Below are 114,844 nucleotides of genomic sequence, written 5' to 3' on the forward strand. Positions count from 1 at the left end.
TCTGGCTCAAACCGTATTAGATTTGTCGATGAACCATTCCATGGTGACCGCTTATCAGGTTGCCAATGAGGTGTTGCAAGAGCTGGACAAAATTGCTTATTTGCATAAAAAGGAACCGCAGGCTGCCAGTCTTGGGGTACTTAAAGCGCCAGACATCCCCTCGATTCTGGTTGAAGTAGGCTTCATTTCTAACCCTCAAGAAGAAAAGCTACTTAAATCCGGCGGCCATCAGGCCAAGGTGGCACAATCATTATTCAGTGCGCTAAAGCGGCATTTCGAGAAGTCGCCGCCTGCAGATTCGTTATTTGCTCAGCACCGTTCACGTGAGCATCGTGTCAGCGCCGGCGAATCGTTATCTTTGCTGGCACAGCGCTACAACGTATCTGTAGACGATTTACGTTCAGTAAACCAACTCACCTCAGATAGTATTCGTGTCGGCCAGACACTACGGATCCCATAATTATGCCGATCCGGATACTGCCACCGCAGCTGGCTAACCAGATTGCGGCAGGCGAGGTTGTTGAACGCCCGGCGTCAGTGGTGAAGGAACTGGTGGAGAATAGCCTGGACGCTGGCGCAGATCATATTGAAATAGAGATTGAAAAAGGTGGTAGCAAGCTTATCCGTGTACGTGATAACGGCAGCGGCATCGCCGAGCAAGAGCTGGTACTGGCATTAAGCCGGCACGCTACCAGTAAAATTACCGATCTGAATGATCTGGAAGCGATATGCAGCCTGGGCTTTCGTGGCGAAGCGCTGGCCAGTATCAGTTCGGTATCGCGCCTGACATTGACGTCGAAAACGGCCGGGCAGAGTGCGGCCTGGCAAGCCAGTGCTGAAGGCCGGGATATGCAGGTTGAAGTGCGCCCCGCTGCTCATCCAGATGGCACAAGCATTGAAGTGCTGGATTTATTTTTTAACACGCCAGCCAGGCGAAAGTTCCTGCGCACCGACAAGACCGAATTTGGTCACATTGATGAGTTGGTCAAGCGACTGGCGCTGAGCCGTTACGATGTTAGTTGGTTATTAAGCCATAATGGTCAGCAAGTGCGACGGCTCAAAGCTGCACTGACACAAGATCAGCGGCAGAAAAGGGTTGCTGCGTTATGCGGCCGGGTATTTGCTGATCATGCGGCTTTTATTGAAAACCAGTACGGTGACGTAAAAATATGGGGCTGGCTGGTACATCCGCAGGCGTGCTCAGCTCAGCTGCACTGCCAGTATAGTTACGTTAACGGCCGGATGATGCGGGATAAATTGCTTAATCATGCTATCCGTCAGGCATATGGCGATACGCTGGCGCCGGATCAGCAACCGGCCTTTGTGCTTTACCTGGAGCTGGAGCCGCGTCAGGTGGATGTAAACGTGCATCCGGCGAAGCATGAAGTACGTTTTCATCAGGCCCGGCTGATCCATGATTTTGTGGTATCGGCATTAACCGATGCTCTCACACAGCTTACGCCTGCAAGCCGCGCTGTTTCGCAACCGGGTTTAACGGTTCAGGAGCCCCCCGCTCAGCCATATCGGCATGTTGTATCTGGTAATAGCCGCAGTACTTATACTGCCGACAGACGCCCGTCAGATACTGCTGTAAAACAAGAGTTATCATACTGGCAAAGCAGCCAGAGTTTAGCCGCAACCACGCAGGTCACCAGCTCGATGCCGGCGAATACACAGAGCCCGCTGCTGATTACAAAGAACCGTTATCTTTTGCAACAGAGCGGCGACGATATAGTCGTCATTGATTTGCTGCCAACACTTGGCGCCTATTTTGCTGCTCAGCGCCAGCCCTCTCAGACATTGCTGCTGCCGCAACGGATAACATTAAATGCGCAGCAATGCCGTTTGTTAACAGATAGAGCTGAGCAATTTAACCGTTTAGGCTTTGATATGTTACTGACTGATCAGCTACTTATTGTGCGGGCGGTACCGCTCTGGTTACGTAATACGGTGGTCAGTCAGTGGCTTGGGGAGTGGTTACAGCAGCTGTGCATTCAGCCCGTGGAAGATCTTTGCCGCCATTTATTGGCTATGCTACTTAATGCTAATAGGGTATCAGCTGGCGTAATGTTAGAATCTGCACCACAACTGTTGTCGGCGCCAGAGTGGTGGGTAAGCGCACCTTTGCAGCTGGAAGCGACGCTAAATACACTGACGGAGCCGAAATCATGAAACCGGCTACAGAGCAGGTTATTTTTTTGATGGGGCCTACGGCGTCGGGAAAAACGGCTCTGGCAACAGAGCTATATCAGCGGTTGCCATCTGAGCTTATCAGCGTAGACAGTGCACTGATCTATCGCGGCATGGATATTGGTACTGCTAAACCCACAGCTGAAGAACTGGCGGTTGCACCGCATCATTTAATTGATATCCGTGACCCGGCGCAAAGCTATTCTGCGGCAGATTTCAGGGCTGATGCGCTCAGATTGATTGCTGAAATTCAACATCGTGGTAACATTCCGATTCTGGTTGGCGGAACTATGCTGTATTTTAAGACCTTACTCGAGGGGATTTCGCCGCTACCAGAGGCTGATCCTGAGGTAAGGGCGCAATTGGAGCAGGAAGCGGCGTCAGTGGGGTGGTCAGCGTTGCATGACTTGCTCAGCAAAGTAGACCCGGTCTCGGCAAAGCGGATACATCCGAACGACCCGCAGCGGATAGGACGTGCACTGGAAGTATACAAAGTGACCGGCCGAAGTTTAACGGAGCTTACTGCAGAAAAAGGGGAACCTTTTGCGTTTCCTGTGCACCAATTCGCTATTGCGCCTCAGGAGCGCTCAGTGTTGCATCAGCGCATTGCACTGCGGTTTGAACAAATGCTCGCTGCTGGTTTTGAGCAGGAAGTCAGACTGATGAAGCAGCGTAGCGATTTGCACCCGGATTTACCGTCTGTACGTTGCGTTGGTTACCGTCAGATGTGGCAATATCTGGATGGTGAATGCAGCTACACTGAAATGACAGAAAAGGGCATAGCGGCTACCCGGCAATTAGCCAAGCGACAACTGACCTGGTTACGGGGTTGGCCACAGCTTAACTGGTTGAAAAGTGACGCGCCCATGGCGGAAAACTTGCAAGCGGTTTTATCTTCGCTAAGCTAAACAAGCTGGATAAAAAATACGTTTTAACAACTTGAAATAAAAAAAATAATACCTATATAAGTCGGACTAATTAAAAAAGGAAAGCGGCACATGGCAAAGGGCCAATCTTTACAAGATCCATTTTTAAACACCTTGAGACGGGAACGTATCCCGGTATCAATTTATTTGGTGAATGGAATTAAACTTCAGGGGCAGATCGAGTCTTTCGATCAATTTGTCATTCTGCTGAAAAATACCGTGAGTCAGATGGTCTATAAACATGCCATCTCAACTGTAGTACCGGCCCGTGCCGTCAATACTATGGTTAGTCACAGTAATGGTCAGGGTGACGAAGACGACACGGAATAATAACAGGGGTCTTTCGCTTGTCTGATACTAGCGTAATTCCGGAACAAGCGATCCTTGTCCATGTCAACTTTTCGCAGCAGCATACCAGCGAGGATTTGAGCGAGCTCAAGTTGCTGGTATCGTCAGCTGGTGTTGAAACAGTTCAGGTACTGACAGCCAGTCGTAGTGCACCCGATCCTAAGTTTTTTGTCGGTTCCGGCAAAGCTCAGGAAATTGCAGATCTGGTAAGCCAGACAGAGGCGACGGTGGTGATTTTCAACCATGCGCTTAGCCCGGCACAAACACGTAACCTTGAGCGTTTATGTCTGGCCCGAGTTATTGACCGTACCAGTCTGATCCTCGACATTTTTGCCCAGCGCGCCAGGACGTATGAAGGAAAGCTGCAGGTAGAGCTAGCTCAGCTGCAGCATCTTGCTTCGCGTCTTGTAAGAGGCTGGGATAGTCTTGACCGACAAAAAGGGGGGATCGGTTTACGCGGCCCGGGCGAAACCCAGCTGGAAACCGACCGCCGTCTGCTGCGAGAGCGTGTAAAAGCTTTACAGACAAAACTGGCAAAACTGGAAACTCAGCGCCAGCAAGGTCGTCGTGCACGCCAGCGCGCAGAAGTGCCGGTGGTATCTGTAGTGGGTTACACCAACGCCGGTAAATCAACTTTATTCAATCGCCTTACCAATGCCGGTGTATATGCGGCTGACCAGCTATTTGCAACGCTTGACCCTACTTTGCGGCAATTAAAGTTAAAAGGTGTTGGTGACATTATTCTGGCCGACACTGTTGGGTTTATCCGGCATTTGCCGCATGATCTTGTTGCTGCATTTAAATCCACTCTGCAGGAAACCCGCGATGCTGATTTGCAACTGCATGTCGTTGATGTTGCAGACCCGCGCAAAGACCACAATATGCAACAGGTTGCACAGGTTTTGGCGGAAATTGATGCTGACCAGCTGCCGCAGTTGCTGGTATTTAATAAAATTGACCTGCTTCAGCAGCCTGCGCGTATAGAGTATAACGAAGCAGGACTGCCATCTGCCGTATATGTCTCGGCGATATCTGGATCCGGACTTGATTTGCTGCAGCAAGCCATCACAGCATTGTTGTCTGAGCGGTATATTGATGTGGCGTTAACGCTACCACCGTCGCTGTCTTCCTGGCGGGCGCATTTTCATCAGCAGCACTGCATCGTCACGGAACAGTTTGACGATGAGGGTAATTGTGCCCTGAGATTAAGGCTGAGTGAGGCTGCATGGTCAAGGGCCGTAAAGCAGTCGCAGGGTAAACTGGAAAACTATATCGTCAGCACGCCGGTTATTTGATACATTAACCTTTATTTTGCAACTTAGAACGGAGTACAGCATGGCTTGGAATGAGCCCGGCAATAACGGAAAAAATAACGACCCCTGGAAGCAGGGCGGTCGTGATCAGGGCCCACCTGATTTAGATGAAGTGTTTCGTAACTTTGGCAAAAAGTTCGGTGGCATTTTTGGCGGTGGTAAGTCATCTGGTGGTGGTAGTAGTGGCGGAGCATCAGCTGCGTTTGTGCTGATCCTGATTGTTGCTGCATTGGTTTGGGCGTTCAGTGGCTTTTACACGATTAAAGAATCCGAGCGCGGCGTGGTGCTACGTTTTGGTGAGTACCACACCGAAGTTGGTCCGGGTATTCACTGGAAACCTACTTTTATTGATTCAGTGTTGCCGGTAGACGTTACCAGCGTACGGACGTTACGTAGTGACGGCTTTATGCTGACGCAGGATCAGAATCTGGTACGGGTAACATTTGAGATCCAGTACCGGGTGTTCAACGCACGGCAGTACAAATTCTCTGTTGTAGATGCTGACAACAGCTTACATCAGGCAACCGATGCGGCGCTGCGTTATGTTATCGGGCACTCTATCATGGATGACGTCCTGACCCGTGGCCGTGAAGTGGTGCGGCAGAATACCCGTCAGGAGCTTGAGGGCATTATCGAGCCATACAACATGGGTATCGTTCTGGTTGATGTAAACTTCCGGGATGCGCGTCCGCCGGAAGAAGTGCGCGATGCTTTTGATGACGCTATCAAAGCACAGGAAGATCAGGAACGCTTTATTCAGGAAGCTCAAGCTTATGCCCGTGAAATAGAACCACGTGCCCGTGGTCAGGTGAACCGTGTGATGCAGGAAGCCGAAGCTTACAAACAGCAAATTGTGTTAAAAGCACAGGGTGAAGTTGCCCGCTTTGAGAAGCTGTTACCAGAGTATCTGGCTGCACCGAAAGTAACACGTGATCGCTTGTATCTGGAAACGATGGAACAGGTTTACAGCAATACGTCAAAAGTGCTGGTTGATGTTAAAAACGGCAATAATATTATGTATTTACCTCTTGATAAGATGCTTAACCCAAATAGCTCTTCTACTACGCCGTCTAACGCTACGCCAGTTTTGCCGGCACGTAGCAGCACTGACAGCAACAGTCAGAGCCGCAGTGATAGCGGTCGCAACTCAACTCGTAGTGGCAGGGGGTAACCGATGAAAAATTTCACTATAGCGCTGATTGTGGTTATTGCGTTTATCTTTTTGTCGGCGCTGTTCGTGGTGCCGGAAGGGCAACGCGCCATTGTTATCCAGTTCGGTAAAATCCAGCGTGATGCACAGCAAAACGTAGTGGTGTACGAGCCGGGTTTGCATTTTAAACTGCCAATGATTGAAACAGTGCGTAAGCTTGATGCCCGGGTACAGACACTGGACGATGCACAGGACCGTTTTGTCACGGCAGAAAAGAAAGACTTGCTGGTCGACAGTTATGTTAAGTGGCGTATCAGCGACTTTGGCGCCTACTTTCTGGCCACCGGTGGTAATACTGCTCAGGCGGAAGTGCTGCTTAAACAATATATTAATAACGGTTTGCGCACTGAGTTTGGTGCCCGAACTATTCCTGAAATTGTCTCGGGTGAACGTACACAACTGATGCAAAGTGCGCTACAGCAGGCGGGCGAAGCGTCGAAAGAGCTGGGTATTGCTGTCGTTGATGTGCGTGTTAAGCAAATCAACCTGCCGCAGGAAGTGAGCAGCTCAATATTCGCCCGTATGGAAGCTGAGCGTCATGCAGTAGCCCGTGAGCACCGCTCAAAAGGTATGGAAGAAGCGGAGATTATCCGCGCGGATGTCGATGCGCGCGTGACGGTAATGTTAGCTGATGCAGAGCGTAACTCGCGCACGGTACGTGGTGACGGTGATGCGATAGCGGCCAATGTTTATGCAGACGCCTACAACAAAAATGCCGAGTTTTTCTCGTTTATACGCAGTATGGAAGCTTATCGTAAAAGCTTTAACAGCAAAGACGATGTGTTGGTGGTGCAGCCTGACAATGACTTCTTTAAATACATGAAGTCAGATAAAGTGCAGAACTAAATCAGCAACTAATATGAAAAGGCCCGTCAGGGCCTTTTTTATCGGTAACGGTATTGGGGGGAGCCATGTACCAACAGTTTTATCAGCGTTTTCTGCAAGCTAATGCAGGCAAGCAACACTTTGCCTGCCATTCTCACCATTACTGGCCTGATGTTACCCGGGACGCCATGCTGGAATACTGGGATGATACAGCCCGGCTGGTCGATGATAAGTGGCAGTACATCTTTGCTGAGAAGGTGCCACAAACCCAGCAACTCATTGCAGATATTTTGCAGCTGCCACAACCCGAGCAGATAGTGTTTGCACCTAACACCCACGAGCTGGTGATGCGTCTGTTAAGCTGCTTTGATTTACGCCAGCCGCTGCATATTTTGACGACAGACAGCGAATTTTACAGTTTCAGCCGTCAGGTTAAACGCTTAGCTGAGTACGACAACATAACAATAGAAGCGATCCCTACCGAGCCTTATGCCACTTTTGAGCAGCGATTTATTGCTGCCGCTGAAGCCCGTTCGCCTCATTTTATCTTCTGTAGTCAGGTATTTTTTAATTCAGGTGTGGCGCTAACTGATTTAACCGGCTTTGTGCAGAAGCTGGCAGCATGTACCGATGCCATGATAGCAATTGATGGTTATCATGCATTTATGGCGCTGCCGACAGATTTATCATCGATTGCTGAGCGGATATTTTATCTTGCAGGCAGTTATAAATATGCTCAGGGCGGAGAAGGTTGCTGTTTTATGGCGGTACCACTAAGCAGTACTGACCGGCCCTTATACACCGGCTGGTTTGCTGAGTTTGGCACCCTGGCTGCTGAGAAATCTGCTACCGTGCTATACAGTGATGACGGTTACCGTTTTGCAGGTGCGACGATGGATTTTTCTGCACTGTACCGGCTAAATGCCGTACTACGGTTATTTAAGCAGCAGGGGATCAGTGTGGGTCGCATTCATCAATATGTGCAGCAGTTGCAACGGGTATTTCTGGCGAAGCTGGCTGAGGTTAAGCATACCAAACTTCATACCAGCAGTCTTTTGACAAACGATCTGGATAACCATGGTCATTTTCTGACATTTCGCTGTGGCAACCCGGCCGAGGTCGCGGAACTTGCCGCGATGCTTAAACGAAACGGCATTGAAACCGACTACCGGGGTGACAGATTACGTTTTGGTTTTGCGCTGTACCACAACAGTGAACAGTACGATTTAAGTTGTCTGAAGCAGTGTTAAATCTAACTGATTGAATAAAAACTAATAATTTAGCCGCTGAAAAAAAGCGGCTTTTTTTCGTCCGGACGGCTGAAACTTAGTTGCCAATTTGGTAGAATCCCCGCCTAATTTTTTCCATGATGTAGGAACCATGGCCAAAAACGTCGTAGTGCTCGGCACCCAATGGGGTGACGAAGGTAAAGGTAAAATTGTCGATTTATTAACAGATAAAGCAAGCTATGTGGTGCGCTATCAGGGCGGCCACAACGCGGGCCATACGTTGGTTATCGACGGTGAGAAAACCGTATTACACTTAATTCCGTCAGGTATTTTACGCGCCAATGTGAAGTGCGTAATTGGTAATGGCGTAGTGTTGTCCCCGGAAGCATTCTTAAAAGAAATGAGTATGCTTGAGCAGCGCGGCGTACCGGTAAAAGAGCGTTTGCTGTTAAGTGAAGCCTGCCCGTTGATCCTGCCTTTTCACGTAGAGCTGGATAAGGCGCGTGAGCTGGCACGTGGTGACAAACCTATCGGCACAACCGGGCGAGGCATTGGTCCTGCGTACGAAGATAAGGTTGCCCGTCGCGGTTTACGTGTGGGGGATTTATTTAATCCTGAACTGTTCGCAGAAAAACTGAAAACAGTGATGGATCTGCATAATTTCACTTTGACGCAGTACTATAAAGTTCCGGCTGTCGATTATCAGACCACGCTGGATAATGCTCTGGCTATCGCTGAAATTTTAAAACCGCTGGTTGTTGATGTAACGGATTTACTGGATCTCGCCCGCAAGGCTGGCCAGGAAATCATGTTTGAAGGCGCACAGGGTACACTGTTGGATATCGATCACGGTACTTACCCTTACGTAACGTCGTCTAACACTACGGCGGGTGGTGTGGCCACCGGTGCCGGTTTTGGCCCGCGTTACCTCGATTACGTGCTGGGTATTGTCAAAGCCTATACGACGCGTGTCGGTTCTGGCCCGTTCCCTACAGAGCTGGGTTGTGAAGTAGGCGAGCATTTAGGTGTAAAAGGCCATGAGTTCGGTGCAACTACAGGTCGTAAACGTCGCTGTGGCTGGTTTGATGCAGTAGCGGTCAAGCGCGCGGTTCAGCTTAACAGTATTTCTGGTTTCTGTTTAACCAAGCTGGATGTACTGGACGGCCTGGACACCGTGAAAATTTGTACTGGCTATAAAGATGCTGCCGGTAACGTTACTGATGTTCCGCCGCTGGCTGCAGAAGGCTACGAGCTGGTTACGCCGGTGCTGGAAGAAATGCCGGGCTGGACAGAGAGCACTTTTGGTGTACAAAAGCTGGAGCAGTTGCCTCAGGCGGCTCGTAACTACATCACCAGGCTGGAGCAACTAACTGGCGTGCCTATTGATATCGTGTCGACCGGACCAGACCGGGTTCAGACGATTGTTTTACGCCACCCATTTGGCTGAAACATCTGAACGAGAGTTCACCCCGTATAAAAACGCTGCCATCCGGCAGCGTTTTTGCTTATGCTGATAAGCATAGAATTTCACGGGGCTACATATTATGCGTGCAATAATCTTGTTACTTACCGCGTGTCTGCTGTGCGCCTGTGGTGGCGGGGGTAACAGCAACAGCGGAGGAAATACGGCGGCGCCGGTTAATATTTGCCAGCGTAATGATATTAATGCTCAGGTGTTTTGTGCCTTACAACAGGACTATCTTTGGTACCGGGATTTACCGACTTCGATTAACCCTGATAATTACGCTTCACCCTCTGCTTTACTGCAGGCTGTGGCCGCGCCGCAAGACCGATACAGTTTCGTTTTAACAGCACAGGAGTATCAGGACCGCTTTATCAATGCCACTTTTTTCGGGTTTGGTTTTTCCAGTGTGCGTGCTGATAACAACAGCGCCCTGCAAATCGCTTTTGTTTATGATGATGGCTCTGCAGCGCAGAATGGTTTGCGCCGTGGCGATAAAATTACTGAAATTGAAGGTGTCAGCGTTTCACAGTGGCTAAGCCAGCTTGATGCCGGCACTATCAATAGTGAAGATATATACGGCCCGAACGAGAGCGGTGTAATAAGGAACTTTGTCTGGCTGAAACCTGATGGCAGCCAGCTTAGTGCCGACTTTATAAAAAGTGATGTCACGACCAATACGGTATTGCACCGCTCTGTAATAGAGCAAGACGACAAGCGGATTGGCTACCTGGTATTTAACAGCTTTATTGAGCTGTCTGAGTCGGAGCTGCAACAAGCTTTTGCTTATTTTGCTATACAGGAAGTTGAAGAGCTGGTGCTGGATTTACGCTATAACGGCGGCGGTTTAATCCGTGTTGCTAATCAGCTGAGTACACAAATAGCACAGCGTAATGTGCAAGGGCAGGTATTCGTTAAATACCGTTACAATGATAAAAACACTGCTAAAAATAACACTACACTCTTTTCGCTCGGTGCCGGCAGTACCAGTTTAAATCTGGACAGGGTGTTTATTCTGACAACAGCCAGTAGCTGCTCATCCAGTGAGCTGGTCATTAATGCGTTGTCCCCCTTTATTGATGTCGTACAAATTGGTGGCACGACCTGTGGTAAACCGGTTGGTCAGCAGCCTGATCAAATAGGCAATTATGTGCTGTTTGCAATTAATTTTCAGACAGTGAACGCCCTGGATCAGGGAGATTACTTTGATGGTTTGGTGCCAGAGTGCCAGGTGCCGGAACAAATCAATGGTGACTGGGGGATAGCGGGTGATCCGCTGTATGCTGAAGCGTTGCAATACATTCGCACTGGCAATTGTAGCAATGTCGCGACTTCTGAAATCTCGGCAGCCTCATTACGCTCGTTGCCTGCTCAAATGCCTGTATTAGCGCCCTGGCGCGTTAATGATGAGCATTAAGGCGCAAAACTTGCTTAATATCTGATTAAGGTAGCCGATAAGGTACAACTGACAATTTTCAGGCGTAGATGATGATCAAAGGTGTTTACTTAGCGTTAGCGATGTTAGTACTAACAGTTCCGGCTGTGGCTCAGGAGCTTGAAGCAGTGCAGCTGTATTCGCAGGACGAACTGCTGGCTCTTATCCGCACTAACAGTCATTTAAAGCGGGTTAAAGCCGATGATTGCCAGTTGGTCAATGACATTGAAGCGAGGGCCGATATTATGCAGCTGCCCGCTTACCAGTTTTTATACGGTGATATGCTGGCGTATGCGGTCTGCGTACCGCGTAATGTTGAACGCGGCTGGGATTTAATGTTGCAAGCTGCCGGGCAAGGGTTGCCGGAAGGGTTAGAACAAGTAGGGCGTTACTATCATATCGGCCGTTTTGTGCAGCCCGATATTGATAAAGCCATTGTATATCTGCGGGAAGCCTCGGCGCTGGGTAATTTAAACGCCCAGTTACGGTTGGGGCAGATCCTGGCTGATGGCAACGGTAGCCCGGTAGATTTTGAGCAGACCTATCGCTGGCTGCATAATGCAGTAACAGCTGATAGTGCTAAACATAAGCAAATTCAGCAGGTACTTTCAGCCCTGGCGAAGAAAATGCCAGCACGGGTAGTTGCCAGTGCGAAACGGCCGGTAAAATGAAGTTCATACTCATTAGCAGGTTTAGCTGTTACACTTAACACAATTTAGGAAGCAAAAGATAACTTAATGACGGTAAATGATCCGCATCTTGCGCGTGAGCAGGAAAAATACGACAACCCTATCCCCAGCCGGGAATTTATTCTCGAGCATATCGAAAAACGCCAAAGCCCCGCTTATTTTGATGAACTGGTTGAAGAGCTGGGGCTTAAAGATGATGACGCCATTTTTGCGCTGAAAAAGCGGCTACGGGCTATGGAGCGCGACGGCCAGCTGATTTACACCAAAAACCGCCGCTATGGCCTGGTCGATAATATGGATCTGGTTAAAGGCACGGTACTGGGGCATCGTGAAGGCTATGGCTTTTTAAAACTGGAGCAAGGCGGGCCGGACTGGTTTATCCCCAATTTTGAAATGCAACGCTTGCTGCCTGGCGATGTGGTGCTGGCCACGGCACAAAGCATTTCCGCTAAAGATAAAATTGAAGCACGGGTAGTAAGGGTGCTCGAGCCACGTACAGAGCCGGTAGTAGGGCGCTATTATAAAGATTTCGCACTGGGCGTGGTGGTGCCGGAAGATCCGCGCATTTCACAGGATATTGTTATTCCTGACGGCGAGCAAGGCGCTGCCCGGCATGGCCAGGTGGTGCTGGCTGAAATTACGCAGCGACCTTCAAAACGGGTAAATGCGGTCGGTAAGGTGACAGAAGTGCTGGGTGAACATATGGCGCCTGGGATGGAAATCGAAATTGCTATCCGTAACCATCAGATCCCGCATGAATTTTCTGATGCTGTGCTAAAACAAGTGGCTAAATACGGCGCCGATGTGCCAAAAGAGGCCAAACAAGGTCGGGTTGATTTAACGCAATTGGGTTTAATTACCATTGATGGCGAAGACGCGCGCGACTTTGACGATGCAGTGTACGCTGAAGCGAAAGACAATGGCGGCTGGCGGTTATGGGTAGCGATAGCGGATGTCAGCAGCTATGTGCAGCCAGATACGCCGCTGGATAAAAGTGCGCTTGAGCGCGGCAACTCTGTATATTTCCCGGATCATGTGGTACCTATGCTACCAGAAGCGTTATCTAATGGTCTGTGTTCACTCAATCCACATGTTGACCGATTGTGTATGGTTGCGGATATGCATATCAGTGCCGCAGGCAAGCTGGAAAGCTACCAGTTTTACGAAGCGGTAATGCACTCCAGTGCGCGTTTAACCTATAACAAGGTACACAAGATTCTGCAGGGCGACCCTGAGCTGCGTCAGCAATATGAGGCCAACCTGACGAATATTGAAACGCTGTACGCACTGTACAAAAAGCTCGCTAAAGTGCGTGGCCAGCGCGGCGCTATTGAGTTTGAAACAGTTGAAACCCGTTTTATTTTTAACAGTCACCGTAAGATTGAACAAATTGTGCCGGTACACCGGGTTGAGTCACATAAGATCATTGAAGAATGTATGATCATGGCCAACGTCGCGGCAGCACGTTTTATTGAAAAACACGAAGCCCATACGTTATTCCGTGTGCACGAGCGCCCGGACGGTGATCGCTTCGATAACTTCCGCCGCTTTTTAGGCGAACTGGGCATTGAAGCCGACTTACCAAACGAGCCTACTCCACTGGAGCTGACCGAGCTGTTAAATCGTATTGGCGAGCGGCCGGATCGTGAACTGATTGAAACCACTATGCTGCGTTCAATGAAGCAAGCTGTATATCAGGGCGATAATCAGGGCCACTTTGGTCTGGCCTTAGAGGCTTATGCCCACTTTACCTCGCCAATTCGTCGCTATCCGGATCTAGTGCTGCACCGCGGTATTAAAGCCATACTGGCAAAACAAGGGCAAAAAGTGGTTGGTGCCCGGGCTTATAGTGAGGCGGAAATTACCCCGCTGGGCGAACAGTGCTCAATGACTGAGCGCCGGGCTGATGATGCCACACGTGAAGTGGCTGACTGGCTTAAATGCGAGTATATGCAGGATCATTTGGGCGATGAGTTTGAAGGTGTGGTGTCAACTGTCACTAACTTCGGCTTGTTTGTGCGCTTAACCGAGCTGTATATCGAAGGCCTGGTGCATGTTACGTCACTGCAAAACGATTACTATCACTTTGATGCTGACCGCCATGTATTAACCGGCGAGCACAGCAAAGTCAGCTATCGCATGGGGGATTTACTCAAAGTGAAAGTGGCTGCGGTAAACCTTGAGGCGCGCAAAATTGATTTAGTGTTGGTCGGTGAGCCGAAGCGCTTTGTCAATAAAGCGGATATTAAAGCATCGAAACTGGCGGCCAGTGGCAAAGCGTCAAAGTCTGGTAAAGCCAGTGCGGGCAAGGGCAATAGTAGCCGTGGTGCTAAAGCGCCGGCGAGCAAAGATGCCAAGCCAAAAGGCGCCCGTAATATTACCGCGCGGAAAAAGCCACGGCGTAAGGTCAAGTAATTGTTGTAGGCCGCTAGCGAAACGGAATACTCACGCCGACACGCCGTGAATATGTCCCTATAGGCTCGATTATAAACTTCATCCATGAAGTTTATCCTGCGGACCAGCGATGCTGTTCAAATTCGCTCCAGGCGAATTTGTCAGCATCCATGCCTTCAACGGTCAGCTAAGAGTATTCCGATTCGCGAATCACTAAAACTAAGGTAAACTGCCGGCCAATTTTTCTGACTGGCGAAACAAGGGCTAACAATGAACGCAGATCTGGTATTTGGTATTCACGCGGTAGAGGCGTTTTTGCAGCGTGCGCCGCAAGATGTGCTGGAATTGTTTGTGATGAAAGATCGCGACGATAAGCGTATGCAACCGATCATTCAGTTAGCCCGCCAAAATGGCGTGTCGGTGCAGTTCTGTAACCGTAAAACCCTGGATGATATGGTCAGTGGCCAGCATCAGGGGGTCGTTGCCAAAGCCCGTTTACAAAGCTCAGGCAACGAAGCCGACTTGGCCGCTATTGTTGAGCAACAGGCAAAGCCCTTTATTTTAATCCTCGATGGTGTAACTGACCCGCATAACTTAGGTGCGATTTTACGTAGTGCTGACGCGGCCGGTGTGCATGCCGTTGTCGCGCCAAAAGACCGTTCAGTGAAACTGACATCAGTGGTACGAAAAGTGGCTTGTGGCGCTGCCGAGAGCGTGCCCTTTATTACGATTACCAATCTGGCCAGAACCATGCGTGAACTGCAGGATGCAGGTGTTTGGATTGTCGGCACCGCAGGTGAAACTGACACCTTAGTCTACGATGCTGATTTAAAAGGCCCGTTAGCGATAGTGTTAGGCGCTGAAGGCGAAGGCCTGCGCCGCTTAACGCGTGAAACCTGCGATAGCCTGGTGAAAATTCCAATGTTTGGCACTGTATCCAGCCTGAACGTATCGGTTGCTGCAGGGATCTGCTTATTTGAAGCGGTGCGTCAGCGTAGTTAATCCAAATATCTGCTTGTTATTTACCCGCTAAATCCGTAGAATACGCGACCTTCGGCCATACACTTAACGTTCCTTGCCTCCATGAGAACCCCGGCCGAGTTCCCCCGAGGCTTACTAACCGTAAGGAGCTACAATGCGTCATTACGAAATCGTTTTTATGGTTCACCCTGATCAGAGTGAGCAGGTACCAGGCATGATCGAGCGTTACACTGGCGCGATCAAAGAAGCGGGTGGTTCTATTCACCGTCTGGAAGATTGGGGCCGTCGTCAACTGGCTTACCCGATCCAGAAGTTGCATAAAGCTCACTATGTTCTGATGAACGTAGAAGCGCCACAAACTGTGATTGATGAGCTGGAAACTAACTTCCGCTACAACGATGCTGTTTTACGTAACCTGATTATGCGCACTGACAGTGCCGTAGTTGAGCCATCACCAATGGCTAAGGTACGTGAAGAACGTCGTGAGCGTGCTCCTCGCGAAACTGAAGAGCAAGTATCAAACGAAGAGTAAGTTGTCGTTAATGGACAATTGCACCGTACTGGTAGGCACCATCTGTCGTGCGCCAGAGCATAGCGAAAGTCCGGCGGGTATACCGCATACAGTTCTGGCACTGGAACATCGCAGTCACCAGATGGAAGCCGGCCTCAACCGCCAGGCTTATGTCAGGATACAGGTGGTACTCACCGGGACTGAACTGACACAACATACTAAAGCGTTAACGTTGGGCAACATGGTTAAGGTAAGCGGTTTTTTAAACCGGCACCAAAGCCGCAGTGGACAGGCAAAGCTGGTACTGCACGCACAACACATTGAACAAATAAGTTAGGAGACAGGCAAATGTCACGTTTTTTCCGTCGCCGTAAATTCTGCCGTTTTTCTGCAGAAGGCACTGTAGAGATTGATTACAAAGATACCGCTGTTCTGAAAAACTACGTTACAGAAAGCGGCAAGATCGTACCTAGCCGTATTACTGGTACCAGCGCTAAGTATCAGCGTCAATTAGCCCGTGCTATCAAGCGCGCACGCTACCTGGCTCTGTTACCGTACAGCGACTCACACAGCTAATACAGAAGGGGTATAAGTAATGCAAATTATTCTGTTAGACAAAGTCGCTAACCTGGGTGGTTTAGGTGACAATGTAACTGTTAAGTCTGGCTATGCTCGTAACTTCTTATTCCCGCAGGGTAAAGCAGTTCCAGCTACTAAGGCTAACATCGAGAAGTTCGAAACTCGTCGTGCTGAATTAGAAGCTAAATTAGCTGCTGACTTAGCCGCCGCTAACGACCGTGCTGCAAAAGTTGCTGCGCTGGGTGAAGTGACAATCGCTTCTAAAGCTGGTGATGAAGGCAAACTGTTCGGTTCAGTTGGTACTCGCGATATCGCGGATGCTATCACTGAAGCGGGCGTTAAAGTGTCTAAAGCAGAAGTGAAGTTACCAAACGGTACTTTACGTGAAACTGGCGAGTTCGACATCGACCTGCAGTTACACGCTGAAGTTATCGCAACTGTTAAAGTTGTGGTAATCGCAGAAGCTTAATTGCTTGAAAGCGCACTGCAGTTGCAGTGCGCTTTTCCAATCATCTCCGTTTTATCCTCTGATATAGCCATCACACCGGCACAGATGCCTAGCCGTTAAAAATTTCTGTTACTTTGCTTTGTTATCTGCCTGTGGCAGGTTAGCATTATGCTGTTTTCGCTAACTGATACAGGTGCTATGAGCAGTACAAAAGATAAGCAGGTTGCTGCGGTTAAAATGCCGCCCCATTCAATAGATGCTGAGCAGTCAGTGCTTGGCGGCTTAATGCTGGACAACGATGCCTGGGACCGTGTTGCAGAGAAGGTGGTCGAGCAGGATTTCTATCTCAGAGCACACCGCTTTATTTTTGCCGCCATGTCACGTCTGGCAGAATCCAGCCACCCGATAGACATTATTACGGTTTCTGAAGATTTAGAGGCCAACCAACAGTTAGACGATGTAGGCGGCTTCGCCTATTTGGGCGAAATTGCCAAAAACACGCCCAGCGCAGCAAATATTCTGGCCTATGCTGATATCGTGCGTGAGCGCGCCGTGGTACGCGATATGATTTCAGTCGCGCACGACATTGCTGATGCCGGCTACGATACTCAGGGCCGCACGTCGGCTGAGCTGCTCGACTTTGCCGAAACCAAGGTATTTAAAATTGCCGAGCAGCGTGCTAATGCCAACGAAGGCCCGGAACCTATCAATGCGATCCTGGCTAAAACCATTGAAAAAATCGACGAGCTGTTCCGCTCGCCGCATGATGGTGTCACCGGTGTCTCTACCGGTTACGTCGACCTGGATAAGATGACCAACGGCATGCAGCCATCGGATCTGATTATCGTTGCTGCCCGCCCGTCGATGGGTAAAACCACCTTTGCGATGAACCTGTGCGAACATGCTGCTATCACCAGTGATAAGCCGGTGCTGATTTTCAGCTTAGAGATGCCGTCAGAACAAATTATGATGCGTATGCTGGCGTCTTTAGGCCGTATTGACCAAACCAAGGTGCGTACCGGTCAGCTTGAAGACGAGGACTGGGCGCGTTTGTCGTCAGCAATTGAGCTGTTAAATACCAAAGGCAAAATGTATATCGACGATGGTTCGGGCCTGACACCGACAGAGGTACGCTCGCGGGCGCGCCGGGTAGCACGTGAGCACGGTGGCCTGAGTATGATCATGGTCGATTATTTGCAGTTAATGACAGTACCGGGCTTAAGTGAAAACCGTACATTGGAAATTGCGGAAATCTCGCGTTCGTTAAAGGCGTTGGCAAAAGAGCTTAAAGTACCGGTAGTGGCGCTGTCTCAGCTTAATCGTTCACTTGAACAGCGGGCCGATAAACGCCCGGTAAACTCAGACTTACGTGAATCCGGTTCTATCGAGCAGGATGCCGACTTAATCATGTTTATCTACCGTGACGAGGTATATAACGACGACAGCCCGGATAAAGGCACCGCCGAGGTCATTATTGGTAAGCAGCGTAACGGCCCGATTGGCCGCGTGCGGCTGACATTCCATGGCCGTTATTCACGCTTTGATAACTATGCTGGTAGCGCCCGTTTCGAGGAAGATTAATGCAAAGCCGCCGGCCACAGGCCATTATTAATCTTAACGCCCTTAATCATAATTTTTCCCGGGTAAAACAATTGGCTCCTGCCAGCAAGGTATTGGCAGTGTTAAAAGCCAACGCCTATGGCCATGGGATGCTTGCCGTGGCCCAGGCATTGAAGCACTCCGATGCGCTGGGTGTGGCCCGCATTGATGAGGCTCTGGCGCTACGTGCTGGTGGTATTACCAAACCCATTGTGCTGCTGGAAGGCTTTTTCCACCCGGATGAGCTGCAGCAGGTGGTAGCGTCTAATTTACAGCTGGTAATACATCACCGCGAGCAAGCCACAGCACTGGTAGCTGCCAGGTTGGATGCGCCGGTACGGGTTTGGTTGAAAGTTGATTCCGGTATGCACCGGCTTGGTATTTACCCGGATGAATTTAATGAGTTGCATCAGTGCTTAAGTCAAAGTGCCAATGTGCAAACGCCAATCCGTTTGATGAGTCATTTTGCCTGCTCGGATGAGTTGGCAAACCCGGTTACGCTCCGGCAATTGCAGCTGTTCCGGCAGACCATTGCAGACACAGAAGGTGAGGTGTCGCTTGCTAATTCTGCTGCCATTTTAAACTGGCCGCAAAGCCACGCTGATTGGGTGCGGCCTGGCCTGATGTTATATGGTGTATCGCCAATGGCTGATGGCAGCGGCAATACTCAGGGCTTGCAACCGGTAATGACCTTAAGCAGCAGTGTTATCGCGGTGCGGCATGTTAAAGCCGGTGAGGCAGTAGGCTATGGCGGCAGTTGGATAGCTGCGCACGACACCCGGCTAGCCGTTGTCGCGATAGGGTATGGTGATGGCTACCCGCGTGCAGCCAGTAACAATGCCGACGTCGTTATTAATGGTCAGCGCTTGCCGGTTGTGGGGCGTGTATCTATGGATATGATTACTGTTGATATCGGCAAGCAGAGCGTTGCAGTTGGTGACAACGTTATTCTGTGGGGGCCACAGTTACCGGTAGAACAGCTTGCGCAGCGGGTAGATACTATTCCCTATGAATTACTGTGTAATATTACCAGCCGCGTGCAGTTTAGCTACGTCGAATAATAACCTTCCAGCCTGGCACATTTTCTGCTGTGAGTGATTACCATCTATGACATCATATTTTGCAGGAACGGGTGATGACAGTGTCAGGCTTATCAGTTAACCACTTTCAGTTACAGTATCAGTTGCTCAAGCCTGAAAATGGCACCGATGCGTTTGCCAGCCGGCAAGATATTGCCGCAAAATCGGCAAGTGCTGTCACTCCTGATGCTAAAGTCGGCAAGACGAGGGCTCCTGCCGAGCCGGAGACTGAGCAACAGCAAGCCTTTCTGGATCAGTTGATGGAGCAAATGCTGGCAAACCGTATTGGGCTTGATAAACAGAAATACGATGAAATTCAGCAGAAGATAGAAGAGACTGAGGCAGAGAAAGACGCGTTGGCAAAGCAACCTGCCAGCGCAGAGCGTGATAATAAGCTATCGGCGCTTGATGATAAGCTAACACAGCTGAACAAAGCACTCGAAGGCTTGATAGAACAGGCGAATCGAAACCGGGAGCGTAAAGAGCGTTCTGAACAGGCTGTAAAAGACGTGATAGCGCAATACCGCAATGCCGCGTTTGTAAAACAGCAGCCGACTATCTTCTTATAGTCGGCGTCGGGTAGTTACTTATCGAAGCTGACTTCGATATGTACTTTGCCAAAGTCGGAGTCGAAAGGCATCAGAATTTTTGCACCTTCTGATTTATGTGAAATGGTGTGGCCTTTACCCGATACCACAACAGGTGTTGCCATAGTGAAGTCGTAACCTTTTTCGCCCAGAATACGCTTGGCACCACCTGTCACCATGTTAGTGATTTCGCCAACCATATCTGTGACATCAGGTGTAATGCCTTTTGGCCGTTCGCCCAACATGCGAAACATAATTTCTACCGCTAACGATTCTTCAAAGGTGATAGAAAAAGAACCTTTGGTTTGTGGGCTGACCATACCGATTAAGCCGGATACATCACCACGTGCCACTTCATCTTTTTTTATCCGGGGCTGTCCCGGTGTGATGGTGGTGTTGGCCATCGTACTTAACACATTGACCAGAGACGATAAAAACGGGTTTATAAATTCTACATTCATGTCAACGCCTATCAGAATACGGTATCAGGGCTACAGCTTGTTTAAGATTAGAAACCTTTTTGTAAATTAACAAGCCAGATCCTTGATATGGAAAAGTTTTATTGTTTTGCCTTGCAGGTTTTGCATAAGCCGTGGGCTTCTATCGTCTGGTGCTTGATAACAAAGCCCTGTGCAACTGCCTGGCGGTTAAATTCCTCATGCAGCAAATCTGAGTGCAATTCAGTGACATTGCCACACTGATCACATATCAATAATTGTGCCGGATGATGCTGGCCAAAATGATGACAGAGTAAAAAAGCATTCGTTGATTCAATTTTGTGAATAAAGCCTTGTTCTGTCAGAAACTCCAGAGCACGGTAAACGGTGGCAGGTTTGGCTCCGGGTTCAGTCTGCTTTAGCTGTTCTAACAGCTCGTAAGCGCCGATACCACCGTTGAGGTTGGCAAGCAGGCGAAAGACTTTTTCCCGGATGGACGTAAAGCGGGCACCATTTTGTTCGCATATTGTACGGGCCCGGTTGACCAGTGTTTCCGTCGACATAATTTGCTCCTGTCAGCAGTTGACGGCAGTGTACCATATCAGGCATTAACTGCCACGCTGTCAGGAATAAACTGCAATGGCTACAGACGGTTGATCTGATCTTTTAGCTGATAGGACTTGTCAGTAACAATACTTTCCAACGTAGCGATACGTTGTTTTAGTTTCTCATGCTCAGCTTTCAGTTCATCCATTTCCTTACTGTTGCCAGCTTTGTTTTTGTGCTTGTTGTAGGAGTCAAAAGCGGCAAACGCCATTGAACACACCACAACAATAACAATCATGTCAAACACACCCATTTTTTAGCTGCTCCTTGATAACTGGTTAATTTGATCTTTCAGCTGATAAGATTTATCAGTAACAATGGCCTCCAGTGCGGCGGTACGCTGTTTCAAATCTGCGATTTCCTGCTCGAGTTTATCGATCCCTTTGCCGGATGCCAGTTGTTGATACTTATATCGCATTTTCATCGCATCGTAAGCAACACCGCCGAGTATGGCAACTACCACTATGATGACAATACCGATATCCATAAAGACGCTCCTTCTTTAGTTTGTTAGTCTGGCAATCTTAGCAAATCAGATGCCAATCATATTAACTGTTTATAATCAAATGCTTATGCTGTTAGGCTGGTTTGCTTTTCGGGCAAATAAACAAAAGTTTAGCCAATTTAACCAGAATATAGTGGTAAACTCGGTGTCGGGTATAGCGAATAATTGTAAAGCAATATGACTGATGAATACTGGATGCAGTACGCGATCAAGCTCGCTGCCAAAGCGGAAGAGCAAGGTGAAGTGCCGGTTGGGGCGGTGCTGGTTAAAGATGGCGTTATGTTATCTGAAGGCTGGAACCAGATGATCAGCCTGAACGACCCGTCAGCCCATGCCGAGATGCAGGCAATACGTGCTGCGTCTGCTTTGGTTGGAAATTACCGCTTACCTGATTGCACCTTATATGTGACGTTGGAGCCGTGCAGCATGTGTGCTGGCGTGATGGTGCACAGCAGAATTAAAAAAGTCGTGTTCGGTGCCAGTGATTTGAAAACCGGTGCGGCCGGTTCAGTACTAAATTTGTTGCAGCATCACTGCTTTAATCATCAGGTAGAAATTGTTCCAGGTGTATTAGCGCAGCAATGTGCAGCACAGCTATCAGGCTTTTTTCAGCGGCGCAGAGCCGAGCATAAAGCGCTTAAGCGCACTCGGCCTCAGGCTGATTAAAAAAGCCAAGGTAATGACGACGACGTTGGTGCAGTTTTGTGACGGCTATGTTGCGTTTTATCCGCCGTCTGCTGGCTGCGACATCTAACACCCGACGACGCCTGGCTTTTACCTGAGGTTTTTTCCGTTTTAGCATAGTAGCTCCTTCATCTTGCCTTAATCGCTACTATGAGGGCGACAGGCTTTGGGATCAACAGTGTGTTAATCCTGGCCGGCGGGAGGCTGTGGCAAGATTTCTGTACTGCTTTGCTCAGTCAGTCGCTGCTTCTGCTCTTCCAGACGTTGCTCTGCCTGCTGGCGCTCATCGACCCACAGAAGGGTATCATAGTAGCGGCGTATGTTATCAACATAGGTTACCGCTTCATCGCCACGGGCATAACCGTACTTAGTGGTCTGATAAACATTTTTCTGCCGCAATAACGGCAGGCGCTGTTTTACATCCAGCCATTTATCCGGATCTGCGCCATCTCGTTGGGTCAGAATGCGCGCGTCTTCAACATGGCCCCAACCCACATTGTAAGAGGCTAATGCAAACCACAGCCGGTCAGGCATAGGAATGCGCTCCGGTATCCGTGTCACCAGCCGGTGCAGATAGCGACTGCCACCGCGGATGCTCTGCTGCGCATCTAAGCGGCTGGTGACGCCCATTTGCTGTGCTGTGGGTAAGGTCAGCATCATTAAACCACGTACGCCTGTCGGGCTTTTTGCTTTTGCATCCCAGTGTGATTCCTGGTAACTGAGTGCGGCCAGTAAGCGCCAGTCCAGCTCGCCGGCGTATTGTTCGAACCAAGGTTTCAATGCCGGCAGCGTCTGCTCGATAGCTTCGATATAAGAAAGCGTATCAACGTAATCGAATTGCTGTACATGGCCAAAATAACGATCTTCCAGGGCGATAAGCTCTCCGCCCTGATACATGGCCCCAAAAAACTCAATTAAAACGGCATACAGTGAATCGTCCTGATTATCTGCCAATAACCAGCTGACAGGCAGATTGTCCCGTACGGTAAAAGCGATACTCAGGTTAGGGTAAAAGCGCCGGTTCAGGGCCAGTTGATTCGAGTCAGTAACAGTGTAAGCAATATTGCCGTCGACCACTTGTTGCAGGATCTCTTCGGCGTCCAGCGTCGGGTCTTGTTGCCATTTCAGCGTTGGATGATCCTGTTCCAGTTGCTGCAGTGTTTCAGCGTGACTACTGTCTTTTACTACCACTATGGTGTCTGTCAGATCATCCACCGAGCGTGGCCAGGCATTACCCTGTTTAAACACCAGTACTTCATTGATCCAGCGATACGCCGGTGAAGCGCGGTATTTACCTTTACGGATTTCGGTCAGTGTTAAACCGCCGGCGATATAATCAACCTGGCCGGTTTCGAGTTTTTGCAACAGTTCGTCCAGATGATAACTCGGATACAACTCGAGTTTGACACCCAGCTTATCTGCTAAGGCCTGGCTCAACTCCAGCTCGAAACCGGTAGGGCCGTCTACGCCAACATAGTAACTGGTGGGGCCGTGCAGTACGCCAACTTTTAAAGTATCTCTTTGATATATACTGAAAAGCTGGCTCTGCTGTGGTTCTGGACTACAGCCGGTAAGCCAAATCAATACCAGTAGCCAGTAGCCACTTCTACGCATGCATTTTCACTCTTTACCACCTTATTCCCGGCTGTTATAGCAAACTTCTGCTTCGACGTCAGTGTTTACTCATACCACTTAGGCAGAAATTTCTTTATAATAGCGCGCCTGTTTCAGGTTCCATCGTTGTTCAACCCACGGGAAAAAAAGCCTATGTTGATCCTGCGTGGTGCGCCAGCACTGTCCGATTTCAGAATTCAGAAGTTACTCGACCAATGCGCCCAAAGTGGCTTAACTGTCAGCAATATCTATGCTGAGTTTATGCACTTTGCTGATGTCAGCGGCGCATTAACTGACGCACAGCAGCACACGCTGGACAAGTTGCTGACTTATGGTCCGGCAATCGCCAGCCATGAACCACGCGGCCATATGCTGCTGGTGACTCCTCGTCCGGGAACCATTTCGCCCTGGTCATCTAAAGCGACCGATATTGCGCACAACTGTGGCTTGTCTCAGGTAAAACGCTTAGAGCGTGGTATTGCCTACTATATCGAAGCTGCGGCTGAATTAAACCAGCAGCAATTGCAACTGATTGCGGCTTTACTGCACGACCGGATGATGGAGGCAGTATTCACCGAACTGACCCAGGCCCAAGCTTTGTTTGCTAAAGCGCAGCCGGCGGCTCTTGCGTCTGTCGATATTATAGCTGGCGGGCGTGAAGCCCTTACCAAAGCCAATAGCGAGATGGGCCTGGCGCTGGCAGAAGATGAAATTGACTACCTGTTTAGCAATTTTACCGCCTTAGGCCGTAACCCGAACGACATTGAACTCTATATGTTTGCGCAGGCAAACTCTGAGCACTGCCGGCACAAAATTTTTAACGCCGACTGGACAATCGACGGCGTACAACAGCCAAAATCACTGTTTAAAATGATTAAGAACACCTTTGAGCAAACCCCGGACTACGTGTTATCAGCTTATAAAGATAATGCCGCGGTAATGGAAGGCTCAGCGGCAGGGCGTTTCTTTGCCCAGCCAGGCAACAATACTTATCAGTACCACCATGAAGATATTCATGTACTGATGAAAGTTGAAACCCATAACCACCCTACAGCCATTTCACCTTACCCGGGTGCTGCTACCGGTTCGGGTGGCGAGATACGCGATGAGGGCGCAACAGGCGTTGGTTCTAAACCTAAGGCTGGTTTAGTCGGTTTCTCTGTGTCGAACTTACGTATACCGGGTTTTGAGCAACCATGGGAAACCGATTTTGGTAAACCTGAACGTATTGTTTCTGCGTTAGATATTATGCTGGAAGGCCCGCTTGGCGGCGCGGCTTTTAACAACGAATTTGGTCGCCCGGCGATCAATGGTTATTTCCGTACCTACGAAGAAAAAGTGCCAAGCCATAACGGTGAGGAAGTGCGCGGATACCATAAACCGATTATGTTAGCCGGTGGTTTGGGTAATATCCGTGCTGAGCACGTACAAAAAGGCGATTTACCGGTAGGTGCTAAATTAGTGGTTCTGGGCGGCCCGGCGATGAATATCGGCTTAGGCGGCGGTGCCGCTTCCTCTATGGCATCGGGCCAGTCAGCTGAAGATCTGGATTTTGCTTCAGTGCAGCGCGAGAACCCGGAAATTGAGCGCCGTTGTCAGGAAGTTATTGACCGCTGCTGGCAGCTGGGCAAAGACAACCCTATCGTATTTATTCACGACGTTGGCGCCGGTGGCTTATCCAATGCGTTCCCTGAGTTGGTTAACGACGGTGGTGTAGGCGGTAAGTTTGAACTGCGTAACGTGCCAAACGATGAGCCTGGCATGTCACCGCTGCAAATCTGGTGTAACGAATCGCAGGAGCGCTATGTAATGGCGATACCGGCGGATAAAATGCCGGTGTTTGAGCAGATCTGTAAGCGTGAGCGCGCACCTTTTGCGGTAGTGGGCGAAGCCACAGCAGAGCAGCACTTAACGTTAACCGATACCCACTTTGGCAGCACGCCAATTGACTTACCGCTAAGTGTATTACTGGGTAAAGCGCCAAAGATGCACCGCGATGTGAAAAGCGCGATCTCTGCCGGTAAAGCAATGGATCTGTCTGGCGTCAGTGTAAAAGAGGCAGCAGAGCGCTTGCTGCGCTTACCTGCTATCGCAGAAAAAACCTTCCTGGTTACCATCGGTGACCGCACAGTAACAGGCCTGGTTGCCCGCGATCAGATGGTTGGCCCATGGCAGGTACCTGTTGCCAACTGCGGTGTTACCGCAGCCAGCTATGATACTTATCACGGCGAAGCGATGGCGATGGGCGAGCGTACCCCTGTTGCACTGCTGGACTTTGCTGCGTCAGCTCGTCTGGCTGTTGCTGAAGCCATTACCAACATTGCCGCCACTGACATTGGTGATTTAAAACGCGTTAAATTATCGGCTAACTGGATGGCTGCAGCAGGTCACCCGGGTGAAGATGCCGGTTTATATGCTGCGGTTAAAGCTATTGGCGAAGAGCTGTGTCCGGCGCTGGAAGTGACGATTCCTGTCGGTAAAGACTCCATGTCGATGAAAACCAAGTGGCAGCAAAATGGCGAAGATAAAGCGGTTACTGCACCTTTATCTTTGGTCATCACTGCTTTTGCCCGGGTAGAAGATATCCGTAAAACGGTAACGCCGCAGCTGCGCACAGATAAGGGCGATACTAGCCTGCTGCTGATCGATTTAGGTCAGGGCCAGAACCGGCTGGGTGCTTCCTGCCTGGCGCAGGTGTACAAGCAGTTAGGTCAGACACCGGTCGATTTAGATAGCCCGGAGCTGTTAATTAACTTCTTTAACGCTGTGCAGCAGCTAACACGTGAGCAAAAACTGCTGGCGTATCATGACCGTTCAGACGGTGGTTTGTTTGTTACGCTGGCGGAAATGGCGTTTGCCGGTAAGGCCGGTGTCAATGCGGACATTGCTGCCCTGGGCAATGATGATATGGCGGTGCTGTTCTCAGAAGAGCCGGGTGCTGTGATTCAGGTAAGCACCAGTGAACTGGCTTACGTGCAGCAAGTGCTGGCGCAGCACAATCTGGCACAGTGTAGCCATGTTATCGGTAGCGTTAACAACAAAGATGAGTTGGTATTCAGCCGTGGCGACAAAGTGGTGCTGAGCGATAGCCGCACCCGCTTACGTTGTATCTGGGCAGAAACCACTTACCAGATGCAGGCGCTGCGTGATAATCCGGCCGGTGCTAAACAGGAATTCGAGGCCAAAGCCGATGCAGCGGATCCTGGTTTAAATGTTAAGCTCAGTTTTGATATCAATGCTGATGTAGCCGCACCTTTTATCTTAAAAGGCGCTGCACCTAAAGTCGCGATCCTGCGAGAGCAGGGTGTTAACTCGCATGTTGAAATGGCGGCAGCCTTTAACCGTGCTGGTTTTACCGCGGTTGACGTACATATGAGCGACATTCTGGCTGGCCGCGCTAAGCTTAGCGATTTCAATGGATTAGTGGCTTGTGGTGGTTTCTCTTACGGTGACGTATTAGGTGCCGGTGAGGGTTGGGCTAAATCTGTACTGTTTAACGACATGGCACGGCAGCAGTTTGCTGATTTCTTTGAACGTAATAGCACTTTCTCGCTGGGCGTCTGTAACGGTTGTCAGATGATGTCGAACTTAAAGAGCCTGATCCCCGGCGCCGATTTATGGCCACACTTTGTGCGCAATAAATCAGAGCGCTTTGAAGCGCGTTTCAGTCTGGTGGAAATTCAGCAAAGCCCGTCGTTGTTCTTCAATGGCATGGCAGGCTCGCGTATGCCAATCGCGGTATCACACGGCGAAGGTCATGCTGAATTTGCTTCAACAGAAGCGTTTGCTAAAGCCAACCACAGCGGCACTGTAGCAATGCGTTTTGTTGACCACTACGGTAATGCCACAGAGCAATACCCGCAGAACCCGAATGGTTCACCTGCCGGTATTACTTCGCTTACCACCACAGATGGCCGGGTGACTATTATGATGCCGCACCCTGAGCGGGTATTCCGTGCTGTGGCTAACTCATGGCAGCCGGACGGCTGGCAGGAAGACAGCCCGTGGATGAGGATGTTCCGCAATGCCCGCGTCTGGCTTGGCTAAAGGCGCACTGGCAATAAACAGCTAAATCTAAACCCTGCTCCGGCAGGGTTTTGTTTTTACTGCATTTATTTATCCGGCAAAGCCTAAGTAGCACAGCTACACTTAGCTCGTTAATCTTTTACGGGCAGCAATAACATGGACACACTTGCTGTACTTTCTCTGAAAAATGCACTGAATATCAGCCACAACAGCGATCTTGGTGATAGCCATGCCGTCGTACAACACTATTTGCAGCAACACAGTGCTGAGTTAGCGCAGGCCGAAGCCTGGCAAAGCTGGCCAGCGCAGCGACAGGCAGTACTTTGTCTGCAGCTGTGTTGCAAACAGGCTGGATTGCAGCCCGGTTTACTTGATGGCTGGTGGGGGCCGCAAACGTCTTATGCGGCAGAACAACTGGCTGGCTTGCAGCAGCATCAGAAAATGCCGCCCCCCTGGCGTGATCGCTATAGCACGCCGGCAAACCCTAATAATTGGCCGTTAGACCGGGAGCAGGAACTCAGAGCTTTTTTTGGTGAACCCGGTGAGCAGCTGGTTAAAGTCAGCTTTCCATACCCAATGCGGTTAGCATGGGATATGTCAACAACAGTGCTGGCGACACAGTGTCATCAAAAGGTCGCGGCCAGCGTGCAAAAAGTGTTAGAGCAGGTGCTGTTGTATTACGGTTTTGATGCCGTGCAACAGCTGCGACTTGATTTATACGGTGGCGGTTTTAACTTACGCGCCAGGCGAGGCGGCAGCAGTTTATCTACGCATAGCTGGGGTATCGCGTTTGATTTTGACCCTGAACATAATCAGCTGAAGTGGGGCAGCGATAAAGCCGCTTTTGCCCAATCTGGCTACGACTACTGGTGGCAGTGCTGGGAGGATGAAGGCTGGGTAAGTCTGGGCCGCAGTCGCAACTATGACTGGATGCATGTGCAGGCTGCGAGGCTGTAGCGAGGGCGCGCTACATCAGCCCCTTTAAAAAGGTTACAACACTGCGGCCCAAAGCACTTAACGCATAACCGCCTTCCAGCATAGCCACAACCCGCCCCTCACAATGCGTATCGGCTAGCTGTTTTATCTGCTGCGCTATCCACAGGTAATCATCTTCAGTCAGCAGAAACTGCGCCATATCATCTTCACGGTGGCCGTCAAAGCCTGCTGATACTAACATCAGCTGTGGTTTAAAATCGTTAATACGGGCCAGCCAGTGCTCTGTGATTTGTTCACGCCACAGTGCCGGTTTGCACAGCGCCGGCAGAGGCAAATTTTTGATATTGTCGGCGCTTGCTGTATCGCCGGTATTTGGATAGAGCGGAAACTGAAACGACGAGCAAAACAGAATACGCTCATCGCCGCTGACGATATCTTCGGTGCCATTACCATGGTGCACATCAAAGTCGACAATGGCGACACGTTCCAGGCCATGCTGCTTCAGTGCATGTAAGGCTGCAATCGCCACATTGTTAAAAATACAAAAGCCCATCGCCTGATCGCGGGTTGCGTGGTGTCCGGGCGGACGCACACTGCAAAAGGCCTGCAGGTTTGTGTCTTGCAATACAAGATCAACGGCATTGATACCGGCACCGGCCGCATGCAAGGCTGCCTCCAGGCTGTGTTTCATCATTTGCGTATCCGGATCCAGCCAGATATGACCATCGCCGGGCTCTTTAGCAAAAATTTCATCTACATAGAGTTTGCAGTGCGCCTGATACAGTTGCTGTTTAGTGGCAGGGGTTGCATCACGTTGTTGCACGACATATTCCATGCCGGAGCGGATAAGCTGATCATTAATGGCGCTTAAGCGTGCCGGCTGCTCCGGGTGATCATCACCGGCCAGGTGGCGGTAGCAACTGGAATGGCTGAACAGGGTAATGGCCATCAGCTGCTCTCTCCACTCTTACCAGCACGTGGCAACGGCAGTTGCAGGTATACTTCGCTTGGGTCATCGCCGGGTAAGCGGCCAAAGCCAGCTTTTTGGAATACTGCTAACATGGCTTTATTTTCGGCGCGGACAAAAGCCACCATACTCTGCAGGCCACGTTGCTCTGCAATCATAATCAGCTCCTGTAATAAACGTTTGGCCATACCCTTGCCCTGATACTTCTCACGTGTAACAAAGGCGACTTCACAGCCAGCGCCGTCGGGTAGCAGGTAGTAACGGCCCACGGCCTGAATTTGTACTGCTGAGCCTTTCTGTTTTACGATACACAGCGCCAGATCTCTGGATTGATCTACCCCAACCAGGGTACAGGACTTCTCCCGGCTCATCTGGGTTGGCACCGCGCTGTAGCGGAGTTGCAGCGTTTCCTTGGTATGTGAGTAGAAAAATTCCTGCAAACGGCGCTCATCTGATGGGTTTAGTGGACGTAAATCAAATTCTTCGCCGTCAATAGAGAGCTCTTTAAAGCCAACACTGCCCAGCTCTGGCACTTCTGTCGGCGTATGCAGCTGATAGTGCGGCACCCAGAAGTGCTGGCGTATCTGCTCCAGCAATTGCTGGCGAAACTTCGGATGAGCCACGCGGATAAGTTCCAGTGCGCGCTCGCGGATACTTTTACCGCGCAGCGAGGCAACGCCAAACTCTGTTACCACATAGTGCACATGACCGCGCGAGGTAACAACACCAGCGCCTTCGCTTAGATGTGCGACGATACGCGATACGGTGCCATTTTTAGCAGTGCTGGGCAGCGCAATAATAGGCTTGCCGCCATTGCTCATAGAGGCGCCACGGCTAAAGTCGACCTGACCGCCAATACCGCTGTAAAACAAGTGCCCAATAGAGTCTGAGACGATTTGCCCGGTTAAATCGACTTCAATCGCGCTGTTTATTGATACCATATTATCGTTACGGGCAATATTGGCCGGCGAATTAACATATTCGCTCGGGTAGAAACCCATGTGCGGGTTACAATGCACAAAATCGTATAACGCTTTACTGCCAACACAAAAGCTGGCCACTGTTTTGCCGGGGTGAAAGGTTTTTTTCCGGTTGGTTACTACACCTTTTTTAATCAAATCCATCATCGAATCGGTGATCATTTCGCTGTGGATCCCCAAGTCTTTATGGTTACCAAGGTAGCGCAGCACGGCATCACACATTTTGCCAACGCCAATCTGAATAGTGGCACCATCTTCTACCAATAACGACACATATTGGCCAATACGTTCAGTTACGGCGTCAAGTTTAACCGGTGGCATTTGTACCAGCGGCTGCTCGGCATAATAGTAGGCGCTTATCTGGTCGCGGTGAATAAACGCCTGACCATAGGTGATAGGCATTGACGGGTTTACCTGAGCAATAACTTTTTTCGCCGCTCTGGCGGCGGCTGAGACGATATCAACCGATACGCCGAGTGAGTGATAGCCATGCTCATCGGCCGGGCTAACCATAATTAACGCCGCATCAAGTGGAATAATGCCGTCACTGAACAAAGAGGGGATGTCGGACATAAAGCATGGCGTATAGTCAGCGCGGCCTTCTGCCACGGCCCGGCGCACCTGGTCGCCACCAATAAAAAGTGCGTTAACTTTAAACAGCTGCTGGTATTCGGCATCGGCCCATTTGTTGTCAGCCAAAGAATACACCTGCACCACTTCAATGTCGTGCAGCTGCCTGGCATTACTTATAAGGTTATCAATCAGTGCTGTAGGTGTGGCAGCATGAGAACCGATAAAAATCCGGTCGCCAGATTTTAACAGCTGTTGCCAGTTAAGTTTGTCGATTTGCTTTGTCATAACCTGCCGGGCTCATATCGTCTGTTTAACAGTGTAAAACAAAAAGGCGACTCTGATGCAGTCGCCTTTAGTCTTAAGCTTGATTCATTGCTGGGTTATAAGGTCCAGCGCAGGCCAATCATCGCAACATAGGGGTCGATATCAACATCAACACTCTGGATAGTGTTGCCGTTAACCTGCACCCTGCCCGTTGTATCGATGTCCATTTTACTGATCATCAGGTGTAAGCCCAGGGTGTCGTTGAACTTGATGTTTACACCTGCCTGTAACGCCAGACCGAAAGAGTCTTTAAGTTTTAAACCAACAACATCGTTCGTGCCTGTTACTCCGAGGCTATCAAGCGCGCCTTCGAGTTGACCATCAATTTGCTCATCAAAGAATACCGTGTAGTTTAGGCCTACACCAATAAATGGATCGAACGTTTGGTGTTGTGGCATAAAGTGATACTGAGCCAGCAAAGTAGGTGGCAGATGTTTGGTGCTACCCACTTTCAACCCATCAATAGCTGAACCTTTTACATTAATATCATGGCTGAATGGCGTAGCCGCAATCAGTTGTACTGACCAGTTAGGGGTGAACTTATAATCAAGCGTCAGGCCAAGCTGAGTATTGCTGTTTACCCCAACAGTGGTGGAGCCTGCGGGCAAACCTGCTACCTGCTCGACAACATTTAAATTGCTGCTGCTGTCATCAGGTGCAACCGTAATAGCACCGACGTTTATGCCAAATTCGGCTGAGGCGGGGGCTGCGGCGAGTAAAGTGGCCAGAGTGAGCGCGGATAAAACAGTTTTCATAATAATCTCCACAGATAAGGTCTGAGGTGATTTTCCGCTTTTGAGGCTTAAGAATATTGGCCTGGATCAATAAAAAAACGGGGCTGTGATAACTTCAGCCCCGTAATTTGTTTTATATCAACAAAATGACGTTTATTCGATATGCCGGGCCGGCCGTTCACGCTGCTGTACCATGCTCTCTTTTGTCGACGCCCGGTACTCACGCGCTGGCTGACGCTGCTGCATCTGCTGCGGCTGGCGCTGTTGCACTGTTGGTTGCTGATACTGCCTTGGTTGTTGCTGCACCTGGCGTTGCGATTCCACCTTGTGTTGCGACCGTTCAGACCGTTGCTGAGACTGGCGCTGGCGCAACTGTTCAGTGCTGACAACCTGATTTGAGCGTTCGCGCTGCTGGTTGTACTGACGCTGTTCTTTCAGTTGCTGCTGAACCTGCTGTGGCTGTCGATCATTACGCTGAATATCAGTAGTACGCAGCCGCTGCTCACGTTGCTGGCGCAAAGCCTCGTTGTGCTGACGCGGATTTCTGTCGTCGCTTTGCCACTGGCGGTTTGTTAAGCGTATTTGCTCTGCTGTTTTGCGTTGATACTGGTTATGCTGTTCACGCTGATCAGACGTCACTCTACGCTGATGTACAACCTTGCCCTGGCTTTCACGTGTTGGCTGGCGGTAGCCGTAACCTGCATTGTATTCGCGGTTTAAGCGCTCACGGCGGTAATGCACACCGCGGCGGTGCTCTGTATTGTGCTGCCAGCGGCGGGCATCAACATAATGTTTATGCCGTTTAGGATAATAGCGTGGCGGGGTGTGATAATAGTGGTGATGCACTACGACATGACGGTGGCGCCAGTCAAAGATACCGAAGTAAAACCAAGGCCTTACATTGACGCTGACGCCCCAGTAAAACGGGCTGTTACGGTAGTACACACCTGCGGTATGCCAATACACCGGCGGGTATGACGGCCACCACCAGTCGCCGTATACCACGCGGGTATCATACACTGGCACATATACTACTTCTTTCCGGGCCGGCTCAATGACGATCACGTCGCGCTCGCGCTCAACCACCACATGCTGATTATCGTTCAGTGAACCATTGGCATAGGCTTTCTCTCGTAACGTTTGTATACTTGCAAGTACCTGGGTTTCATCGGCCAAAAAAGCTTCGCCCAGCTGTTCTGTCCAGTCTAAATCAGTACTTAAACGCTCAATTAATTGCGGAAAAGCGACCAGTGCTTTGACGCTGGGATCCCAGCTTTTACTTTCGACGGCGCGCACAGCCTCTTCACCTGTTATGCCGGGGTTCGCTTTTACCCAGCGCGATGCCTGAACTATCTCAAGCGGATAGGTGGCGGCAATCAGCACATGCGTCAGCACCGTATCCGGATAAAGGGCAACAGGCGCCAGCATTTGGTCTAACTCAGCCTGAGACAGCGCATCGTCTTCTGCCAGCACGGTTGTCGCTGTGCCGAGTAAAAGTACGGCGGCACTTAGCAACCGGCCAACTTGCAGCATCAGATATTTCATCTTGCTATCCTCCGTTTCACCACCAGATATTACTGCTCTGGCGGCTTTTTATACAGTGTATAGCTTATAGGGGGGCGGGGCTGAATTGAAACTGAACTTTACTGAACCTTTACATAGCAAAAACCGGCAGCAAAAGCTGCCAGTTTTTATGGCTTAGCTAAGGTGTTGGATACTATGGTTAATCAATATAGCGTGCTCTTTTGTTGGCTTTTAGCATCGTCATATCTACCAGCACCAGACCATCTACACAGTCTGCAAAGTCAGGGTCGGTACCAAAGGCCAGAAATTTCACACCGCCAGGCTCACACAGTTCACTGTACTGTTTATACAGAGTCGGTACGCTGACACCCATGTTCGCCAGCAAATGTTTTAACTGTGTAAAGTCGCTAAGGTAGTCGTTGCCGGTGAAATGCTGTTGCAGCTCCACCAAAATAGCCTGCGGTAGCTGATAAGGTTGTTTAGATACGGCAGTACAACTACCATCACTGAAGTACAGGCTGTAAAAGTACACCATCAGATCCCGGGCGGCCTGTGGGTAACTGTGAGATAAACTGACACCACCAAACAGGTAGCGAATATCCGGGTTACGTTTTAAGTAAGCGCCAATGCCATACCACAGGTATTCCAGACTGCGTTTACCCCAATAGCGTGGTTGCACAAAGCTACGCCCTAATTCCAGGCCAGCATCAAGATAGCTTTGCATGCTGTTGTCAAATTGAAACAACGAGGCGGTATAAAGCCCGGCCGCACCATGCTCGGCCAGAATTTTGCGGGTATTGGCGAATCGGTAGGCGCCGACAATTTCCAAATCGTCTTTATCCCACAGAATCAGTTGCTCGTAATGGCTGTCAAAGCGGTCAATGTCACGGCGCAAGCCACTGCCTTCGCCAACGGCACGAAACGCAAATTCACGTAACCGGCCAATTTCGCGCAACACCGGCGAACTTTGCTGATGCTGGTACAGGTAAATTTGCTTACCGTCTGCGGTTTCGCCTAACAGCTCGCAGGCTTCTACCGATTTTTTCAGAACTATGCGATCTTCCGGGTGGGCAATGGCGCTTTGAGTACTGAACAGCGGCGCTTTATCTTTAGCCAGCCGGTACAAATGCTTTTTAAACAGTTTAACCTTGGCTTGCGTTTCCAGAGCCAGATTAGCGAAAGCTTCATGCGGAATTTGTTCACCAATACGCATTTCCAGCTTTTTGCGTTGCTGTTTAAACATTTCCTGCACCAGCAGCATGGTTGCCAACGGTTTGTACAGCATAGAGGCGCCATAAAATAGCGCAGAGTTACGGCCATCGATGTAAATTGGCAGAATAGGGGCTTTAGCATTATTGGCAAAGCGTAAAAAGCCGCTGTGCCATTTGCCGTCGCGGATCCCCTCAGGGCGCAGTCTTGATACCTCGCCGGACGGGAACAGGATCAGCGCCCCCTCATTTGCCAAATGTTGCTGAATATTGTCCAGTGCCCGCCGCTCAGTGCCACCACTCATATTGTTGACTGGCAGTAACAGGTTGTGCAGAGGTTTTAGTGCCATCAGCAACTGATTAGCGACCACTTTCACGTCGGAGCGGATATCGCTGACCAGTTTTAGCAGCGCCAGGCCGTCAAGGGAACCTATAGGGTGATTGGCGATGATTACTATGCGCCCCGTAGTCGGGATGCGTTCAATTTCGTTATCACGTACCGAATAGCGAAAATTAAAGTAGTCCAGCACCTGTTCGACAAACTCAAGCCCTTGCAGATGCGGATAGCGCTGCGCAAATTCGATAAAATCCTGCTCATGCAGCAGGCGGCGTAGTGCCCCTTTAACCGGCTTGTATAGCCAGGGCTTGGCGGTAAGTCCCGGTAGATTTTGTGAAAGAACCTGTTCAACACTGATCATAATTAGCTCCGCTGGCACTGCAATAGGCTGCGCTCAGGCTAATTGGGTTGTATGACAGTCAGGTGTCGGTTTTATGGCAGTTTGCTGAAATTTCAGGCAACCTTTTTATCGCTGGCGGCCAAAGGCAGAGCTGCAATTTTTGCTGCCTGCTCTGTGCAGTGATACAGCGCCAGGCTGCCATCATGCTGTTCAATCAACGCGGTGCAGCTGTCTATCCAGTCGCCGTCATTACAGTAAATAATGCCTTGCTCCAGGCGGATTTCCGGGTGATGAATGTGGCCACAGACTACACCGTCAAAACCAGCGCGTTTAGCTTTGGCTACCGCGGCCTCACGGTAGCGTGCTATCGCTTTTTGCGCGCCGGGCACGCGGCTTTTAATGTAAGCGGCGAGGCTGAAATAACCGCCACCGGTAAAGCGACGCAGGCGGTTGTACCAGCGATTTAAAAACAGCAATAAATCGTAAAGATTATCGCCGAGCCAGGCATGCAGGCGGCCAAAATTCACTTCTTTGTCAAATTCGTCACCGTGCAGCAGTAATAACTTTTTGCCCTGAGCTGTGGTGTGGCTTTCCCGCAGCGCAATACGGATATTGCCAAAGCTTTTGCCGGCATAAAGCCGCATGGCTTCATCATGATTACCGGGAATATACACCACTTCGACACCTTGCTCAGCTTTATCCAGCAAGCAGCGCACAACTTTATTCTGACTGAGTTTCCAGTGCACCTGTTTACGCATGGCCCACAGGTCAACAATGTCGCCCAGCAGATAAATCTTGCCAGCCTGGCTTTGCTCAAGAAAACTCAGCAAATAGTCGGCCTGACAATCTTTGCAGCCCAGGTGAACGTCAGATAAAAAGATGGTGCGGCAGTTCAGCATCAGTCGGTACCATGTTATCTTTAGACGCCAGCCAGCATCGGTAGTTGCTGTGTCATTGGTGTGACGATTTTTTGAAGCTTTGGTGACCTATGAGCCTTGCCCTGATAATCCCCGATCGTAAACTTGACGACTTACAGCAGCGCCTGACGCAGGCATTGCCTGATACCCGCATTGAAATCTGGCCGGATATTAGCTCAGCTGATGAGGTTGAGTTTGCTGTGGTGTGGAAACAGCCTTCCGGTAGTTTGGCACAGCTGCCGAACCTGAAAGCTATTCAGTGCTTTGGTGCAGGGGTTGATGCAATACTGGCAGATCCAACGCTGCCTGCATTGCCGATAGCCCGGATAGTCGACAACAGCCTGACCGACACTATGGTGCGCTATCTGGACAGTGTGCTAAACCATTACCGGTTAAGGCTGGATCAGTTCAGTAGCCAGCAACGGCAACAGCTCTGGAAACCCAAGAGTCCGCGGCAACTAAGCAGTATTTGCATTCTGGGACTCGGTGAGTTGGGTGGCGCTGCTGCCCAGCACTTTTCGGCTGCCGGCTATCATGTCAGCGGCTGGACCAGAACGGCAAAACAACTGGCTGGCGTAACGTGTTATAGCGGACAGGCAGAACTGGCCCAGGCAGTCGCTGATGCCGATGTTGTGATCTGTTTGCTGCCGCTAACTGCAGAAACAGACGACCTGCTAGATAAGATGTTTTTCGAACAGGTAAAAACAGGTACCATTTTTATCAATGTTGCCCGTGGTGCTATTGTCGACGATGCAGCGCTTTTAGCGGCGCTTGATAGTGGGCAAGTACAGGCGGCATGTCTTGACGTTTTTCGCCAGGAACCGTTACCGGCCGGGCATCCGTTTTGGTTACATCCCGCTATTCTAATCACTCCACATGTTTCTGCCGTGACTAATGTCAGTACTGTAGTGCAACAGATTGCAGAAAACTACCGTCGTAGCCAGCGCGGCGAAGCACTTTTAAATCCGGTTGACCTAAGCAGGGGATATTGAATGGCAGATCAGCATCTGACAGAAGTGACAACCTGGTTCTTACAATATGAAGGTGATGTACCCACGCAGATAGATTGGCCAGAGCGGGTGCAGTTAATAGAAGCTGAAATTGCCAGCCCGGAACTGAACCAGTTTATGTTCAGAGCGGTAGGCGGACGCTGGCGCTGGTTCAGCCGTTTAAGCTGGAACTATCAGCAGTGGCTGGACTATCTGACACAAAAACAGGTGAGGACATGGTTACTGTGGGTAAAGGGGACACCTGCAGGGTATATCGAACTGCTGAAACATGACGATGACAGCGTCGAAATTAAATTTTTTGGTTTACTGCCGCAATTTATTGGTCAGAGGTTGGGGCTGCCTTTAGCCCGTGCGGCAATTATGTTAGCAGCCAATTGGCAAGGCCGGAGAATCTGGCTGCATACCTGCTCGGAAGATCATCCGTCGGCCCTGAAAAATTACCAGCAGGCAGGCTTTGTTCTGACACATACTGAAGTGGCAAATGAAGCTGTACCACAGCTGAATGACACTCGTTTGCTGGCGCAGAATTTCGTCTATTCAGCGCTGTCGTATCACCTTGAAAATACTGGTTAAATTCACAGTTATTGTAACTTTGTTACAACTTAACTACACTCAGTGACGGTTTAAGGAAACTTAAGCCAAGCTGCTAATTAAAATAACAAAATGTGTCACTGAGGTTAGTTATGAGTAAAGCGTCCAGTCGTGGTTTTGGCTTTACCGCAATCGCCATTGTTGTTTGTTTAATGGCGTTATCGGCATTTTTGACCAAAGCCGAAGCTGTCTGCCTGCTATGCGGATAGCGGAAACTGAATATAGTCAAACGGAATGACTGAGACTCAGGGGGGCTTTGCTCCCCTGATGCTTATCTGTGTTTAAGCTTTTCTATGCCGCTCGCGGTTTTCCCGCTTTTGCTCCGCATTCTTCTGCAGCAATACATAGGTTGCAGAATAGCCGCCGTGTTGCTTTTGCGCAGTATTACATGCCAGTACGGTTGCCATCTGTGGCAGCCATTTAAATACATAGCTGCGTAATATGGCTGGATGCGGTTTACTGTTTCGGCCCATACCGTGCTGAATCAGTAAGGTACGAATACCACGCTTGTGACAATCTTCGATAAAGAAGAACAGCTCGCGCCGGGCATCTGTCAGGCTCTTGCCCAGCAGGTTTAATGTGGCATCTAACTGGTACTTACCAAGACGCAGGTTACGATACACGCCATCCTGTACACCGTCTTTTTTATAGGTAAAGGGTTCATCCGGTTTTACCAGATCAACATATTCCATGCTGAGATAGTTTGGATCATATTCCATTTCCTGCTCAGCGGCTTTGCGCCGGGCTTGCTGCGCTAATGTCGGACTAAATTCGCTGTGCTCTGGCAGTACCTCATCCTGAGACAAAGGTTTAACGCCAGACATTTCCTGCAGAAATAAATCTAGGTCATCGTCTTGCATACTGCACTCTCTTGTCTTACCGGGTCGCAATTATAACCCGCCTGTTGATCTGACAAAAGTAGCAGCGACTGCCTTACTCGGCTTGGGTGGTCAGGGCGGTGGTAGGCGCAACAGTGTGGTCTGCTGATTTTTGTGCTTTCCGGGCTTGAGCAAAACGAACTAAGTAGTAAGCATTGATTAATAATACTAATAAATTAGATATCACACCCTGAGGGATTGCAATATGGCTGTAATAAACAAATAGCAGGCTGCAGCCAACCAGAGTTGCCAGGCGTAACCAAAATACGTCCTTGATAAAAAATGCACCGATACAGATTGTTAAGCCTATCCAGCTGATGATATCGAACACAATATGTTCCATTTTACATTCCTGACTATTGATGTTGGGTAGGCTAAACATTTTGCCAGCATTATTTTTGCGCATTATGCGGTGCCTTTGAGAGCCGCTCAACTGAGTAATTTTGCTTCTCTGGGATTAGTTTAATTAATGAATTTTTCAAGGCAAATTACAGGTGTAAAAACGTGTTCTATACTTAATGGCAGCTGAACAGGGAAGGAAGATGTTATGTGGCCAGAAAAAGTATACGAAGTTTTACCTTATGCTTATGTCACCGCCGGAATTGGCGTGATGGTAAGTGTTGAATCTGTGCTGGCGTTTGCTGCCGGAGCTCTGATGGCAGGGGCTGGAGCAGTGGTTTGGGTGTTGCGCTCAGACAATAGGCGCTCAGATATTAAAAACGCCAGAGAAAAATATGGTGGTGTTCTGCCGTTCTGGTTATATGAACTGTTGCCTTTTAGCTACTTTATGCTGGCGGTAATGTTGTTCACTGGCAGTGATAATGTGTACTTTTATCCATTTGCCATGATTTTACTGGTGATTGGTGTGCAGCTATGGCTGCTGCGTAGCAGTTATCGTAAACATCAGCGGCCTGTACCTGTTAAGGTAAAGCCGCTGCGTTCAAGAGCCTGAGTTATTTTCTTAAATCGTATCGGCTGTTTGCAACAGCCGATACGGTGTGTAGCCATACCTGCAGATTTTGCTGCAGTGCTGCCGGATCAATTTTATCCAATGTATCGTTGGGGGTGTGGTGGTAGTCAAAATAGTCTGTACCATCTTGTTGCAGGCTGACAACCGGTACACCCTGAGCTTTGAGCACTGAGACGTCCGGGCCACCAGAGGCAGTATTGTTACCGGCTTCTACACCATAGCTTGCCAGCTTCTGTTGCAGAGCTTTGGCAAATGCCAGCGATTTTTCACCGAAACCGGTATCAAGACGCCAGATCCGGCCAGCACCAAAATCTGACTCGGAGGCAAAAACATGCTTGTTCAGGTTATTGGCGTGTTTAGCGGCATAAGCCCGGGCACCGACCAGGCCGCCTTCTTCGTTGCCAAACAGCACAACTCTTATTGTACGCTGTGGCCGGCCTTGTTGCTTTAGTAGCGCTGCGGTTGCTATAACAAGACCAACGCCAGCACCGTCATCCAAAGCACCTGTGCCTTCATCCCATGAATCCAGATGAGCGCCGATCAGCACGATTTCATCCGGGTATTTGCTGCCGGTAATTTCTGCAATCACGTTATGACTGGTGACTTCTCCTGGCAATTTATTCTGCATTTGTAACTGCAGTGTCAGCTCTGGTTGGCGCTCAAGCATTCTGGCCAGTTGCATTGCATCCGGTACCGACACAGCTGCTGCCGGGATCCTTGCTACATCATCGCTGTAGCGCATAATGCCGGTGTGGGCAAAGCGGTTGATGCTGGTGCCGACAGAGCGGATAATGATGGCTTTAGCGCCCAGCTTTGCAGCTTCGACGGCACCTTGCGCCCGCGCACCGACAACAGAGCCGTAAAAGCTGCCAAGTTTATCCTTTTCCATACTCTTATTGATAAAGACAATTTTATCTTTTACCAGAGTCTGGTCTGCTGCTTTTAACTGCTCCAGACTGTCAAACATGGCAACCTGAGCACTGATACCGTCAAAAGGGGTGGCGACAGAACCGCCTAAAGCTGTTACCACCAGATTCTGCCGGAATGGCTCGCTGACGGTCAGGCTGGCCTGACCGCGCTCCCAGTACTGCATCGTAAACGGCTCTGTCCAGACTTTATCGAAACCAAGTTGTTTAAAGGTGCGCTCTGCCCATGCAACAGCTCTGGCATCAGCTTCGCTGCCAGCCAACCGCTGGCCGACTTCGACGGTCAGTGACTCTGTCAGCTGATAGGCCAGGGTATCATTAAATGTCAGGTTATTCGCAGCAGTGCTAAAGCTTAGCGCTGCTGCGGTTAGTGTCAGCCATAATTTCATCTTTTCATTTTATCCCGCTGTTGATACAGTACCTCTGACTGTACCACTTTTTATGCAGGCTCCACAGCGCCAGCAGATAGAAAAGATAAATAGTCAGACGGAGCGAATTCAGGCAGTTAAGGACGCGATTATGCCAACAGCACCTTTTAGTGCATTAGTTGTTGACGATGTTGCCGCGGTGCGCAGCTATATCAGTCAGATATTGCAACAGATGGGAATTACATCAGTATACGAAGCCGCCGACGGACGCAGTGCGCTGCAATTGTTCGACGACCATCAGCCCCAATTGGTGTTTTTGGATATCCATTTACCAGATGTAAACGGTCATCAGCTACTTAAAGAAATTAAACTGCAGCAACAGCATACTGTTGTTTTCATGGTATCGGCGTTTTCCAGTGTAGAGAATCTGAAGCAGGCTGTGGAAAATGGCGCCCGTGCTTTTGTGATCAAGCCTTTTACCGCTAATCGTATCAATAGTCTGGTCAGACCCTTGTTGCATTAAGCCGCTTTTATCCCTGTTATCGCAAAAATCGTTATTCTTTGTTAAATAACAATCATTTTATTGTCGCTTTATACCTGAGTCGGTAATATTGAACCAATCAGTCAGATAGAGTTAGGTGTAATGAATTTACAGGATATGCTGCAAAATTCCGCCAAGGCAGTGAAATTGTTAAAAGCGGTATCCAATGAGCGACGTTTACTGATCCTCTGCCATTTGTTAGATGGGGAATTATCCGTTGGTGAGATGAATGAAAAGCTGGAGCTAAGTCAGTCTGCGTTGTCGCAGCATCTGGCATTATTACGTCAGCATAAACTGGTAAAAACCCGTAAAGCCGCGCAAACGGTGTATTACAGCCTTAACAGTAAAGAAGCTGAAGCGCTGATTGCATTGCTGCATAAACTGTATTGCTCGGATGATAAGTAAATAACAGCAACAAAAAAGCCGGCATTAGCCGGCTTTTTTGTTGGAACTGTGTCTTAAGCAGCGCTTAATGCTTTAACATGAGCATTTAAACGAGCTTTATGACGTGCTGCTTTGTTCTTGTGGATCAGACCTTTAGCGGCCATACGATCCAGAACAGGCACCATTTTCTTGAATGCTTCAGTAGAAGCAGTTACGTCAGCAGTTAATACCGCTGCGTAGGTTTTCTTAATGAAAGTACGCATCATAGAACGTTGTGAAGCATTTTGCTGACGACGTTTTTCTGATTGAATTGCGCGCTTCTTAGCAGACTTAATGTTAGCCAAGGTAACACTCCTAAAAAACTAAACCGGACCCATCAAAGGCCGCATAATATGCCTATTTAATGGCCCGTTGTCAAATGCTTTCACCGGAAAGTCGCAGATTTTAATCTGTCGCGCTACTGGTAATCTGTTGTGCTAACGGGGCAAAATAGCCGCTGGCTTACAGAAGGAAGTTGTCGTGTCGGCAAAGTTATTGAAATCGGGTCTTATTGTCAGCTTTATGACGTTAATTTCACGCGTGCTGGGTTTGGTGCGCGACGTAGTGGTGGCTAACTTTATTGGAGCCGGTGCCGCAGCTGACGTGTTCTTTTTTGCTAATCGTATTCCAAATTTTCTGCGGCGTTTATTTGCTGAAGGTGCATTTTCTCAGGCATTCGTGCCCGTGTTGGCAGAGGTAAAAGCAAAGCATGGTGATGACGCTGTACGTTTGCTGCTTGCCAGAGTGACCGGCAGTTTAGGCGTGGTGGTTACGCTGGTAACGCTGTTTGGTGTTATTGCCTCGCCTTTGGTTGCGATGCTGTTTGGTATGGGCTGGTTTGTCGAGTGGCTATACGACGGCCCGGATGCGCATAAGTTTGAACTCGCCAGTGTGATGTTAAAAATTACCTTTCCTTATTTATGGTTTATCAGTCTGGTCGCGTTTTCAGGGGCAATACTGAACACCTACAACCGTTTTGCTGTAGCCGCATTTACGCCGGTTTTTTTGAACATCACGATGATTTTATGCGCGGTGTATATGGCGCCTACGCTTGAAGAACCCGCTCTGGCTTTAGCCTGGGGCGTGTTCATTGGTGGCGTGGTACAACTGCTGTTTCAGTTACCGTTTCTGGCCAAAGCTGGTTTGCTGGTCTGGCCGAAGTGGGGCTGGCGCGACGATAACGTGGTAAAGATCAGAAAGTTAATGCTACCGGCATTGTTTGGTGTGTCGGTTAGCCAGATTAATTTGCTGCTTGATACAGTCATTGCTTCTTTTCTACTGACCGGTGCTGTCAGCTGGTTGTATTACTCTGACCGGTTAATTGAGTTTCCGCTCGGCTTGTTTGGCATTGCCATTGCGACCGTTATTTTGCCTAATTTGTCACGGCATCATGCCAGTGAAAATACCGCCCGTTTTAGCCAGACACTGGATTGGTCGTTACGCTTTGTGGCGTTGTTCGGTATTCCCGCTATGGCTGGGCTGATGGTGTTGTCCCAGCCGATAGTCGCACTGTTGTTTATGCGGGGAGAGTTCAGTCAGCACGATGTGCTGATGGTGTCCTATAGCTTAATTGCTTACAGCACAGGCCTGCTCAGTTATATGCTGATTAAGGTACTGGCACCGGGTTACTATGCCCGGCAGGATATTAAAACACCGGTACGCATCGGGATCATTGCAATGATCGCGAATATGGCCTTTAACCTGATGTTGGCACCTTTTTTAAGCTACGTTGGCCTGGCACTGGCAACTGCGATGTCGGCCAGTTTAAATGCTTTTTTACTGTACCGAGGTTTAAAAACCACCGGTGTGTACCAACTAACACAGACAACACTTTGGTTTCTGGCCAAACTGATTGCTGCCAGTGGCGTGATGGCGGCGTTGCTGTACTGGCAAACACCCACGCTTAACAGTTGGGTGCAGCTGAGTTTTAGCCACCAGGTATGGCGGCTTAGCCTGCTGTGCGTGTCCGCTATCGTCGGATATTTTACGCTGTTATGGCTGCTGGGCGTCAGGTTGGCGCATTTTAAAGCCAATTCTGTTGCTGAAAGCAATTAATTAAGTGGTTATAATGCGCGGTTTGTAACCAGAGGGCAAAACAGCAGGCATGGAGTTAATACGCGGCTTACATAATATTCAGCCCCGTCATCGCGGTTGTGTGCTGACTATCGGCAATTTTGATGGTGTGCATCTTGGGCACCAGGCTGTGTTGGCCAGGGTTGTTGCTATTGCCAGACAAATGCAGCTGCCCTCCTGTGTTATGTTGTTTGAACCACAGCCGCTGGAGCTGTTTGCCGGTAATTCGGCGCCGGCACGTTTAAGCCGGTTTCGTGAGAAATATGTGGCTCTGGCTGGGCTTGGTATAGACCGGTTGCTATGTGTGCACTTTACACCTGATTTTGCTGCCAAGGCTCCCGAGCAGTTTATTCAGCAGTTGCTGCTAAAACAGTTGGGTGTAGAGCAGCTGATCGTCGGTGATGATTTTCGCTTTGGTAAAAACCGCAGCGGCAGTTTTGAACTGCTGGCACTAGCAGCTGAGCAGCATCAGTTTGGGCTTTGTAGCACATCCAGTTTATTACTGGGGCAGCAGCGGATTAGCAGCACCTTGATCCGTCAGGCCTTGGCCGATGACAATTTAACGCTGGCAGCAGAGATGCTTGGGCGACCTTTTGCTCTGACTGGCAGAGTACGCCACGGCAGAAAGTTAGGCCGGGATCTTGGGTTCCCGACCGCGAATGTGTTTTTATACCGGCGCAAGCTGCCGGTTGCAGGCGTTTATGCCATTACCGCGAACACTGTATTTGGCAGCTTTATGGGTGTAGCTAATATTGGCAACAGACCAACGGTGCAAGGGCAACGCCAACAACTGGAAGCACATTTGTTTGATTTTAAAGGTGATTTATACGGCAGTCAGATTGAGGTGTTATTGCAGCATAAGCTGCGCAGCGAGCAGCGCTTCGCCAGTCTGGCCGAGTTACAACAACAAATTGCAGCGGATGTGACAGCTGCAAAAACATTTTTTCAGCAGGGGGGCAGCAGCCACCCATGCCACTATTGATAAGACGGAACATAACGGATGAGCGACTACAAGCATACCCTGAATTTGCCGGAGACGGCCTTTGCGATGCGCGCCAATCTGGCGCAGCGCGAGCCGCAAATGCTGGCCAAATGGACAGAAGCAGATCTGTACGGCAAGATCCGTGCAGCAAAAAAAGGTAAAAAAACCTTTATTCTGCATGACGGCCCTCCTTACGCGAACGGCAACATTCATATCGGGCATGCAGTTAACAAAATTCTGAAAGATATTATCGTTAAAGCTAAAACGCTGGACGATTTTGATGCGCCTTATGTACCTGGCTGGGACTGCCATGGCTTGCCGATTGAACTTGTGGTTGAGAAAAAATACGGTAAACCGGGCACCAAGCTGACTGCTGCAGAATTCAGACAAAAGTGCCGCGAATATGCGGCAACACAAATTGATGCACAGCGCACTGATTTTGTCCGTTTAGGTGTGCTGGGTGACTGGCAAAACCCGTACCGCACTATGGATTATGCCTTTGAAGCCAATATTATCCGCTCACTGAGTAAAATCATCGGTAATGGCCATTTACAGCAGGGCTTTAAGCCGGTGCACTGGTGTACCGATTGTGGCTCGGCGCTGGCTGAAGCAGAAGTGGAATATCAGGACAAGGTGTCACCTGCCATTGATGTGCGTTTTGAGCTGGTGGATGAGTCGGCTGTCGACCGTTTTGATCACCCCGAAGGTAAGCGTGGTAGTGGAAAAGTATCAGTGGTGATTTGGACGACAACACCCTGGACCATCCCGGCTAACCGCGCAGTGGCATTAAATGCCAAGCTTGATTACAGCCTGGTACAGGTAGAGCAGGGGCCGTCAGGCGCTGAGCGGCTGATAGTGGCGACTGATCTGGTAAAAGATGTGATGGCACGTGCCGGCATTGAACATTACCATGCCCTTGGCTTTGCCAAAGGCGCAGCACTTGAACTGGTGCAGGTAAAACACCCGCTGTATGACTTTAATGTGCCGCTGATTATGGGGGAGCACGTCACCACTGAATCTGGTACCGGTTGTGTGCATACCGCGCCTGGCCACGGCCAGGAAGACTTTGTTGTAGGCAAACTATACAACCTTGAAGTGGCAAACCCGGTAGGCGCCAATGGTGTTTACTTACCTGATACGCCTTTGTTTGCCGGGCAGCATGTATTTAAAGCCAATGACAGCGTGGTAGAAGCGTTGCAAAACGCTGGTGCTTTGTTAGTACACAAAGCTTACAAGCACAGTTATCCGCACTGCTGGCGGCATAAAACGCCGATTATTTTCCGCGCCACACCGCAGTGGTTTATCAGTATGGAACAACAGGGCCTGCGCGGCACTTCTTTGCAGCAGATTGACCAGACACGCTGGATCCCGGATTGGGGTCAGCAACGGATTGAAAAAATGGTCGCCGGCCGGCCGGACTGGTGTATTTCACGTCAGCGTACCTGGGGTGTACCGATAGCACTGTTTGTCGACAAAGACACCAGTGCATTGCACCCTGATACGGCTGAGCTGATGGAAAAAGTGGCGCAGCTGGTTGAAAAAGAGGGTATTCAGGCCTGGTTTGACTTAGATGCCGCAACCCTGCTGGGTGATGATGCTAAGCAGTACGTTAAGGTCAGTGATACGCTGGATGTCTGGTTTGATTCAGGCGTAACTCATGCCTGTGTTGTCGATGTGCGGCCAGAGTTTGGCGGCGCAGATCAGGCCGACTTATACCTTGAAGGCTCAGATCAGCATCGGGGCTGGTTTATGTCGTCTTTGATGACAGGTGTCAGTATTAAACATAAAGCGCCGTACAAGCAGGTGCTGACCCACGGTTTTACCGTTGATGGTGATGGCCGCAAGATGTCCAAATCGCTTGGCAACGTGGTATCACCACAGGATGTGATGAACAAGCTGGGTGCCGATATTCTGCGTTTGTGGGTAGCGACAACCGACTACACATCAGAAATGACAGTGTCGGATGAAATCTTAAACCGTGCCGCCGACAAGTATCGCCGCATCCGCAACACCGCCCGCTTCCTGCTGGCAAACCTGAACGGCTTTAACCCGGCAACCGATGCGGTGCCGTTTGAGCAGATGGTTGAGCTGGATTTATGGGTGGTGAACCGCGCTGCCAAACTGCAGCAGGAAATTGTCGAAGCGTACGATAATTACCAGTTCCATCAGGTGAGCCAGAAGTTGATGAACTTCTGTACCGTTGAGCTTGGCAGTTTCTACCTGGATGTGGTTAAAGATCGCCAGTACACCGCTAACACTAACAGTATTGCCCGTCGCTCATGCCAGACGGCGTTATACCATATTGCAGAAGCGATGGTGCGCTGGATAGCGCCTATCATGAGCTTTACCGCACAGGAAATCTGGCAGGAATTACCGGGCACGCGTGATGACTTTGTCTTTACCGGCGTTTGGTATGCTGGTTTTAGCGGTTTAACCGGCGGTAAGTTTGACGACAACTTCTGGCAGCAGTTATTACAGGTACGGGATGAAGTAAATAAAGTACTGGAAGCGTCGCGGCGCGAAGACAAAATCGGCGCCTCTTTGCAGGCTGAGGTGACATTATACGCTTCTGCTGCACTGGCCAGTGATCTAGCCAAACTGGGTGATGAACTGCGTTTCGTATTGATCACGTCAACGGCTCAGGTCAGCACTGATACTGCACCAGCTGATGCCGTAGCAACAGAGCTACCGGGCTTGCAGGTTCAGGTTCAGGCATCAACAGCGGCTAAATGCAGCCGCTGCTGGCATCACCGGCATGATGTCGGCGCCAATGCTGCCCATGCTGATTTGTGTTTACGTTGCGTAACCAACGTTGATGGCGAAGGCGAGCAGCGGGTATTTGCATAATGACGTTGTTTAAAGAAAGTGGCTGGCGCCTGTGGTGGCTGATTGCTTTGGTGTTAATGGTTGATCAGTTGACCAAGCAGGCGGTGATTGCCAATATGCAGCTGTTCGATTCTATCGAGCTGCTGCCGGTGTTTAACCTGACTTATGTACGCAACTATGGTGCGGCGTTCTCTTTTTTAAGTGACGCCGGTGGCTGGCAGCGTTGGTTTTTTACTTTAATAGCTGTGGCAATAAGTGTGGTGCTGGCGGTGTGGTTGGCGCGTAACAGCAAAGCACAGCTGAAGTTGAATATGGCATTGGCATTGGTACTGGCCGGCGCAGTTGGCAATCTTATCGATCGCAGCATCTATGGTTACGTGATCGATTTTCTGCATGTCTATTATCAGAATTGGCATTATCCGGCGTTTAACATCGCTGATTCGGCCATCTGTATTGGCGCCGCGCTGTTAATTTGGGACAGTTTTAGTAACAACGAGGTGAAAAAGTGACCGAAGCAGTAATTGGCGCCAATAGCAGCGTGATTTTTCACTTTGATATAAAGTTGTCTGACGGCAGTGCCGCTGAAAGCACGCGCGTGCATAACAAGCCTGCTAAGTTGCAAATGGGTGATGGCAGTATTTCTGCGGCATTTGAGGCGCAGTTAACCGGGCTTAAAGCCGGCGATAAGAAAACCTTTACCCTTGCGCCGGAGGATGCCTATGGCATGCCAAACCCGGACAATATTTATTATGTTGACCGCAGCAAGTTTTCTGCCGATGCGCCGGCGAAAGCCGGTATGATCATCGGCTTTACCATGCCTGATGGTTCAGAAATGCCGGGTTTGGTGCGTGAAGTGGTGGGCGAGTCGGTAACGATAGATTTTAATCACCCGCTGGCCGGGCAAACACTGACATTCAGTGTTGAAATTGTACAGGTAAGCTGACTTATGGACATTTTACTGGCGAATCCGCGTGGCTTTTGTGCCGGTGTCGACCGGGCAATCAGCATTGTTGAACGGGCACTGGAGCTGTACGAGCCGCCTATTTATGTGCGGCATGAAGTAGTACACAATAAGTTTGTCGTAGACGGCCTGCGCCGGCGCGGCGCGGTGTTTGTTGACGAGCTAAACGAAGTACCCGATGGCAATATTGTGATTTTCAGTGCCCACGGTGTATCGCAGGCGGTGCGTGAAAATGCCCGCCAGCGCGGTTTAAAGGTATTTGACGCCACCTGCCCATTGGTAACCAAAGTGCATATGGAAGTTACCCGTGCCAGTCGTAAAGGCATAGAGTGTATTCTGATAGGTCACGCCGGTCACCCAGAGGTGGAAGGCACGATGGGCCAGTATGATAATCCAGAAGGTGGCATTTATCTGGTTGAATCGGCGGAAGATGTTGCAACGCTCAGTGTTAAAAATCCGGCTCAGTTGTGTTTTAGCAGCCAGACGACATTATCGGTTGATGACACCGCCGATGTTATAGATGCGCTGCGCTCGCGGTTTCCAGACATTGAAGGGCCGCGCAAAGACGACATTTGTTACGCGACGCAAAATCGTCAGGATGCCGTGCGTGATTTAGCCGCTAAAGCTGATTTGCTTCTGGTGGTGGGAGCGAAGAACAGCAGTAATTCAAACCGTTTACGTGAACTGGCTGATAAAATGGGCTGCACCGCTTATCTTATCGACACTGCTGCTGATATTCAGCAAGCTTGGTTAGAAGGTGTGCGGGCTGTTGGTGTAACCGCCGGCGCTTCAGCACCTGAAGTGCTGGTGCAACAGGTGGTTAAGCAATTACAGCAATGGGGTGGTAAGACGGTAAGTGAAAACCCCGGCCGTGAAGAAAATGTGGTGTTTGCTATACCGGCAGAGTTACGCTGATGCCACCATCTGGTAAGTCTGCTGCGTCGTGTGGCTAGCAGGCTTAACATCGTCAGTTAACTCAGTGTAGTATGGTGAATAACTGATATTCGCCGGATAACCCGATGTCTCTGCAATGGGCTTTGCCAGCTTTAACGCTTCCTTATTTATGTCATGGCCGTTTTTTGTTGCGCTGCGCTGTTCTGGCGCAGGCCGTAGCAGTGGTTCTGGCATTCGCGCCCGGAATACATACAGATTTATGGCAGCGCCTTGGCTTAATCAGTTTATTTGTACATTGGGTAGCATTGCTTAGCACCTTGCTGCTGTGTTTGCTGCGCCACCGGCTGAACCGTTTATCGCCAGCCAGAATACTGCTTAGCTGCACCGGTATTTTCTTGTCATTGACTGTCATTGTCAGTTGCCTGGCCTTTACGGCTTTTGCCGGCAAGTCTGCTCAGTTTAGTCAGTCTTTGCCAACTTTTGTCTTAGGCAATGCTATGGTAGCGCTTATTGTTGCGATAATTGCTATGCAGTTTTTTATTATGCACAGCGAGCGTAGTTTGCAACTGCAGGCGCAGAGTAATGCCGAGTTCAACGCCTTGCAGGCGCGTATTCAACCACATTTTTTGTTTAACAGCCTGAACACTGCAGCTGAACTCATTCATGTTGACCCGAAAGCCGCAGAGCAAGCTTTATTGGATTTATCAGCATTGTTCCGCGCCGCTTTGCATGCCGGCGAAGTGGTGCTATTGGCCGATGAACTGACGCTGGCTAAACAGTATTTGTCTCTGGAGCAATGGCGGTTGGGAGAGCGCATGCAGGTACAGTGGTTGCAGCCGGAGAATATCGCTGATATTAAAGTTCCTGCGTTGACAATACAGCCCTTGCTTGAGAATGCTGTTCGTCACGGTATTGAAAGCTGCACGCAAAATGCCATTCTTAAAATCGATGTTGTGCAAACCAACCAGTCGGTCAGTATTATTGTTACTAACCCCTTTACTGTGCAAAACCGGGTACGCAAAAGTAATGGTATTGCACTTAACAATATTCGTCAGCGGTTACAGCTACATTATGGTGCGGCGGCACAACTAACACAAAGTGCTGTAGAAGGTGTGTTTCGTGTAAAACTGGTGCTGCCAGTGTCAGGACAGGTAAGTTAATGCGTATTTTAATTGTTGATGATGAGCCTTTAGCAAGATCCCGCCTTAAACGACTGCTTGGACAGTTTTCTGAGCATCAGTGTGTAGCGGAGGCTGAAAACGCATCAGAGGCTATAGAGCAGATATACAAGCTTCAGCCGGACCTGGTTTTGCTGGATATCGCCATGCCGGGCCAGGATGGCATCAGCCTTGGCTGTCAGATCAGGCAGTTACCGGTGCCGCCGGCAGTGGTTTTTGTTACCGCGCATCCACAACACGCGCTGGATGCTTATCAGGCCAGTCCTGCTGATTACTTATTAAAGCCGGTATCAGCCGATGGCCTGGCGTTGGCATTGAAAAAGGTTGGCGCCCTGACGCGGGCTCATCTTGATAAAACCGGCAACAACGAGGTGCTAATCAGTTATCAGCTTGGTAACCAGCAGCGCCAGACAAAGCTCAGTGACGTGTATTACTTTTGCGCAGACCAAAAGTATACCCGCATGGTTTTTGCCAAAGGCTCGGCCTTGCTGGATTTTAGCTTAACGCAGCTTGAGCAGCATTACCCCCAGATGTTGCTGAGAATACACCGGAATTGCCTGATTAACCGTGATCGGTTCCGGTCATTATTAACGCTGCCGGGTGGCAGTCACTATATCGTCCTGGATGGCATCGACGAAAAGCTCGAAGTCAGCCGTCGTGCGTTACCTGCAGTAAAACAGCAACTCGCGCTGGATTAACCGCTTATCGGCAGAAACTGCCTTTCATCCTGAAGTCATTCGTATTGTTTGTCAGCGCCTGATAGGTTTAAATTCCAGATATCTCTATCAGGCATTAAATTCAGGAATGTATATGAGCAGTTGTCCGAAACCAGCTAATAACTCTGCGGGTTTTACGTTAGTAGAGTTAATGGTCACTGTAGTGGTGTTATCTATCGTAATGCTGGTCGCGGTACCGTCGTTTAATTCTTTAGTACAGGGAAATCGTTTGACCGGGCAGGTAAATCAGTTCGTTGCTGCTTTGAATTTGGCGAAGGCGGAAGCTGTAAAGCGAAACCAAGCAGTGTTGTTTTGTCATTCGGCTGATGAGCTGAGTTGCTCGGAGCCACCCTCTGGCGGCTGGCAGGGGTGGATAGTCGGCGTGGCTCAGGCCAGACCAAACCCGGGTATTCAAGCTGGGAGTGTCATTGCTTCTGGGATGTTGTTGTCTGAACGTATCCAAATTATATCTGGTAACCAGATTACTCAATCTGATGGTGAAGTTCGTTTTCTTCCTCAGGGGTTAGTCCGTAATTCTGATGGAGCTCCTTTAAATTCTGCTCTTCGGGTATGTTTGAATATTAGCGATGAGATAGCAATCCGGGACATAGGCATAAGCTCTGGTGGGCAGGTTGATGTTACAAATAACACAAGTACAAGCTGTACATTACCGCCGGAGGTTCAGTAATGAAGAATATATCAATGAAAGGACAAAAAGGCGTGACCTTGCTGGAAGTATTGATCTCAGTGCTGGTGCTGGCGATTGGTATTCTTGGGGTAGCAGGTTTACAGTCTGTTAGTTTGCGAAGTACACATACTGCACATGAGAGAGCAATGGCGGTGGTACTGACAGAAACACTATTTGAAGTTATGAGAGTTGAAGCAAATGCTGCAAGGGCCGGTGCATTCAATATGTCGTGTGAGAGCCCGGTCGAGGGTACAGAGCAGTGGTTTACCGATGTCAGAAACGCGACTGATGGTGAAACATGTGCGGAAGTAGCATGGAACAATGGTATTTATCGGGTCACGATTGACTGGTCAGATAAACGTATGAATTCAAACTCTGTTGTCGTAATGGAGATGCGGCCGTGAGAATGATTATACGAGTTAAAGGTTTTTCTCTGGTTGAATTAATGATTGCCATGGTGCTGGGGCTGGTTCTGCTGGGGGGAGTGATTGGTGTATTTTTATCAAATCAAAATACAGCACGTGCAACAACAGATCTGTCAAACCTGCAAAACAGTGTTCGTTTAACATTTCAATTACTGTCACAAGACATTCGCAGTGCAGGTTTTGCTGGTTGTAATAATTCTCCTCGCGTCGTCAGCATTATTGAAGTGGGCGGTGCTACGCCGCAGTGGGCAAACTGGGTTGGTGGAATACAAGGTCTTGCTGCTGATGCACAAGGCAATGAATCCATAAGATTAATGTACGGTAGTGGCGTTAGTAACTCAGTTGTTACACATGCTCCACCGGTATTTACGTTAAGTGCCGCACCGAATCTCGCTGCAGGCGATATCGCTATGATATGCGACGATACACTCAGTTCTATATTTCAAGTGTCTGCTGTGGGCGCTACTACTCTCAGTCATGCAGCATCCGGTGCTGGGACACTAAACTGTACTGCCGATCTTGGTATCGATTTCCCTTTTGTGTGCGCTAATCCTCGTGGACGTTTTTTTGCCGCAGACTCAATGATCATGCGATTTGAGTCAGTTCGTTGGTTTGTTGCGCCAAGCTTAAGAAATAACGCTGTTAATGCATTATTTCGCGAATCTTTGGTTGCAGGGCAGGTTGTTGCGGAGGAAGTGCTTGCGGGGGTCGCCTCACTAAATTTTGCTTATCAGCTAGGTGGGCAAGCTTTTGGCCCGGTGCCATTTGATCCTGCGTTAGATATGGGCAATGTGGTTGCGGTTAATGTCACCGTGGTGCTTGACCAAGCTGCATTCACCAGCATTGAGCTAAGCGACGAGCAAAGAACGATAGAGTTCTTAGCCGCTGCTAGAAATAGGTTGTGAGGAAAAATGAGAAGTCTAAGATCTCAACATGGTGTAGCTCTTATCGTCAGTTTGTTGTTGCTACTGGCAATTACGATACTGACGATCTCTAGTATGCAACGCTCCACTACGCAGGAGCGTATGACTTCAAATCTGTATGAGAGGCAACTGGCAGTACAACAAATTGAGTCAGCGCTTCGAGCCGGAGAGCAACTGTTAACGGGGTTGATGCCAAACCCAGCTGCATCAGCTGGTGTGCTGCCGGGTTTTTATGGCTTGCCGGTAGTTGGTGAAGTCGACCGTTGGACAAATGCGGCAACGGTTTGGGTTGATGCTCCGGTAATTAATCAGAATATGGCGCCGCAAGCACAATACATTGTGGAATATATGGGAGATTGGCCATCACCGGCTAAACCTGACTGTGCCAGGGCAACCACTATCGAAACAGATTGTTTGTCACCCACTTTTCGTATTACCGCCCGTTCAGTACCTGCTAACGACAGGGCTCTGGTAGTAATGCAATCTATTTGGCGTTTGTAAGCGCGGGAGTATTAACATGTCGAACGGAAATAATTGGTTTTCCAAACTGATCGTTTTTTCATCCGGGCTTTATTTTGGTGTGGCTTGCGGGGTTGCAGCAGCAGATTTGACTATACCAGATGTACCACTGCAAACAGGTAGTGATGTGCCGGTAAACTTAATGTTCGTGCTGGACGACTCGGGTTCAATGGCCAGAAGCTACTTGCCTGATGGCATCAAGGGCGTCTGCGCAGATGGGTCAGATACGTCGAAACGAGCTCTCGGTAGGTCACCTGATTATAACAAAGCGTATTTCAATCCTGCGGAAACATATGTTGTGCCACCGCAAGCTAATGGAAATCCTTTTAGCACACCAACTTTTACTTCGGCATGGAAGGATGGTTACGCGAAGAGTGGATCGGTTAATTTAAAAACGAGCTTCAGAGCGACTTGGGAAAACTCGAGTGACTACTGTGGTTCTTCAGGTGAAGCTGATTACTATTTATATGATAAAACGCAATGTACGAGTAACGACCCGGAAGACTACCGGTGTTATAAGCGCTACAAAGTAGCCGACCAAAGTACAACAATTCAGAATAACTTCGCCATCTGGTATAGCTATTATCGAGACAGAAAAATGGCCGCAAGGGCCGGTATCGGTCGGGCATTTTCAACCTTGCCAGAATCGATGCGGGTTGGCTATGGGGCGATTAACAACAATCCGGTTAAGAGGGGGGTTCTGGCTTTTGCTGGAACACCAAGGTCAAACTTTTTTACTTGGTTGTATGGTGAAGGTGCCAGCGGTTCTACCCCACTACGTGGCGCCTTAAAAAAAGTTGGTGATTATTATAAAACAGATGAGCCCTATCTGACTGTGCCGACTGACGATAATAGTGGCTTGGTATCTTGCCGGCAGAACTTTGCAATATTGATGAGTGATGGTGGCTGGAATGAGTCAACTTCGCCTGGTGTAGGTAATAGTGATGGCGACGGCTACTCTAATACACTGGCTGATGTGGCTTATGAATATTGGAAAAAAGATTTAAGAGCTGATTTAAAAGATAATGTCCCTACGCCAACCGCCAGTGATGCGGACTGGCAGCATATGGTGACTTACACAGTTGGTCTGGGTGTTGAAGGTGACTTGGTATACAACACTGTTAAAAACTGGGAGCCAAATGCTTCCGGATGGACCAATCCCGGATGTAGTACCTGCGCAGATGATCCTGGTAAGGTCGACGATTTTATTCATGCTGCGGTAAACGGCAAAGGCGGCTTTTTCAGTGCCAAAAGTCCTACAGAATTTGCTACTGAGCTGACCGACACCCTGAAAAATCTGCAGCTAAGAACGGCTTCTGCAACGAACCTATCTGCTACTACCACTTCTTTGCAAGAAGATAATAGTGTGTTTCAGGCATCTTTTAATACCAAAAGCTGGACTGGCGATTTAGTCAGTAGGGACGTTGATGACTTAACCAAGGTGCAGTGGAGCGCGAACTTTCCGGTTTGGAACACGCGTAAGATCTATACCTCAAGAAATAATACGATGATTCCTTTTGCATGGGCGCAGTTAAACGGTTCGGAGCAAACCGTATTAGGTAGTGCTGATGTCGTAGACTATTTACGTGGAAACCGGAGTAAGGAAAAAACGACTGCTAACCCAGCAGGAATATTCCGCGAGAGGGTTTCGTTACTCGGTGATATCGCTCACTCATCTCCGCTGTATGTGGCTGCACCACAAAATCGTAATTATCAGCGGTATAACTGGACAGGTGCGTCAAGTTATGTGAAGTTTCTGAGCGATCATAAAAACAGGGCGCCCGTTATTTATATAGGCGCAAATGATGGCATGCTGCATGGCTTCAACGCTGATGCTGGCAGCGCCACGAAAGGCCAGGAAACTTTCGCTTATGTTCCGCGTAAGTTTGTCTCTTCAGGTTCTAAGTTAGCGACCTTCGCCAGTCTGGATTACGAACATAAGTTTTTTGTTGATGGCTCTCCTACTGTTAACGATGTATATATCAATGGTGCCTGGCGCAGTGTATTGATAACGACTTTAGGTCGAGGGGGCAATAGCATTATAGCGCTGGATGTGACAAATCCTGCTGATGTTAAACTACTATGGGATTTGACTGTACCGGAAATTGGCCTTGTGACGTCAAAACCTGTTATTACCAGATTGAACGGTGATCGGTGGGCTGCAGTTTTACCTTATGGTTACAACAACAGTACCGGGAAAAATGGCTTGCTGGTAATTGATATTGAAAAAGCTGCCTCTGAACCAGTAGTTAAAATAGAAACTCCAGCGTCATCGAATGGGCTAGGTCAGATTGAAGGATGGGACGCAAATGGTAACGGCAACACAGATTGGTTTTTTGCCGGTGATCTGAACGGCAATATCTGGAAGTTTGATCTGTCAGGAGCTTCAACATCGTCTTGGAAAGTTGATTATGGTAATACTCCGTTATTTATCGCGAAAGATAAATCTGGTAAAGCACAGCCGATTACAGGTGGATTAACACTAAGCAGTCACCCTGAAACAGCTCAGTTGTGGGTATTCTTCGGTACCGGTAAGTTCCTCGAAAGCGGTGATAGCATCAATTCAGATACCCAAAGTTGGTATGGAATTACCGACGGCAGTTTGATAGGTTCCCGCTCTCAACTAGTAGACCGAACAATGACGAATGTCAGCTACACGAATCCCGATACTGGAGAGGTGCGTGAAGGTAGAAGTGTTCCTATCGCTGGTGTAAATGATTTGAATGGTAAGCGTGGCTGGGTAATGGATCTGGTTGATGACCGTGAGCGGATAACATCAAAACCAAGGTTGGTAGGCTCAAATCTTGTTATGAATACCATTATCCCAGATGTAGACCTGTGTAACCCACTTGGCGACGGCTGGATTATGGCGATAGACCCATTCTCTGGTGGGCGGCTTAAATATCATTTCTTTGACTTATCGCGAGATGATAAGTTTGAAGATTCAGACGCATTGCCAGAGAACGTTGCTGCGAGCGGTGTTAAATTCCAAGGTATGCCTGGTGAACCTGTGTTTGTTGGTGACGAGATGCTGGTTGGCGACTCAAGGGTAGCAATTGACAAAGGGCGCGTTAATTTGCAGATAAAACGAGGGCGTTTGTCTTGGCGTGAGGTAATTAATCAATGAGTTTCATATCTAATAGAAAAAATGGATTTACCTTGGTTGAACTTATGATTGCGGTGGCTATAGTTGGTATCCTTGCCGCGATAGCGTTGCCGTCTTATCAGGCGTATGTGATCAGGTCGAATCGGGCCGCAGCAGCTGCTTGTCTGAACGAATTCGCGCAATTTATGGAGCGTAACTACACCCAGAATATGCGTTATAACCCTGCAGGTTTTGCACTGCCACAGTTGCAATGCGCGGAGCAACTGTCGGCAAGGTACCAATTTAGCTCGGTTGATGCAGCGCTAGGGCAGCGCACCTATACTTTACAAGCAGTGCCAACAACTCTCCAGCAGGACGACTGTGGCACTTTGACATTGAATCAAGCCGGACGAAAAGGTGCTAATGGTGGTTTTGACGCGGCAGTAGTGCGGCAATGTTGGTGATTTTTTAAATCCAAATTTGATTTATTGAAATAATGTTGTAACTTTAAGGTTAATTTTAACCTTTGGCATACGGATATGCGGTTACAACATGGATTTAGCTTAGTCGAAGTACTGGTTACTTTACTGATTTTAAAAGTTGGCTTACTTGGTGTCTTAGCTGCGCAGACATTTAGCTTACGCCAGTTGCAGGACGCCATTCAGCGTACTCAGGCCATAGCATTGAGCCATGGCTTGTTTAGTGAGGTTCGTGCTAATCCGCGTTTGGCAGTGATGCTAGGGCCACAAATAACCCGTCAATCTGAACTTCCTTCTGATCCCACATGTAATTTTGACCATGCCTGTACAGCCGAACAAGTTGCAGCTTCCCAACTGAATAGTTGGGCGCATAGCCTGCAAACATCAGCTGGCGCCAGTTTGCTTAACCCGGCTTTTTGTCTGCAACAACAAGCCGGGGCTTTATTGCTTGCGGTAAGTTGGCAGCAACGCGGCGTGATCTCTGCGGCTGTGACGGGTTGTGAAGCCGCAACAGGGCGCAGTGCTTTTGTCATCCTGGGCGGTGGGCAATAAGCATGAAGCACCACAGTGGGTTTACGTTAACCGAGCTAATGATAGCAATGTTGCTGGGCCTTTTATTGATGAGCATGGCAGTAACTGCCTTTAGTGTAGCCAGTCGCTCTGCCCGTCAAGCAAACCAACTGGCAGAGTTGCAGCAAAATGCGCAATTAGTCATGACGTTATTTCAAAATGAATTGGCGAATGTTGGCTTTTGGGGAGGGCGCTCAGATCCCTTAGCTGCGCTTGCTTTCCCTGTGCCAGCCGCACCGGCCGGAGATTGTGTTGAGCAACTGCTGGACAGTGGCAGCTTTCCTCAGCCAGCGCAGGATTTTGTCACTTTGTACGCGCAGACAACCGGTGCCGGGCGTCAACTGAACTGTATTTCCAACCCGCTACCGCAGACAGAATTATTGCAGCTAAAACGTCTTGTCGGGGCAAAGACTGAGCCGGGCGAGATGCGGCAGAACAGGTTTTATCTGGAAACAGACTGGCAGCACAGCAGATTCGTAGACGGCGGCAGCCCCATGCTGAACGAGCGTTATGGATATTTTCCCTATCAGCATCTGGTGTTCTATTTGCAGCAGCAACGGGTCGATGGCGCGACTATACCTGTATTGATGCGTAAACGGCTGACAAGAAACCAGGCCGGGAATGCGGTGATCAGTACTGATTCAGTGCTGGATGGCGTTGAGCGCATGCACTTTGAATTTGGCATAGATAGCGATTTTGATGGCAAGCTGAATTTTAACCTTGCAACCAGGCAAATGCCTGCAGAGTTGTGGTCGCAGCGCTCCGGCAGAATCGTGAGCCTTAAGTATCATATACTGTTGCGTGCCCGCGACCCCGATCAGCACTATGTTAATCAGCAGCGCTATGACATGGGGATTGAGCAGTTTGTGGCGCCTGGTGACCATTACCGGCGACTACTTATCAGCAGCAGTGTTTATTTTAATAATGCAGCGCTGTAGGAGCACAATATGACGCAGATGAAGGGGATGGTGCTGGTATTGGCACTGGTGTTTTTACTTGTCATGACATTACTGGTAACGGCCAGTTTGCTGATCAGCCAGCTCAGCTATAAAGCGGCTTTGGCGGGGCAGCAACAACTAAAGGTCTCTCAGCAAGCATTACAGCAACACTTCACTCAGGCTAACGCGCTGGCTGATGATAACGCCGAACCAACAGAGGTTATGGCGGACTGCCCGGCTCAGTATGCGGGTTGGTCTGCCGGCGCTTTGCGCTGTGAAGTATTTTATCTCAGCACTGATACGTATTCTGACAATCGCCAATTTTACGCGGGTTACAGCAGTATTATGCTGAAACAGCATTTGGCCGTGCAGGATAATTAATATGACACTGTCCAGATTGATTGCGGTTATCACCCTGTTGTTGCCGGGTATCAGTATTGGCTGTGACTTAAACGAACCGGGGCCGGTCGCGGCAACGTTGCCCTCATTGGCTGACGCGCAAAGTACCCGGCAAGTGCTGCTGAGTAATAATGTTGAGCTTCAGGTACCTGATGCAGATGGTGTGTTAAAAATGCACAGTGCCGAAAGCTTTGCATTACTTGGGCAGATATCAGAGTGGCCAACTTTTTCTGGTCAAATCAGCAGTATAAAAGCGCAGCCAGTGCTGTTAGACCTGGATTACGACGGGATTACGGATGCAGTCTATGTCGTCGATGTCAGTGGATTACTATGGTTTATCAGATTGAACCGCAGTGGTTTTTCTGAGCCAGTGCTGCTGGCTGATTTCAGCGAGACAGAGGCGGTGTTCCGCCAACCTTTGCAGCTGGTGCAAGTTTTGGCGCCTGATGGTTTGGGCGCCATGCGGCGGCACACCATGCTGTTAGTTACCGGGTCTGCTGCGCAAGGCGATATTCTGCTGGCGGTTAAGCATACTGAACAACGGGACACGCCCTGGCAAGTGACTGATTTAACTGACAGAACTGAGCTGGATGCTGATGAACCACGCTATGGCATAGCAGAGCAGCTATGGCAGCAAATTCAACAAGGTGGCGGTTGGTACGTAAAGCTTAATCAGCGGGTCATCGCTAAACCAGAAGTTTATGCTGGCGTAGTGTACCTTACCGGCGCTCAGCCTACTGCCGTCGGTGCAGACTGCTCTTTGACCGATGATGCGCAAAGCCAGTTGCACGCTTTTCATCTTCATCATGCAGGCCTGGTCTATAGCAGGCGTAACAGAGATATAACTCAACAGGAGCGGGGCAGTTTGATTTTAACTGAGAATGAGCAGGGAAGCCTGGTTCTTAGTCTGCAGCATGCCACACAACAGCAAACGCTACTCACTGAGCTGTTGGCTATTGATGCCAGCTGTGCTGATTGTGTAACAGCTGTTTATCATCAGCCCTTCCCACGTATTCTCAGACTGGCTACTTTTCAGGCTGAGCAGGATGCCCATTAAATGTTATTTGCGAAGAAATATGCCGGTTTTAGTCTGATCGAGTTGCTGGTAAGCCTTGCCATATTAGGCATTCTCGCTGCCATATGCTATCCGTCTTATCAGCAACATGTATTGCGAAGTTATCGTTCGCAAGCCATTACTCAGTTGTTTCAGCTTGCTAACGCACAGGAGCAGTATCTGGCTGATTATGGTAATTATGCTGCAGATTTGCAGGCACTTGGTTTACCTGCAGCTGGGCTGCGGTATAGGTTTGAGTTGACATTGACCGACAGTCGTCAGGGATATCTGTTGGCGGCGCAGGCACAAGGTTCACAGCGGGCGGATGCAGATTGTTTACTGTTTACTCTAAACCACATCGGGCAGCGAAATGCCGGACAGCCGCAAAGTCTGCACTGCTGGGAGTAGTCATTCAGGGCAGGGTGAGGCAATCTTATTTAACCTGTTTCGACCAGCCTGATTTACTGTAAGGGTATAATGCCATTTCGCATCTTCTTTTCCACAATAGATAAAAGTGCCATTCTCAAAACCATTCAAACTGCCATCCCGGCGAAATGTAATAGCATCGCGGTTGAATTTTAATTTGTGGGCAGTGCTGACGGAAGGCAACTCTTTGAGTAACTGCGTGCTGGCATCAGGATACTGCAATGTCAGCTGCACCGGGGCACTGTGCCATTGATCTGAACACGCTCCGTCAGCCATCGGGCAGACCCTTACTGGTAAGTTGCTGCTTGTGGCTGCAACGCGGGCATAAGCCAAATGTTGACTAAATTGACGGACATAGGCACTGGCACGTTGTTGGTCAATAAAAGCAGACATAGCCGGTACTGCAGTGGTGGCAAAAATAACCAGTATCGCCAGCGTCACCATTAATTCTGGAAAGCTGAAACCCTGTGATGATGTTGATGGCATACTATGCTTCCTGCAGAAAGGCTCCGACAAAAAGCATAGTTTATTTTAATTAAATGTAACTTTTATTTTAAATATAATTGTGGTTAATCGTAAATAGTGGGAATGGCCTGGCGCTTGTGCTGCGTTTTCAGATAAATGCCAATCAACTTATCACTAACTTCACTTTCTACCAGTTTACCCTCAAGAAAATCGTCTATTTGCTCGTAAGTCAGACCAAGTGCTGCTTCATCAGCTTTCTGTGGCGCCATACATTCTAAATCGGCTGTCGGGGTTTTTCCGACCAATACTTCAGGAGCACCAAGGGTTTTGCCAATCAACCGTACCTGACGTTTACTTAAACCAAACAATGGCGCCATGTCGCAGGCTCCATCCCCCCATTTAGTGTAAAAGCCAGTGATATTCTCAGCTGAATGATCAGTGCCCAATACCAAACCGCCGGTTAATGCGGCAATATGGTACTGAATAACCATGCGGGTACGGGCTTTAACATTGCCCTTAGCAAAATCAGCCTGAGCGTCAGATGCGGTGGCTAATCCCTGTGCCGCCATAGCACTCCAGGTTGCCTGATGAATTGCATCTGCGCCGGGCTGTACATTGACAGATAGCGCTTTAGAGGGGCGGATAAAATCGACTGCCTGTTGTGCTTCCGCCTCGTCTTTTTGGGTAGCATAAGGCAAGCGCACAGCGATAAACTGATAGTCCGCAGAAGTATGGTTTAACTCTTCGACAGCCAGTTGAGCTAAACGACCACACGTTGTCGAATCGATCCCGCCGCTGATGCCAAGCACAAGCGTTTTGAGGCCTGAAGCTGTCAGCCGTTGTTTAATAAAGTCTATGCGGCGGCGAATTTCGAACTGTGGGTCTATCTGCGGCAATACCCGCATTTCGGCGATAATCTGTGCTGCGTTCATCCTGTTTGGGCCTCTGCTGAAAATACAGGCCTATCTTACCGTGCTATACCCGTATCAGATCAAGTGATTGTTGGCGATTAACAGCTGAACAGTGCTTAGCCTTGTATTATACTGCAGCTTACTGCGCTGCTTAACAGACGGATATTACAATGAAAAAGATTGAAGCCATCATTAAACCTTTTAAGCTGGACGATGTGCGTGAAGCGCTTGCTGATATTAGTATCACCGGCATGACTGTGACTGAAGTAAAAGGCTTTGGCCGCCAAAAAGGCCACACAGAGCTTTACCGTGGTGCAGAGTATATGGTGGATTTTTTGCCGAAAGTGAAGTTGGAGATTGTGGTACCCGATGAACAGACAGAGCGTTGTATCGAAGCCATTATCAAGACGGCACAAACCGGCCGCATTGGCGACGGTAAGATTTTTGTGTTTGACGTTGAAAGGGTGATCCGTATCCGCACTGGCGAAGAAGATGAAGATGCGATATAACAGGTTAATAATTAATTAACAGAAAACGTTAAGGTTATGATTATTCTGCGGTCTTTGTTAGTTGTGTTCAGCGCCCCGCTATTGCTCACGGCCTGTGCAGTAAAACCTTCGGCTCCGTCCCGGGTAGAAGTGTCTGTACCTTACTCAGCAGCTATGGCTGATGCATCGGTTCAGGTTCCCTCTCTTGACGATATATTTGGCCTTACAGCACAGCAGCAAGCTGAATTCCTGCAGTATTTTAATTCGGCTGAAATGCAGGGCATACCGGGGCATCGCAGAGTATTTAAGTTTCTGGCGCAGTACTCTGCGGGCTTTAATTATCTGGGGAAAAATTACACTGCGCGGGAAGCTTATGCCAATAAAAGCGGTAACTGCATCTCTCTGGCGGTTCTGACCAAAGCCTTAGCGGATATAGCAGGGGTGCAAGCAGAATTTCAGACTATTATATCGGCGCCGGTTTTCAGCATGAAAAATGATTATATGCTGTCGTCAGATCATGTCCGCACTTTTCTGTACGATCCTGACTTTGTTCCTGAAAAGGGGGTTATTTACTTTGTTAAGCCGGCTATCATTGTCGATTATCTGCCTTCGTCGGGTGATCTAACCGGCCCCCGTATTTCGCAGCAGACGTTTATCGCTATGTTTTACCGCAATCTGGCAGCTGACTCGGTATTAGCAAAAAAGTATGATCAGGCGCTGGCTTTATTAAATGCCGCCCTTAAATATGATGCCCAGTACAGTAGCGTGATTAATCTGGTAGCGGTAGTACACCGGCGCATGCGACAGCCGGAGCTGGCTGAACAGTTTTATCAGTATGGCCTCAGTGTTGCGACAAATAAAGCAACACTGCTAAGCAACTACGCTTTACTAAAGCTAAGTACCGGGGACACTCTTCAGGCTGATGCAATGCTGCAATCGCTGCGTGAATCAGAAGAATACGATCCTTATCTGTGGTACTTAATGGGACAAACCGCAACAAAGCAGAAACAATATTCGCAAGCGGTAGCTTATTTTTCTAAAGCAGTCAGGCAGGCGCCTGATCTTCATCAGCTGCATTTAGAGCTGGCTGCCGCTCTATATCGTAATCATCAGCTTGATAAAGCTGGTGAAGTACTTGCTGCCGCTGCAGCGCTGGCGCCGACAGAGAGCACTCGCCAGCGTTATGATGCTAAGTTGCAGGCACTGAAGTTATATCAAAGCAGGCATTAAGGTGATACGCCGGTTCTGCTGTGTATTGTTATTTGTTGTACAGAATGCCTCAGGTCAATTATTGGAAGATATCCGCCAACTCAGCAGTGCAGACATGCAAGGCCGGGAAACGGGTTCTGCCGGTGCTGAAATGGCCCGGCACTTTATCAATCAGCGCTATCAGTCCTTAGGGCTTTCTTCGTTTAATGGGGGTTACCAGCAAGCCTTTTTATATGCCGGCTGGCAGGAAAAAACAGGCGTTAATATGCTGGCTTACCGGCAAGGATGCCGCTATCCGCAGCAGTACATTGTAGTCAGTGCACACTATGATCACCTCGGAAAAACAGGGCATAAAATATTCTTTGGCGCAGATGACAATGCGTCCGGGGTTGCAGCGCTGCTTGAACTTGCTGCCAGATTGTCAGAAGTGTGCCCGGCTTATTCCTATATTTTCCTGGCAACAGATGCTGAAGAAAATGGCCTCTACGGCAGCAAAGCTTTTGTGGCCAACCCGCCGGTTGAGCTAAGTAGCATCGTATTAAACCTGAACCTTGATATGATTGGGCGTGCTGGTAAGCGCGGCAGGCTGTATCTGACAGGGGCTAAGCGGTATCCTGCTTTAATGTCGCTGTTGGGCACTGAGTTTGGTAAGGTACAGTTTCTGTCTCACAGCGGACCGCCACGTACTATCCGCAGCAATACGCGCTATGACTGGCCAGAAGCCAGCGATCATGGCCCTTTTCACCGTGCTGGCATCCGCTATTTATTTTTTGGCGGTCACGAGCATCCTGATTACCATACCCCTGAAGACACCTGGCAAAAAATAGACCCTGATTTTCTGGCGATGGCCATGCAGGCCATCTGGCGCACTGCGCAATGGCTGGAACAACAGCCGCCAGCTGCTCTAAAAAGCCAGTAGTCATGGTTACCAGTTAAAACTAAGCTGATTTTTAACGTTATTAGTTTTATTCGCAACCGGCCGTTTTCGGCTGGCGTGGCGGATAAACACAGCCTGCTGTTGTTGTTGCCAGCGAAGATGATCCTGCTGCGTTAACCACTGACTTAATTTTGCTCTGGCGCTTTGCTGAGCCCGATGCAATTCAACCACCGGTGCCGGGTAATCAAGGCCTATCAGGCAGCCGTGTTGCTGTTGCATTGATAGCGGCATCAGCCAGGGGGTGTGGATCCAGCTGTCAGGCACTGAGCCAAGCTCTGGTAACCATTGCCTGATAAATAGCCCTCTGGCATCTTTTTGCTGGCTTTGTATTATCGGGTTATACATGCGGTTTGGGTTAATCCCTGTCGTACCTGCCTGCATCTGAATTTGCGGATAGTGGATACCAGGTTCGTAATCTATAAAGCATTGGGCCAGATGCAAAGCAACAGGCCGCCAATGCAGCCACAAATGATAACTTGCGAATGCGACCAGCATAGCGCGGGCACGAAAGTGCAGCCAGCCGGTGGCCAGCAGGCTACGCATTGCTGCATCAATTAGTGGATAGCCTGTCGTGCCGGTCTTCCAGGCGTGGAAATAAGCGGGGTTAAAATCTGTTTCACGCAGACCATCGAAGCCGCGGTGCATGTTAAAAAATTCAATAGCCGGTTCATCCTCCAGCTTTTGTATAAAGTGGCAATGCCAGCGCAACCGGCTGAAGAACGCTTGCAAACCTTGTATTTGCCGCGGCTTTTTTGTCGTTTTCATGGCCAGATAGCTTTGCTGTTGTAATTGTCGGAGGCTGAGCATGCCATAGCTAATAAAAGGACTAAGCCGGGAGCAGCTTTGTACCGCCTGTGCCGGTAGTGATATATGCTGGCGGTAGTCACTGCAGCGTGTGGCAAAAAAGCTGTTGCAAGTCTGTGTTGCGGCTGTAGCACTTTGCCACGATTGGCAAAGTGGCAGATCTGTCGTGCGGGTTGGCGCCAGCGCAGATAAGTTCCAGTTGGGCTGCACGATAAAGGGCAGCGAGCTGACAGTGGGCGTAACTGCAGATTTGAGCCAGTTGTCAGCCAGCGTAAACCAGTCATCACGGCTGCTTAACGGCCGGAATACAGCGAACTGGCGGTGTTGATGCCAGGGAATATTCAGGCTTAGCAATAAACGCTTTACGGCAAGATCGCGCTGGTAGGTCCATAGGTTACCTGTTTCTTCATGGCTATACACAGCACTGATACCATATTGCTGGCATAAGCGGCTAAGTACGGTTGTGGCTGGGCCCTTTGCGATTAATAGTGGCTGGCCAAGCGCCTGAAGTTTTGTATTTAACTGCATAAGCGCGGCAGATATAAATTGCCAGTGCCGTAACGACACATCACTTTGCTGCCAATAGTCAGGTTCAATAATATAAACCGGCAGTACTGCGCCATGGCGGGCAGCCTGATACAACGGTTGGTGATCATCAATTCGCAGATCTCGCTTAAACCAGACTAAAGCCGTCATAATGCCAGCACGCCCGTTATCGCATGAACAAAGCTGCCATCCGGGTCGTAAAGTTGTGCCTGCTTTTGCACATTAAAGTGGCGGGCCTGACTATTGCCGGTGCCGGCAATGTAAGCCCAATTACCCCAATTGCTGGCACAGTCATAATCCAGCAGGCGCTGTTCGAAGTAAGCTGCGCCCAGGCGCCAGTCAATACCTAAGTCGTGGATAAGATAACTGGCAACATTTTGTCTGCCACGGTTACTCATTAAACCGGTTTGATTTAACAGGGTCATATTGGCATCGATAAAGGCATTGCCGGTATTCGCACTGCACCAGTTACGAAAATGCTGTTGCTGGTCGGTGTTCAATACCGGCGCGGTGAAGTTGATTTGGCTCTGAATGCCGCCTTTGCTAAACCAGCGAGCGTCATATTTGCGGAATTGCCAACGGAAGAACTCGCGCCACAACAGCTCAAACTTCAGCCAGTAGGTTGAGTCATTTGCCAGGATTTGCTGCTCGAAACGTTCAATTTCGTGCCATAACCAGCGTACCGACAAGCTGCCCAGTGCCAGTGCAGAAGAACTAAAACTGGCATAGTGTTTTCCAATCAGCTGATTACGGCTGTCTTTGTAGTGCAAAATATGTCGCTGTTGCCAGATATAGTGCTTCAGGTGAGCCATGGCCGCGTCTTCGCTGGCTTTAAACTGCAGCTGGTGCGGTAGATACTGTTGTAGTAACTGAGTAAAGTCAGCATTGTAACGCGCTGTCTGAGCAGGTGTAAGCCAGGTGTCGTCCGGCATTGCAATGTCAACTGGGAGAGCAACCTGCAGCGATGGCTCGTATTGTTTACGAAAGGCGGTAAAGCTGTCTGGCAGTTTTGCCAACCCGGGATCTGACGTGGTACCGAGCAGGGAGTTGCAATCGAGCGTGGTGACACTGAGCTGCTGTGACAGCCTGGCTATTGCAGCGTATTCATAGGTCGCTACCGGCTTGGCGCAGTACAGGCGTGTTGCACCCAGTTGCTGAGCCAGTTTTAGCAGGCTCTGCGCCGTATCACCAAACAGGGTAATAAGGCCAATATTTCGCGCTGCCAGAGCATTGCTCAGTGAGCGGATAACGGATAGTTGTTGCTGCAGTCGTTGCAGGTTTGCGCGCTTGATACCATATTGCTGGGCGAAGAATGCATGCCGGTTTAACACTATAACAGCTGCTTTAGCGCTGCCGCCATCAGCAATATGCAACAAAGGGTTGTCGTGCAGTCGCAAGGTGTCATTTAACAGGATCAGACTCACACTCATAACTGCTCCAGCGTATCCAGTGTCTGAGCGGCTTTGGCCAGAATATGGGCTTTGTCTTCATCGCTACGTTTGTGCCAGTTTGCATATGCCAGCGCCAGACGCGGGTTGGCCGACAGCCGCTGCTGATTACGCTGCAAAAAGTCCCAGTACAGCGCATTAAACGGGCAGGCATCCTGCCCAGTGATGTTTTTTACGTTGTAACTGCAGTGTTTACAGTAGTTGCTCATCCGGTTGATGTAAGCGCCGCTTGCTGCATAAGGCTTTGACGCCAGCATGCCTCCATCAGCAAATAATGCCATGCCAAGGGTGTTGGGTAGTTCCACCCATTCATAGGCATCGGCATAAACGGCCAGATACCAGTCTGTCATTTCATCGACTGACAAGCCTGCCAGCAGGGCAAAGTTGCCGGTGATCATCAGTCGCTGAATATGGTGCGAGTAAGCATGATCAATAGTACTTTTTATCGCCTGTTGCATGCAGCGCATGCTGGTATTGCCATGCCAGTAATATCCGGGCAAAGCACGCTCCGCATGCAGGAAGTTATTTTGTTTGTAAGCCGGCATTTTCAGCCAGTAGAGGCCCCGTACGTATTCGCGCCAGCCTATTAACTGGCGGATAAAACCTTCAGCCGCATTTAGTGGTACCAACCCTTGCTGATAGGCCTGTTGTACTTTATTGCACATCCAGCGCACATCCAGTAAGCCACAGTTTAAATAGGCCGAACAGATACTGTGCTGTAAAAACGGTTGTTCAAGGCGCATGGCATCCTGATAATCACCAAATTGTGGCAGTTGCTGCTTTACAAAGTGTAAAAACGCCGCGCGAGCCTCTTTGCCTGTTACCGCATAGCTAAAATTGTCACTGCGGCCCATATTGGCTGCAAATTGCTGCTGCACCAGCTCAGCGACTTCAGCAGTAATGGCATCGGGCGCAAAGCTGAGCGGCGCATCAGGTTGTTGCTGTTCTGGCCAGGCTTTACGATTGTCGCTGTCGTAATTCCATTTGCCCCCTTCGGGTTTATCACCTTGCATCAGTAAGCCGGTATAACGGCGCATATCGCGGTAAAAATACTCCATTCTGAGCTGTTTTTTACCCTTGGCCCATCTGGCAAAGCGAGCCAGATCGCAGATGAAGCGGTCGTCGCCGAGGATCGTCACTGGCACAGTTAACAGCTGCTGCCAGCTGAGAATTTCCTGTTGCAACCGATATTCACCGCATTCAGTAATGATGACTGTCGTTACAGCAGGATGCTGCGCCAGCACATGTAGCACAGCATCTGTCATGCTGATAATTTCGGCAATATCGCCATATTTGATGTAACACACTTGGTATCCCTGCTGCTGCAAGGTTGCCGCAAAGTGGCGCATGGCGCTGAACAGTAAGATGATTTTGTGCTTGTGATGCTTCACATAGCTAGCTTCCTGGCCTACTTCGGCCAGCATAATAATGTCATCTGGCAGCAGCTGCTGCAGGCTGGCTAACGCCGGGCTTAACTGGTCACCCAATACGACTATCAGTCTTGGCATGATATACACTGTATGCAGTTTAATGCAGGCTGTTACGGACAGTGGGCGGGCAGGGATCAGTATGTAGCGTCGCAGCGAAACTTTGTGTTATGTTATAACAATTGCAGATTTGCTCACCGGAGACACAAATGAAGTGCAAAACCCTGATACTAGGTATGATGCTTTCGGCACTGCCGCTTACTGCATTCGGCCATACCGATGCTGAAGAACATCAACATGATCACGCCGCTGACGAGTTCACGACTTTGGGCAGCCATGTGCATGGTAAGGCGCTTTTAACGCTGGTACTGGAAGGCAATGAGATGCAGCTGGCATTTGAATCTGCCGCGCAAAGTGTTATTGGGTTTGAGCACAAACCTGCAACTGCTGAACAAAAACAGGAAGTTGCAGCAGCCATTGCCGTTTTTAACCAGGCAGACTGGTTTAGTGTTAATCAGGATGCGAATTGTGAACTGGCGCAGGCTGATGCCAGTACTGATCTGACCGAGCCTCACGCCAACGAAGGCCATGCCGATTTTTATGCTAATTATCTGTTATTGTGCCAGCGTCCGGCCCGGTTAAATCAATTGCAACTGCATGTTTTTAGTTTGCTACCGACGTTGGAGCATATCGAGGTGCAGTGGATTATCAACGGGCGCCAGGGGGCGATAGAAGCAACCTTACAAAACAGTACTGTGACTTTCTGAACCGGATAAAAAACGGCAGCCAGAGCTGCCGTTCATGCATTACAGGGGGCTTAGTAGGTATATTCTTCTACACTGTCAGCTTTCAGGCTGTATGCGGCCTGGCCTAAATCGTGAGTCATCACTTCTGTTGTTAAGGTACCGCTTATCCAAAATGGCGAGTAAATCATGTCGGCTTTTAAGTTCTTGGCACCGCTTACAAAAATCATTTGATTTGGCGGTGGTGGTGGCACGTGAATACATGCCCCGAAATAAGGCACCAGGAAGAAACTGGTAACATTTTGCTCGCTGTCAAATTCCAGCGGTACAATAAAACCCGGCACCCGGATTTTGGTATTGTTATATTTTTCAACCACCTTGGCTGACTTCAGTATTTGCTGCCACTGCTTCGCTGCCGGGTCATCGCCTTGATAATTATCATCGAAAGGTGATGGCTGGCTGTAATCATGTTGTACTTCCGGCATTTGCTGCAGCGCTTTTAAATCTTCTTCCGGCATTAAATCGGTCCACTCAATGGTAACCGCTTCGCTGGCCTGCAGCGGGCTGGAAAATAGCATGGCCGAACAACTTGCGACCAGTGTCATATATAACGCAACAGATAACGTCCGTAGCATTGGAGCTTGCTCCCCTAAGTTGGCATAATGGCAAAAAACGTTCACATCATAACATGACACTGAGTACGCCTGTGACTGACAAGCCGAAAATTCCTGCCATTGACCTCAAACAGCTTAAGTTCCATTACCGTCCCGGCGGCTGGCAGTTAGAACTGCCTGAACTGACATTGCATAGCGGCCAACATTTATTTGTGCGCGGCGCTTCTGGCAGCGGCAAAACGACCTTGCTGAACTTGTTGTGCGGTATCACCAGGCCGGTCAGTGGTGAGCTGTTTATCAGCGGGCATGCTTTACATAAATTGTCCGGTGGTGCCCGCGATAGCTTGCGGGCTAAGCATATAGGTGTGGTGTTTCAACAACTGAACCTTATTCCTTATCTGTCTGTGCTGGATAACACCTTACTGAGTAGTCATTTTGCCGGGCAAAATAAGGCTGAAGCACTAAGCAGGGCTGAACAGTTGTTACAGCGCCTTAGCCTGCAGCAATCATTGTGGCAGCAGCCGGCATCAGAACTTAGTGTAGGCCAACAGCAGCGCGTAGCAATAGCAAGGGCATTGTTGCCACGGCCAACTTTACTGATTGCCGATGAGCCTACATCGGCACTGGACAGCGACAACCGCGATGCGTTTATGCGGGTGATGCTGGCAGAGGCCGATGCGAACAACTGTACTGTGGTATTTGTCAGCCATGATAAGAGCCTGCAGCAGTATTTCCACTATCAGTTGGATATGCTGCAGCTGAAACAGGGAGTTCAGCCATGTTAATGAAGTTGGCCAGGCTTAGCCTGTGGAATCGTCGTGGCACTGTATTGATGACCTGGCTGTCACTGACGATCAGTATCGCGTTGCTGCTCGGTATCGATCATTTACGTACTGAAGCCAAAAATAGCTTCACCAGCACGGTATCGGGTACAGATCTGATTGTAGGTGCCCGAGCCGGGCAGCTTAATCTGTTGCTGTATTCTGTATTTCGCATAGGCAACGCCACGGCCAATATCAGCTGGCCAAGTTATCAGCGCATTATCAAGCACCCGCAAATTGCGTGGAGTATTCCGATATCGCTGGGTGATTCACACCGTGGTTACCGGGTAATGGGCACCAGCGGCGAGTATTTTCAGTACTACCGTTATGCCAACAGCCAGCCTTTGGTGCTAAAAGAGGGGACGGCGTTTTCTGGCGTATTTGAAACCGTGCTCGGTGCCGATGTAGCGCAGAAACTAGGCTACACGCTTGGCCAGCAAATTGAACTGTCGCATGGCGTGGGCGCTGTCAGTTTTAGCCAGCATAAAGATAAACCCTTTACTGTGGTCGGCATCTTAGCCAGAACCGGTACGCCGGTCGACCAGACGGTGCATGTCAGCCTGGAAGCGATAGAAGCTATTCACCTTGACTGGCAGCAGGGCGCACCAATGCCCGGGCGGCAGCTTAATGCGGCACAGGCGCTGGCACAGGATCTAACTCCTAAGTCGATTACCGCTTTTATGGTCGGGCTAAAATCGCGGATGGCAACGTTCACGTTACAGCGGCAAATCAATGAATACAAAAATGAACCCCTGACCGCTATTTTACCGGGCGTAGCCCTGGCTGAGCTGTGGCAAATGCTGGGTATGGTTGAAAACCTGTTATTAGTCATTAGCTTGCTGGTACTAATGGCTGCGCTGGTTGGCATGATAACTACACTGCTGGCGTCCATGAAACAGCGGCAGCGGGAAATGGCCGTGCTGCGGGCCGCCGGTGCACATCCCTGGTATTTATTTGTGCTGGTACAGCTGGAAGTGCTGTTGGTAACAGTGGTGTCTATGCTCTCTGCCGCTGCGCTGTTATTTGTCAGTCTGGTAGTGTTACAGGATAAACTTGCGGCAGATTATGGTTTGTTTGTCGGGCTGAATATTATCCGGCTGAATACGCTGTACTGGGCGGGCGCTATTGTGCTGCTGTCTGCGTTGCTGGCTATGGTACCCGGAGTGCTGGCTTACCGTAAAACACTGTCTGATGGTCTTACGGTCAGGCTGTAACCAGTGTAACAGGCAGAGTCAGGCTGACTGTACACCCTTTATCGGTGTTAAACAGTCTTACCTCGCCCTGTAACAGATGCGAAACCAGATTAAACACCAGCGTTAAACCCAGACCTTTGGCACCATCACTGCGACGGGTCGTAAAAAACGGTTCAAAGGCGCGGGTGAGTTCATCCTCAGTCATGCCCCGGCCGTTATCTGCCACATCCAGTTGCCAGCTATGTTTATTCAGACTTGCGCTTATCACTATTTGTCTTGGTTCCGGGGTATCAAACGCATGAATACAGGCGTTTTCAATCAAGCGTGTTAGCACTGTTGCCAACGGGCTGGCATAGCTTTGCACTTCGATGTCTTCCGGCACCTGCAGCTCAGCCTGTACCTGGTATTGCTGTAACACAGACGCCATGCTGGTTAACACCTGTGGAATAAAGCGGCTCAGCTGCAGCCATTCCGCCTGCTGTTCTGTGCCGGTGGTGGCCGTTTGTTTAAAACTGTTGACCAGGTCAACAGCGCGCTGCAGGTTGGCATTAACCATAGTAATGCTGTGCTTTATTGTACTGCCACTCTGGCTGAACTGTTGACGCGTTAACTGATTGGCATGAAAGAGCTGTTCCAGTTCGAGTAAAGTTGCCTGAGCGTGGCTGTTGGCTGTTACTGCGACGCCAAGTGGGGTGTTAATCTCGTGTGCAATGCCGCTGACTAACCGGCCCAGGCTGGCCATCTTTTCCACTTCAATCAACCGGTGCTGTGTCTGTTGTAATTGCTCCAGCGACTGCGTCAGCTCCTGCGTGCGCTGACTGATAATCTGCTCCAGTGAGCTGTTCAGTTGCTCGAGCTCAGTCTGGTAACGTATACGCTCAGAAGCACTGAGTGCCCGGCCATAAATATCAGCCAGAAAGCCGGCAAAAACGACTTCATCATCGCGCCATTTTTTTGTGACGCGGTGCTCAATGCAGATAATACCCACCATTTCACCATGGTGGCGGATCGGTGTGTCCAGCATGGAAAAAATCTGTAACGGGGTAAGGTAGTCTATCGAAAACTCGCTGGTATACGGGTGCGTATGCGCATCCTCGGCGACGATATTTCGCTCTTCATCCAGTGCAGCAAAGTACCGTGGAAAATTATGCCGGGTAAGGGTAATGTCCGGTTCTGCCAGATGTGTTTCGCAATCGAGCAGATAGGTACAATGCATTTGCGAATGATCGTCTGACAATAGCCAGACACTTGCTCTGTCGGTGCCTAGTGCCTGATTTATTGCACTCAGAATAACCCGATTGCTGGCCATTAAATCGCCTTTATCAATATCAGGATTGCGGCTGATTTGTGAAAGAATGTGCTGTAAATTAGCAAGCATCGGTAGTGTCAGTGCCCCACATTACGTTCTGGCAGATTTTGCATCTGTGAAAGCAAATGTATAGCATCTAATAACGGTAAGTGCGAAATTTTATTGAGTTTTTTCATTATGTTGGCGCGGATAAGATAACTGGCTATACTACGCGCTTTAACACATACCGAGAATGTTATGCAGCTGTTTTTAGTCTATATCGGTGGTACTGCGCCAGGCGCAAATATTGAGCTGCACGATGTACGCTTCGTCGCCGCAGATAAAATAGAGGATACCTATCCGCTGCTGTGTCAGCAGTGGTTTGGCACCATCAAAGGGCTGCACGTAGACAGCTACATGCAGGTAAAACATATTGACGGTTACAGTGTCAGCTTACACAGCACGCCACAGCACAGTGAGCAGAAATTGTTTTTCGTCAACTTTGGCGGATACTACCCGGATAAAATTGCCGAACAGCACGAATTCATGTTGTGTGTGGCGGCCAGTAACGTTGAGGCAAAAGTCAGAGCAAAACAGTGCCTGTTGACCGATGCGGACAGCCAGCATAAAGACGACCTGCTGGAATTAGATGATTGCTTTGCGCTGGAGCAGTTACAGGGACTCTACATCCACCTGACGCCATCCGGCCAGAGCCAGCCAATGCGGCCTGACTGGTCTGGCTATCAGGTGATAGGTTAACGCACAGCCGGTTGGTCAGGCGCGCTGTAGCACAGTGTCATCTGTGGCCGGTTGCTGTTATCAAAAAGCTGCTTTTCCAGCAAGGCACGTAGCTGCAGATATTCCGGGCTTAAGCTGGCATTGGTGGTGCGTGCATCAAGGTAATAGGGCGCCCTGATGCCGTTGAACGCTATCGGTTCGCCTATCTGTATAAAATGCAGGCCCACCCGGCGCAGGGCGCGGGCAAGCGCCGGTTCTATCATCACATAGGTATGTATCCGTCCGGCGCGTAAACACAATATCTGCGCGGTCAGATACAGCGCCACCGCAACCAGCTTACTGCAAGCCCGTTCAAGTGAGGGTTGCCCGCTGAGCACCCGGCAGCGTATGGCTGCAGGCACCGCCAGACGCGATATTTCACAGATATGCTGACGGCTGAAATTAGCCGGTGCCAGTACGGTATTGGTAAAATTGCCGGCAAAATAATGCTCTATCGGTAACAGCTCATTTTTAAACTGCGATGTTACGATGCGCACTGTACCTGCCAATGAACCACTTAATACATGTTTTACCGCGACATGCATGGCGCGTTCATCATAACCGTCATACTCCAGTGCATCGGCCCGTTCGGGTTCAAACTGCAGTTCTTCGCAGTAAACCTGATGTCTAAGCTGATAAGTAGCCTGGCGTAACGGCTCGGTATTGGCCTGAACGGCGCGGAAGTATTCCGGAAAATGGTGTGAAAGTGAATGTGCTGTATGCTCAGGCTGCGCTGCGCAGGTAGGATCTGTCGCAATAGCGGCCGAGCTGGCTACAGATTGTAAGCTCATTTAGCGCCCCAAAGATCTAAGCTGCTGTGTTATCAGCAGGCGGTTTGGCATTAATATTTATAGTGCGCCTGACTAAGCCAATCCTTGGGTTTGTAAGCTGATACTCATCAGAAGTATCACAGGCGCAAATACTATGCGGGGGAATTGCGGTGGGGTCAAACGTCTGGATAGCCAGATTTCCCTATAGCAGAACCAAGCTGGGCTAACAGTTTGATTTTAATCCAGGAAAAAAATTTCTTTTTTTAACGATTGTAACTGAGTGTTATTCAGCTGCTGTTAATCTGTTATATTGGCTTTTTTATCAGATAGCGTAGCCTGGCCGGCAGAACATTGCTCAAGTTGCTGAATATCAAGCTGAACTTGTCTGGCGAGCTGTCTTAACTGAATAAGCCGCTCATCACTTAGTGAAATTTGACAGCGCAGCGCCGCCATCACACTGGCAACCTGTATTTGCAGCGCTTTGCCACTGGCCGTTAACACCACATGTTTTACTCTTTCATCCTGCTTTGACGCTATACGTTGCAGCCAGCCTTTTTGTTCCAGCTTTTTCACCAGTGGCGTTAACGCGCCGGAGTCAAAAAGGGTTTTGCTGCTTAACTCACCTAAGCTGATATTGTCTTGCTGCCATAGCGCCAGCATTACAACATATTGCGGGTAGGTTAAATCAAATGGCTGCAGCAAGGGCCGGTACAGTCTGACCACGGCATTTGACGCACTGTATAAGGCAAAACATAGCTGCTGTTCTAACGGTAAAGTGTGTTTCATCGGCTTTTTCCGTATTATTTTCAGCTAGTGTAACAAACTTAAGCTACACCCTTATAGTGCCGCTGAATATAGAATAGCTATTTTTGTTATATGCAAATATCTTGCATGCAAGATTAATTGAGGCTACTATGTACTCGTTCTCTGAATACAACGCTCTCTGATAATCAACTTAACTGAGGAAACGATGATGGATATTCTTTACAAAGCAGTAGTAACGTCAACCGGTGGTCGTGATGGCGCCGCTAAATCTAACGATGGCTTGCTGGATGTGAAACTGGCTGCTCCAAAAGAGCTGGGCGGTGGCGGTGGTGCGACTAACCCTGAGCAATTATTTGCTGCTGGCTATTCAGCCTGTTTTATCGGTGCACTGAAATTTGTTGCCGGTAGCGAGAAAGTTGCTTTGCCAAAAGATCTGAGCCTGCGCGCAGAAGTGGGAATTGGCAAAATTGAAGGTGGTTTTGGCCTGGATGTCGATTTATTCATCAACCTGCCAGGTATGGATAAAGCAGCAGCAGAAGCACTGGTAAATAAAGCACACCATGTTTGCCCATACTCAAATGCAACCCGCGGCAACGTTGATGTACGTTTACATGTAAACGTGTAAAACGCTTGTTGCTGTATAAGCCGGCCTTGGTGCCGGCTTTTTGCTTTTTTAACCGTGCTACTATGCCTTTTCGCTAGCTGCAGGCTGCACAAAACGGCTTAGCAGCGCCGGTAGTATGGTTAAATCGGCTGCCAGCGCCATCAGCATGGCTGCTGCTGTCAGTAAGCCAAAGTAAACACTGGGCAAGAAGCTGGAAAAGCCAAAAATAGCAAAGCCTGCCGCAATTACCGTAGACGTAAACAGCATGGCAATGCCGGTATGGGCAAAGCTATTTTGCAACGCCTGGCCCCGCGGTGCTTTAAGATAGTTGTGCACGAAATGAATGGTGTCATCCACGGCGATACCCATCGCAATCGCCGCTATGGTAATGGTCATAATATCCAGCGGTATGCCAAGCCAGCCAATCAGTCCGAGTATGCCAAGTGTCGTACACACATTCGGTATCAGTGCAATAACAGCAATTTTCACGCTACGGAAAATCAGCAACAGTAGTATCGCCATGGCTAAGTAAACCAGCCCCAGCGTTTTAATTTGCGAATCGAATAAACGCGACAGTATGTCCTGATACAACACAAACAAATTGGTCAGGCTGTATTGCTGCGGCGTAAGCCCAACACTTTGTAAATCCTGGTTCAGCTGTTGCATCAGCTGCTCGCGGTCTAGCCCGGCGGTGGTATCCTGAATGCGGGTTGAAATGCGGGCTTGCAGCGGTTTATCTGACAGATAGGCGCCCACCAACTGGCTGGCGACCTTCTCGTCCAGCAGACGGTAAATTGAATTCAGTTCATATTCTGTCAGCGGTTTGTCGTCATTAAGCTGCCGGGCCAGGGTGGTAAAGTTAACCAGTGAAGTGACATTGCCGCTGGCCGCAAAGGCTGCTACCGCAGCATGTGCCACATGCAGCTGATTAAATTGTTTGGCACTTAACAGCAGGTTACTGTCGCTGTCTTCCGGTTGCAGGTTAATCACAATATCCAGCGGTGTTGAGCCGCCAAATTCCTGATCAATAAACCTAAGTTCCTGATACATCTGCGTATCGCTGGCAAAATAATTAATAAAGCTGTTCTCAACATTAAGCCGCATCAGCCCTGGCAACAGCAGTGAAAAAAGCAGCAGCACCATGACTATACAGGCCCAGGGCGCACGCTCTACCAGGCGTCGGGTAGCTTGTAAACCGGCAGTGATAAAAGCAAAATCGTCTGTTTCGGTGTTGGCTTTTAGCAGGCTCAGCAGGGCAGGAAACAATAGCAGGCTGACGCTCATGGTGATCAGCATGGCTATCAGCATCATAAAACCAAACGCGACCACGGGCTGAATGCCGCTGAAGATCAATGAACCAAAACCAACCGAGGTGGTTATTGTGGCATAAAAACACGGTGCCAGCTTTTGTTGCAGGGTGCTGATAATACGCTGCTGCTGGCTGTGATCCGGGTTATTGCGTGCTACCTCACGATACGTGGCAATAAGGTGGATCATTACCGCCAGCGTCAGAATAAGTTGTAGCGCAATAAAATTGGCCGATATAACAGTGGCGCGAATATCCAGCACGGCAAACAAACCCAGTGTCAGCCAGACGCTGGCTGCGCATGCCAGAAGCGGAAACAGCACCCAGCGGATACTGCGGTATAACAGCAGTAACAGCACCGCAATAATGCCGGTGATGGCACTGCCAAATACAGTCAGATCGCTTGAGATAATATCGACCAGATGTTGCGCTACTACATAGGCGCCTCCGGTAAAGGTTTCAGCCTGCTGCGCTACCTGCTGGTTAATGTGGCTAATTTGCTGAAGCTCCTGCTGGCGCTGTTTAACCAAAGCCTGGCGTAACGGGGCGGCTTGCTGTTGCAGCTGCTCCAGTTGTTGTTCTTCGTCAGCGGTCAATGGCCGCTGCAGGCTGTTTTGCTGCACCGCCAGGATTTCCTGCTCCAGTGCGCTAAGCTCAGGGTCGGGTTTAAATACAATTTGTAGCGCAGTTGCGGTTTGCGCTTTATTGATCAGCAGGTCGGTAAAGATAGGGTGGTCAGACAGCATTTGTTGCATCTGCTGCGGTGAAAACTGCTGTTTTTGCCAGGTGAGCTCTGTAACATCGGCGTCTGACGTTAGTACCGAGGCATCGCTAAGCAGCGGCACTGTCAGAATGGACGTCACGCTTTGTACCCTGGATAACGCCAGGTATTGCTCGCGTAGCCAGGTCAGATCAGTAAAGGTGGTGTTACTGAAAATTTCACCGTTGCGTGGTTTATATGCCACCAGAATAAACTCATCGGGCGAAAAGCGCTGATTGGCCTGCTGGGTTTTAATGTACAGCGCATTGTTTTTGACCAGCAAGGTATCAGCTGAAGCATCAATGCGAAACTGCGGCACAAACACTGCCGCAGCAGCAAGTAAAACGGCAAACAGCAGCAAAATGGCAATACGCAGCTGTAATATGCGCTGTGCCAGCCAGTTGCTTACCGGCGTGTTACTGCTGTGGCTGGCTGAAGTGGTCATCGCGCTTTACTCCCTGTAAAAACTGATTACGAAAATACAGATAAGGATCCTCTGCCTGGCGGTAAAGCTCTTCATATACCCGGGCGCGGTCGCTAAAGCTGTCAACAGCATCTACCCCTTGCAAATAATAGGTGTCCGGCGGGTTGGTTACCTGGCCAATCGGGTCGAGCAGGTATTCGCTGACAACCGAGGTTGAGCCGCGCACATTGTTTTGCCCCAGAATAGGCAGCACCAGATAAGGCCCAGGCGCGACACCATAACCGGCTAAGGTATCGGCTATCGACTGCTTAGCTTCTGGTAAATCAAACCAGGCGGTTGCCGGGTCAAATAAGCCCAAAATACCAATGGTGGTGTTAATCAGAAAACGGCCAAGGTTAGTACCGGCGTCTTTTAGCTCACCTGCTGCCAGGTTGTTAAGCATGCTCAGAGGCTCACGTATATTGCTAAACGCATTACCTATTTTGTCCCGCACCGGTGCCGGCGTTATGTATTCATAGCCTTTTGCCAGTGGAATAAGCGCATAGGTATAGGTGAAGTGGTTAAAGGCAAAGGTGCCACGGTTCCAGCCTTCCAGCGGGTCGTTGTATTGCTGCGCCTGCTCTTCGCCTGTCGCCGGGGCGCGCTCTGCCATATCAACTACGGTGGGCTCAATTTCAATCTTGCCCTGCGAGGTTTCAATAGTGGCGGTTTTACCACTGCTTAACTGTTCGCTGGCGGTAAGCTCTGCGTTGGCACTATCATCAGTGCTCTGGCTGGTTATCGGTGCCGGGGTATCTTCAGGCGGTGTCTGGGGCTGGCTGGCACAGCCGCTTAACAGCAACAGCAGTATCAGGCTAAGCGTGGTATTAGATGTCATAGAGTGCTCCAACGCAGCTAATTAACTGCATTTAGTGTTTATTCTGTTTATCTGAAGCTGCTTTTTTATCGCTGCTGTTAGCAGCGGCTTTATCTTTATCGTCAGATGTCACTGACGTGAAATCAATAATATCCTCCACCCGCATCTGGTAAGCCTTTATAAAAGCGTTGTAGAACAGCCCACCTATCGCTTTTAATACTGAGGTATCCGGTGAACTAATATCACCCTGTATCGGGATCCTTGTCGCTATCAGCTTCTCATCGTCATTTTCAAACAGCTCGGCCAGTGCCGCAGACAGTGCCTCAATAAACAGCTGTAGGGGGTTATCGTCGCCTTTTATCACATCGTTAACCACATCTTCTTTCCAGGAGAACACTTCAAGCTGATAAATGCCAGCCTTAACATAGCCATTCACCTGGCCTTTATCACTGGCCAGTTCGGCTGCCAGCTCAAACTCACCGGCTTCAACATCAAAAGGGGCATAAATTTTTACAATGCTATCAGTTACTTTTGTAGGTAGCTTTTCCATTTGCATATTGATGTCAAAACTGGGCTTTTTCACGTTAGGGTTAAACTTGCCGCGGATAAAAAACGGTGCGCTGCCGCCTACAGTTCCTTCAAGGTCGATGTCGGTTAGCAGCTCAGACTCGGCGTCATTATGTAAATTACGTACCTCGCCCTGTACGTCGCTTAAAATCAGCTCGCCCAGCACATCTTTGGCAATGGCGTTAAACTCAATACGGCCGTCATACAGCGACAGCTTATCGATAGAAAACAGCGTTAAGTCATTCGCCAGGCCAATCCAGGTACGCTCATCCAGCACGGCATCTTCGGTAATATCGGTTTGGTCGGTGCGGTCCAGTGCCATTATTACCGGTTTATAAAACTCCATCGTGGTAACTATTTCACCTTTTAGCAGCTTGGCCCACGACAGCTGTAAACTCAGGCGCTCGGTAGAAAACAGCGGCAGCTTGCCTTTGTCATTGTGCTGAAAAATTTCGATTTGCTTTATATCGTAACCACCGCGCCACAATGCTAAATCGATATCCTGCACATGGCCGCTAATACCCTGCTGGCGCTGCAGCAGTGAATTGACGTACCACACCATGGCTTCAGGCGCAGCGATGCGCGCTACCAGTGAAAGCAGTAAAATGGCGATGGTTATTTTGACCGGTTTGTTTAATGTCATGCTGTTGTTATGCCCTGACTAATGCGCCGCTATTGGCTTGCAGCTTATTCAGACTACGCAGCAAAGATCATTCCAGTTGTAGGCCGATTTTAAGCTTTTGAAATATATTGATTTTATCTGGGTTGGGGCAGGGCGTAGCGCTAAAGTATTGTAGCAGTGGGCTATTTTTACCCACCGGCTATGTAAAACTGACATAGTGCTGGCAGGCATAAAAACAAAAGGCCAGCATTACTGCTGGCCTTTGCTAGGTGGTGGAGCTGGCGGGAGTTGAACCCGCGTCCGAAAAACCTACATCGTCGGTACTACATGCTTAGCACATTCATTTAGTTAACCCTATGAGCGCCGAATGGCAGGCTATCGTCGGGCGAGCCTGATTGGTTTTAACGTTTTGTCTCCAGGCGAAGACGCGACGCGATCCTGTTAGGGGTGATCTTCCAGAGTCTCAGCTTACAGGCATGCGTGAGGGGAAGAGCTATCTACTGCTTATTAGGCAGCGATTGCGTAAGTTTCGTCGTTTGCGACTATTTAATTGAGGCTTTTTTACGAGGCCTACCTCACCTCGGCATGCACCTAAGAGTTCGTGAATCCCGTCGAATCCAGAATCAGCCCCGAATTCTGTGGTGTTACACTTACACTTCAGTGTTTGGCTATTGTACGCAGCTCACTGTGGTTACACAAGCTAGCATTGTCTGATAGCACATTTTAACGACATAACCTTAGATGGGGTTATGCCGATAAAGTTTCAAGGGCACTCAGCGTTTAGAGTGCTTCATCATCCGTTCTTTTTCGCGTGACCAGTCTCTGTCTTTAATATCATCACGCTTATCAAAGCTTTTCTTACCCTTCGCCAGATGAAACTCCAGTTTTACCCAACAGGCTTTCCAATACATAGCCGTGGCAACCAGCGTATAGCCTTCGCGCTCTTTCAAACCAATCAGCTTGTTAAGCTCGCGTTTGTGCAACAGCAGTTTACGGCTGCGCTCTGGGTCACATACCACGTGGGTTGAAGCGCTGTTTAATGGCTGAATTTGTGCACCCAGCAAAAAGGCTTCGCCGTGGTGCAAAATAACGTAAGAGTCAGACAAGTTTACCTTGCCCTCGCGGATACTCTTCAGCTCCCAGCCCTGCAGGGCTACGCCGGCTTCGTAGCGGTCTTCCAGAAAGTACTCATGCCGCGCTTTGCGGTTTTGCGCTATGGTACCGTTCTTGTTTTTGTTTGCTTGTTTTTTACTCATAATCTGTTATTTATCGCAGCTCTGTTTTGGGTGACGGCAGTGGCTCAAGCCTTGTTGCAGCGCATTAATCTGTTACAATCGGCGGCGAGTTTAAAGGGGAGAGAGTATGCCACAAATTGAGCGCAGTGCGCTGGTTTTTTATAGTGCACAGCAGATGTTTGACTTAGTCAACGCTATACCTGATTACCCTCAGTTTTTGCCCGGTTGTTCCTCTGCCCGTATTATCAGTCAGTCTGATACTGAGATGGTGGCATCATTGACCGTTTCCAAGGCCGGCATAGGCCATAGTTTTACCACCCGCAATACTTTACATCCGCATCAGCGTATTGGTATGCAACTGGTGGATGGGCCATTTAAACGCTTAAGCGGGGGCTGGGAGTTTCAGCCATTAAGTGAGACGGCCTGTAAGGTAATCTTAAAGCTGGAGTTTGAGTTTTCCAGCAAACTGGTACAGTTTGCCTTTGGCAAAATTTTCTCTGAGCTTACTGCCTCCATGGTTAATGCCTTTACCCAGCGGGCAAAGCAGGTATACGGAGACCAGCATGGCTGATTTTATTACTGTAGAAGTGGCATACGCACTGCCGGAGCGGCAAAGTTTGCTAACCGTTAATGTGTCACCTGATAGCAGCGTGCAGCAAATCATCGAGCTAAGCGGTATTTTGCAGCAGTTCAGCGAAATAGACCTTAACAGCCAGAAAGTAGGTATCTGGAGCCGGCCGGTGAAACTGGATGACCGGGTAAAAGCAGGCGACAGGATAGAAATTTACCGGCCACTGATTGCTGACCCGAAAGATTTACGCCGGCGCCGGGCTGAAAAGGCAAAAGAAGAAGGCCGGGCAGACAAAGTAACCGGTGGCCGGCCGCATGATGTTAAAGCCAGCAGCGAATAAAAAAGCCAGCTTCCGCTGGCTTCATCGTCATCCTTGATGAGATATCAGGCTGTGCTGTATTAAATATCCAGCGGTGTATTAAAATCGGCTGACTTATCAAAATCGCCTTTAATATCCTGCAGCTTATTGTCTTTAAACTCGACAATCAGCTGTTTCTCAAAATGGTTACCGTTACCGCTCTTCAGGGCATAAAAGTAATGCCAGGTGTCGTTATCAAAAGCATTGCTGGCAACAGGGGTGCCCAGAACAAACTTTACCTGCTCTTTGGTCATCGCAACGCGCAGTTTATCAATGTCTTTCTGCTCTAAAAAGTTGCCCTGTGGAATATCAATCCGATACACCCAACTACTACAGGCACTTAAACCCACTAAACCTGCTACCAGTGCTAAAGTCTGAATTACTGCTTTCATCTGTCACTTCTGCTTAAACATAATGGCCTCATCATACCCTATGATTGGCGCGGTGAAAAACCTTCTTTCAGACTGCCGGTGCGCATAAAAGTTCGCGTGCGTTTGCCAGTGCACTGGCACTGATATTTTCCCCCGCCAGTAAGCGGGCAATTTCGCTAATTCTGTCGTCATCGCTCAGCTGGCGCATGCGGGTTTCAGTGGCCTGGCCGTCGGTGTATTTTTCAACGAACAATTGCTGATGGCCCTGACTGGCGACCTGCGGTAAGTGCGTAACACAAATAATCTGCGTCGATTCGCCCAACTGGCGTAATAAACGGCCGACACCGGCTGCGACCGGGCCGCTGATACCCACATCCACTTCGTCGAAAATCAGTGTAGGGGTAGTAATTTTATCCGCTAGGATCACCTGTATTGCCAGGCTGATACGGGATAACTCACCGCCGGATGCCACTTTATGCAGCGCCTGCAGCGGTTGGCCCGGGTTGGTTGATACCTGAAATTCCACGCTATCAATACCGTTAGCGCTGGCCTGTTCGGCACCCAGTTGTTGCAGCACTATGGTAAAACGGGCATTGGCCATGCTCAGTTCGTGCATGCTGGCGCTGATCTTATTGCTTAGCACCTCTGCCGCCTGCTGGCGCTGCTGGCTTAATTGCTGGGCTTGTGCCATGTAATGCTGCTCGGCCTGCTGAATATCTGCTGATAGCTGTAGCAGGCGTTTGTCGTTGCCGGTCAGCGCGGCCAATTGCTCTGCCAGTTGCTGATGCAATGCCGGTAACTCTTCGTTGCTAACCTGATGTTTACGCGCCAGGTTCAGCCACTGGCTTAACCGTTCGTCTACCTGCGCCAGGCGCTCCGGGTCAAGCTCAACTTTATCTGCATAGCGGCGCAGTTCACGGCTGGCTTCTTCGGTTTGTACCAGCGCATCGCTGACCATCTGTGTAACATTGCCAAGTGCCGGGTCCAGCGCGGTAAGTTGCTCCAGCTGGGCGCTTACCTGCGATAGTGCCTGATAAATGTTTTGCTGCTCATCATCATACATTAGCTGCAGGCACTGCTGGCTTTGGCTAAGCAGGGTATTGCCATGGCTTAAACGGCTGTGTTCAGCTTCCAGCTGCGGGTATTCGTTATCCAGTGGTGCAAAGTTATCCAGTTCAGCTACCTGATACTCCAGCAGTTGACGCTGTGCATCGCGTTGTTGCTGTGACTGCAATAACTCGCTGTATTCACGTTGCAGTTGCTGCCACCCGCGCCAGGCACTACGGGTCGCGTCCCGCGTGCTGCTGTTAGCGGCAAAAGCATCTAGCAGCTGGCGCTGGTAATCCTGCTTTAATAATTGCTGATGCGCGTGCTGGCCATGAATGCTGAGTAAGTGCTGGCCTAACGCTTTCAGCTGTTGGGCCGGTACTTGCACCCCGTTAATGTAGCCGCGCGAACGGCCCTCGCTGCTGACTACCCGGCGCACGATACATTCGTGGCCCATCGCTAAATCCTGCTCGGCCAGCCACTGCTGCGCACCGGTTAACTTACTGATGTCAAAACTGGCGACAATATCCGCTTTATCTGCGCCCGGGCGCACCACACCGGCATCTGCCCGTTCTCCCAGACACAACGACAGCGCATCAATGGCAATCGATTTACCGGCACCGGTTTCGCCGGTAATGGTAGACATGCCGCTGGCCCAGTCGATTTCCAGCGCGCGAACAATAGCAAAATTACTGATATGCAGATGACACAGCATGCGTTGCTCCGGTGTATTAATATTACTGATATAAAAAACAGTGGTTATTTATACAGTAACTTTATACAGTAAAACCGGTGCTGGCAAGGGGGGCTTTAATAAAGTTTGCTACCCCAGCCCAGCTTGTTACGCAGTACGTGAAAATAACTGTATCCCGGCGGGTGCACCAGGCGCAGTGGGGTAGGGTGTTTGCGGATATAAATATCGTCACCCGGCATCACCGCCAGTATCACGTGGCTGTCGCAGCTGATCTGCAGGTGTGCATCGTTAGTGCTGGCTACTTTGAGGCGAATTTCACTGTTGCCTGATACAACCAGCGGCCGGCTGCTTAGCGTGTGTGGAAACATCGGCACCAGTGTAACGGCATCGAGATCGGGGGTTAAGATAGGGCCGCCACCGGATAGCGAGTAGGCAGTGGAACCGGTAGGTGTGCTGACAATAAGGCCATCAGAGCGCTGGCTGTAAACAAACTCATTATTGATATAGGCTTCAAATTCAATCATATGCGCGACTTTGTCGGCATGCAGTACTGCTTCATTTACTGCGCTGTTGCTGCTTTTGATTGCGCCGTGACGGTGCACAGAGATTTCCAGCAGGTTGCGCTTTTCGGTGACAAAGTTACCGGCCAGTACTTCAGATAGCGGTTGCTGAAAGCTCTCTGGCGCCAGGTCGGTTAAAAAGCCGAGGTTACCGCGGTTTACCCCAAGCACCGCGACATCGAAGCGTGCCAGCACCCGCGCTGCACCCAGCATGTTACCGTCACCGCCAACCACGATTGCCAGATCACACTTTTTGCCCAATTCGACCAGATCCAGCACTTCTACACCAGCGATATTCAGTGATTCTGCTACCCGCTCTTCAACGTAGATTTTCAGCCCCTGTTGCTGTAAAAAAGCACACAGTGCCATCAAGGTGTTGTTTGCACCCTGGTGGTGGGGTTTGCCAATCAGGCCAACGGTAGTAAAGGCGTGTTGCATAGCGGTTTCCTTTCAAAGCGTTACTGCAGTATAACGACAGCTGCCAGCAGACACTAGCGCCGTTTTCAGCTTGAATTGCCAGCTTAAGCCCCCATATCCGAGTACAGTATTGAAGTGAGCATGGCGCATGACCCTAACCCTGAGCAGACCTGAGCTGATTTTAAAGCTGATTGTAGAGCAGTATTTGCTGGATGGTCAGCCGGTGTCGTCGAAGGCGCTGGCCGATAACGCCCAGTTAGCTGTCAGTTCTGCAACAGTTCGCAATACCATGATGCTGCTGGAACAGCAGGGCTTTATCCGCTCACCACATACATCTGCCGGCAGAATACCGACCACAGCGGGTATCAGGCTATTCATTGATAAAATGCTGCAGCTGCAGCCGTTGTCAGGTTTCTGGAATAATGAGCTGCAGCGCAAGCTGGTGCCGCAGCTACCGGTGTCATTGTTGTGCCAGCAGGTCGGTCAGTTGCTGACGAACCTGACAGGCTTTGTAGCCATTGTCAGTGCGCCCAAAGCCGATGGCCGTATTGTCCGGCAAATTGACCTGGTGCGTCTTGCCAGTGACCGTTTACTACTGGTGGTAATAGATGAAGATGGCGATATTCTGCACCGGGTACTGCATTGTGAGTCAGCAATTGATAGCAGCACCTTAAGCCGGGTGTTGTGTTTACTGAATGCCGCGCTTGGCGGTGGCGGCCAGTGGCAGGATGGTATTGAGCGGCTCGGGGTCATAGTGCGCGGTGAAACCGCATTGTGCCAGCAGCTGCTGCAAAAAGTGTTAGGGCAGCTCAGTTTAGATGAACTGCAGCAGCATCAGCCATTAATTTATGGTCAGCACCAGTTGCTGTTAACGCCGGAATATCAGCAAAACCCGGCATTGCAGCAGGTGATGCAGATGCTGGAGCGGCCCGACGGGCTGGTGCAGTTATTACAATCGGTGACGCAGGACGATCAGCCTAAGTTGTTGCTGGGCAAAGAGTCGGGCTTTGTTGAGCTGGCCAATGTCAGCGTGATTGCGCAGCGCTACCAGATCCAACCAAAACGTTTTATAGCCTTACTCGGCCCCCGGCGCATGAACTACGCCAGACTCATTCCACTGGTGGACGCTTGCGCCCGTCAGTTAAATTTAAACTTGAATCGGCGCCAAGCATCCCCATAATACACCTACTTAATTTGGGAGTAGTAACGCATGACTGAGCAACAACAGCCTAACGACAATACCACTGAACAAACCGCTCAAACCAACGAGCACGCTGATACCGTTGAGTTATCCGGTGAGCAGGCCATTATCGCAAAATTAGAAGCTGAACTGGCTGAAGCCAAAGCGCAGGTTGCAGAGCAACAGGATGTGATGCTGCGCATTAAGGCTGAATCTGAAAATATCCGCCGCCGCGCCAGCCTGGACGTTGAGAAAGCACACAAGTTTGCGCTGGAAAAGTTTGCCGGTGACTTGCTGCCGGTCGTCGATAACTTAGAGCGCGCACTGGGCTTTATTAACCGCGAAGATGAAGCGTTAAAAGGCGTGATTGAAGGCGTAGAGCTGACGCTGAAAAGCTTCCTGGATACCGTCGCCAAATTCGGCGTAAACCAGATTGACCCGCAAGGCCAGCCGTTTAACCCTGAATTGCATCAGGCAATGAGCATTCAGCCATCGGCTGATGTGGCGCCAAACACCGTAACTTTTGTCATGCAAAAAGGCTATGAGTTAAACGGCCGCCTGCTGCGCCCGGCGATGGTCGGTGTATCAAAAGCGCCAGAGTAATCCGGCATAATCTGACTGGGCAAACCTGTCGTATAGGCAGGTTTGCATGCAGTCCCGCTACAATCGGTTTATCCACGCTAACACGCCGTGAACCCATCCCTGGGGGCTCGTTTATAAACTTCATCCATGAAGTTTCCCCTATTGGGCAGCGAAGCTGTTCAAATTCGTTCCTGACGAATTTGTCCGCCCGTCCGGGGCTCCAACGGTTAGCTTAGGACAAACCGATATCGCTGGTTCATAAGGTATATTCGACGGCTATAACAGCTCGCGATAAACATAGTTTGCCAGTGGATGCTGCTGACGTTTTAACTCCTGCACAAAAAACTGCGCTATCCGGCTTGCGCCCTGTAAGGTCAGGTGGGTATTGTCGGTTTTACCATCCGGAAACTTCTGATACAACCCCGCCGGTACCTGAATAAAATACGGTTGGCTGTCGGCTAGGCCCAGCTGCTGCCAGAAATCGCAGCTTAACCGCTGCAAATCAAAAAAGCTTACCTGTGTTTCTGTAGCAACTTTGGCTGCCGCGTTCGCGTAGTCGGCCAAATCGCGCTTAAGGGTGCCGTCTTGTGCAAAGTTACGCCGGCAAATAGAGCTGGCCAGCATAGGCGTGGCGCCTTTTGCCTGCACCTCGGTAATAAACTGCTTCAGAAAACGCTGATAGTCGGTATCGGCGTCGGCAAAGCGCTCGGGATCAGACTGTTTCGAGTCGTTATGGCCAAACTGGATCAAGACATAATCACCTTTAGCCAGTTCACTAAGCAGTAGCTGCCAGCGGCCTTCATTTAAGAAACGGCGGGTGCTGCGGCCATTGGCTGCATGGTTCACCACCTTAAGTTGCGGTAATAAAAACTCGGGCAGCAGCTGGCCCCAACCACGCTCTGGGTAAGCCAGGTTAGGTTTATCCGACATAGTCGAGTCGCCGACCAGATGTAGCGTAACGGTTGAGGGCTGTTGTGCCTGAGCTGGCAATATCAGGCTCAGGCCGGTTAAAAACAAAGAAAGTAGTAAGCGCATGCTGTTCCCTTAAAAAAATGGCCGGCAAATGCCGGCCGAATACACCGGAAGAAATCAGTTAGCAGAGAGTAAGCGCGCAACCTGTACACCGGCCATAATAAATGGGCCATTGGCTTTGGCATCGTTACGGATCACCGGTTCGCTCATGTAATAGTTGTAGCTGCCATCGCGACCAAAACCCAGGCCGGCGACCTGGCAGGTATTGGTCAGGCTGACACTGTTATCCGTATGCACCAGAACAAATTCGTTTATCAGGCCCTGATAGGCTTTAATCGCCGTATCTTTATAGCGTGCGTCCAGGTAACCATTATTCACGCCTTTGGCAAAGAAGTAGGCAAACATGCTGCTGCCGGAAGATTCCAGATAATTGCCGGTGGCATTGGGTTTGTCCAAAATCTGATACCAGACGCCGGTTTTGGCATCCTGCACTTTCACCAGCGCTGCAGCCAGCTCAGCACTCATATCGAGCAGCGGCTGGCGCAGTTCTGCCTGATCTGCGGGTATGGTGTCGAGCACATCAACCAGTGCCATCGCCAGCCAGCCTAAGCCGCGGCCCCAGAACTGGCTGGCCAGGCCGGTGTCTTTATCCGCCCAGTTTTGTGCTTTAGCTTCGTCCCAGCCGTGGTAGTAAAGCCCGGTTGCCGGGTCACGCAGTTTGGCCCGGCTGATGGTAAATTCTTTTACCACTTCATCCAGCGCGTGGCCTTGTTCAAACGCTGTGGTGTAATTAGCCAGAAACGGCATGCCCATATAGACGCCGTCCAGCCATAGCTGATGCGGGTAGATTTTTTTATGCCAGAACGCACCTTCACTGGTACGCGGGTGCTCTGCTAATTGCTTGCGTAGCAAGTCCAGTGCCTGCTTATACTGCGGCTTCGGGTTACGCTGATATTCACGCAGCAGCATATTGCCGGTATTTAAACTGTCGATATTAAAATTCGTCAGTTTATAGGTTCGGATATCGCCATCGGCAGTAATAAAGGAATCGATAACATCCGTCAGTACCTGCTGCCACTCTGGGTTGGGTCGTAGTTGTAGCAGGTCATCATAGGCCTGCAATTGCAGCCCGGTGGTGTATTCCCATTTACTCGGCCGGCCGCGTTCGTAGTCCCAGCCACCAAAAGCGTAGTAGGGGGTTTGGCGCTGCATTTCACTGGCGGCCAGGCGCTCACTCCAGTCAAGCGCCTTTTGCGCGGTCAGTGGGCCGGCTTTTTGCTGCTGCGATAACGCAGTTTTAAGCTCTGTACGCGGTGCCAGCGTTAGTTTTTCCGCCTCCTGCTGCAGGTAAGCAACAAACTCTGCTTCTGTGGTAATGCCGCCGGGCTCGCCATCCCAGGCTGACAGAAAATAGTATTCCAGCTCTGTGCCAGATGGCTCCAGTACGGCGACGTGGCTGTTGCTGTCACTGGTTATGGCTTTATTGTCGCCACGTTTAAACAACACCGCCATGCCCAGCTTATCGTTGCCACCGGTTAATGTTTGCTCGCCCCAGGTCGCCAGATAGGTCCAGCTGTGGCCCGGAATATCCAGTTTGCCTTGCAGTAGTCTGGTTTTGGGTAGTTTTACCAAACCCACTGCGAAGTTATCCAGTATTTCACTGGTCGTCAGCCGGGTATGTACCAGGCGGCTGCCCGCTGTCATTGACAAGTTGGCCGTCAATTGCAGCGTTTTACCGGCGATTTGCCAGTCTTTGTATTGAATTTGCAATGCTGAATATAAGGGGCCGTTTTCTATCACTTTAGCGGTGTGGCCACTGACTTTAGACACCAGCTGTACCTGCTGGCCGTCCCAGTAACCATAGCCGCCGGCACCCAGCGATTTGCCAACTTTTAGCAGATCCATGCCCCAGTCCGCCATATGATGGTAAGACTCGTAACCATCCAGGCCAACCTTGTGCAGTACCGGTGCACCGGTTTTATTGCCAAACACATCAAAGCCGTTACGCCAGTCCAGATAAATACGGTAGCCGACTTTGTCAGACTCTATGCCCGGGCCTTCGTAGCGGATCCATTCAGAATGATCGGTATATTGCGGCGGTGGCGTGACTTCCGTCACATTTTCAAAGGTGCCGCCGATGTATTTTTCGCCTTGCCACTGGCCGCCGGTTTTACGGGAAATTTCGGCCTGGGTACGTTTGGGCAATTGTTGCGCGGCAAACAGTGCCGGATTATTGCTGATGCTGATATTCTGTGTTGTGCTTGCTGCCAGCTCTGCTTGCAGCAGTAAAGTATCTTTTTCACCATCGCCGTTATGATCAATCAATTGTGACGCAATAAGATTGCCACCGGTTTGAGCCACCAAGGCTGTAGCTTGCGCCGGCGCTATGCCCAAATCAGCGTAAGGCAGTAATACAGTATCGGTTCGGGCGTGATCAGATGGATTACTCAGGCCCAATGTCGCGATATTGTTTTGAGCAGCGGTATCAGTTTGTGCAGGGGATGAGTTTTGCTGTGAACATGCGCTGATAAGGGTAGCGATACTGAGGCTTAACAAGGTTTTGCCAAAAAGGATGCGGGCCATAAAATACCTGTTGTTACACATTGTTGCTCCATCGTGGGTAAAAACGGGCCGTCCGTGGCTCAGCGTTTAGCGGGAGAAATACAGCCGCTATGCGAGGCATAGCGGCCTTGTTACATCAGAACTTATATTGGGCACCTAAGTAATACTGGCGACCGGTAGCATGGTAGTAGGTTAAGCGGTTGCCGCTTGAGTCTACCCATTGATCATCTACTTCGTCGGTCAGGTTAAGGGCTTCGAGGCTGACTTTCCAGTTATCTGTCACCTGATACGACATCGCGGCATCAATGTTACGGGTGGCGTTAGTGCCTTCCATATCATTGTTGTTACGGCCGATAGCGTTGGTCAGGTAATCCGAGCGGTCTGTTAACGACACCCGTGCGCTGAACTTCTCATCTTCATAGTACAGTGTGGCACTGCGGGTAGACTCTGATAAACCCTGTAAGTCTCGGGTTGCCAGAATGCGGCCATCCGCATTGATGTAATCCATCTGGGCTTTTACATAGGTATAGTTACCGATAAAGCCGAAACGGTCCCAGCCTTCTGGCAGGAAGGTAAATGGCATCTGGTACTGTACTTCAAAGCCGTACAGATTGCCTCCCGGTGCGTTCAGAGGTGTATTGGTTTGCCACTCAATGTTCTCGTTACAGTCCGGGCCGTAGCCAGGGCCGGCATTACAGGCATCAATTGCAGCCTGAATGGGTAAACCGGTTTCGGTAAATAATTTCGTTTCACGCAGGCCCTGCACGTAGCTGTCAATATCTTTACGGAACACCGCAACACCTAACAGTGATTCGTTATCGAAATACAGCTCTAAGCCCAGGTCATAGGTTTTGGCTTTGGTCGGCTCCAGTGTCGGGTTACCACCGCTGATGCTGCGCGAGCCACCCGATACCGATACCGAAACGTTAGGGCGGATGCTGCCAAGGCCGGCACGGGCCATTACTTCGGCGTAACCAAAACGGATAATCACATCTTCCAGTGGTTCAAATACCAGGTTTAATGATGGTAAAAACTCGCTGTAGTCATGTTCAGCGGTAATTTGTTCGCTGGTACCACCCAAAGTAGCCCAGGCCGTTGAAGATTGGTCGGTTTTAACATAGCGGCCACCAACATCACCGCGGATAGTGGTATCACCGAGTTCGGTTTCAAATGCCAGCTGCAGGTAAGCGCCCAGCGTCTTTTCTTCTGCAGTATAGTTATCCACCAGCCTGTTCTCGGCACTGACTTCAAAAGCACCGGTGTTGCTGTAGATATCGTAAGCGGCATCAATTGCCGCCAGATCCGGCACCAGCCAGGCACCTTGTGAACCCAGGCCTGAGTTGTAGTTCATGATCAGATCCGGTGTCATCACGATACCACCGGCATTTTCACTGGAACGGCGCGCTTCATAAGTTTCAAACTCAAACTTTTTATAATGCAGGCCGCTACGCAGTGTCAGGTTTTCATTCAGGATATATTCCAGATTAAGTGCTGCTGTATCGAAAGTATTCTCAGCACCTAAAGGACGCAGGCGCACGCTGTTGGTATTCCAGCCTTCAGCATCATAGACGCCGGCACCAAACAACAGCTCCGGCGCTTCACGTTTGCCGCCGCGGTAGTCGTAACTAAAATCAACACCGGTTTTTTCCATCACCACAGTGGTTTGAATCGGGTTGTCAAACTCAGATTCGGCACGGCCAATCATCGCATCGACTTTTAGATCGTCAGTTAGCTGATGCTGGGCACTTAAACTGAACTGCAAAAACTCGGTACCCAGTTCATCGTAGCGGTTTTCATTACGTACAGTGGCATTTTCAAAGGCAGCGTAGGTTACGGTATTGGTGTCGTCAATTTCGTAATCCAGCACGTTCATCCGGGCTGCCTGGCTGTTACCGTTCAGAATGCCCTGCGTGAAGATTTCGTTACGGGTGGAATCGTCTTTTGAATACAGAATATCCAGGTTAAAGCGGGTTTCTAAACTGGGACGGAATTCAAAAGCCGCCGCTGCGCCGGTGCGCTTAACGTTGTGAGTATAAGAATCGTAACGCGGTAAACGTGGACGGAAACCATCATTAATTGCCTGTAATTCAGGCGCATCGGCACTGCCCTGATAAGTGCCGAAGTCGTTTACGTTGTCCCAGCGTACCGTGCTGGCACCTTCATCCTTTACATTACGTTCTGACATCGCCAGTGAGAACAGGGCGCCAAATTTACCATCGGCAAAAATATTGCTGACTAAAAACGAGGCTTTAGGGTCAACTTCTTCAGATAAATCGTTGTAGCCGGCCTGTACGTTAGCGGCAAAGGTTAAACCGTCATAATCGAACGGACGGGCGGTGCGCAGATCGACTGTGGCGCCGAGTGAGCCTTCTTCAATATTGGCAGAGGCGGTTTTACGTACCGTCAGCTCGCTGAATAAGTCAGATGAAAAGGTATTGAAATCGAAACCCCGGCCGCGGTTAGCACCACCAATCTGGTCGGTACCGCCGCTGGTAGATTGTGCTTCCATACCGTTAATGCGGACGCGGGTAAAATCCGGGCCAAGGCCGCGCACTGAAATTTGCCGGCCTTCACCGGCCGCGCGGCTAATGGCCACGCCGGGAATACGTTGTAAGGATTCTGCCAGGTTAAGATCAGGGAAATCAGCTATATCTTCGGCTTTAATGGTATCAGTAGAGCCGGTTTCAAAGCGTTTCTGGTTCAGAGCACTGGCTAAACTGCCGCGAAAACCACCGGTAACGGTAATAACTTCAATATCTTCTTCCTGTACCTGAGCTGGTTGCTGCTCGGTTTGCTGGGCTTGTAGTGCTGGTGCTGCGCCAAGCAGCGTCGCCAACCCAGCCAGGGTGAGTGAGCGCACCAGTTTACTGGGGCGGAATTGCGTATTGCGAGTAGCCATGTCTGTATACCTCGTCCTGAATTGACTTGTTGTCTTAGCCTGGGTCGTGCCCGGCCTTATTCATTTTTTCGGAGCAAAGGTTATCTGCTCCCTGTCGATTTGCTTGTTTTGTATTCAGCTTATATGCTTTGTCTACCGGTGGCAAAAAAAACTTGCAATTTTGTGCCACCGATGGCAAAAAGCTAACACCATCAACTAAAATCTGTCAATTATTGATAGAGGCGAAATCGGCTACATTTTGTAATCAGATGCTGCCTTTTTTAGTTAAGTGTTTAATTTTAAAGGTTTGTTGCTGTTTTTGATTTTTTAAATTGTTCCATATTTGAACAATTTTGCTATGGCAACAGGCCCGATAAGCTAACAGGAGAGCCTATGGCAAGCTTATTTTCTCTGGCTGGGCAAACAGCTTTGGTGACCGGGGCCAGCCGTGGTTTGGGCCAGGCAATAGCCGTTGCTTTGGCAGAGGCTGGCGCCAAAGTGATTTGCGCCAGTTCAAGCAGCGAAGGCAGCCGCGATACGGTGGCAAAAATTACCGCGGCCGGTGGCCAGGCGTTGGTATTGGCCGCCGATTTAAGCGATGAGGCTGCGGTTGAGCAGCTGGCCGAGCAAGCGCTGGCGCAGGGGCCGGTAGATATACTGGTGAACTGTGGCGGCACCATTTTCCGCGCGCCTGCTCATCAGTTTCCGATGAAGGAATGGCATAAAGTGATCGCGGTGAATCTGGACTCCGCATTTTTACTCAGTCAGCGGCTGGGTGCTGAGATGATAAAGCGCAAAAGCGGCAAGATTATCAATATTGCCTCTATGCTGTCGTACAGCGGCGGTATTACGGTGCCTGCTTACACCGCCAGTAAACACGCCATTGCCGGCTTAACCAAAGCACTGGCCAATGAATGGGCGCAGCACAATATTCAGGTTAATGCGATAGCGCCGGGGTATTTTCGTACCGATAACACCGCGGCGTTGCAGGCTGATACCGAGCGCAACGCCGCCATTACTGCCCGCATACCGGCAGCTCGCTGGGGCGAGCCGGAAGATTTAGCCGGTGCCGCAGTATTTCTGGCCTCCGGTGCCAGTGATTATGTTAACGGCCACGTGTTGGCGGTAGACGGTGGCTGGTTGGCACGCTAAACGAATTCTTTTTAACGAGGTTACTTATGACTGTTTTATTTGAGAGCCGTTATCCGACCCATCCGGATGATGTGAAGCACTATGATACCGACGAGTTACGGCAGCATTTTCTGGTCGACAACCTGATGCAGGCCGATAAGCTGGTGCTGTGCTACACCCACTATGAGCGCGTTATTGTCGGCAGTGCATTACCGGTAAAGGCACCGGTAAAACTTGAAGCACCAGAGGCATTAAAAGCGCAATTCTTTTTGCAGCGGCGTGAGCTGGGCATTATCAACGTTGGTGGCACTGGCAGCGTGAAAGTAGATGGCAAAGAGTACGCGCTTGAAAACACTGAAGCGCTGTATGTTGGTATGGGCGCAGAGGATGTCAGCTTTCACAGCAGCGACAACGCTAAACCGGCGAAGTTTTATTTAAATTCGGCCCCGGCACACCATGCTTACCCGACTAAGCATCTGACAATGGATAACTGCACCGTGCTGCAGATGGGCGCACTTGAAACCTCGAACGAGCGCGCTATTCACCAGTTAATGATTAACGATGTGGTGGAAACCTGTCAGTTGCAGATGGGCTTAACCGTGCTTAAGCCAGGCAGTGTTTGGAACACGATGCCGGCGCATCAGCATGACCGGCGGATGGAAGCCTATTTCTATTTTAACTTGGGTGATGATCAGCGTGTGTGCCACTTTATGGGCCAGCCGCAGCAAACCCGGCATATCTGGGTGGCAAATGAGCAGGCAGTAGTGTCGCCAGCCTGGTCGATCCACAGCGGCTGTGGTACCAGCAACTATGCCTTTATCTGGGGTATGGCCGGTGAAAACCTGGATTATCACGATATGGATAAATTTCCGGCCAGTGCCATGAAGTAACGGCAGCCGTAACACGTTAATACGCGCCTGCCTCGGGCAGGCTTTGAGTTAAGACATGCAGTAAGACATGTCAGTCCCGCAACAGGGTAGGACGAGTTATGAGAAATTATACCCGGCAGGCATGCAGCCTGCTGCTGGTTGGCCTTGCGCTGCTTGCAGGCTGTAAGCCACAGCAAGAGGTGACTACATTACGGCTGGCTCATGCGCTGGACCAGGAACATGTGGTGCACAAAGCCATGGTACTGATGGCTGAGCGCCTTGATCAGTATTCAAACGGCAGCATGCGTATTGAGATTTACAGCGGCGGCCAGTTAGGTAATGAGCGCGAGCTGGTAGAGCTGTTGCAAATTGGCAGCCTGGCGATGACCAAGGTATCGGCCAGTTCAGTAGAGAGCTTTGTACCGCAGATGCGCGTATTCAGCGTGCCGTATATTTTTAATGACAATGCCCACCTGTGGCGGGTACTGAACGGTAAAACCGGCACCGAGCTGTTAATGGCATTGCAAAGCGCCCGTTTACGTGGCCTCGGCTATTACGACGCCGGTAGCCGCAGTTTTTACTCTACTAATACCGAAATTCATACTCCGGCAGATTTGCGCGGTAAAAAATTCCGTGTGCTGGCCAGCCAGACCGCTGTGCGGATGGTTGAAGAGTTGGGCGGCGCTGCGACACCGGTAGACTGGGGCGAACTATACACTGCGCTGCAGCAGGGTGTAGTAGACGGCGCTGAAAATAACCCGCCAAGCTTTTACCTGTCACGCCATTATGAGCTGAGTAAATACTATACGCTGGATGAACATACCTCTGTACCTGATGTGCTGATAGTCAGCCTGCCAGTATGGCAGGGGTTAACACCACAGCAGCAACAATGGTTGCAACAGGCAGCCAACGATTCTATCGCTTATCAGCGCTCGGCCTGGCAACAGGTATCAGACGATGCGCTTGCGGCGGTGAAAGCTGCCGGTATCCAGGTAATTTACCCGGACAAGCAACCGTTTCGCGAAGCAGTGGCAGATTTTCATCAAAGCCTGAAACAAACCGATATCGGGCCTTTACTGCAGCAGATTGCTGACATTGGCGCCAAGCAGGAGGCTAGCGATGACTAAAGTAGTCCATACCGTTGATACGGTACTGAAATGGTTTCTGGCGTCGTTGATGGCCGCCATCGTGTTGGTGGTGAGCTGGCAGGTAATATCACGTTTCGTGTTAAACGCACCAAGTTCCATTACTGAAGAGTTGTCGCGAACCTTGCTGATCTGGATTGGCATGGTCGGGGCGGCTTTTGCCTACCGTACCGGTGTGCATCTGGGGTTGGATATTGTAACGCAGAAATTCCCCAAAGCTGTGCAGCGTAAGCTGGCAATGGTGCTGACCGCCTCAGTAGTACTGTTTGCCATTGCGGTAATGGTGGTTGGCGGTGGCAATCTGGTCGCGCTGACCTACGAGCTGAACCAGATGTCGGCAGCGTTAGATATTAAGATGGCGTATATCTATATCGCGGTACCTTTATCGGGACTGTTAATCGCGTTTTATGGTGTATGTCAGTTGTATTACCTGGCGGCGAACAAGCCGATGCAGCCGGTTGAGGGGATGCACTGATGGAAATGGCGATTCTGGTTTTACTACTGGTATTTTTTGGCTTACTGCTGCTAAACGTACCCATTTCATTTTGTATTGGCCTGGCCACGCTGGCGACGATGCTGTTAAGTGTTGATGTCATGCCGGCGGTGACTACGATGGCGCAGCGTATGGCTGGCGGTATCAATAGCTTTGCGTTGCTGGCAATACCGTTTTTTGTGCTGTCAGGTCTTATCATGGGGCGCGGCGGTATCGCCAAGCGCCTGATTGAATGTGCTATGGCGCTGGTGGGAATGCTGCCAGGCGGTCTGGCGCTGGTGAATGTAGTGTCCTGTATGTTTTTCGGTGCAATTTCAGGCTCAGCGGTGGCGGCAACATCGGCCATTGGCAGCTTTATGTTGCCGGAGATGAAAAAACAGGGTTACGACATTAACTACAGCGCGGCAGTTACCGCTGCAGCGGCCACAACGGGCATGCTGATCCCGCCGAGTAATATTCTGATTGTATACGCTATAGCCAGCGGCGGGGTGTCTATTGCCGCTTTGTTTATCGCCGGATATTTACCGGGTATTTTGCTTGGCGTGGCGCTGATGCTGGTTTGTGCTGGTTACGCCAGATTGAAAGGCTACCCGGTTGGCGCGCGCTTGCCGCTGAAACTGGTGGTACAAAAGGTCGGTGCGGCCATCCCCAGCCTGTTTATGATTTTTCTGGTTATCGGCGGCATAGTCAGCGGCGTTTTTACCGCGACAGAAGCTGGTGCTATTGCTGTAGTGTATTCGCTGGTATTGGCTGTAGGTATTTACCGCGAGGTAAAGCCTGATGAGCTGCCTGCCATTTTAATGAAATCTGCTGAAACCACTGCCATAGTGCTGGCGCTGATTGCGACGTCATCAGCGATGTCATGGATTTTATCTTATGAGCAAATCCCTCAGACGATAAGCGCAGCCATGCTGGCACTTAGCGACAACCCTTTGCTGATTTTGTTGATGATCAACCTGATATTGCTGCTGGTGGGTGCCTTTATGGATATGACGCCGGCAGTGCTTATTTTTACCCCGATCTTTTTACCGGTGGCGGTCGAGCTGGGCATGAGTCCGTTGCATTTTGGCATCATGATGGTGCTTAACTTGTCTATCGGCCTGGTATCACCGCCGGTTGGCAGTGTGTTGTTTGTCAGCTGTGCTATTGCCAAAACCAAGCTTGAAGCCATTATCCGTCCGTTGATGCCGCTATATCTGGCTATGTTTGTGGTGCTGATGCTGGTGACTTATGTACCGGCGATAAGTGAGTGGCTACCGGCTCAGTTTGGTTTTTAACGTTAAATAAACTCAGGAGTGGTGCGATGGTAAGCTATGTGATCCCTAATCTGGCCAATGCCTGCCGCATTCTGTCACTGGTGACAGAATCGGATCAGGGCCTGAGTTTATCTGAGCTGGAACAGCGGTTGGCTGTGCCGCGTACAACGGCGTTTCGGATCTTGCAAACACTCTGTCAGGAGCAGGTGCTGGAAAAACACGGTAAACGCTATCTGGCCGGCGCCCAGTTATTTAAAATGGGGCTTAGCTTGCTTAGTTCACAGCGCCTGCAGCAGCAAGCGCTGCCTATGTTGCAGCAATTGGCACTGACAACGGGTTTAACTGCTCATCTGGCCTTGCCACATGCCAAAGGCGCTTTGCTGGTAGAAGTATGCGACAGCCCGAATCCGCTGCGCCTTGCTGCACGCCCGGGTAGCATCGCTGATTTTAACTGTTCTGCTGCCGGTAAAGTGTTTCTGGCATTTCATCATTTTGATCAACTACCGGCTTTGGCTGCTGCTGGCTTGTTTAAACAACGCACCGCGAACAGCCTGGTTCAGCCGCAGCAGCTTATAACGGAGTTGCAGCGGGTACTGGCACGCGGTTATGCTAGTGACGAAATGGAATACCACGAAGATGTGCGTTGCCTGGCTGTGCCGGTACGTAATAGTCAGGGCACTGTTGTTGCTGCGGTAGGCGTGACCGGACCGTCTGCGCTGTACGCGAAAAAGACGCAAACCGACCTTATCGCCAGCGTCAAACAGACGGCTATTGATATTGCGCTGAGTACTTACCGGCCGCAACTGGTCGCCAACAATGCGCGTGGTCAATAAGATGAGAGTTATGCAAAAACAAGCCACGATAAATGATGTCGCACGGATTGCCGGCGTGTCAAAACGCACTGTTTCCCGCGTAATTAATGGCTCGCTCAGTGTTGGCGAGGCGACCCGTATCCGGGTTGAAAAAGTGATCAGTGAACTGAAGTATTCACCGAACACTCAGGCCCGCGGGCTGGCGTCAAGCCGCTCTTACCTACTGGGATTAATTTATGATAACCCCGATGCACTGTATCTGGACGATGTACAGCGCGGGGTGCTTGAGGTGTGTTCTAACCTCGGTTACGAGCTGGTTGTTCACCCGTGTCGTTACCGCAGTGAAACCCTGGTACAGGATTGTCTGCGTTTTATGCAGCGCTCTAAGCTCGATGGCGTAATCGTGTTGCCGCCGGTATCTGAATCAGAGTTACTGGCGCAGGCACTGAAAGAGTCTGGCAGCCCTTATGTACGTTTAAGCTCAGTAGCATTGGATGAAGCCAAACATATTGTCGTGTCAGACGATCGCGCTGCAGCGGCCGAAATGGCACGCTATTTTGCCCAGTTGGGTCATGAGCATATTGCTTTTATCAGTGGTCCGCAGCGCTATAAATCGTCAACCGAGCGGATGGAAGGTTTTCAGCTTGGTTTATCTGCGTACGGCATAAAAATTCGTCCCGACTGGATAGTCGAAGGTAATAACACCTATGAGACCGGTATCGAATGTGCACGCCAGCTGCTGCAGGGGCAGGATATCCCTACAGCAATTTTCGCCAATAACGACCAGATGGCGGCCGGGGTATTAAAGGTCGCCCACAGTTTAGGTATCAAAGTGCCTGAGCAGTTATCAGTGGCCGGCTTTGACGATAACATGCTGGCCTCAAGAGTTATTCCTGCACTGACAACGATTAAAAGGCCGGTGCGGCAAATGGCGCTACTGGCCACCAGCAAGATGATTATGTCGATAGAAAACAATGATAAAGCAGCCAGCAATGTGGCGGCTAAAGTGGCACCGACACTGGTTGTGCGTGAGTCTACCGCCAGAATCAATACCACAGATAGTTAAGCAGATATCACACTAACGCTGATGTAGCGGTTTTTTTTGCTACCGCTGGCAAAAAAAATGTCCAATTGCTTGCCACCGGTGGCAAATTGGTTATTATAGTATCAATCAACAGCAATAAGCTGGTGTTAATTGCAAATAAAACGCAATGGCACAGAAGCCGGGGAGACTTATGACAGACACGCTGAAACGACAACATTTAAAAACGCTGAGCCTGGCCAGTGCCGGCCTTTCGTTGTGGTCATTAAATGGCTGTTCGACAGCGTCTGTGATGAGTATTGCAGACAGTGATGCGGCAGATAACATCTTATGGCAGCAGGCAGATAACATCATTGCCAGCATAGCGCCAACCCAATTTGCAAAGCGTGATTTTGTTATTACCGCTTATGGCGCCAAAGCGCAGCCGAATTATGACAGCAGCGCGGCTATAACTGCCGCTATTGCCGCTTGTGCCGAAGCCGGTGGTGGCCGGGTTGTGGTACCCGCCGGGCGTTTTAACACCGGGCCAGTGCATTTAAAGTCGAATGTAAACCTGCACCTGCAAAAAGATGCGGTGTTATCGTTTTACACTGAGCCTGAGCGTTATCTGCCAGCCGTACACACCCGTTGGGAAGGTGTCGAGCTGATGGGCTACTCGCCGCTGATTTATGCCTTTGAGCAGGAAAACATCGCCGTGACAGGTGAAGGCATCCTCGAAGGCAACGGCAGTAATACCCAGTGGTGGCCGTGGAAAGGTAAGTGGAAACACACGCCGTGGCAGTTAGATGCGGCAACAGACCAGAGCAACACCCGTGACCCGTTATTTGCTATGGCAGAGCAGGGTGTACCGGTAGCTCAGCGGGTATTTGAGCAAAACTATCTGCGTCCGCCGTTTATTCAGCCGTACAGGTGTAAACGGGTGCTGATTGAAGGCGTGACTATTCGTAATTCGCCGTTTTGGCTTATTAACCCGGTACTGTCTGACGATGTGATAGTACGCGGCGTAAACTGTGTCAGCTTCGGCCCCAACTCAGATGGCTGTGACCCGGAGTCTTGCAACCGGGTGCTGATTGAAAACTGTTTATTCGACACCGGTGATGACTGTATTGCACTGAAATCGGGGCGTAATAACGACGGCCGCCGTTTAGCAACGCCAATTCAGAACGTGGTGATCCAGGATTGTGTTATGCGCGCCGGCCACGGCGGCGTGGTGCTTGGCAGTGAAATTTCAGGCGGGGCGCGCAATATTTTTGCCCGTCGTTGCCGTATGAGCAGCCCGGATTTACAGCGCGGCATCCGTATTAAAACCAACTCGGTGCGTGGTGGTTTAATTGAAAATATTGCTATCCGCGATATTGATATCGGTGAAGTGAAGGACGCGATAGTGATTAACTTCTTCTACGAAGAAGGTGATGCCGGCTCACATTTGCCGCAGGTAAAAGATCTGCATATCAGCCACTTAACCGTACACAAAGCCGAGCGGGCTTTTTTGCTACGCGGTTTTGAACGGGCACCGATAAGCGGTGTCAGCCTGCACCATGTTGAGTTCAAACAAGCCGCCAGCGTGGGTGTGCTGGAGAATGTAGCGCAGATAGATCAGGTAGATGTAACCTTGAATGGCAGTGCGCTAACGCTTTAGAGGGTTAGAAATGGTTCGCTAACGGTTCGGAAAGCCAAATTAGAATATCAATGTTTTTAAACCCGGTTTGCCACCGCTAGACAAGGGGCAGGAAGGTTAACTATGAGCACAGAACAGAAACCAGGCTGTAGCACAAAATTAGATGCACCAGCCGATATTGGTGAGCAGTTACAGGTACTGCAGGTGCACCCACGCGATAACGTCGTGGTGGCATTGCAACCGCTGGCGCAGGGCGCACCTTTGCCGGAACCTTTTGCTGCTTTAACGGCACAACAGGCGGTACCGGCCGGACACAAAGTGGCCCTTACCGACATCGCCAAAGGCGACGCAGTCGTGAAGTACGGTTTCGCCATTGGCGCCGCAACCTGCGACATCAAAGCCGGCGAGCATATTCACTCGCATAACCTGGCAACTAAGCTAAGCGGCCAGATTGATTACCGCTATGACGGTTGTCAGGCGCAGCCACTGGCCTTTCCATCAGGCTTGCCAACCGAATTTATGGGTTACCGCCGTGCCAACGGCAAAGTGGGCACCCGCAATGAGCTGTGGATCATTAATACCGTAGGCTGCGTTAACCGTGCAGCTATGCGGGTAGCCGAGCAGGCCCGCAAACTGTATAGCAATGATATCGACGGTATTTATGCCTTTACCCACCCGTTTGGTTGCTCGCAGCTGGGCGACGATTTAGATCACACCCGCCGTTTACTGGCCGGCCTGATTCAACACCCGAATGCCGGTGGCGTATTGGTGATGGGCCTGGGCTGCGAAAATAACCAGTTAAGTAAGCTACTGGCTGCCAGCCCCGGTGTCGACCTGAGCCGCATCCGCTCGTTTAATGCGCAGCAGGTAGAAGATGAAATTGAGCAGGGGCTGGACGCGGTTGCTGAGCTGGTAACACAAATGCGCCTTGATAAGCGCAGCCTGTGCCCGGTGTCTGACTTAGTGGTTGGTATGAAATGCGGCGGCTCTGATGGTTTAAGTGGTTTAACCGCTAACCCGCTGGTCGGGCGTATAGCCGATTTGGTGGCAGCCGCGAACGGCAAAGTGGTGCTGACAGAAACACCGGAGATGTTTGGTGCTGAGCAGGTGTTTATGGCCCGCGCCAAAGATGAAACCGTGTTTGACGACATTGTTGGCCTGGTGAACGATTTTAAACAGTACTTTATTGATAACAAACAGCCGGTGTATGAAAACCCCAGTCCGGGCAACAAAGATGGCGGTTTAACCACGCTGGAAGAGAAATCACTCGGTGCTATTCAAAAAGGTGGCTCGGCGGTGGTGAATCAGGTGATCCGTTACGGTGATACTGCCAGTCAAAGTGGCCTGACGCTGCTGGAAGGCCCGGGCAATGACGCTGTGTCATCTACCGCGCTTACTGCCGCTGGCGCCACTTTATTGCTGTTTACTACCGGCCGCGGCACACCGCTTGGCTTTCCGGCACCGACGGTGAAAATTTCGTCAAACTCGTCATTGGCGGCCCGCAAGCCCCAATGGATAGATTTTGACGCCGGTGGCTTGCTGAAAAAAGGCCAGGATGCGCAGCAGTTCAGCCATGACTTTTTCCGTTATCTGATTAACGTGGCATCAGGTAAAGCGACACGTAACGAAGTGTCTGACAACCGCGAAATTGCGATCTGGAAAAACGGCGTCACGCTGTAAACGCTGAAATTATTGAATTTAACTACTTTTAGAAACAGGACATCAATATGGCACAAAGTCGTCGCTTAGAACTGCACCCGGACCGGTTATTTCCGTCTGATCCTGTGGTGCGCGATATCGCCCGGCGTTTATATCAGCAAATTAAAGACTTGCCGATAGTCAGCCCGCATGGCCATACCGACCCACGTTGGTTCGCTGAAGACGCCAACTGGGATAACGCTACCGCGCTATTATTGCTGCCGGATCACTACGTGTTTCGCATGTTGTACAGCCAGGGTATCAAGCTCGAAGAGTTAGGTATCCGCCGTAAAGACGGCGCTGTGGTGGAAAGCGATTACCGCAAAATATTCCATATTTTCGCTAAACACTATTACCTGTTTCGCGGCACGCCGTCGCGGATCTGGCTGGACACAGTATTTCACGACGTATTCGGTTTAGCCGAAACCCTGTGCGAAGAAACAGCCGATCACTACTACGACAGTATTAACGCGCAGTTGGCCAAGCCGGAATTTAAACCGCGTGCTTTACTGCAGCGTTTTAATATCGAGCTTATCGCCACTACCGAAGGCGCGCTGAACGATTTAAAACACCATGCCAAATTAAAAGGTACTGGCTTTGAAACCCGGGTTATTACCACCTTTCGCCCCGATGATGTGGTCGATGCTGACCGGGCTGATTTTGCGGCTAATGTCGCCAAACTGGGCGAGATTACCGGTGAGGACACGCAAAGCTGGCAAGGTTACCTGGCGGCGCTGCGTAAACGCCGTGCAGTGTTTCGTGACCACGGCGCAACGGCAACAGATCATGGGCACCCAACGGCACTGACCGCTGATTTACCGATGAAAGAAGCGGCGGCGTTATTTCAGCGCTGTTTAAGTGGTAAAGCCAGCAAAGCAGACACCGAGTTGTTCCGCGGCCAGATGCTGACCGAAATGGCTGGCATGAGCCTGGAAGATGGCATGACCATGCAAATTCACCCGGGTGCGCACCGCAACCACAACAAGATTATTTTCGATCGTTTCGGTGCGGATAAAGGCGCGGATATCCCAAGCCCGACCGAATATGTGCAGGCGTTAAAACCGTTACTGCAGAAATACGGTAACGAAGCCAGCCTGAATATTATTCTGTTTACGCTGGATGAAACGACCTACGCCCGCGAGCTGGCACCATTGGCCGGCCATTACCCCGCGTTGAAGCTGGGCCCGGCCTGGTGGTTCCACGACAGCCCGGAAGGCATGCTGCGCTTTCGTCATCAGGTGACGGAAACGGCCGGTTTTTATAACACTGTGGGTTTTAACGATGATACCCGTGCTTTCCTGTCGATCCCGGCACGTCACGACGTGGCCCGCCGTATTGACTGCCGTTTTCTGGCCGGTTTAGTCGCTGAACACCGTTTAACTGAAGAAGAAGCCGGCGAGCTGGCGTATGAGCTGACCTATGGTCTGGTGAAGAAAGCGTATCAGCTGAAATAATGTTAAGCACAATCTAACAGCGGGGCAGTTTGCTACTAAGCAGAGCGTCTGCAGCATGGATGCTGCAGAGGAGTCTACAAGGATGTATTTACGACGTCTCTGCGTGTAACAAACTGCCCAAGCTTACACTGCAGCAAATAGCAGGAATCATGAATGGCAAATCTTAGTAATCAGGCTCTGGCGAGTCTAAATGGCAAACTACCAATACCCGCTTACCGGTTGGCAGAGCACAAACCTGAAATCGGCATTGTACATTTAGGCCCCGGCGCTTTTTTCCGCGGCCATCAGGCCTGGTATACCGAACAGGCACTGCAATTTGGTGGCGACTGGGCGATAAGTGCCGTATCTATGCGCTCACCTGATGTCAGCCAGGCGCTGACACCGCAGGATGGCTTGTATACGCTGGCGGTGCTGGATGCGATGCAAAGCTATCAGGTAATTGGCGCTGTGCAGGAAGTGCTTATTGCCAGCGAACAATACCCGCAGGTACTGTCGCGTTTAACGGCTGCCAGCACTAAATACGTTACCATGACCATTACCGAAAAAGGTTATTGCCTAAATGGCAGCGGCAAGCTGGACTTAACCCATGCGCAAATACAGCAAGACTTAGCAGGAAACCAGCAACCGGTTACCGCTATTGGTTTGTTGTTTACTGCACTTGCGGCACGGTTTCAGGCCAATATCGCACCGTTTTGCGTGATAAGCTGCGATAACCTGACCGACAACGGCCATAAACTGCGTAGTGCGTTAATTGCCTATGCTGAGCAAAAAGACCCGACTATCGCAAACTGGTTAAGCCAGCAACTGATTAGCCCCTGTACCATGGTCGACAGCATTACCCCGGCAACAGATGATGCAATTAAAGCACAGGTAGCAGAGGTGCTGGGCGTAGCGGATAACTGGCCTATTAAGCGCGAAGCTTTTGTGCAGTGGGTGATAGAAGACATTTTACCGGCCGACCGGCCGGCCTGGCAGCAAGCCGGTGTGATTTATGCGCAGGATGTTAGTGCTTTTGAAAAAGCCAAACTGCGGCTGCTAAACGCACCGCATTCAACGCTGGCGTATGTTGGTTCATTACTGGGTTATGAAACTGTATTCGACGCCATGCAGGATAAAACGCTGACGCAGTTTATTCAGCAGATGATAAGCGATGAGATTATGCCATCGTTTACGCCACCGGCTGAGTTGGATGTTCAGCAGTACAGCAAGGATATTTTAGCCCGCTTTAACAACCCGGCCATCCGGCATTTGCTGGCGCAAATCGCCTGGGACGGCTCACAAAAACTGCCTATGCGTGTACTGCCGGCCATTCGTGACAACCTGGCTGCCGGTAAACCGATCGACAAACTGGCATTTGCCATTGCCGCCTGGTGCCGCTTCATTGTGAAGCGCTACAAAGATAACGAAAAGCTGGTCGACCCATTGGCCGAGCCTTTACTGGCGGTTGCTGCTCAGTGTACCGGCCAGGCTGATACTGATGTAGCACTGTTTCTGGCAGTGGATGCGGTGTTCACAGCCGAACTGAGTTTAAACAACACTTTTTTCCAGGCAGTACGCGCTGCCTATCAACAATTAGCTACCGGACCGGCTGCTGCGCTGGCCGTATTTGCTGGAGAAGCCTGATGTCGTCTTTACCCCCGTTATTGTCGCCTGTGTTGTCATCTGTGATTAGGGGCCCGGCTTTATTACCCATTATTCAGGCTGATACACCCGATGAAGCGGTAGCTATTGCCAAAGCCCTGGCTGATGGTGGTGTTGGCTCGGTTGAAGTAGTACTACGCACACGCCAGGCGCTGGCAGCGGTTACTGCTATCCGTAGCGCATTGCCTGATTTGCTGGTAGGTGCAGGTACTGTGTTGTCCGCCGCCGATGCCAATGCCTGTAAAGATGCCGGCGCCCAGTTTCTGGTCAGCCCGGCCAGTACACCTAAGCTGTTAGAGGCGATGATCGCAACCGGCTTGCCGTTTGCACCTGGTGTGGCAACACCGTCTGAAATTGCAATGGCGTATGAGTACGGCCTGACTGAAGTGAAGTTTTTTCCGGCGCATTTATCCGGCGGTATCGAGATGCTAAAAGCGCTACGCGGTGTGTTTCAGCAAGTACGGTTTTGCCCGACCGGCGGTATTAGCCAGCATAACCTGGCCGATTTTTTAGCGCTGCCTAACGTGTTTGTTGCTGGCGGTTCATGGTTAACTCCGGCTAATCTGGTGAAAACCCAGCAATGGGGCCAAATTAGCGAGCTGGCCAGCGCCGCAAGCGCGATTGCCCGCCAGCTTAAAACCGCAGCATAAGGAGCAGCAGCATGAGCAAACGTATTGTCATTATGGGCGAGTGCATGGTCGAGTTATATCAGCTGGTCGATAACGTTTATCACCAGAACTTTGCCGGTGATGTATTCAACACAGCAGTGTACTTAAAACGAACCAGCGAAGTGCCAGTTGATGTGCAGTTTTTCACCGCCGTCGGTACTGATCTTATCAGCGATAAGTTGGTGCGTGCAGTAGAGCGGGAGAAAATTGACACCAGCCTGATGCTGCGCACCAAAACGGCCCGGCCTGGCCTGTACATGATTAATACCGATGCTTTTGGTGAGCGCAGTTTTGTTTACTGGCGCGATAGCTCAGCAGCGAAGCAAACGCTGCAATGCTTTAATCAGCAGCTGGATTTTTCTGCGCTACAAGGCTGCGACATGTTTTATTTCTCTGGTATCACGCTGGCGATTTTATCTGACAGTGACCGGGCTCAGTTGTTTGAGTTGGTGCAGCAGTTAAAAGCCAGCGGCAGCCAGATTGTATTCGACCCGAATTACCGCCCTGCGTTATGGCCGCATGCCGATAACGCCAAGGCCGCCTTTATTCAGGCTTACAGCTTAGCGGATGTGGCATTGCCGGGGCTGGATGATCATAAAGTGTTGTTTGGCGCTCAGACGACAAACGATGTGGTTGAGCAGCTTGCTGAGCTGGGTGTGGCAGAAATCATCGTTAAAGATGGCAAAAACGGCATCAACGGGCGCTATCAGCAAAAAGGCTTTACGGCTCAGGCACATGCTGTGAAGAAGGTGGTAGATACCACAGCAGCCGGTGATTCCTTTAACGGGGGCTACTTAGCTGCGCGTTTAGGTGGTATTGCACCACAGCATGCAGTGAAGTTCGCTGCGCGTCTGGCGGGCTTTGTGGTTGAGCATACCGGCGCTATCGTCAGTAAAGATCATTTTAATGGCTTTTGGGCGCAGAACCGGCCGTCGGTGTTTGTGAAGTAAACGGCGTTGCCGGTTAAGACTTGTGGCTTCGGTCCGAACCGGTTTGCTCACACTGACACGCCGTAAATACGTCCCTGTAGGCTCGTTTCCGCCCGTCCAGGGCTCCAACGGTCAGCTTAGAGCAAATCGGTTCTTACTCTCGTTAACGCCGCTTGCCTCAAAGCAAAATGGATGATTGATGAGTCACTGAAATATTCAAGCGAAGCAGTTAAGGGTATAGCAAAGCGTCTGCCGCAAGGATGCGGCAGAGACAAATTCGTTGGGAACTTATTTGCATGGAGTAGCCACCCGAAGGGCAAATTGCAGGAAGCAGTTTGTAAGTCTACAGGGAGGTATTTACGACGTCTTTGCGTTCCCTTAACTGTGAAGCCTGCAACGATATGTAGCAAGAATAACAAGATCCGGCCTAAGCCGGGCAAGCGTCGCATCTGACCCTGACTAACAACCAAGGCAATTAATTGTTAGCAAAGGAGTAAAGCATGAGTTTAGTAAGTGTTTTTCCGCGATCGGCGGATATTCCGGCACAGTTTGCCCATAACGCCGTTATTACCCAGCGGGAATACCTGTTAAATGGCGAGTTAGTAAAGTGGCGTGGCGAGCTAAGCCCGGTTGTCAGCCCGGTGTATCTGCGCAGTGACCACAGCGATGAATTACAGCAAGTGGTACTCGGGCATACACCGCTGCTGGATGCGGATACTGCATTAAAAGCACTCGACAGTGCCGTTAAAGCCTACGATCTGGGCCGCGGTGCCTGGCCAACGATGGCTGTGCTGGAACGTATTCAACATGTCGAAACCTTTCTGGGGTTAATGCAGCAACAGCGCGATGAAGTTATTCGCCTGTTGATGTGGGAAATCGGTAAAACCTACCCCGATGCGGCTAAAGAGTTTGATCGTACCTGCGACTATATCCGCGATACCATCGACGCATTAAAGCAGCAAGACCGTGACGCCAGCCATTTTATTATTGAGCAGGGCAGCCTGGGTAAAATCCGCCGTGTGCCGGTTGGTGTGGCGCTGTGCATGGGCCCGTTTAATTACCCGCTAAATGAAACCTTTACCACCTTAATACCAGCGCTGATCATGGGTAATACCGTGATCTTTAAACCGGCTAAATACGGCGTGCTGCTCATTCAGCCATTGCTGCAGGCCTTTATGCAAAGCTTTCCACCGGGCGTCATTAACATCATTTATGGCCGCGGCCGCGAAACGGTGGGCGTGTTGATGGAAAGCGGCAAAATAGACTTGTTCGCTTTTATTGGCACCAACAAAGGTGCCAGTGATCTAAAGCGGATGCACCCAAAACCACACCGCTTGCGTGCTGTGCTGGGGCTGGATGCGAAAAACCCGGCCATTATTCTGCCTGACGCTGACATGGCGCGCACCGTGAAAGAGTGCGTCGCCGGTAGTTTGTCGTTTAACGGCCAGCGCTGTACTGCACTGAAAATTTTATTTGTTCATCAAAGCCGTGCTGCTGAGTTGGTGGCTAAATTATCAGCCGCCATCAGCGAACTGAAAGCGGGTATGCCGTGGCAACAAGGTGTAGCGATAACGCCGCTGCCGGAGCCGGGTAAAACCGCATTTTTAACTGAGCTGCTACAGGATGCCTTAGATAAAGGCGCCAAACTGCAAAACCCCGGCGCTGGTGAAACGGCTGCCTCGTTGTTTATGCCCGCGTTGCTGTACCCGGTAAACAGCAGTATGCGGCTATACAGTGAAGAGCAATTTGGCCCTTTGGTGCCAGTGGTGCCTTATGATGATGTTAACGATGTCATCGATTATGTGGTGAACTCTAACTTTGGTCAGCAGCTGAGTATTTTTGGCCAAGATGCGCAGCAGGTGGGTGAGCTGGTAGATATTTTTGCTAACCAGGTTGGCCGCATTAATATTAACAGCCAGTGTCAGCGCGGGCCGGACAGCTTTCCGTTTAACGGCCGCAAAGACTCTGCCGAAGGCACCTTGTCGGTGGTGGATGCGCTACGGCAATTTTCTACACCAACGCTGGTGGCAGCGAAATATCAGCAGGGCGATATAGATTTTGTGAAGCTGATGGTCAGAAGCCGCAGCTCGCACTTTCTGGCGACGGATTTTCTGTTTTGATGCGTTATCTGTACTGGCTGGCGCTGCTATTGTCGTTTCATAGCATCGCGGTTGATTACTGGCAGCAGCAACCCCTGCCGGCACAGTGGCAGCAATATCTGGCTGTATCAGAGCAGTTATTGCAGCAGGATGCGGCCGCGTTTGCGTCAGAGCTTGCTGAAAGTGCTGCGCATGATGCTGTTAAGCATAACGGTTTTGGCTTAACTGCCATAACGACAGCGGCAGAAGCCGAAGCGATACTGAGCTATCAGACGCCATCGGGCGGCTGGAGCAAGCGCACTGATATGCGGATTGCCAGGCAAGCAGGCCAGCATTTTGGCTCAGAGCCGGACTATGTACCTACCTTTGATAACGATGCCACCAGCACGCAGTTGCAGTGGTTGGCTGATTACTACCCAGATGCATCAGAGGCGTTGCGGCAAAGGATAACAGCGGCTATTGAGCGTGGCATTACGCTGGTGTTAAAGGCTCAGTACCCCAATGGCGGTTTTGCCCAGTCGTATCCATTGCGTGGCGGTTATCACGATGCCATAACGCTGAATGATGATGCTATGTATCAGCTGATGACGCTGCTTTGGCAAGTTGCGCATGATAAGCGGTTTGCCATGGTAACCGATAGCAGCAAGCAGGCAGCAAAGGCGGCATTTTATCGCGCGGTTGATTGGCTATTGGCAAATCAGGTGCAGGTGAAAGGGCAGCTAAGTGTGTGGGGCGCGCAGCACCATCCGCTAACCGGCGGGCCGGTAGCCGCGCGAAAATTTGAGCAGGCGTCGCTGGTTAGCTCTGAAAGCGCTAAATTATTGCAGCTTATGCTGCAAACGGTGCCGGATTATCCCGGTGTGGCGGCCAGCCTGGCAGCGGGCGCGCACTGGCTGCAGCAACATCAGATCAACGGAAAAATCCGCTACCGGGACGAGCAAGGCTATTTGTCACTGAAAGACAGCCCGGGCAGCGTGATTTGGTCGCGTTTCTATGATTTAAAAAGTGGCAAGCCGGTATTTTTTGACCGTGACGGCCAAACGTACTCGGATGTCAGCCGGTTGTCGCTGGAGCGTCAGCGTGGTTATGGCTGGTATCAGAGTGTCGCGGCCGAGTTTCTTAGCGCTTACGACAATTGGCTTGGCCTCGGGCAGCATTGCCGCAATTTCGGCCTGGACACCGCAGGTGGTCAGGGCGGGGCCGTGCTGAAAGTCAGCAACCTTAACCGTAGCGGGCCGGGTTCGCTGGCAGCAGCACTGGCAACAACCGGCCCGCGCATTATTGTGTTTGAGGTGGCAGGGGTTATCGATCTTGAGCGCTCGAACCTGAGCATAGAGCAGCCCTTTGTTACTATTGCCGGTGAAACTGCACCGGCCCCCGGCATTACCTTAATTAAAGGCGGGCTGCGTATTGTCAGCCATGATGTCATCGTGCGGCATTTGCACATTCGCCCCGGTGACGCCGGCCTTGATAAACGCGCTGGCTGGGATACCGACGGCATAGCGGTAACAGGCAAAGATGCCTGTAATGTGCTGGTTGAACACAACTCGGTAACCTGGGCGACAGATGAGCTGGTGTCAGCGTCGGGGCCACGCGATCAAGGTCCGGCAGCAACGGCTAAGCATGTGACATTCCGTAACAATATTCTGGCCGAAGCGCTCGACTACGCTACCCATATTAAAGGTAAACACAGCAAAGGCGCATTGGTGCACGATAATGTGCAGCAGGTAGCCTTTATCGGCAATCTGTTTGTCAGTAATGACAGACGCAACCCGTACTTTAAAGCCTTTAGCAGCGGTGTTGTCGCCAATAACCTGATCGTCAATGCCGGCAATGCGGCAGTGCAGTTGGGTTTTGTTGAGCGTGAATGGTTAAGCTCTGGTATTGCGCCGCACAATCCGCAGGTTGCCGTGGTAGGCAATGTGCTGCGTTATGGTCTGGATTCGTACTCTGATTTAGCGCTGGTGTCTGACCGTGGCGATGCTTATATCTCAGATAATCTGACGTTTAACCTGCGTCAGCAGCCGATGTACGACACCCAGGGGGTTATTCATTTGCTGCAATCGCCACCTGTGTGGCCGCAAGGTGTTACTGCAACAGCAGCAAGTACAACTGAAGCACAGGTGTTAAACCAGGCCGGTGCCCGATATTGGCAGCGCGACAGCATAGATCAGCGCATTTTGCGGCAGGCGCAGGACGGTAGCAGCCGCATTATCGACAGCCAGCAGCAGGTTGGTGGTTATCCGGAAATTGCGCCAGTGCAGCGTACTCTTAATATCCCCGATAGCAATACAGACGGCTGGCTAAGGCGCTTTATCCCTGAATCTGGTCAATTAACGGAGCCATAAATTATGCGTATTGAACATGTTGCTTTTAACGTTGCCGAGCCGAAACAGATGGCCAGCTGGTATATGCAGCATCTGGGCTTTGGTTTAAAACGGGCATTGAATGATGCGGCACAAACACACTTTTTGTCGGATGACACCGGGGTGATGATGATTGAAGTTTACTGCAATCCGGCTGATCAGGTACCCGACTATGCCGCAATGGACCCACTTATTTTGCACCTGGCGTTGGTGTCGGCTGATCCGGCTGCCGACAGCACCCGCCTGATTGCCGCTGGCGCCAGCCATGTTACAGATGTGCACCTAGCTGATGGCTCACATCTGGCGATGTTGCGTGATCCCTGGGGGCTGGCATTGCAACTGTGCCGTCGTGGAGCTGCCCGCTAACAGTGTTAGTCTATGTATAAATTATTCAAAAAATTCTTGATGATGTAAAAAAATTATGCAAGCTGGCAGGGAATACCGTATTATCGGTTAATCTTATCTAACTAAGTTACCGCCAGAGGTTTGCA

Annotated in this window: 111 protein-coding genes and 1 other RNA gene (2 of these 112 cut by a window edge); 76 read left to right on the forward strand and 36 right to left on the reverse strand. The window is 50.1% G+C overall.

The genetic code is table 11. The annotated features are described in order from the left end of the window. The 20 genes from LHL18_RS13580 to LHL18_RS13675 form a co-directional block, all read left to right on the forward strand. Nucleotides 1-460: the 3' portion of an N-acetylmuramoyl-L-alanine amidase gene (locus LHL18_RS13580; RefSeq protein WP_226767467.1), read on the forward strand. Its footprint begins 851 nt before the window's first position; the window shows 460 of its 1,311 coding nt (coding positions 852-1,311); its start codon lies beyond the left edge, outside the window; the stop codon is at nt 458-460. Between the two features lie 2 nt (nt 461-462). Beyond that, nucleotides 463-2,172 carry a DNA mismatch repair endonuclease MutL gene (gene mutL / locus LHL18_RS13585; protein ID WP_226767468.1) on the forward strand — a complete coding sequence of 570 codons (1,710 nt, stop codon included), beginning with the start codon at nt 463-465 and terminating at the stop codon, nt 2,170-2,172. Next, nucleotides 2,169-3,098 carry a tRNA (adenosine(37)-N6)-dimethylallyltransferase MiaA gene (miaA, locus tag LHL18_RS13590; RefSeq protein ID WP_226767469.1) on the forward strand — a complete coding sequence of 310 codons (930 nt, stop codon included), beginning with the start codon at nt 2,169-2,171 and terminating at the stop codon, nt 3,096-3,098. Before mutL ends, miaA begins: the two co-directional genes overlap by 4 nt. Nucleotides 3,099-3,188: 90 nt before the next feature. Further along, on the forward strand, nt 3,189-3,446 hold the full coding sequence (hfq, locus tag LHL18_RS13595; RefSeq protein WP_134057579.1) for an RNA chaperone Hfq: 258 nt from the start codon (nt 3,189-3,191) through the stop codon (nt 3,444-3,446). A 17-nt stretch (nt 3,447-3,463) separates the two neighbouring features. Continuing rightward, nucleotides 3,464-4,759: a ribosome rescue GTPase HflX gene (hflX, locus tag LHL18_RS13600; RefSeq protein ID WP_226767470.1), complete on the forward strand. Its 1,296-nt coding sequence runs from the start codon at nt 3,464-3,466 to the stop codon at nt 4,757-4,759. 40 nt (nt 4,760-4,799) lie between these two features. Next, complete coding sequence (gene hflK, locus LHL18_RS13605) at nt 4,800-5,948, forward strand: FtsH protease activity modulator HflK (protein ID WP_226767471.1); 1,149 nt, start codon at nt 4,800-4,802, stop codon at nt 5,946-5,948. A 3-nt stretch (nt 5,949-5,951) separates the two neighbouring features. Then, complete coding sequence (gene hflC / locus LHL18_RS13610; protein ID WP_134057574.1) at nt 5,952-6,833, forward strand: protease modulator HflC; 882 nt, start codon at nt 5,952-5,954, stop codon at nt 6,831-6,833. A gap of 65 nt (nt 6,834-6,898) precedes the next feature. Further along, complete coding sequence (locus LHL18_RS13615) at nt 6,899-8,062, forward strand: aminotransferase class V-fold PLP-dependent enzyme (protein ID WP_226767472.1); 1,164 nt, start codon at nt 6,899-6,901, stop codon at nt 8,060-8,062. Between the two features lie 130 nt (nt 8,063-8,192). Further along, complete coding sequence (locus LHL18_RS13620) at nt 8,193-9,488, forward strand: adenylosuccinate synthase (RefSeq protein WP_226767473.1); 1,296 nt, start codon at nt 8,193-8,195, stop codon at nt 9,486-9,488. A gap of 97 nt (nt 9,489-9,585) precedes the next feature. Continuing rightward, nucleotides 9,586-10,920, forward strand: coding sequence for a S41 family peptidase (locus LHL18_RS13625; protein WP_226767474.1), 1,335 nt, complete (start codon nt 9,586-9,588; stop codon nt 10,918-10,920). Between the two features lie 68 nt (nt 10,921-10,988). Continuing rightward, complete coding sequence (locus LHL18_RS13630; RefSeq protein ID WP_226767475.1) at nt 10,989-11,609, forward strand: tetratricopeptide repeat protein; 621 nt, start codon at nt 10,989-10,991, stop codon at nt 11,607-11,609. Nucleotides 11,610-11,675: 66 nt separating this feature from the next. After that, nucleotides 11,676-14,042, forward strand: a complete 2,367-nt coding sequence (rnr, locus tag LHL18_RS13635; protein ID WP_226767476.1) for a ribonuclease R — start codon at nt 11,676-11,678, stop codon at nt 14,040-14,042. A 249-nt stretch (nt 14,043-14,291) separates the two neighbouring features. Then, entirely contained in the window at nt 14,292-15,023 is a 732-nt protein-coding gene (rlmB, locus tag LHL18_RS13640; protein WP_226767477.1) for a 23S rRNA (guanosine(2251)-2'-O)-methyltransferase RlmB, read from the forward strand. Nucleotides 15,024-15,156: 133 nt separating this feature from the next. Continuing rightward, nucleotides 15,157-15,534, forward strand: a complete 378-nt coding sequence (gene rpsF, locus LHL18_RS13645) for a 30S ribosomal protein S6 (RefSeq protein ID WP_134057559.1) — start codon at nt 15,157-15,159, stop codon at nt 15,532-15,534. A gap of 10 nt (nt 15,535-15,544) precedes the next feature. Continuing rightward, nucleotides 15,545-15,850: a primosomal replication protein N gene (gene priB / locus LHL18_RS13650; protein ID WP_134057557.1), complete on the forward strand. Its 306-nt coding sequence runs from the start codon at nt 15,545-15,547 to the stop codon at nt 15,848-15,850. A gap of 11 nt (nt 15,851-15,861) precedes the next feature. Continuing rightward, complete coding sequence (rpsR, locus tag LHL18_RS13655) at nt 15,862-16,089, forward strand: 30S ribosomal protein S18 (protein ID WP_008218940.1); 228 nt, start codon at nt 15,862-15,864, stop codon at nt 16,087-16,089. A 19-nt stretch (nt 16,090-16,108) separates the two neighbouring features. After that, the gene (gene rplI / locus LHL18_RS13660; RefSeq protein WP_226767478.1) at nt 16,109-16,561 is read left to right on the forward strand and encodes a 50S ribosomal protein L9; all 453 of its coding nucleotides are present in this window, start codon (nt 16,109-16,111) and stop codon (nt 16,559-16,561) included. A gap of 177 nt (nt 16,562-16,738) precedes the next feature. Beyond that, nucleotides 16,739-18,121 carry a replicative DNA helicase gene (gene dnaB, locus LHL18_RS13665; protein WP_134057553.1) on the forward strand — a complete coding sequence of 461 codons (1,383 nt, stop codon included), beginning with the start codon at nt 16,739-16,741 and terminating at the stop codon, nt 18,119-18,121. Beyond that, on the forward strand, nt 18,121-19,200 hold the full coding sequence (gene alr, locus LHL18_RS13670) for an alanine racemase (protein ID WP_226767479.1): 1,080 nt from the start codon (nt 18,121-18,123) through the stop codon (nt 19,198-19,200). Before dnaB ends, alr begins: the two co-directional genes overlap by 1 nt. Nucleotides 19,201-19,274: 74 nt before the next feature. Continuing rightward, nucleotides 19,275-19,787: a hypothetical protein gene (locus tag LHL18_RS13675; RefSeq protein ID WP_226767480.1), complete on the forward strand. Its 513-nt coding sequence runs from the start codon at nt 19,275-19,277 to the stop codon at nt 19,785-19,787. 14 nt (nt 19,788-19,801) lie between these two features. Here the strand turns inward: LHL18_RS13675 and LHL18_RS13680 are convergent, their stop codons facing one another. From LHL18_RS13680 to LHL18_RS13695, 4 genes are all read right to left on the reverse strand, one after another. Continuing rightward, the gene (locus tag LHL18_RS13680; RefSeq protein WP_134057547.1) at nt 19,802-20,266 is read right to left on the reverse strand and encodes a chemotaxis protein CheX; all 465 of its coding nucleotides are present in this window, start codon (nt 20,264-20,266) and stop codon (nt 19,802-19,804) included. Nucleotides 20,267-20,364: 98 nt separating this feature from the next. Then, the gene (gene zur / locus LHL18_RS13685) at nt 20,365-20,805 is read right to left on the reverse strand and encodes a zinc uptake transcriptional repressor Zur (protein ID WP_134057545.1); all 441 of its coding nucleotides are present in this window, start codon (nt 20,803-20,805) and stop codon (nt 20,365-20,367) included. 80 nt (nt 20,806-20,885) lie between these two features. Continuing rightward, complete coding sequence (locus tag LHL18_RS13690) at nt 20,886-21,101, reverse strand: hypothetical protein (RefSeq protein ID WP_134057543.1); 216 nt, start codon at nt 21,099-21,101, stop codon at nt 20,886-20,888. A 3-nt stretch (nt 21,102-21,104) separates the two neighbouring features. Continuing rightward, nucleotides 21,105-21,335 (reverse strand): hypothetical protein, encoded by a 231-nt coding sequence (locus LHL18_RS13695; protein ID WP_134057541.1) that lies wholly within the window; start codon nt 21,333-21,335, stop codon nt 21,105-21,107. A gap of 195 nt (nt 21,336-21,530) precedes the next feature. Between LHL18_RS13695 and tadA the strand changes: the two genes are divergently transcribed. Further along, the gene (gene tadA, locus LHL18_RS13700; RefSeq protein WP_226767481.1) at nt 21,531-22,019 is read left to right on the forward strand and encodes a tRNA adenosine(34) deaminase TadA; all 489 of its coding nucleotides are present in this window, start codon (nt 21,531-21,533) and stop codon (nt 22,017-22,019) included. Here tadA and LHL18_RS13705 read toward each other — a convergent pair. Together LHL18_RS13705 and mltF are read right to left on the reverse strand one after the other, a co-directional pair. Continuing rightward, nucleotides 21,991-22,155: a hypothetical protein gene (locus tag LHL18_RS13705; RefSeq protein ID WP_166670463.1), complete on the reverse strand. Its 165-nt coding sequence runs from the start codon at nt 22,153-22,155 to the stop codon at nt 21,991-21,993. The genes tadA and LHL18_RS13705 overlap by 29 nt on opposite strands. 65 nt (nt 22,156-22,220) lie before the next feature. Beyond that, entirely contained in the window at nt 22,221-23,651 is a 1,431-nt protein-coding gene (gene mltF / locus LHL18_RS13710) for a membrane-bound lytic murein transglycosylase MltF (RefSeq protein ID WP_226767482.1), read from the reverse strand. Between the two features lie 153 nt (nt 23,652-23,804). On the opposite strand from mltF, the gene purL reads away from it, so the two are divergent. Continuing rightward, nucleotides 23,805-27,698 carry a phosphoribosylformylglycinamidine synthase gene (purL, locus tag LHL18_RS13715; RefSeq protein WP_226767483.1) on the forward strand — a complete coding sequence of 1,298 codons (3,894 nt, stop codon included), beginning with the start codon at nt 23,805-23,807 and terminating at the stop codon, nt 27,696-27,698. 135 nt (nt 27,699-27,833) lie between these two features. Continuing rightward, entirely contained in the window at nt 27,834-28,634 is an 801-nt protein-coding gene (locus tag LHL18_RS13720; protein ID WP_134057532.1) for a M15 family peptidase, read from the forward strand. Nucleotides 28,635-28,644: 10 nt separating this feature from the next. Here the strand turns inward: LHL18_RS13720 and LHL18_RS13725 are convergent, their stop codons facing one another. The 6 genes from LHL18_RS13725 to LHL18_RS13750 all read right to left on the reverse strand — a co-directional run bounded on the left by LHL18_RS13725 (nt 28,645) and on the right by LHL18_RS13750 (nt 36,499). Next, entirely contained in the window at nt 28,645-29,562 is a 918-nt protein-coding gene (locus LHL18_RS13725; RefSeq protein ID WP_226767484.1) for a histone deacetylase family protein, read from the reverse strand. Then, the gene (locus LHL18_RS13730) at nt 29,562-31,418 is read right to left on the reverse strand and encodes a bifunctional acetyl-CoA hydrolase/transferase family protein/GNAT family N-acetyltransferase (RefSeq protein ID WP_226767485.1); all 1,857 of its coding nucleotides are present in this window, start codon (nt 31,416-31,418) and stop codon (nt 29,562-29,564) included. The genes LHL18_RS13725 and LHL18_RS13730 overlap by 1 nt, the downstream gene beginning before the upstream one ends. A 95-nt stretch (nt 31,419-31,513) precedes the next feature. Then, a complete protein-coding gene (locus tag LHL18_RS13735; RefSeq protein ID WP_226767486.1) occupies nt 31,514-32,212 on the reverse strand; it encodes an OmpW/AlkL family protein in 699 nt (232 codons plus the stop codon). A gap of 132 nt (nt 32,213-32,344) precedes the next feature. Next, complete coding sequence (locus LHL18_RS13740; RefSeq protein ID WP_134057523.1) at nt 32,345-33,736, reverse strand: DUF3300 domain-containing protein; 1,392 nt, start codon at nt 33,734-33,736, stop codon at nt 32,345-32,347. Nucleotides 33,737-33,914: 178 nt separating this feature from the next. After that, nucleotides 33,915-35,621, reverse strand: a complete 1,707-nt coding sequence (locus LHL18_RS13745; RefSeq protein ID WP_226767487.1) for a GNAT family N-acyltransferase — start codon at nt 35,619-35,621, stop codon at nt 33,915-33,917. Between the two features lie 92 nt (nt 35,622-35,713). After that, nucleotides 35,714-36,499: a UDP-2,3-diacylglucosamine diphosphatase gene (locus tag LHL18_RS13750; protein ID WP_226767488.1), complete on the reverse strand. Its 786-nt coding sequence runs from the start codon at nt 36,497-36,499 to the stop codon at nt 35,714-35,716. An 89-nt stretch (nt 36,500-36,588) separates the two neighbouring features. Between LHL18_RS13750 and LHL18_RS13755 the strand changes: the two genes are divergently transcribed. Together LHL18_RS13755 and LHL18_RS13760 are read left to right on the forward strand one after the other, a co-directional pair. Then, a complete protein-coding gene (locus LHL18_RS13755) occupies nt 36,589-37,509 on the forward strand; it encodes a 2-hydroxyacid dehydrogenase (protein WP_226767489.1) in 921 nt (306 codons plus the stop codon). After that, entirely contained in the window at nt 37,510-38,100 is a 591-nt protein-coding gene (locus LHL18_RS13760) for a GNAT family N-acetyltransferase (protein ID WP_226767490.1), read from the forward strand. Nucleotides 38,101-38,399: 299 nt separating this feature from the next. Here the strand turns inward: LHL18_RS13760 and smrA are convergent, their stop codons facing one another. Both smrA and LHL18_RS13770 read right to left on the reverse strand, forming a co-directional pair. Then, entirely contained in the window at nt 38,400-38,978 is a 579-nt protein-coding gene (smrA, locus tag LHL18_RS13765; protein WP_134057513.1) for a DNA endonuclease SmrA, read from the reverse strand. A gap of 73 nt (nt 38,979-39,051) precedes the next feature. Further along, nucleotides 39,052-39,339 carry a hypothetical protein gene (locus LHL18_RS13770; RefSeq protein WP_226767491.1) on the reverse strand — a complete coding sequence of 96 codons (288 nt, stop codon included), beginning with the start codon at nt 39,337-39,339 and terminating at the stop codon, nt 39,052-39,054. A 204-nt stretch (nt 39,340-39,543) separates the two neighbouring features. On the opposite strand from LHL18_RS13770, the gene LHL18_RS13775 reads away from it, so the two are divergent. Beyond that, complete coding sequence (locus tag LHL18_RS13775; RefSeq protein ID WP_134057511.1) at nt 39,544-39,948, forward strand: hypothetical protein; 405 nt, start codon at nt 39,544-39,546, stop codon at nt 39,946-39,948. 1 nt (nt 39,949) lies between these two features. Here LHL18_RS13775 and LHL18_RS13780 read toward each other — a convergent pair whose 3' ends face one another. Beyond that, on the reverse strand, nt 39,950-41,281 hold the full coding sequence (locus LHL18_RS13780; protein ID WP_226767492.1) for a M20/M25/M40 family metallo-hydrolase: 1,332 nt from the start codon (nt 41,279-41,281) through the stop codon (nt 39,950-39,952). A gap of 130 nt (nt 41,282-41,411) precedes the next feature. Between LHL18_RS13780 and LHL18_RS13785 the strand changes: the two genes are divergently transcribed. Next, nucleotides 41,412-41,783, forward strand: a complete 372-nt coding sequence (locus tag LHL18_RS13785) for a response regulator transcription factor (RefSeq protein WP_206109662.1) — start codon at nt 41,412-41,414, stop codon at nt 41,781-41,783. Nucleotides 41,784-41,903: 120 nt separating this feature from the next. After that, nucleotides 41,904-42,206, forward strand: coding sequence for an ArsR/SmtB family transcription factor (locus tag LHL18_RS13790; RefSeq protein WP_134057507.1), 303 nt, complete (start codon nt 41,904-41,906; stop codon nt 42,204-42,206). Nucleotides 42,207-42,259: 53 nt separating this feature from the next. Here the strand turns inward: LHL18_RS13790 and rpsT are convergent, their stop codons facing one another. After that, nucleotides 42,260-42,529: a 30S ribosomal protein S20 gene (gene rpsT, locus LHL18_RS13795; protein ID WP_040551604.1), complete on the reverse strand. Its 270-nt coding sequence runs from the start codon at nt 42,527-42,529 to the stop codon at nt 42,260-42,262. Nucleotides 42,530-42,704: 175 nt separating this feature from the next. Between rpsT and murJ the strand changes: the two genes are divergently transcribed. From murJ to LHL18_RS13890, 19 genes are all read left to right on the forward strand, one after another. Beyond that, nucleotides 42,705-44,279 (forward strand): murein biosynthesis integral membrane protein MurJ, encoded by a 1,575-nt coding sequence (gene murJ, locus LHL18_RS13800; RefSeq protein ID WP_226767493.1) that lies wholly within the window; start codon nt 42,705-42,707, stop codon nt 44,277-44,279. Nucleotides 44,280-44,328: 49 nt separating this feature from the next. Next, the gene (ribF, locus tag LHL18_RS13805; RefSeq protein WP_226767494.1) at nt 44,329-45,279 is read left to right on the forward strand and encodes a bifunctional riboflavin kinase/FAD synthetase; all 951 of its coding nucleotides are present in this window, start codon (nt 44,329-44,331) and stop codon (nt 45,277-45,279) included. 18 nt (nt 45,280-45,297) lie between these two features. Beyond that, nucleotides 45,298-48,126, forward strand: a complete 2,829-nt coding sequence (gene ileS / locus LHL18_RS13810) for an isoleucine--tRNA ligase (RefSeq protein ID WP_226767495.1) — start codon at nt 45,298-45,300, stop codon at nt 48,124-48,126. Next, nucleotides 48,126-48,614, forward strand: a complete 489-nt coding sequence (gene lspA / locus LHL18_RS13815; protein ID WP_226767496.1) for a signal peptidase II — start codon at nt 48,126-48,128, stop codon at nt 48,612-48,614. The genes ileS and lspA overlap by 1 nt, the downstream gene beginning before the upstream one ends. Then, nucleotides 48,611-49,048: an FKBP-type peptidyl-prolyl cis-trans isomerase gene (fkpB, locus tag LHL18_RS13820; protein WP_226767497.1), complete on the forward strand. Its 438-nt coding sequence runs from the start codon at nt 48,611-48,613 to the stop codon at nt 49,046-49,048. Before lspA ends, fkpB begins: the two co-directional genes overlap by 4 nt. A 3-nt stretch (nt 49,049-49,051) precedes the next feature. Next, nucleotides 49,052-49,981, forward strand: coding sequence for a 4-hydroxy-3-methylbut-2-enyl diphosphate reductase (gene ispH / locus LHL18_RS13825; protein ID WP_134057495.1), 930 nt, complete (start codon nt 49,052-49,054; stop codon nt 49,979-49,981). A gap of 104 nt (nt 49,982-50,085) precedes the next feature. Then, a complete protein-coding gene (locus LHL18_RS13830) occupies nt 50,086-51,120 on the forward strand; it encodes a sensor histidine kinase (protein WP_226767498.1) in 1,035 nt (344 codons plus the stop codon). Next, nucleotides 51,120-51,836 (forward strand): LytR/AlgR family response regulator transcription factor, encoded by a 717-nt coding sequence (locus LHL18_RS13835; RefSeq protein ID WP_226767499.1) that lies wholly within the window; start codon nt 51,120-51,122, stop codon nt 51,834-51,836. The genes LHL18_RS13830 and LHL18_RS13835 overlap by 1 nt, the downstream gene beginning before the upstream one ends. Before the next feature lie 112 nt (nt 51,837-51,948). Continuing rightward, on the forward strand, nt 51,949-52,542 hold the full coding sequence (locus tag LHL18_RS13840) for a GspH/FimT family pseudopilin (protein WP_226767500.1): 594 nt from the start codon (nt 51,949-51,951) through the stop codon (nt 52,540-52,542). Next, nucleotides 52,542-52,946: a type IV pilus modification protein PilV gene (gene pilV / locus LHL18_RS13845; protein WP_226767501.1), complete on the forward strand. Its 405-nt coding sequence runs from the start codon at nt 52,542-52,544 to the stop codon at nt 52,944-52,946. Before LHL18_RS13840 ends, pilV (LHL18_RS13845) begins: the two co-directional genes overlap by 1 nt. A 2-nt stretch (nt 52,947-52,948) precedes the next feature. Next, the gene (locus LHL18_RS13850; RefSeq protein ID WP_226767766.1) at nt 52,949-53,872 is read left to right on the forward strand and encodes a PilW family protein; all 924 of its coding nucleotides are present in this window, start codon (nt 52,949-52,951) and stop codon (nt 53,870-53,872) included. Nucleotides 53,873-53,878: 6 nt separating this feature from the next. Continuing rightward, the gene (locus tag LHL18_RS13855) at nt 53,879-54,391 is read left to right on the forward strand and encodes a pilus assembly PilX family protein (protein ID WP_134057482.1); all 513 of its coding nucleotides are present in this window, start codon (nt 53,879-53,881) and stop codon (nt 54,389-54,391) included. A gap of 16 nt (nt 54,392-54,407) precedes the next feature. Beyond that, nucleotides 54,408-57,536: a pilus assembly protein gene (locus LHL18_RS13860; RefSeq protein ID WP_226767502.1), complete on the forward strand. Its 3,129-nt coding sequence runs from the start codon at nt 54,408-54,410 to the stop codon at nt 57,534-57,536. Then, complete coding sequence (locus LHL18_RS13865) at nt 57,533-57,958, forward strand: type IV pilin protein (protein WP_134057477.1); 426 nt, start codon at nt 57,533-57,535, stop codon at nt 57,956-57,958. The genes LHL18_RS13860 and LHL18_RS13865 overlap by 4 nt, the downstream gene beginning before the upstream one ends. 75 nt (nt 57,959-58,033) lie before the next feature. Then, nucleotides 58,034-58,525: a type IV pilus modification protein PilV gene (pilV, locus tag LHL18_RS13870; protein WP_226767503.1), complete on the forward strand. Its 492-nt coding sequence runs from the start codon at nt 58,034-58,036 to the stop codon at nt 58,523-58,525. 2 nt (nt 58,526-58,527) lie between these two features. Continuing rightward, nucleotides 58,528-59,481, forward strand: a complete 954-nt coding sequence (locus LHL18_RS13875; protein WP_226767504.1) for a PilW family protein — start codon at nt 58,528-58,530, stop codon at nt 59,479-59,481. A 9-nt stretch (nt 59,482-59,490) separates the two neighbouring features. Further along, entirely contained in the window at nt 59,491-59,862 is a 372-nt protein-coding gene (locus LHL18_RS13880) for a hypothetical protein (RefSeq protein WP_226767505.1), read from the forward strand. A 1-nt stretch (nt 59,863) separates the two neighbouring features. Further along, nucleotides 59,864-60,937 (forward strand): hypothetical protein, encoded by a 1,074-nt coding sequence (locus LHL18_RS13885; RefSeq protein ID WP_226767506.1) that lies wholly within the window; start codon nt 59,864-59,866, stop codon nt 60,935-60,937. Further along, nucleotides 60,938-61,342 carry a type IV pilin protein gene (locus tag LHL18_RS13890; protein WP_134057467.1) on the forward strand — a complete coding sequence of 135 codons (405 nt, stop codon included), beginning with the start codon at nt 60,938-60,940 and terminating at the stop codon, nt 61,340-61,342. Here LHL18_RS13890 and LHL18_RS13895 read toward each other — a convergent pair whose 3' ends face one another. Both LHL18_RS13895 and nadE read right to left on the reverse strand, forming a co-directional pair. Continuing rightward, entirely contained in the window at nt 61,343-61,846 is a 504-nt protein-coding gene (locus LHL18_RS13895) for a GspH/FimT family pseudopilin (RefSeq protein WP_134057464.1), read from the reverse strand. Nucleotides 61,847-61,929: 83 nt separating this feature from the next. Next, entirely contained in the window at nt 61,930-62,757 is an 828-nt protein-coding gene (gene nadE / locus LHL18_RS13900; RefSeq protein ID WP_226767507.1) for an ammonia-dependent NAD(+) synthetase, read from the reverse strand. A 149-nt stretch (nt 62,758-62,906) separates the two neighbouring features. Between nadE and glnB the strand changes: the two genes are divergently transcribed. From glnB to LHL18_RS13915, 3 genes are read left to right on the forward strand one after another with little or no spacing between them, the layout of a single operon-like run. Further along, nucleotides 62,907-63,245 (forward strand): nitrogen regulatory protein P-II, encoded by a 339-nt coding sequence (gene glnB, locus LHL18_RS13905; protein WP_226767508.1) that lies wholly within the window; start codon nt 62,907-62,909, stop codon nt 63,243-63,245. Between the two features lie 36 nt (nt 63,246-63,281). Then, nucleotides 63,282-64,454, forward strand: a complete 1,173-nt coding sequence (locus LHL18_RS13910; RefSeq protein WP_226767509.1) for a tetratricopeptide repeat protein — start codon at nt 63,282-63,284, stop codon at nt 64,452-64,454. Nucleotides 64,455-64,479: 25 nt separating this feature from the next. Further along, a complete protein-coding gene (locus tag LHL18_RS13915; RefSeq protein ID WP_226767510.1) occupies nt 64,480-65,352 on the forward strand; it encodes a M28 family peptidase in 873 nt (290 codons plus the stop codon). A 6-nt stretch (nt 65,353-65,358) separates the two neighbouring features. Here the strand turns inward: LHL18_RS13915 and LHL18_RS13920 are convergent, their stop codons facing one another. The 3 genes from LHL18_RS13920 to LHL18_RS13930 are packed head-to-tail and all read right to left on the reverse strand — an operon-like array spanning nt 65,359 to nt 69,676. Next, on the reverse strand, nt 65,359-66,870 hold the full coding sequence (locus LHL18_RS13920; protein WP_226767511.1) for an FAD-binding domain-containing protein: 1,512 nt from the start codon (nt 66,868-66,870) through the stop codon (nt 65,359-65,361). After that, nucleotides 66,867-68,150: a DASH family cryptochrome gene (locus LHL18_RS13925; protein ID WP_226767512.1), complete on the reverse strand. Its 1,284-nt coding sequence runs from the start codon at nt 68,148-68,150 to the stop codon at nt 66,867-66,869. The genes LHL18_RS13920 and LHL18_RS13925 overlap by 4 nt, the downstream gene beginning before the upstream one ends. Continuing rightward, complete coding sequence (locus LHL18_RS13930) at nt 68,147-69,676, reverse strand: cryptochrome/photolyase family protein (protein ID WP_226767513.1); 1,530 nt, start codon at nt 69,674-69,676, stop codon at nt 68,147-68,149. Before LHL18_RS13930 ends, LHL18_RS13925 begins: the two co-directional genes overlap by 4 nt. A 128-nt stretch (nt 69,677-69,804) precedes the next feature. On the opposite strand from LHL18_RS13930, the gene LHL18_RS13935 reads away from it, so the two are divergent. Next, complete coding sequence (locus LHL18_RS13935) at nt 69,805-70,362, forward strand: ZrgA family zinc uptake protein (RefSeq protein WP_226767514.1); 558 nt, start codon at nt 69,805-69,807, stop codon at nt 70,360-70,362. A 50-nt stretch (nt 70,363-70,412) separates the two neighbouring features. Here the strand turns inward: LHL18_RS13935 and LHL18_RS13940 are convergent, their stop codons facing one another. After that, a complete protein-coding gene (locus tag LHL18_RS13940; RefSeq protein WP_206109661.1) occupies nt 70,413-70,973 on the reverse strand; it encodes a DUF3299 domain-containing protein in 561 nt (186 codons plus the stop codon). A 71-nt stretch (nt 70,974-71,044) separates the two neighbouring features. Here LHL18_RS13940 and LHL18_RS13945 point away from each other — a divergent pair, with 71 nt between their 5' ends. Both LHL18_RS13945 and LHL18_RS13950 read left to right on the forward strand, forming a co-directional pair. Next, on the forward strand, nt 71,045-71,737 hold the full coding sequence (locus tag LHL18_RS13945; protein ID WP_134057446.1) for an ABC transporter ATP-binding protein: 693 nt from the start codon (nt 71,045-71,047) through the stop codon (nt 71,735-71,737). Continuing rightward, nucleotides 71,731-72,987, forward strand: coding sequence for an ABC transporter permease (locus LHL18_RS13950; RefSeq protein ID WP_226767515.1), 1,257 nt, complete (start codon nt 71,731-71,733; stop codon nt 72,985-72,987). Before LHL18_RS13945 ends, LHL18_RS13950 begins: the two co-directional genes overlap by 7 nt. Here the strand turns inward: LHL18_RS13950 and LHL18_RS13955 are convergent. Then, nucleotides 72,977-74,344 carry a sensor histidine kinase gene (locus LHL18_RS13955; RefSeq protein WP_226767516.1) on the reverse strand — a complete coding sequence of 456 codons (1,368 nt, stop codon included), beginning with the start codon at nt 74,342-74,344 and terminating at the stop codon, nt 72,977-72,979. The genes LHL18_RS13950 and LHL18_RS13955 overlap by 11 nt on opposite strands. Nucleotides 74,345-74,512: 168 nt before the next feature. Here LHL18_RS13955 and LHL18_RS13960 point away from each other — a divergent pair, with 168 nt between their 5' ends. Beyond that, nucleotides 74,513-75,013 carry a DUF1543 domain-containing protein gene (locus LHL18_RS13960; protein ID WP_226767517.1) on the forward strand — a complete coding sequence of 167 codons (501 nt, stop codon included), beginning with the start codon at nt 74,513-74,515 and terminating at the stop codon, nt 75,011-75,013. Here LHL18_RS13960 and LHL18_RS13965 read toward each other — a convergent pair. After that, complete coding sequence (locus LHL18_RS13965; protein WP_134057437.1) at nt 75,010-75,822, reverse strand: PEP-CTERM/exosortase system-associated acyltransferase; 813 nt, start codon at nt 75,820-75,822, stop codon at nt 75,010-75,012. The genes LHL18_RS13960 and LHL18_RS13965 overlap by 4 nt on opposite strands. A gap of 276 nt (nt 75,823-76,098) precedes the next feature. Beyond that, nucleotides 76,099-76,587, reverse strand: coding sequence for a MarR family winged helix-turn-helix transcriptional regulator (locus LHL18_RS13970; RefSeq protein WP_226767518.1), 489 nt, complete (start codon nt 76,585-76,587; stop codon nt 76,099-76,101). A 184-nt stretch (nt 76,588-76,771) separates the two neighbouring features. On the opposite strand from LHL18_RS13970, the gene LHL18_RS13975 reads away from it, so the two are divergent. Beyond that, nucleotides 76,772-77,191, forward strand: coding sequence for an organic hydroperoxide resistance protein (locus tag LHL18_RS13975; RefSeq protein WP_425542626.1), 420 nt, complete (start codon nt 76,772-76,774; stop codon nt 77,189-77,191). 60 nt (nt 77,192-77,251) lie between these two features. Here the strand turns inward: LHL18_RS13975 and LHL18_RS13980 are convergent, their stop codons facing one another. From LHL18_RS13980 to smpB, 5 genes are all read right to left on the reverse strand, one after another. Continuing rightward, nucleotides 77,252-79,681: an efflux RND transporter permease subunit gene (locus LHL18_RS13980; protein ID WP_226767519.1), complete on the reverse strand. Its 2,430-nt coding sequence runs from the start codon at nt 79,679-79,681 to the stop codon at nt 77,252-77,254. Next, on the reverse strand, nt 79,653-80,537 hold the full coding sequence (locus LHL18_RS13985; RefSeq protein ID WP_226767520.1) for an MlaA family lipoprotein: 885 nt from the start codon (nt 80,535-80,537) through the stop codon (nt 79,653-79,655). The genes LHL18_RS13980 and LHL18_RS13985 overlap by 29 nt, the downstream gene beginning before the upstream one ends. Nucleotides 80,538-80,568: 31 nt before the next feature. Next, complete coding sequence (locus LHL18_RS13990; protein ID WP_226767521.1) at nt 80,569-81,726, reverse strand: DUF748 domain-containing protein; 1,158 nt, start codon at nt 81,724-81,726, stop codon at nt 80,569-80,571. A 249-nt stretch (nt 81,727-81,975) separates the two neighbouring features. Beyond that, nucleotides 81,976-82,336, reverse strand: a transfer-messenger RNA (tmRNA) gene (ssrA, locus tag LHL18_RS13995). 142 nt (nt 82,337-82,478) lie between these two features. Continuing rightward, nucleotides 82,479-82,961 carry an SsrA-binding protein SmpB gene (gene smpB / locus LHL18_RS14000; protein ID WP_134057427.1) on the reverse strand — a complete coding sequence of 161 codons (483 nt, stop codon included), beginning with the start codon at nt 82,959-82,961 and terminating at the stop codon, nt 82,479-82,481. Between the two features lie 106 nt (nt 82,962-83,067). Between smpB and LHL18_RS14005 the strand changes: the two genes are divergently transcribed. Both LHL18_RS14005 and LHL18_RS14010 read left to right on the forward strand, forming a co-directional pair. Next, nucleotides 83,068-83,511: a type II toxin-antitoxin system RatA family toxin gene (locus LHL18_RS14005; RefSeq protein WP_226767522.1), complete on the forward strand. Its 444-nt coding sequence runs from the start codon at nt 83,068-83,070 to the stop codon at nt 83,509-83,511. Beyond that, entirely contained in the window at nt 83,504-83,851 is a 348-nt protein-coding gene (locus LHL18_RS14010; RefSeq protein WP_226767523.1) for an RnfH family protein, read from the forward strand. Before LHL18_RS14005 ends, LHL18_RS14010 begins: the two co-directional genes overlap by 8 nt. 59 nt (nt 83,852-83,910) lie before the next feature. Here LHL18_RS14010 and LHL18_RS14015 read toward each other — a convergent pair whose 3' ends face one another. The 3 genes from LHL18_RS14015 to nadK all read right to left on the reverse strand — a co-directional run bounded on the left by LHL18_RS14015 (nt 83,911) and on the right by nadK (nt 86,979). Beyond that, nucleotides 83,911-84,261 (reverse strand): outer membrane protein assembly factor BamE, encoded by a 351-nt coding sequence (locus LHL18_RS14015; protein WP_226767524.1) that lies wholly within the window; start codon nt 84,259-84,261, stop codon nt 83,911-83,913. A gap of 67 nt (nt 84,262-84,328) precedes the next feature. Beyond that, on the reverse strand, nt 84,329-86,002 hold the full coding sequence (recN, locus tag LHL18_RS14020; RefSeq protein ID WP_226767525.1) for a DNA repair protein RecN: 1,674 nt from the start codon (nt 86,000-86,002) through the stop codon (nt 84,329-84,331). Between the two features lie 95 nt (nt 86,003-86,097). After that, on the reverse strand, nt 86,098-86,979 hold the full coding sequence (gene nadK / locus LHL18_RS14025; RefSeq protein WP_226767526.1) for an NAD(+) kinase: 882 nt from the start codon (nt 86,977-86,979) through the stop codon (nt 86,098-86,100). Between the two features lie 127 nt (nt 86,980-87,106). Here nadK and hrcA point away from each other — a divergent pair, with 127 nt between their 5' ends. Both hrcA and grpE read left to right on the forward strand, forming a co-directional pair. Then, nucleotides 87,107-88,138, forward strand: coding sequence for a heat-inducible transcriptional repressor HrcA (gene hrcA / locus LHL18_RS14030; protein WP_226767527.1), 1,032 nt, complete (start codon nt 87,107-87,109; stop codon nt 88,136-88,138). A gap of 30 nt (nt 88,139-88,168) precedes the next feature. After that, nucleotides 88,169-88,741: a nucleotide exchange factor GrpE gene (gene grpE / locus LHL18_RS14035; protein WP_134057412.1), complete on the forward strand. Its 573-nt coding sequence runs from the start codon at nt 88,169-88,171 to the stop codon at nt 88,739-88,741. A gap of 255 nt (nt 88,742-88,996) precedes the next feature. Here grpE and LHL18_RS14040 read toward each other — a convergent pair whose 3' ends face one another. The 3 genes from LHL18_RS14040 to LHL18_RS14050 all read right to left on the reverse strand — a co-directional run bounded on the left by LHL18_RS14040 (nt 88,997) and on the right by LHL18_RS14050 (nt 95,153). After that, nucleotides 88,997-89,755 carry a rhamnogalacturonan acetylesterase gene (locus LHL18_RS14040; protein ID WP_226767528.1) on the reverse strand — a complete coding sequence of 253 codons (759 nt, stop codon included), beginning with the start codon at nt 89,753-89,755 and terminating at the stop codon, nt 88,997-88,999. Between the two features lie 54 nt (nt 89,756-89,809). After that, a complete protein-coding gene (locus LHL18_RS14045) occupies nt 89,810-92,275 on the reverse strand; it encodes a glycoside hydrolase family 88 protein (protein WP_226767529.1) in 2,466 nt (821 codons plus the stop codon). A gap of 115 nt (nt 92,276-92,390) precedes the next feature. Continuing rightward, nucleotides 92,391-95,153 carry a TonB-dependent receptor gene (locus LHL18_RS14050; RefSeq protein ID WP_226767530.1) on the reverse strand — a complete coding sequence of 921 codons (2,763 nt, stop codon included), beginning with the start codon at nt 95,151-95,153 and terminating at the stop codon, nt 92,391-92,393. Nucleotides 95,154-95,525: 372 nt separating this feature from the next. Here LHL18_RS14050 and kduD point away from each other — a divergent pair, with 372 nt between their 5' ends. The 17 genes from kduD to LHL18_RS14135 all read left to right on the forward strand — a co-directional run. Continuing rightward, nucleotides 95,526-96,284 carry a 2-dehydro-3-deoxy-D-gluconate 5-dehydrogenase KduD gene (kduD, locus tag LHL18_RS14055; protein ID WP_226767531.1) on the forward strand — a complete coding sequence of 253 codons (759 nt, stop codon included), beginning with the start codon at nt 95,526-95,528 and terminating at the stop codon, nt 96,282-96,284. Between the two features lie 26 nt (nt 96,285-96,310). Further along, complete coding sequence (kduI, locus tag LHL18_RS14060) at nt 96,311-97,153, forward strand: 5-dehydro-4-deoxy-D-glucuronate isomerase (RefSeq protein ID WP_226767532.1); 843 nt, start codon at nt 96,311-96,313, stop codon at nt 97,151-97,153. 98 nt (nt 97,154-97,251) lie between these two features. After that, a complete protein-coding gene (locus LHL18_RS14065) occupies nt 97,252-98,259 on the forward strand; it encodes a TRAP transporter substrate-binding protein (RefSeq protein ID WP_226767533.1) in 1,008 nt (335 codons plus the stop codon). After that, nucleotides 98,252-98,752 (forward strand): TRAP transporter small permease, encoded by a 501-nt coding sequence (locus tag LHL18_RS14070; RefSeq protein WP_226767534.1) that lies wholly within the window; start codon nt 98,252-98,254, stop codon nt 98,750-98,752. The genes LHL18_RS14065 and LHL18_RS14070 overlap by 8 nt, the downstream gene beginning before the upstream one ends. Continuing rightward, entirely contained in the window at nt 98,752-100,047 is a 1,296-nt protein-coding gene (locus LHL18_RS14075; protein WP_226767535.1) for a TRAP transporter large permease, read from the forward strand. The genes LHL18_RS14070 and LHL18_RS14075 overlap by 1 nt, the downstream gene beginning before the upstream one ends. Nucleotides 100,048-100,073: 26 nt before the next feature. Continuing rightward, a complete protein-coding gene (locus tag LHL18_RS14080) occupies nt 100,074-100,859 on the forward strand; it encodes an IclR family transcriptional regulator (protein WP_226767536.1) in 786 nt (261 codons plus the stop codon). 10 nt (nt 100,860-100,869) lie between these two features. After that, nucleotides 100,870-101,904: a LacI family DNA-binding transcriptional regulator gene (locus LHL18_RS14085; protein ID WP_226767537.1), complete on the forward strand. Its 1,035-nt coding sequence runs from the start codon at nt 100,870-100,872 to the stop codon at nt 101,902-101,904. Nucleotides 101,905-102,073: 169 nt separating this feature from the next. Continuing rightward, the gene (locus LHL18_RS14090) at nt 102,074-103,519 is read left to right on the forward strand and encodes a glycoside hydrolase family 28 protein (RefSeq protein ID WP_226767538.1); all 1,446 of its coding nucleotides are present in this window, start codon (nt 102,074-102,076) and stop codon (nt 103,517-103,519) included. 102 nt (nt 103,520-103,621) lie between these two features. After that, nucleotides 103,622-105,178 carry a UxaA family hydrolase gene (locus LHL18_RS14095; RefSeq protein WP_226767539.1) on the forward strand — a complete coding sequence of 519 codons (1,557 nt, stop codon included), beginning with the start codon at nt 103,622-103,624 and terminating at the stop codon, nt 105,176-105,178. 47 nt (nt 105,179-105,225) lie between these two features. Further along, a complete protein-coding gene (gene uxaC / locus LHL18_RS14100; RefSeq protein ID WP_226767540.1) occupies nt 105,226-106,650 on the forward strand; it encodes a glucuronate isomerase in 1,425 nt (474 codons plus the stop codon). Nucleotides 106,651-106,803: 153 nt separating this feature from the next. Then, nucleotides 106,804-108,273, forward strand: a complete 1,470-nt coding sequence (locus LHL18_RS14105) for a mannitol dehydrogenase family protein (protein ID WP_226767541.1) — start codon at nt 106,804-106,806, stop codon at nt 108,271-108,273. Beyond that, entirely contained in the window at nt 108,273-108,941 is a 669-nt protein-coding gene (gene eda, locus LHL18_RS14110) for a bifunctional 4-hydroxy-2-oxoglutarate aldolase/2-dehydro-3-deoxy-phosphogluconate aldolase (RefSeq protein WP_226767542.1), read from the forward strand. The genes LHL18_RS14105 and eda overlap by 1 nt, the downstream gene beginning before the upstream one ends. Nucleotides 108,942-108,952: 11 nt before the next feature. Then, on the forward strand, nt 108,953-109,909 hold the full coding sequence (locus tag LHL18_RS14115; RefSeq protein ID WP_134057380.1) for a sugar kinase: 957 nt from the start codon (nt 108,953-108,955) through the stop codon (nt 109,907-109,909). Between the two features lie 479 nt (nt 109,910-110,388). Continuing rightward, the gene (locus tag LHL18_RS14120; protein WP_226767543.1) at nt 110,389-112,008 is read left to right on the forward strand and encodes an NADP-dependent glyceraldehyde-3-phosphate dehydrogenase; all 1,620 of its coding nucleotides are present in this window, start codon (nt 110,389-110,391) and stop codon (nt 112,006-112,008) included. Further along, nucleotides 112,008-114,335, forward strand: a complete 2,328-nt coding sequence (pelA, locus tag LHL18_RS14125; protein WP_226767767.1) for a pectate lyase — start codon at nt 112,008-112,010, stop codon at nt 114,333-114,335. The genes LHL18_RS14120 and pelA overlap by 1 nt, the downstream gene beginning before the upstream one ends. Nucleotides 114,336-114,338: 3 nt before the next feature. Further along, nucleotides 114,339-114,719 (forward strand): VOC family protein, encoded by a 381-nt coding sequence (locus LHL18_RS14130; protein WP_226767544.1) that lies wholly within the window; start codon nt 114,339-114,341, stop codon nt 114,717-114,719. Between the two features lie 124 nt (nt 114,720-114,843). Continuing rightward, nucleotide 114,844, forward strand: a 1-nt sliver of a protein-coding gene (locus LHL18_RS14135; RefSeq protein WP_226767545.1) for an FAD-binding and (Fe-S)-binding domain-containing protein. Its footprint extends 2,735 nt past the window's final position; only 1 of the gene's 2,736 nt is visible here; its start codon straddles the right edge of the window (only 1 of its three bases is visible, at nt 114,844); its stop codon lies off the right edge, out of view.

Source organism: Rheinheimera aquimaris (genome assembly GCF_020531985.1).
Lineage (GTDB): Bacteria > Pseudomonadota > Gammaproteobacteria > Enterobacterales > Alteromonadaceae > Alishewanella > Alishewanella aquimaris.

Excerpts from the sequence above, each read along its gene's own strand:
- mutL (WP_226767468.1), top strand. The coding sequence starts at position 463 with ATGCCGATCCGGATACTGCCACCGCAGCTGGCTAACCAGATTGCGGCA.
- miaA (WP_226767469.1), top strand. The coding sequence starts at position 2,169 with ATGAAACCGGCTACAGAGCAGGTTATTTTTTTGATGGGGCCTACGGCG.
- hfq (WP_134057579.1), top strand. The coding sequence starts at position 3,189 with ATGGCAAAGGGCCAATCTTTACAAGATCCATTTTTAAACACCTTGAGA.
- hflK (WP_226767471.1), top strand. The coding sequence starts at position 4,800 with ATGGCTTGGAATGAGCCCGGCAATAACGGAAAAAATAACGACCCCTGG.
- hflC (WP_134057574.1), top strand. The coding sequence starts at position 5,952 with ATGAAAAATTTCACTATAGCGCTGATTGTGGTTATTGCGTTTATCTTT.
- LHL18_RS13615 (WP_226767472.1), top strand. The coding sequence starts at position 6,899 with ATGTACCAACAGTTTTATCAGCGTTTTCTGCAAGCTAATGCAGGCAAG.
- LHL18_RS13620 (WP_226767473.1), top strand. The coding sequence starts at position 8,193 with ATGGCCAAAAACGTCGTAGTGCTCGGCACCCAATGGGGTGACGAAGGT.
- LHL18_RS13625 (WP_226767474.1), top strand. The coding sequence starts at position 9,586 with ATGCGTGCAATAATCTTGTTACTTACCGCGTGTCTGCTGTGCGCCTGT.
- LHL18_RS13630 (WP_226767475.1), top strand. The coding sequence starts at position 10,989 with ATGATGATCAAAGGTGTTTACTTAGCGTTAGCGATGTTAGTACTAACA.
- rnr (WP_226767476.1), top strand. The coding sequence starts at position 11,676 with ATGACGGTAAATGATCCGCATCTTGCGCGTGAGCAGGAAAAATACGAC.
- rlmB (WP_226767477.1), top strand. The coding sequence starts at position 14,292 with ATGAACGCAGATCTGGTATTTGGTATTCACGCGGTAGAGGCGTTTTTG.
- rpsF (WP_134057559.1), top strand. The coding sequence starts at position 15,157 with ATGCGTCATTACGAAATCGTTTTTATGGTTCACCCTGATCAGAGTGAG.
- priB (WP_134057557.1), top strand. The coding sequence starts at position 15,545 with ATGGACAATTGCACCGTACTGGTAGGCACCATCTGTCGTGCGCCAGAG.
- rpsR (WP_008218940.1), top strand. The coding sequence starts at position 15,862 with ATGTCACGTTTTTTCCGTCGCCGTAAATTCTGCCGTTTTTCTGCAGAA.
- rplI (WP_226767478.1), top strand. The coding sequence starts at position 16,109 with ATGCAAATTATTCTGTTAGACAAAGTCGCTAACCTGGGTGGTTTAGGT.
- dnaB (WP_134057553.1), top strand. The coding sequence starts at position 16,739 with ATGAGCAGTACAAAAGATAAGCAGGTTGCTGCGGTTAAAATGCCGCCC.
- alr (WP_226767479.1), top strand. The coding sequence starts at position 18,121 with ATGCAAAGCCGCCGGCCACAGGCCATTATTAATCTTAACGCCCTTAAT.
- LHL18_RS13675 (WP_226767480.1), top strand. The coding sequence starts at position 19,275 with ATGACAGTGTCAGGCTTATCAGTTAACCACTTTCAGTTACAGTATCAG.
- LHL18_RS13680 (WP_134057547.1), bottom strand. The coding sequence starts at position 20,266 with ATGAATGTAGAATTTATAAACCCGTTTTTATCGTCTCTGGTCAATGTG.
- zur (WP_134057545.1), bottom strand. The coding sequence starts at position 20,805 with ATGTCGACGGAAACACTGGTCAACCGGGCCCGTACAATATGCGAACAA.
- LHL18_RS13690 (WP_134057543.1), bottom strand. The coding sequence starts at position 21,101 with ATGGGTGTGTTTGACATGATTGTTATTGTTGTGGTGTGTTCAATGGCG.
- LHL18_RS13695 (WP_134057541.1), bottom strand. The coding sequence starts at position 21,335 with ATGGATATCGGTATTGTCATCATAGTGGTAGTTGCCATACTCGGCGGT.
- tadA (WP_226767481.1), top strand. The coding sequence starts at position 21,531 with ATGACTGATGAATACTGGATGCAGTACGCGATCAAGCTCGCTGCCAAA.
- LHL18_RS13705 (WP_166670463.1), bottom strand. The coding sequence starts at position 22,155 with ATGCTAAAACGGAAAAAACCTCAGGTAAAAGCCAGGCGTCGTCGGGTG.
- mltF (WP_226767482.1), bottom strand. The coding sequence starts at position 23,651 with ATGCGTAGAAGTGGCTACTGGCTACTGGTATTGATTTGGCTTACCGGC.
- purL (WP_226767483.1), top strand. The coding sequence starts at position 23,805 with ATGTTGATCCTGCGTGGTGCGCCAGCACTGTCCGATTTCAGAATTCAG.
- LHL18_RS13720 (WP_134057532.1), top strand. The coding sequence starts at position 27,834 with ATGGACACACTTGCTGTACTTTCTCTGAAAAATGCACTGAATATCAGC.
- LHL18_RS13725 (WP_226767484.1), bottom strand. The coding sequence starts at position 29,562 with ATGGCCATTACCCTGTTCAGCCATTCCAGTTGCTACCGCCACCTGGCC.
- LHL18_RS13730 (WP_226767485.1), bottom strand. The coding sequence starts at position 31,418 with ATGACAAAGCAAATCGACAAACTTAACTGGCAACAGCTGTTAAAATCT.
- LHL18_RS13735 (WP_226767486.1), bottom strand. The coding sequence starts at position 32,212 with ATGAAAACTGTTTTATCCGCGCTCACTCTGGCCACTTTACTCGCCGCA.
- LHL18_RS13740 (WP_134057523.1), bottom strand. The coding sequence starts at position 33,736 with ATGAAATATCTGATGCTGCAAGTTGGCCGGTTGCTAAGTGCCGCCGTA.
- LHL18_RS13745 (WP_226767487.1), bottom strand. The coding sequence starts at position 35,621 with ATGATCAGTGTTGAACAGGTTCTTTCACAAAATCTACCGGGACTTACC.
- LHL18_RS13750 (WP_226767488.1), bottom strand. The coding sequence starts at position 36,499 with ATGCTGAACTGCCGCACCATCTTTTTATCTGACGTTCACCTGGGCTGC.
- LHL18_RS13755 (WP_226767489.1), top strand. The coding sequence starts at position 36,589 with ATGAGCCTTGCCCTGATAATCCCCGATCGTAAACTTGACGACTTACAG.
- LHL18_RS13760 (WP_226767490.1), top strand. The coding sequence starts at position 37,510 with ATGGCAGATCAGCATCTGACAGAAGTGACAACCTGGTTCTTACAATAT.
- smrA (WP_134057513.1), bottom strand. The coding sequence starts at position 38,978 with ATGCAAGACGATGACCTAGATTTATTTCTGCAGGAAATGTCTGGCGTT.
- LHL18_RS13770 (WP_226767491.1), bottom strand. The coding sequence starts at position 39,339 with ATGGAACATATTGTGTTCGATATCATCAGCTGGATAGGCTTAACAATC.
- LHL18_RS13775 (WP_134057511.1), top strand. The coding sequence starts at position 39,544 with ATGTGGCCAGAAAAAGTATACGAAGTTTTACCTTATGCTTATGTCACC.
- LHL18_RS13780 (WP_226767492.1), bottom strand. The coding sequence starts at position 41,281 with ATGAAATTATGGCTGACACTAACCGCAGCAGCGCTAAGCTTTAGCACT.
- LHL18_RS13785 (WP_206109662.1), top strand. The coding sequence starts at position 41,412 with ATGCCAACAGCACCTTTTAGTGCATTAGTTGTTGACGATGTTGCCGCG.
- LHL18_RS13790 (WP_134057507.1), top strand. The coding sequence starts at position 41,904 with ATGAATTTACAGGATATGCTGCAAAATTCCGCCAAGGCAGTGAAATTG.
- ribF (WP_226767494.1), top strand. The coding sequence starts at position 44,329 with ATGGAGTTAATACGCGGCTTACATAATATTCAGCCCCGTCATCGCGGT.
- ileS (WP_226767495.1), top strand. The coding sequence starts at position 45,298 with ATGAGCGACTACAAGCATACCCTGAATTTGCCGGAGACGGCCTTTGCG.
- lspA (WP_226767496.1), top strand. The coding sequence starts at position 48,126 with ATGACGTTGTTTAAAGAAAGTGGCTGGCGCCTGTGGTGGCTGATTGCT.
- ispH (WP_134057495.1), top strand. The coding sequence starts at position 49,052 with ATGGACATTTTACTGGCGAATCCGCGTGGCTTTTGTGCCGGTGTCGAC.
- LHL18_RS13830 (WP_226767498.1), top strand. The coding sequence starts at position 50,086 with ATGTCTCTGCAATGGGCTTTGCCAGCTTTAACGCTTCCTTATTTATGT.
- LHL18_RS13835 (WP_226767499.1), top strand. The coding sequence starts at position 51,120 with ATGCGTATTTTAATTGTTGATGATGAGCCTTTAGCAAGATCCCGCCTT.
- LHL18_RS13840 (WP_226767500.1), top strand. The coding sequence starts at position 51,949 with ATGAGCAGTTGTCCGAAACCAGCTAATAACTCTGCGGGTTTTACGTTA.
- pilV (WP_226767501.1), top strand. The coding sequence starts at position 52,542 with ATGAAGAATATATCAATGAAAGGACAAAAAGGCGTGACCTTGCTGGAA.
- LHL18_RS13850 (WP_226767766.1), top strand. The coding sequence starts at position 52,949 with ATGATTATACGAGTTAAAGGTTTTTCTCTGGTTGAATTAATGATTGCC.
- LHL18_RS13855 (WP_134057482.1), top strand. The coding sequence starts at position 53,879 with ATGAGAAGTCTAAGATCTCAACATGGTGTAGCTCTTATCGTCAGTTTG.
- LHL18_RS13860 (WP_226767502.1), top strand. The coding sequence starts at position 54,408 with ATGTCGAACGGAAATAATTGGTTTTCCAAACTGATCGTTTTTTCATCC.
- LHL18_RS13865 (WP_134057477.1), top strand. The coding sequence starts at position 57,533 with ATGAGTTTCATATCTAATAGAAAAAATGGATTTACCTTGGTTGAACTT.
- pilV (WP_226767503.1), top strand. The coding sequence starts at position 58,034 with ATGCGGTTACAACATGGATTTAGCTTAGTCGAAGTACTGGTTACTTTA.
- LHL18_RS13875 (WP_226767504.1), top strand. The coding sequence starts at position 58,528 with ATGAAGCACCACAGTGGGTTTACGTTAACCGAGCTAATGATAGCAATG.
- LHL18_RS13880 (WP_226767505.1), top strand. The coding sequence starts at position 59,491 with ATGACGCAGATGAAGGGGATGGTGCTGGTATTGGCACTGGTGTTTTTA.
- LHL18_RS13885 (WP_226767506.1), top strand. The coding sequence starts at position 59,864 with ATGACACTGTCCAGATTGATTGCGGTTATCACCCTGTTGTTGCCGGGT.
- LHL18_RS13890 (WP_134057467.1), top strand. The coding sequence starts at position 60,938 with ATGTTATTTGCGAAGAAATATGCCGGTTTTAGTCTGATCGAGTTGCTG.
- LHL18_RS13895 (WP_134057464.1), bottom strand. The coding sequence starts at position 61,846 with ATGCCATCAACATCATCACAGGGTTTCAGCTTTCCAGAATTAATGGTG.
- nadE (WP_226767507.1), bottom strand. The coding sequence starts at position 62,757 with ATGAACGCAGCACAGATTATCGCCGAAATGCGGGTATTGCCGCAGATA.
- glnB (WP_226767508.1), top strand. The coding sequence starts at position 62,907 with ATGAAAAAGATTGAAGCCATCATTAAACCTTTTAAGCTGGACGATGTG.
- LHL18_RS13910 (WP_226767509.1), top strand. The coding sequence starts at position 63,282 with ATGATTATTCTGCGGTCTTTGTTAGTTGTGTTCAGCGCCCCGCTATTG.
- LHL18_RS13920 (WP_226767511.1), bottom strand. The coding sequence starts at position 66,870 with ATGACGGCTTTAGTCTGGTTTAAGCGAGATCTGCGAATTGATGATCAC.
- LHL18_RS13925 (WP_226767512.1), bottom strand. The coding sequence starts at position 68,150 with ATGAGTGTGAGTCTGATCCTGTTAAATGACACCTTGCGACTGCACGAC.
- LHL18_RS13930 (WP_226767513.1), bottom strand. The coding sequence starts at position 69,676 with ATGCCAAGACTGATAGTCGTATTGGGTGACCAGTTAAGCCCGGCGTTA.
- LHL18_RS13935 (WP_226767514.1), top strand. The coding sequence starts at position 69,805 with ATGAAGTGCAAAACCCTGATACTAGGTATGATGCTTTCGGCACTGCCG.
- LHL18_RS13940 (WP_206109661.1), bottom strand. The coding sequence starts at position 70,973 with ATGCTACGGACGTTATCTGTTGCGTTATATATGACACTGGTCGCAAGT.
- LHL18_RS13950 (WP_226767515.1), top strand. The coding sequence starts at position 71,731 with ATGTTAATGAAGTTGGCCAGGCTTAGCCTGTGGAATCGTCGTGGCACT.
- LHL18_RS13955 (WP_226767516.1), bottom strand. The coding sequence starts at position 74,344 with ATGCTTGCTAATTTACAGCACATTCTTTCACAAATCAGCCGCAATCCT.
- LHL18_RS13960 (WP_226767517.1), top strand. The coding sequence starts at position 74,513 with ATGCAGCTGTTTTTAGTCTATATCGGTGGTACTGCGCCAGGCGCAAAT.
- LHL18_RS13965 (WP_134057437.1), bottom strand. The coding sequence starts at position 75,822 with ATGAGCTTACAATCTGTAGCCAGCTCGGCCGCTATTGCGACAGATCCT.
- LHL18_RS13970 (WP_226767518.1), bottom strand. The coding sequence starts at position 76,587 with ATGAAACACACTTTACCGTTAGAACAGCAGCTATGTTTTGCCTTATAC.
- LHL18_RS13975 (WP_425542626.1), top strand. The coding sequence starts at position 76,772 with ATGATGGATATTCTTTACAAAGCAGTAGTAACGTCAACCGGTGGTCGT.
- LHL18_RS13980 (WP_226767519.1), bottom strand. The coding sequence starts at position 79,681 with ATGACCACTTCAGCCAGCCACAGCAGTAACACGCCGGTAAGCAACTGG.
- LHL18_RS13985 (WP_226767520.1), bottom strand. The coding sequence starts at position 80,537 with ATGACATCTAATACCACGCTTAGCCTGATACTGCTGTTGCTGTTAAGC.
- LHL18_RS13990 (WP_226767521.1), bottom strand. The coding sequence starts at position 81,726 with ATGACATTAAACAAACCGGTCAAAATAACCATCGCCATTTTACTGCTT.
- smpB (WP_134057427.1), bottom strand. The coding sequence starts at position 82,961 with ATGAGTAAAAAACAAGCAAACAAAAACAAGAACGGTACCATAGCGCAA.
- LHL18_RS14005 (WP_226767522.1), top strand. The coding sequence starts at position 83,068 with ATGCCACAAATTGAGCGCAGTGCGCTGGTTTTTTATAGTGCACAGCAG.
- LHL18_RS14010 (WP_226767523.1), top strand. The coding sequence starts at position 83,504 with ATGGCTGATTTTATTACTGTAGAAGTGGCATACGCACTGCCGGAGCGG.
- LHL18_RS14015 (WP_226767524.1), bottom strand. The coding sequence starts at position 84,261 with ATGAAAGCAGTAATTCAGACTTTAGCACTGGTAGCAGGTTTAGTGGGT.
- recN (WP_226767525.1), bottom strand. The coding sequence starts at position 86,002 with ATGCTGTGTCATCTGCATATCAGTAATTTTGCTATTGTTCGCGCGCTG.
- nadK (WP_226767526.1), bottom strand. The coding sequence starts at position 86,979 with ATGCAACACGCCTTTACTACCGTTGGCCTGATTGGCAAACCCCACCAC.
- hrcA (WP_226767527.1), top strand. The coding sequence starts at position 87,107 with ATGACCCTAACCCTGAGCAGACCTGAGCTGATTTTAAAGCTGATTGTA.
- grpE (WP_134057412.1), top strand. The coding sequence starts at position 88,169 with ATGACTGAGCAACAACAGCCTAACGACAATACCACTGAACAAACCGCT.
- LHL18_RS14040 (WP_226767528.1), bottom strand. The coding sequence starts at position 89,755 with ATGCGCTTACTACTTTCTTTGTTTTTAACCGGCCTGAGCCTGATATTG.
- LHL18_RS14045 (WP_226767529.1), bottom strand. The coding sequence starts at position 92,275 with ATGGCCCGCATCCTTTTTGGCAAAACCTTGTTAAGCCTCAGTATCGCT.
- LHL18_RS14050 (WP_226767530.1), bottom strand. The coding sequence starts at position 95,153 with ATGGCTACTCGCAATACGCAATTCCGCCCCAGTAAACTGGTGCGCTCA.
- kduD (WP_226767531.1), top strand. The coding sequence starts at position 95,526 with ATGGCAAGCTTATTTTCTCTGGCTGGGCAAACAGCTTTGGTGACCGGG.
- kduI (WP_226767532.1), top strand. The coding sequence starts at position 96,311 with ATGACTGTTTTATTTGAGAGCCGTTATCCGACCCATCCGGATGATGTG.
- LHL18_RS14065 (WP_226767533.1), top strand. The coding sequence starts at position 97,252 with ATGAGAAATTATACCCGGCAGGCATGCAGCCTGCTGCTGGTTGGCCTT.
- LHL18_RS14070 (WP_226767534.1), top strand. The coding sequence starts at position 98,252 with ATGACTAAAGTAGTCCATACCGTTGATACGGTACTGAAATGGTTTCTG.
- LHL18_RS14075 (WP_226767535.1), top strand. The coding sequence starts at position 98,752 with ATGGAAATGGCGATTCTGGTTTTACTACTGGTATTTTTTGGCTTACTG.
- LHL18_RS14080 (WP_226767536.1), top strand. The coding sequence starts at position 100,074 with ATGGTAAGCTATGTGATCCCTAATCTGGCCAATGCCTGCCGCATTCTG.
- LHL18_RS14085 (WP_226767537.1), top strand. The coding sequence starts at position 100,870 with ATGCAAAAACAAGCCACGATAAATGATGTCGCACGGATTGCCGGCGTG.
- LHL18_RS14090 (WP_226767538.1), top strand. The coding sequence starts at position 102,074 with ATGACAGACACGCTGAAACGACAACATTTAAAAACGCTGAGCCTGGCC.
- LHL18_RS14095 (WP_226767539.1), top strand. The coding sequence starts at position 103,622 with ATGAGCACAGAACAGAAACCAGGCTGTAGCACAAAATTAGATGCACCA.
- uxaC (WP_226767540.1), top strand. The coding sequence starts at position 105,226 with ATGGCACAAAGTCGTCGCTTAGAACTGCACCCGGACCGGTTATTTCCG.
- LHL18_RS14105 (WP_226767541.1), top strand. The coding sequence starts at position 106,804 with ATGGCAAATCTTAGTAATCAGGCTCTGGCGAGTCTAAATGGCAAACTA.
- eda (WP_226767542.1), top strand. The coding sequence starts at position 108,273 with ATGTCGTCTTTACCCCCGTTATTGTCGCCTGTGTTGTCATCTGTGATT.
- LHL18_RS14115 (WP_134057380.1), top strand. The coding sequence starts at position 108,953 with ATGAGCAAACGTATTGTCATTATGGGCGAGTGCATGGTCGAGTTATAT.
- LHL18_RS14120 (WP_226767543.1), top strand. The coding sequence starts at position 110,389 with ATGAGTTTAGTAAGTGTTTTTCCGCGATCGGCGGATATTCCGGCACAG.
- pelA (WP_226767767.1), top strand. The coding sequence starts at position 112,008 with ATGCGTTATCTGTACTGGCTGGCGCTGCTATTGTCGTTTCATAGCATC.
- LHL18_RS14130 (WP_226767544.1), top strand. The coding sequence starts at position 114,339 with ATGCGTATTGAACATGTTGCTTTTAACGTTGCCGAGCCGAAACAGATG.